The organism is Nocardiopsis sp. LDBS1602, assembly GCF_035818715.1.
GTDB classification, from domain to species: Bacteria; Actinomycetota; Actinomycetes; order Streptosporangiales; family Streptosporangiaceae; genus Nocardiopsis; species Nocardiopsis alba.
This window is the reverse complement of the sequence record NZ_JAYLVW010000003.1, coordinates 461,373-573,496: the sequence shown is the minus strand read 5'-3', so window position 1 is coordinate 573,496 and position 112,124 is coordinate 461,373. Positions and strand designations below refer to the sequence as shown.

104 protein-coding genes and 5 tRNA genes (2 of these 109 cut by a window edge) are annotated in these 112,124 nt (G+C 69.8%); 41 read left to right on the top strand and 68 right to left on the bottom strand.

Annotation, left to right across the window (positions count from 1 at the left end):
- The 3 genes from U9J66_RS14565 to U9J66_RS14555 form a co-directional block, all read right to left on the bottom strand.
- Positions 1-265 carry the 5' portion of a hypothetical protein gene (locus U9J66_RS14565; protein WP_326337925.1) on the bottom strand. It extends 215 nt beyond the left edge of the window, so only the first 265 of its 480 coding nucleotides appear in the window; it begins with the start codon at positions 263-265; its stop codon lies beyond the left edge, outside the window.
- A gap of 130 nt (positions 266-395) precedes the next feature.
- Entirely contained in the window at positions 396-1,448 is a 1,053-nt protein-coding gene (locus tag U9J66_RS14560; RefSeq protein WP_017534559.1) for an enoyl-CoA hydratase/isomerase family protein, read from the bottom strand.
- 228 nt (positions 1,449-1,676) lie between these two features.
- On the bottom strand, positions 1,677-2,270 hold the full coding sequence (locus U9J66_RS14555) for a TetR/AcrR family transcriptional regulator (protein WP_014912364.1): 594 nt from the start codon (positions 2,268-2,270) through the stop codon (positions 1,677-1,679).
- 495 nt (positions 2,271-2,765) lie between these two features.
- On the opposite strand from U9J66_RS14555, the gene U9J66_RS14550 reads away from it, so the two are divergent.
- Together U9J66_RS14550 and U9J66_RS14545 are read left to right on the top strand one after the other, a co-directional pair.
- Positions 2,766-3,869 carry a WD40/YVTN/BNR-like repeat-containing protein gene (locus U9J66_RS14550; RefSeq protein ID WP_326337924.1) on the top strand — a complete coding sequence of 368 codons (1,104 nt, stop codon included), beginning with the start codon at positions 2,766-2,768 and terminating at the stop codon, positions 3,867-3,869.
- Position 3,870: 1 nt separating this feature from the next.
- Positions 3,871-4,155, top strand: a complete 285-nt coding sequence (locus tag U9J66_RS14545) for a MoaD/ThiS family protein (RefSeq protein ID WP_017534556.1) — start codon at positions 3,871-3,873, stop codon at positions 4,153-4,155.
- Between the two features lie 8 nt (positions 4,156-4,163).
- Here U9J66_RS14545 and U9J66_RS14540 read toward each other — a convergent pair whose 3' ends face one another.
- Complete coding sequence (locus tag U9J66_RS14540; RefSeq protein WP_017534555.1) at positions 4,164-5,408, bottom strand: DUF418 domain-containing protein; 1,245 nt, start codon at positions 5,406-5,408, stop codon at positions 4,164-4,166.
- 137 nt (positions 5,409-5,545) lie between these two features.
- On the opposite strand from U9J66_RS14540, the gene U9J66_RS14535 reads away from it, so the two are divergent.
- The 3 genes from U9J66_RS14535 (at position 5,546) to U9J66_RS14525 (ending at position 8,573) form a co-directional block, all read left to right on the top strand.
- Complete coding sequence (locus U9J66_RS14535; protein ID WP_017534554.1) at positions 5,546-6,763, top strand: sensor histidine kinase; 1,218 nt, start codon at positions 5,546-5,548, stop codon at positions 6,761-6,763.
- Entirely contained in the window at positions 6,760-7,410 is a 651-nt protein-coding gene (locus U9J66_RS14530) for a response regulator transcription factor (protein WP_326337923.1), read from the top strand. The genes U9J66_RS14535 and U9J66_RS14530 overlap by 4 nt, the downstream gene beginning before the upstream one ends.
- A 149-nt stretch (positions 7,411-7,559) precedes the next feature.
- Entirely contained in the window at positions 7,560-8,573 is a 1,014-nt protein-coding gene (locus tag U9J66_RS14525; RefSeq protein ID WP_017534552.1) for a zinc-binding dehydrogenase, read from the top strand.
- Between the two features lie 72 nt (positions 8,574-8,645).
- Here the strand turns inward: U9J66_RS14525 and U9J66_RS14520 are convergent, their stop codons facing one another.
- Positions 8,646-10,112: an SDR family oxidoreductase gene (locus tag U9J66_RS14520; RefSeq protein ID WP_026125002.1), complete on the bottom strand. Its 1,467-nt coding sequence runs from the start codon at positions 10,110-10,112 to the stop codon at positions 8,646-8,648.
- Between the two features lie 209 nt (positions 10,113-10,321).
- Here U9J66_RS14520 and U9J66_RS14515 point away from each other — a divergent pair, with 209 nt between their 5' ends.
- Both U9J66_RS14515 and U9J66_RS14510 read left to right on the top strand, forming a co-directional pair.
- Complete coding sequence (locus tag U9J66_RS14515) at positions 10,322-11,023, top strand: hypothetical protein (RefSeq protein ID WP_036568048.1); 702 nt, start codon at positions 10,322-10,324, stop codon at positions 11,021-11,023.
- Between the two features lie 53 nt (positions 11,024-11,076).
- Positions 11,077-11,751, top strand: a complete 675-nt coding sequence (locus tag U9J66_RS14510; RefSeq protein ID WP_161111131.1) for an HAD family hydrolase — start codon at positions 11,077-11,079, stop codon at positions 11,749-11,751.
- Here U9J66_RS14510 and U9J66_RS14505 read toward each other — a convergent pair.
- The 13 genes from U9J66_RS14505 to U9J66_RS14445 all read right to left on the bottom strand — a co-directional run bounded on the left by U9J66_RS14505 (position 11,727) and on the right by U9J66_RS14445 (position 27,997).
- A complete protein-coding gene (locus U9J66_RS14505) occupies positions 11,727-12,020 on the bottom strand; it encodes a DUF6221 family protein (RefSeq protein WP_014910635.1) in 294 nt (97 codons plus the stop codon). The two genes, U9J66_RS14510 and U9J66_RS14505, sit on opposite strands and share 25 nt — an antisense overlap.
- Before the next feature lie 105 nt (positions 12,021-12,125).
- The gene (locus U9J66_RS14500; protein WP_326337922.1) at positions 12,126-13,037 is read right to left on the bottom strand and encodes a transporter substrate-binding domain-containing protein; all 912 of its coding nucleotides are present in this window, start codon (positions 13,035-13,037) and stop codon (positions 12,126-12,128) included.
- Between the two features lie 21 nt (positions 13,038-13,058).
- On the bottom strand, positions 13,059-14,810 hold the full coding sequence (locus U9J66_RS14495; protein WP_442789854.1) for a hypothetical protein: 1,752 nt from the start codon (positions 14,808-14,810) through the stop codon (positions 13,059-13,061).
- Positions 14,771-15,208 (bottom strand): FHA domain-containing protein, encoded by a 438-nt coding sequence (locus U9J66_RS14490; RefSeq protein ID WP_326337920.1) that lies wholly within the window; start codon positions 15,206-15,208, stop codon positions 14,771-14,773. Before U9J66_RS14490 ends, U9J66_RS14495 begins: the two co-directional genes overlap by 40 nt.
- A gap of 258 nt (positions 15,209-15,466) precedes the next feature.
- Positions 15,467-16,813, bottom strand: coding sequence for a vWA domain-containing protein (locus U9J66_RS14485; RefSeq protein WP_326337919.1), 1,347 nt, complete (start codon positions 16,811-16,813; stop codon positions 15,467-15,469).
- On the bottom strand, positions 16,797-18,059 hold the full coding sequence (locus U9J66_RS14480) for a PP2C family protein-serine/threonine phosphatase (protein ID WP_014909997.1): 1,263 nt from the start codon (positions 18,057-18,059) through the stop codon (positions 16,797-16,799). The genes U9J66_RS14485 and U9J66_RS14480 overlap by 17 nt, the downstream gene beginning before the upstream one ends.
- 17 nt (positions 18,060-18,076) lie before the next feature.
- On the bottom strand, positions 18,077-20,368 hold the full coding sequence (locus U9J66_RS14475) for a serine/threonine-protein kinase (protein WP_326337918.1): 2,292 nt from the start codon (positions 20,366-20,368) through the stop codon (positions 18,077-18,079).
- Positions 20,365-21,552 (bottom strand): hypothetical protein, encoded by a 1,188-nt coding sequence (locus U9J66_RS14470; RefSeq protein ID WP_326337917.1) that lies wholly within the window; start codon positions 21,550-21,552, stop codon positions 20,365-20,367. The genes U9J66_RS14475 and U9J66_RS14470 overlap by 4 nt, the downstream gene beginning before the upstream one ends.
- Positions 21,553-21,748: 196 nt before the next feature.
- Positions 21,749-22,288 (bottom strand): AAA family ATPase, encoded by a 540-nt coding sequence (locus U9J66_RS14465; RefSeq protein WP_326337916.1) that lies wholly within the window; start codon positions 22,286-22,288, stop codon positions 21,749-21,751.
- A 139-nt stretch (positions 22,289-22,427) separates the two neighbouring features.
- Positions 22,428-23,237: an HdeD family acid-resistance protein gene (locus U9J66_RS14460; protein WP_014913048.1), complete on the bottom strand. Its 810-nt coding sequence runs from the start codon at positions 23,235-23,237 to the stop codon at positions 22,428-22,430.
- 224 nt (positions 23,238-23,461) lie between these two features.
- Positions 23,462-24,748 (bottom strand): citrate synthase, encoded by a 1,287-nt coding sequence (locus U9J66_RS14455; protein ID WP_026124999.1) that lies wholly within the window; start codon positions 24,746-24,748, stop codon positions 23,462-23,464.
- Between the two features lie 773 nt (positions 24,749-25,521).
- Entirely contained in the window at positions 25,522-27,144 is a 1,623-nt protein-coding gene (locus tag U9J66_RS14450) for a peptide chain release factor 3 (RefSeq protein ID WP_042282356.1), read from the bottom strand.
- A 136-nt stretch (positions 27,145-27,280) separates the two neighbouring features.
- Positions 27,281-27,997 carry a TetR/AcrR family transcriptional regulator gene (locus U9J66_RS14445; RefSeq protein ID WP_161111126.1) on the bottom strand — a complete coding sequence of 239 codons (717 nt, stop codon included), beginning with the start codon at positions 27,995-27,997 and terminating at the stop codon, positions 27,281-27,283.
- 139 nt (positions 27,998-28,136) lie between these two features.
- Here U9J66_RS14445 and U9J66_RS14440 point away from each other — a divergent pair, with 139 nt between their 5' ends.
- On the top strand, positions 28,137-29,291 hold the full coding sequence (locus U9J66_RS14440; RefSeq protein ID WP_014909567.1) for an acyl-CoA dehydrogenase family protein: 1,155 nt from the start codon (positions 28,137-28,139) through the stop codon (positions 29,289-29,291).
- A 54-nt stretch (positions 29,292-29,345) separates the two neighbouring features.
- Here U9J66_RS14440 and U9J66_RS14435 read toward each other — a convergent pair whose 3' ends face one another.
- Together U9J66_RS14435 and U9J66_RS14430 are read right to left on the bottom strand one after the other, a co-directional pair.
- Complete coding sequence (locus U9J66_RS14435; RefSeq protein ID WP_026124997.1) at positions 29,346-30,161, bottom strand: NAD(P)H-binding protein; 816 nt, start codon at positions 30,159-30,161, stop codon at positions 29,346-29,348.
- A gap of 95 nt (positions 30,162-30,256) precedes the next feature.
- Positions 30,257-30,502 (bottom strand): hypothetical protein, encoded by a 246-nt coding sequence (locus U9J66_RS14430; protein ID WP_161111125.1) that lies wholly within the window; start codon positions 30,500-30,502, stop codon positions 30,257-30,259.
- A gap of 180 nt (positions 30,503-30,682) precedes the next feature.
- Here U9J66_RS14430 and U9J66_RS14425 point away from each other — a divergent pair, with 180 nt between their 5' ends.
- The 4 genes from U9J66_RS14425 to U9J66_RS14410 all read left to right on the top strand — a co-directional run bounded on the left by U9J66_RS14425 (position 30,683) and on the right by U9J66_RS14410 (position 35,029).
- Positions 30,683-31,867 carry a sensor histidine kinase gene (locus U9J66_RS14425; RefSeq protein WP_017534535.1) on the top strand — a complete coding sequence of 395 codons (1,185 nt, stop codon included), beginning with the start codon at positions 30,683-30,685 and terminating at the stop codon, positions 31,865-31,867.
- Positions 31,864-32,553: a response regulator transcription factor gene (locus tag U9J66_RS14420; RefSeq protein ID WP_187294556.1), complete on the top strand. Its 690-nt coding sequence runs from the start codon at positions 31,864-31,866 to the stop codon at positions 32,551-32,553. Before U9J66_RS14425 ends, U9J66_RS14420 begins: the two co-directional genes overlap by 4 nt.
- A 99-nt stretch (positions 32,554-32,652) precedes the next feature.
- Positions 32,653-34,089 carry a glutamate decarboxylase gene (locus U9J66_RS14415; RefSeq protein ID WP_326337915.1) on the top strand — a complete coding sequence of 479 codons (1,437 nt, stop codon included), beginning with the start codon at positions 32,653-32,655 and terminating at the stop codon, positions 34,087-34,089.
- 22 nt (positions 34,090-34,111) lie between these two features.
- Positions 34,112-35,029 (top strand): glutaminase, encoded by a 918-nt coding sequence (locus U9J66_RS14410; protein ID WP_017534532.1) that lies wholly within the window; start codon positions 34,112-34,114, stop codon positions 35,027-35,029.
- Positions 35,030-35,051: 22 nt separating this feature from the next.
- On the opposite strand, the gene U9J66_RS14405 is transcribed toward U9J66_RS14410, so the two are convergent.
- The 14 genes from U9J66_RS14405 to U9J66_RS14340 all read right to left on the bottom strand — a co-directional run bounded on the left by U9J66_RS14405 (position 35,052) and on the right by U9J66_RS14340 (position 53,462).
- Positions 35,052-36,764 (bottom strand): serine/threonine-protein kinase, encoded by a 1,713-nt coding sequence (locus U9J66_RS14405; RefSeq protein WP_042282363.1) that lies wholly within the window; start codon positions 36,762-36,764, stop codon positions 35,052-35,054.
- A 263-nt stretch (positions 36,765-37,027) separates the two neighbouring features.
- Positions 37,028-38,128, bottom strand: a complete 1,101-nt coding sequence (locus U9J66_RS14400) for a cytochrome P450 family protein (protein WP_326337914.1) — start codon at positions 38,126-38,128, stop codon at positions 37,028-37,030.
- Positions 38,125-39,411, bottom strand: a complete 1,287-nt coding sequence (locus U9J66_RS14395) for a cytochrome P450 (RefSeq protein ID WP_326337989.1) — start codon at positions 39,409-39,411, stop codon at positions 38,125-38,127. Before U9J66_RS14395 ends, U9J66_RS14400 begins: the two co-directional genes overlap by 4 nt.
- 272 nt (positions 39,412-39,683) lie before the next feature.
- Complete coding sequence (locus U9J66_RS14390) at positions 39,684-41,972, bottom strand: heavy metal translocating P-type ATPase (RefSeq protein WP_326337913.1); 2,289 nt, start codon at positions 41,970-41,972, stop codon at positions 39,684-39,686.
- Between the two features lie 18 nt (positions 41,973-41,990).
- On the bottom strand, positions 41,991-42,176 hold the full coding sequence (locus tag U9J66_RS14385) for a hypothetical protein (protein ID WP_017534527.1): 186 nt from the start codon (positions 42,174-42,176) through the stop codon (positions 41,991-41,993).
- Position 42,177: 1 nt separating this feature from the next.
- The gene (locus U9J66_RS14380) at positions 42,178-42,387 is read right to left on the bottom strand and encodes a heavy-metal-associated domain-containing protein (protein WP_014909591.1); all 210 of its coding nucleotides are present in this window, start codon (positions 42,385-42,387) and stop codon (positions 42,178-42,180) included.
- 281 nt (positions 42,388-42,668) lie between these two features.
- On the bottom strand, positions 42,669-43,268 hold the full coding sequence (locus U9J66_RS14375) for a GNAT family N-acetyltransferase (RefSeq protein WP_014911005.1): 600 nt from the start codon (positions 43,266-43,268) through the stop codon (positions 42,669-42,671).
- Positions 43,269-43,470: 202 nt separating this feature from the next.
- Entirely contained in the window at positions 43,471-44,976 is a 1,506-nt protein-coding gene (locus tag U9J66_RS14370) for an alanine/glycine:cation symporter family protein (protein WP_017534525.1), read from the bottom strand.
- 145 nt (positions 44,977-45,121) lie between these two features.
- Positions 45,122-45,409 (bottom strand): GNAT family N-acetyltransferase, encoded by a 288-nt coding sequence (locus U9J66_RS14365; protein WP_014911052.1) that lies wholly within the window; start codon positions 45,407-45,409, stop codon positions 45,122-45,124.
- A gap of 134 nt (positions 45,410-45,543) precedes the next feature.
- Positions 45,544-46,482 (bottom strand): DUF5996 family protein, encoded by a 939-nt coding sequence (locus U9J66_RS14360; RefSeq protein WP_326337912.1) that lies wholly within the window; start codon positions 46,480-46,482, stop codon positions 45,544-45,546.
- A gap of 53 nt (positions 46,483-46,535) precedes the next feature.
- Positions 46,536-47,288, bottom strand: coding sequence for a respiratory nitrate reductase subunit gamma (narI, locus tag U9J66_RS14355; protein ID WP_017534524.1), 753 nt, complete (start codon positions 47,286-47,288; stop codon positions 46,536-46,538).
- Positions 47,285-48,016: a nitrate reductase molybdenum cofactor assembly chaperone gene (gene narJ / locus U9J66_RS14350; RefSeq protein WP_014909676.1), complete on the bottom strand. Its 732-nt coding sequence runs from the start codon at positions 48,014-48,016 to the stop codon at positions 47,285-47,287. Before narJ ends, narI begins: the two co-directional genes overlap by 4 nt.
- Entirely contained in the window at positions 48,013-49,779 is a 1,767-nt protein-coding gene (narH, locus tag U9J66_RS14345) for a nitrate reductase subunit beta (RefSeq protein WP_017534522.1), read from the bottom strand. Before narH ends, narJ begins: the two co-directional genes overlap by 4 nt.
- Complete coding sequence (locus U9J66_RS14340; protein ID WP_017534521.1) at positions 49,776-53,462, bottom strand: nitrate reductase subunit alpha; 3,687 nt, start codon at positions 53,460-53,462, stop codon at positions 49,776-49,778. The genes narH and U9J66_RS14340 overlap by 4 nt, the downstream gene beginning before the upstream one ends.
- Positions 53,463-53,635: 173 nt before the next feature.
- Here U9J66_RS14340 and U9J66_RS14335 point away from each other — a divergent pair, with 173 nt between their 5' ends.
- Complete coding sequence (locus U9J66_RS14335) at positions 53,636-54,829, top strand: MFS transporter (protein ID WP_326337911.1); 1,194 nt, start codon at positions 53,636-53,638, stop codon at positions 54,827-54,829.
- Between the two features lie 84 nt (positions 54,830-54,913).
- Here the strand turns inward: U9J66_RS14335 and U9J66_RS14330 are convergent, their stop codons facing one another.
- Together U9J66_RS14330 and U9J66_RS14325 are read right to left on the bottom strand one after the other, a co-directional pair.
- Positions 54,914-55,639, bottom strand: a complete 726-nt coding sequence (locus U9J66_RS14330; RefSeq protein ID WP_014911914.1) for an rRNA methyltransferase — start codon at positions 55,637-55,639, stop codon at positions 54,914-54,916.
- A gap of 79 nt (positions 55,640-55,718) precedes the next feature.
- Positions 55,719-55,793 (bottom strand) — tRNA-Asp (locus tag U9J66_RS14325).
- 98 nt (positions 55,794-55,891) lie between these two features.
- Here U9J66_RS14325 and U9J66_RS14320 point away from each other — a divergent pair.
- The gene (locus U9J66_RS14320; RefSeq protein WP_014908956.1) at positions 55,892-56,299 is read left to right on the top strand and encodes an RNA-binding S4 domain-containing protein; all 408 of its coding nucleotides are present in this window, start codon (positions 55,892-55,894) and stop codon (positions 56,297-56,299) included.
- Between the two features lie 45 nt (positions 56,300-56,344).
- Here U9J66_RS14320 and U9J66_RS14315 read toward each other — a convergent pair whose 3' ends face one another.
- A complete protein-coding gene (locus U9J66_RS14315; RefSeq protein WP_326337909.1) occupies positions 56,345-57,133 on the bottom strand; it encodes an alpha/beta fold hydrolase in 789 nt (262 codons plus the stop codon).
- A gap of 246 nt (positions 57,134-57,379) precedes the next feature.
- Between U9J66_RS14315 and U9J66_RS14310 the strand changes: the two genes are divergently transcribed.
- From U9J66_RS14310 to U9J66_RS14300, 3 genes are all read left to right on the top strand, one after another.
- Positions 57,380-58,309 (top strand): PP2C family protein-serine/threonine phosphatase, encoded by a 930-nt coding sequence (locus U9J66_RS14310; RefSeq protein WP_017534517.1) that lies wholly within the window; start codon positions 57,380-57,382, stop codon positions 58,307-58,309.
- Positions 58,310-58,397: 88 nt separating this feature from the next.
- On the top strand, positions 58,398-58,895 hold the full coding sequence (locus U9J66_RS14305) for a DUF2975 domain-containing protein (RefSeq protein WP_014911300.1): 498 nt from the start codon (positions 58,398-58,400) through the stop codon (positions 58,893-58,895).
- Positions 58,895-59,110, top strand: coding sequence for a helix-turn-helix domain-containing protein (locus U9J66_RS14300; RefSeq protein WP_326337908.1), 216 nt, complete (start codon positions 58,895-58,897; stop codon positions 59,108-59,110). The genes U9J66_RS14305 and U9J66_RS14300 overlap by 1 nt, the downstream gene beginning before the upstream one ends.
- Before the next feature lie 57 nt (positions 59,111-59,167).
- On the opposite strand, the gene U9J66_RS14295 is transcribed toward U9J66_RS14300, so the two are convergent.
- From U9J66_RS14295 to U9J66_RS14280, 4 genes are all read right to left on the bottom strand, one after another.
- Positions 59,168-59,241, bottom strand: a tRNA-Phe gene (locus U9J66_RS14295).
- 29 nt (positions 59,242-59,270) lie between these two features.
- Positions 59,271-59,345, bottom strand: a tRNA-Asp gene (locus tag U9J66_RS14290).
- A gap of 92 nt (positions 59,346-59,437) precedes the next feature.
- Positions 59,438-59,510 (bottom strand) — tRNA-Glu (locus U9J66_RS14285).
- Positions 59,511-59,601: 91 nt separating this feature from the next.
- Complete coding sequence (locus tag U9J66_RS14280; RefSeq protein WP_326337988.1) at positions 59,602-61,161, bottom strand: metallophosphoesterase family protein; 1,560 nt, start codon at positions 61,159-61,161, stop codon at positions 59,602-59,604.
- Between the two features lie 85 nt (positions 61,162-61,246).
- Here U9J66_RS14280 and U9J66_RS14275 point away from each other — a divergent pair, with 85 nt between their 5' ends.
- Positions 61,247-61,597 (top strand): metallopeptidase family protein, encoded by a 351-nt coding sequence (locus U9J66_RS14275; RefSeq protein ID WP_014911118.1) that lies wholly within the window; start codon positions 61,247-61,249, stop codon positions 61,595-61,597.
- Positions 61,598-61,823: 226 nt separating this feature from the next.
- Positions 61,824-63,161: an MFS transporter gene (locus tag U9J66_RS14270; protein ID WP_014912026.1), complete on the top strand. Its 1,338-nt coding sequence runs from the start codon at positions 61,824-61,826 to the stop codon at positions 63,159-63,161.
- Between the two features lie 165 nt (positions 63,162-63,326).
- Here U9J66_RS14270 and U9J66_RS14265 read toward each other — a convergent pair whose 3' ends face one another.
- From U9J66_RS14265 to U9J66_RS14215, 11 genes are all read right to left on the bottom strand, one after another.
- Complete coding sequence (locus tag U9J66_RS14265; RefSeq protein WP_014908525.1) at positions 63,327-63,587, bottom strand: PspC domain-containing protein; 261 nt, start codon at positions 63,585-63,587, stop codon at positions 63,327-63,329.
- Positions 63,588-63,773: 186 nt separating this feature from the next.
- The gene (locus tag U9J66_RS14260; protein WP_042282380.1) at positions 63,774-64,385 is read right to left on the bottom strand and encodes a TetR/AcrR family transcriptional regulator; all 612 of its coding nucleotides are present in this window, start codon (positions 64,383-64,385) and stop codon (positions 63,774-63,776) included.
- A gap of 226 nt (positions 64,386-64,611) precedes the next feature.
- Entirely contained in the window at positions 64,612-65,814 is a 1,203-nt protein-coding gene (locus U9J66_RS14255; protein WP_326337906.1) for an aminotransferase class V-fold PLP-dependent enzyme, read from the bottom strand.
- A 119-nt stretch (positions 65,815-65,933) separates the two neighbouring features.
- Positions 65,934-66,908: an arsenic resistance protein gene (locus tag U9J66_RS14250; RefSeq protein ID WP_161111115.1), complete on the bottom strand. Its 975-nt coding sequence runs from the start codon at positions 66,906-66,908 to the stop codon at positions 65,934-65,936.
- A gap of 88 nt (positions 66,909-66,996) precedes the next feature.
- Complete coding sequence (locus U9J66_RS14245; RefSeq protein WP_152472864.1) at positions 66,997-67,869, bottom strand: sulfite exporter TauE/SafE family protein; 873 nt, start codon at positions 67,867-67,869, stop codon at positions 66,997-66,999.
- Positions 67,870-68,006: 137 nt separating this feature from the next.
- A complete protein-coding gene (locus U9J66_RS14240; protein ID WP_326337905.1) occupies positions 68,007-69,386 on the bottom strand; it encodes a rhodanese-like domain-containing protein in 1,380 nt (459 codons plus the stop codon).
- Positions 69,387-69,500: 114 nt separating this feature from the next.
- The gene (locus U9J66_RS14235) at positions 69,501-70,073 is read right to left on the bottom strand and encodes a rhodanese-like domain-containing protein (RefSeq protein ID WP_017534508.1); all 573 of its coding nucleotides are present in this window, start codon (positions 70,071-70,073) and stop codon (positions 69,501-69,503) included.
- A gap of 240 nt (positions 70,074-70,313) precedes the next feature.
- Positions 70,314-70,565, bottom strand: coding sequence for a metal-sensitive transcriptional regulator (locus tag U9J66_RS14230; RefSeq protein WP_014912014.1), 252 nt, complete (start codon positions 70,563-70,565; stop codon positions 70,314-70,316).
- 223 nt (positions 70,566-70,788) lie between these two features.
- Positions 70,789-71,250 carry an NUDIX hydrolase gene (locus U9J66_RS14225; RefSeq protein WP_161111112.1) on the bottom strand — a complete coding sequence of 154 codons (462 nt, stop codon included), beginning with the start codon at positions 71,248-71,250 and terminating at the stop codon, positions 70,789-70,791.
- Positions 71,251-71,347: 97 nt separating this feature from the next.
- The gene (locus U9J66_RS14220) at positions 71,348-72,010 is read right to left on the bottom strand and encodes a response regulator (protein ID WP_014911812.1); all 663 of its coding nucleotides are present in this window, start codon (positions 72,008-72,010) and stop codon (positions 71,348-71,350) included.
- Positions 72,007-73,170, bottom strand: a complete 1,164-nt coding sequence (locus tag U9J66_RS14215; RefSeq protein ID WP_326337904.1) for a sensor histidine kinase — start codon at positions 73,168-73,170, stop codon at positions 72,007-72,009. Before U9J66_RS14215 ends, U9J66_RS14220 begins: the two co-directional genes overlap by 4 nt.
- A gap of 329 nt (positions 73,171-73,499) precedes the next feature.
- On the opposite strand from U9J66_RS14215, the gene U9J66_RS14210 reads away from it, so the two are divergent.
- A complete protein-coding gene (locus U9J66_RS14210; protein WP_326337902.1) occupies positions 73,500-74,426 on the top strand; it encodes an alpha/beta fold hydrolase in 927 nt (308 codons plus the stop codon).
- Positions 74,427-74,653: 227 nt separating this feature from the next.
- Positions 74,654-75,286, top strand: a complete 633-nt coding sequence (locus U9J66_RS14205) for a DUF4333 domain-containing protein (protein WP_326337901.1) — start codon at positions 74,654-74,656, stop codon at positions 75,284-75,286.
- 300 nt (positions 75,287-75,586) lie between these two features.
- Here U9J66_RS14205 and U9J66_RS14200 read toward each other — a convergent pair whose 3' ends face one another.
- Positions 75,587-75,949: a hypothetical protein gene (locus U9J66_RS14200; RefSeq protein ID WP_161111110.1), complete on the bottom strand. Its 363-nt coding sequence runs from the start codon at positions 75,947-75,949 to the stop codon at positions 75,587-75,589.
- Between the two features lie 40 nt (positions 75,950-75,989).
- Positions 75,990-77,666: an aa3-type cytochrome oxidase subunit I gene (ctaD, locus tag U9J66_RS14195; protein ID WP_042282639.1), complete on the bottom strand. Its 1,677-nt coding sequence runs from the start codon at positions 77,664-77,666 to the stop codon at positions 75,990-75,992.
- A gap of 519 nt (positions 77,667-78,185) precedes the next feature.
- Between ctaD and U9J66_RS14190 the strand changes: the two genes are divergently transcribed.
- Positions 78,186-78,431 carry a hypothetical protein gene (locus U9J66_RS14190; protein ID WP_238543891.1) on the top strand — a complete coding sequence of 82 codons (246 nt, stop codon included), beginning with the start codon at positions 78,186-78,188 and terminating at the stop codon, positions 78,429-78,431.
- Between the two features lie 51 nt (positions 78,432-78,482).
- On the opposite strand, the gene U9J66_RS14185 is transcribed toward U9J66_RS14190, so the two are convergent.
- Positions 78,483-78,806 (bottom strand): hypothetical protein, encoded by a 324-nt coding sequence (locus U9J66_RS14185; RefSeq protein ID WP_326337900.1) that lies wholly within the window; start codon positions 78,804-78,806, stop codon positions 78,483-78,485.
- A gap of 159 nt (positions 78,807-78,965) precedes the next feature.
- Positions 78,966-79,340: an ArsR/SmtB family transcription factor gene (locus U9J66_RS14180; RefSeq protein WP_326337899.1), complete on the bottom strand. Its 375-nt coding sequence runs from the start codon at positions 79,338-79,340 to the stop codon at positions 78,966-78,968.
- A gap of 95 nt (positions 79,341-79,435) precedes the next feature.
- Here U9J66_RS14180 and U9J66_RS14175 point away from each other — a divergent pair, with 95 nt between their 5' ends.
- The gene (locus tag U9J66_RS14175; protein ID WP_326337898.1) at positions 79,436-81,253 is read left to right on the top strand and encodes an MFS transporter; all 1,818 of its coding nucleotides are present in this window, start codon (positions 79,436-79,438) and stop codon (positions 81,251-81,253) included.
- A gap of 54 nt (positions 81,254-81,307) precedes the next feature.
- Here U9J66_RS14175 and U9J66_RS14170 read toward each other — a convergent pair whose 3' ends face one another.
- The gene (locus tag U9J66_RS14170; protein WP_014911533.1) at positions 81,308-81,526 is read right to left on the bottom strand and encodes a hypothetical protein; all 219 of its coding nucleotides are present in this window, start codon (positions 81,524-81,526) and stop codon (positions 81,308-81,310) included.
- Positions 81,527-81,689: 163 nt separating this feature from the next.
- Positions 81,690-82,277, bottom strand: a complete 588-nt coding sequence (locus U9J66_RS14165) for a TetR/AcrR family transcriptional regulator (protein WP_017534497.1) — start codon at positions 82,275-82,277, stop codon at positions 81,690-81,692.
- 202 nt (positions 82,278-82,479) lie between these two features.
- On the opposite strand from U9J66_RS14165, the gene U9J66_RS14160 reads away from it, so the two are divergent.
- The gene (locus U9J66_RS14160; RefSeq protein WP_326337987.1) at positions 82,480-83,619 is read left to right on the top strand and encodes an MFS transporter; all 1,140 of its coding nucleotides are present in this window, start codon (positions 82,480-82,482) and stop codon (positions 83,617-83,619) included.
- Positions 83,616-84,287: an NAD(P)-dependent oxidoreductase gene (locus tag U9J66_RS14155; protein WP_326337897.1), complete on the top strand. Its 672-nt coding sequence runs from the start codon at positions 83,616-83,618 to the stop codon at positions 84,285-84,287. The genes U9J66_RS14160 and U9J66_RS14155 overlap by 4 nt, the downstream gene beginning before the upstream one ends.
- Before the next feature lie 240 nt (positions 84,288-84,527).
- Here the strand turns inward: U9J66_RS14155 and U9J66_RS14150 are convergent, their stop codons facing one another.
- Positions 84,528-85,640, bottom strand: coding sequence for a hypothetical protein (locus tag U9J66_RS14150; protein ID WP_014910552.1), 1,113 nt, complete (start codon positions 85,638-85,640; stop codon positions 84,528-84,530).
- A gap of 220 nt (positions 85,641-85,860) precedes the next feature.
- Positions 85,861-85,936, bottom strand: a tRNA-Lys gene (locus U9J66_RS14145).
- A 311-nt stretch (positions 85,937-86,247) separates the two neighbouring features.
- On the opposite strand from U9J66_RS14145, the gene U9J66_RS14140 reads away from it, so the two are divergent.
- Entirely contained in the window at positions 86,248-86,904 is a 657-nt protein-coding gene (locus tag U9J66_RS14140; RefSeq protein WP_326337896.1) for a response regulator transcription factor, read from the top strand.
- A 27-nt stretch (positions 86,905-86,931) separates the two neighbouring features.
- On the opposite strand, the gene U9J66_RS14135 is transcribed toward U9J66_RS14140, so the two are convergent.
- Together U9J66_RS14135 and U9J66_RS14130 are read right to left on the bottom strand one after the other, a co-directional pair.
- Positions 86,932-88,260, bottom strand: coding sequence for a sensor histidine kinase (locus U9J66_RS14135; RefSeq protein ID WP_326337895.1), 1,329 nt, complete (start codon positions 88,258-88,260; stop codon positions 86,932-86,934).
- A 90-nt stretch (positions 88,261-88,350) separates the two neighbouring features.
- A complete protein-coding gene (locus U9J66_RS14130; protein ID WP_326337894.1) occupies positions 88,351-90,288 on the bottom strand; it encodes a serine hydrolase domain-containing protein in 1,938 nt (645 codons plus the stop codon).
- A gap of 376 nt (positions 90,289-90,664) precedes the next feature.
- Between U9J66_RS14130 and map the strand changes: the two genes are divergently transcribed.
- Entirely contained in the window at positions 90,665-91,441 is a 777-nt protein-coding gene (map, locus tag U9J66_RS14125) for a type I methionyl aminopeptidase (RefSeq protein WP_014912567.1), read from the top strand.
- A gap of 117 nt (positions 91,442-91,558) precedes the next feature.
- On the opposite strand, the gene U9J66_RS14120 is transcribed toward map, so the two are convergent.
- Genes U9J66_RS14120 through U9J66_RS14110 form a run of 3 tightly spaced genes read right to left on the bottom strand, consistent with a single transcriptional unit; the run spans position 91,559 to position 95,399 of the window.
- A complete protein-coding gene (locus tag U9J66_RS14120) occupies positions 91,559-93,055 on the bottom strand; it encodes an NCS1 family nucleobase:cation symporter-1 (RefSeq protein ID WP_161111099.1) in 1,497 nt (498 codons plus the stop codon).
- A gap of 37 nt (positions 93,056-93,092) precedes the next feature.
- A complete protein-coding gene (locus tag U9J66_RS14115) occupies positions 93,093-94,604 on the bottom strand; it encodes an NCS1 family transporter (RefSeq protein ID WP_042282411.1) in 1,512 nt (503 codons plus the stop codon).
- 60 nt (positions 94,605-94,664) lie between these two features.
- Positions 94,665-95,399 (bottom strand): aspartate/glutamate racemase family protein, encoded by a 735-nt coding sequence (locus U9J66_RS14110; protein ID WP_014911003.1) that lies wholly within the window; start codon positions 95,397-95,399, stop codon positions 94,665-94,667.
- 124 nt (positions 95,400-95,523) lie between these two features.
- Between U9J66_RS14110 and U9J66_RS14105 the strand changes: the two genes are divergently transcribed.
- The 4 genes from U9J66_RS14105 (at position 95,524) to U9J66_RS14090 (ending at position 100,105) form a co-directional block, all read left to right on the top strand.
- Entirely contained in the window at positions 95,524-96,195 is a 672-nt protein-coding gene (locus U9J66_RS14105) for a helix-turn-helix domain-containing protein (protein WP_014908950.1), read from the top strand.
- Positions 96,196-96,342: 147 nt separating this feature from the next.
- The gene (locus U9J66_RS14100; RefSeq protein ID WP_036567997.1) at positions 96,343-97,446 is read left to right on the top strand and encodes a CdaR family transcriptional regulator; all 1,104 of its coding nucleotides are present in this window, start codon (positions 96,343-96,345) and stop codon (positions 97,444-97,446) included.
- Between the two features lie 52 nt (positions 97,447-97,498).
- Entirely contained in the window at positions 97,499-98,731 is a 1,233-nt protein-coding gene (locus U9J66_RS14095) for a glycerate kinase (protein ID WP_017534486.1), read from the top strand.
- Positions 98,732-98,743: 12 nt separating this feature from the next.
- The gene (locus tag U9J66_RS14090; protein ID WP_161111097.1) at positions 98,744-100,105 is read left to right on the top strand and encodes a GntP family permease; all 1,362 of its coding nucleotides are present in this window, start codon (positions 98,744-98,746) and stop codon (positions 100,103-100,105) included.
- Positions 100,106-100,197: 92 nt separating this feature from the next.
- Here U9J66_RS14090 and U9J66_RS14085 read toward each other — a convergent pair whose 3' ends face one another.
- Both U9J66_RS14085 and U9J66_RS14080 read right to left on the bottom strand, forming a co-directional pair.
- Positions 100,198-100,707 carry an SRPBCC family protein gene (locus U9J66_RS14085; protein ID WP_042282421.1) on the bottom strand — a complete coding sequence of 170 codons (510 nt, stop codon included), beginning with the start codon at positions 100,705-100,707 and terminating at the stop codon, positions 100,198-100,200.
- Positions 100,704-101,009 carry an ArsR/SmtB family transcription factor gene (locus U9J66_RS14080; RefSeq protein WP_017534483.1) on the bottom strand — a complete coding sequence of 102 codons (306 nt, stop codon included), beginning with the start codon at positions 101,007-101,009 and terminating at the stop codon, positions 100,704-100,706. The genes U9J66_RS14085 and U9J66_RS14080 overlap by 4 nt, the downstream gene beginning before the upstream one ends.
- A gap of 96 nt (positions 101,010-101,105) precedes the next feature.
- Between U9J66_RS14080 and U9J66_RS14075 the strand changes: the two genes are divergently transcribed.
- From U9J66_RS14075 to U9J66_RS14065, 3 genes are all read left to right on the top strand, one after another.
- The gene (locus U9J66_RS14075; protein WP_042282424.1) at positions 101,106-101,573 is read left to right on the top strand and encodes a MarR family winged helix-turn-helix transcriptional regulator; all 468 of its coding nucleotides are present in this window, start codon (positions 101,106-101,108) and stop codon (positions 101,571-101,573) included.
- Positions 101,574-101,731: 158 nt separating this feature from the next.
- Positions 101,732-102,952, top strand: coding sequence for an MFS transporter (locus U9J66_RS14070; RefSeq protein WP_326337893.1), 1,221 nt, complete (start codon positions 101,732-101,734; stop codon positions 102,950-102,952).
- 61 nt (positions 102,953-103,013) lie between these two features.
- Complete coding sequence (locus U9J66_RS14065) at positions 103,014-103,526, top strand: DinB family protein (protein ID WP_161111095.1); 513 nt, start codon at positions 103,014-103,016, stop codon at positions 103,524-103,526.
- Between the two features lie 72 nt (positions 103,527-103,598).
- Here the strand turns inward: U9J66_RS14065 and U9J66_RS14060 are convergent, their stop codons facing one another.
- Complete coding sequence (locus U9J66_RS14060) at positions 103,599-105,212, bottom strand: MFS transporter (RefSeq protein WP_161111094.1); 1,614 nt, start codon at positions 105,210-105,212, stop codon at positions 103,599-103,601.
- 398 nt (positions 105,213-105,610) lie between these two features.
- On the opposite strand from U9J66_RS14060, the gene U9J66_RS14055 reads away from it, so the two are divergent.
- The 7 genes from U9J66_RS14055 to U9J66_RS14025 all read left to right on the top strand — a co-directional run.
- Positions 105,611-106,411 (top strand): ABC transporter ATP-binding protein, encoded by an 801-nt coding sequence (locus U9J66_RS14055; RefSeq protein WP_017534478.1) that lies wholly within the window; start codon positions 105,611-105,613, stop codon positions 106,409-106,411.
- Positions 106,408-107,316, top strand: coding sequence for an ABC transporter permease (locus tag U9J66_RS14050; protein ID WP_161111093.1), 909 nt, complete (start codon positions 106,408-106,410; stop codon positions 107,314-107,316). Before U9J66_RS14055 ends, U9J66_RS14050 begins: the two co-directional genes overlap by 4 nt.
- A gap of 44 nt (positions 107,317-107,360) precedes the next feature.
- A complete protein-coding gene (locus U9J66_RS14045) occupies positions 107,361-108,458 on the top strand; it encodes an ABC transporter substrate-binding protein (protein ID WP_161111092.1) in 1,098 nt (365 codons plus the stop codon).
- A 127-nt stretch (positions 108,459-108,585) separates the two neighbouring features.
- Positions 108,586-108,840: a DUF2795 domain-containing protein gene (locus U9J66_RS14040; RefSeq protein WP_014910634.1), complete on the top strand. Its 255-nt coding sequence runs from the start codon at positions 108,586-108,588 to the stop codon at positions 108,838-108,840.
- A gap of 108 nt (positions 108,841-108,948) precedes the next feature.
- Positions 108,949-110,667, top strand: coding sequence for a serine/threonine protein kinase (locus tag U9J66_RS14035; protein WP_326337892.1), 1,719 nt, complete (start codon positions 108,949-108,951; stop codon positions 110,665-110,667).
- A 158-nt stretch (positions 110,668-110,825) separates the two neighbouring features.
- Positions 110,826-111,818: a siderophore ABC transporter substrate-binding protein gene (locus U9J66_RS14030; protein ID WP_161111090.1), complete on the top strand. Its 993-nt coding sequence runs from the start codon at positions 110,826-110,828 to the stop codon at positions 111,816-111,818.
- Between the two features lie 79 nt (positions 111,819-111,897).
- Positions 111,898-112,124, top strand: partial view of an ABC transporter permease gene (locus U9J66_RS14025; protein WP_041561815.1) — the start only. The gene runs 763 nt beyond the window's last position; only the first 227 of its 990 coding nucleotides appear in the window; it begins with the start codon at positions 111,898-111,900; the stop codon falls past the right edge of the window.

Sequence of the window (112,124 nt, the reverse complement as noted above, 5' to 3'; positions counted from 1 at the left end):
AGGCCACGTAGAACTCGAAGGCGATCAGCTCCACGACGGCCATGAGGGAGGAGACGAAGGCACCCGTGTAGAGACCGGGATACCCCTCCGCCTGAAGCTCGGGGACGACGTCGAACACGGCCGTGTCCCACGTGACCCTCCAGACCTCCGAGCCGCTCGTCGGCCCCCACCCGGTCAGGACGGCGAGGAGACTCAGGACGCCCAAGGTCGCTCGAATGTAGAGGATCACCTGGATCGCGGTGATGGTTCCGGGCTTGGGGGACATGGGGAGGTCCTCCTCCGCGCTGCTCTGGGCCGAGGCCCTTCGCCCCGGGAACGTACTCCCCTGTGACGGGCCCGAGGGGCGGCCGGTTCGGTACGGGGTCCGGGCGATCCTCCACCCGGACCCTCTCACGTCAGACCAGGCCCAGCGGTCCGCTCGGCGCGGGCGCGAAGGCGCGCTCGACGTCGGCGTCGTCGACCTCGGCCAGCGTCGACGGCGTCCAGGCGGGGTTCCGGTCCTTGTCGACCACCTGGGCCCGGATGCCCTCGGCCATGTCCGGCCCGTTCAGGGCGGCGCAGGAGACCCGGTACTCCTGTTCCAGGACCTCCTCCAGGGACCCGGCCCGCCGGGCCCGTCGGAGCGCGGCCAGAGTGGTCTTCACCGAGGTCGGCGACCTGCTCTCGATGGTCGCGGCCGCCTCGGCCGCCTCCGGGGCGCCGTGGGCGCGCAACCGTGCGACGATCTCCTCGGCGTCGTCGGAGGCGTAGCAGGCGTCGATCCACTCCCGGTCGCGTTCCAGCGTGCCCGCCGCGGGCTCCTCGACGAAGCGGGCCACCACCTCGGCGATGGCGCTCTCGGAGTCGATGGCGGTGAGGGCGACCGCCAGTTCGGGCAGCCGCTCGGACGGCACGTGGTGATCGGCCAGGCCCACGTGGACGGCGTCGGCCGGGCCGACGGCGGTAGAGGTCAGGGCGAGGTGGGTGCCCAGTTCTCCGGGGGCGCGGGACAGCAGGTAGGTGCCGCCCACGTCCGGAACGAACCCGATGGTGGTCTCGGGCATGCCCACCTTGGAGCGCTCGGTGACCACACGAACGCCTCCGTGCGCGGAGACGCCGACACCGCCGCCCATGACCACACCGTCCATGAAGGCGATGTAGGGCTTGCCGTAGCGGGCGATCCGCGCGTTGAGCAGGTACTCGTCCCGCCAGAACCGCGCGGCGCGGTCGTCCCCGGCCAGAGCGCTGTCCCGCATGGCGCGGACGTCGCCGCCCGCGCACAGGCCTCGTTCACCGGCGCCGTCGATGAGCACCGCGACGACCGACCCGTCCTTCTCCCAGCCGTCGAGGGCGTCGGAGAGCATGAGGACCATCTCGTGGTCGAGGGCGTTGATGGCGCGGGGGCGGTTGAGCGTGGCGCGGGCCAGAGCGCCCTCGACCCGCAACAGCACCTTGGAGTCGTCGGTCATCGGGCGGCCCCGTCTCGTCCACGGACGATGGTCGGGTTCATACTCATGATCTCGTCGGTCCCTTCCGGATCTCGAACACACCCTCGGGTCGCGCACGATCCTCTCAGGGGCCGTCCCGTCGGGGCGGTCCGCCCCCGGAAGGTCGCCGCGGCTCCCCCACCCGGCGCGTGAGCACGACGTACGACCCGCGACCACGGCCTCGTCCCCGGGGTCGCGGGTCCTCGTCGATCATCCTCCGAGAGAGCGCAGCAGCCCGTGGGCCTCCTCCACGTGTGCGGGGTGGGCCTCGGGGCTCTCGGCGAGTCTCATGGCGGTGAGTTCGCAGGCCATCGCCGTGTGGGCCGCCAGAACCGCGACCTTCTCGACCGCTCCGGCCTCGACCAGGGCTCCGGCCAGCCGTAGCGCCCGCTGTTGGCGGGTGAGCAGGTAACGGGATCTGAGGTCGACGCTCTCCCGGAGCAGCCGGGCCAGGACGGCCGAGTGCGCCGGAGAGAGCACGGCGTAGGGCTTGGTGACGGTTTCGGCCTCGCGGAGCAGGGCCAGTGCGGCCCCGAGGTCGGAGCCCAGGGGGCGACCCGCCTTGTCGCGCACGTAGGCGCACATGCGGTCCACCTCGTCGCACTCGTCGGCGAAGAGCACCTGTTGTTTGTCGCCGAAGTACCGGAAGAAGGTGGTCCGGCCGACCTCGGCCCGCTCGGCGATGGCCGCGACGGTCACGTTGTCGAATCCGTGTTCGGAGAAGAGTTGGAAGGCTGATGACACGATCATGGCCCGCGCCTTACGGCGTTTGCGCGCGTGGAGCGTGTCGGAGGGGTGTTGCATGAGGCGACCCTATCGATGGAACTCGGTACTTCTCGGTACGCGGGACCGACCATTGGGACGGTGGTCCCTAAACGGACGCGGAAGATCGAGGTGGCGGGAAATCGTCCGGGCTGTTCTAGGGATGGGATGCGTGCGGCACCCGAAGGCCTGGAGGATCTTCGGGGCACCGCTTGTTGGCCCGGGATTTTATTGCAAAGCGTTGGGAGACCGACAACCGCCTTCCGCTGAACGACGAAACCTCTGATCGGAAAGGGTTCCCCCCTGAGGGAAGTTATCCCTCCGGAGGGGTCTCTTTTCCGAGCGGCGCGAATAAACCACCTCGAGTAAATCGTTCGGGTTCCTAACTATTGACTTTTCCATGCGTCCGGAACCCGCCAACCAAGGACATATCTACACCTTCCGGACAGGCTCCCCCGGGGAACCACGGGTGAACGACCGGCGAATGTCACACCCCTGTGTCACAGTGGAGATCTAGGTCACATCATGGGGGGCGTGATGACGTATCTGCTGATCATCGGAACGCGCAAGGGCCTGTTCACCGCGCGCAGCGAGGATCGACGTTCGTGGGAGGTGCTCGGACCGCACCGGCTCGACGAGAACGACGACGCCGGAATGAGCCCGGTCTACACGGTCGGGATCGACCCGCACACGCACCGTCTGCTCGTGGGGACCGAGAGCTGGCACTTCGGCCCGAGCGTCTGGCACAGCGACGACCTCGGCCGCACCTGGACCGAGCCCGGCACCGCGCCGATCGCGTTCCCCGAGGACACCGACGCCTCCCTCGTCCGTGCCTGGCAGTTCGCCTTCGGCCCCGAGCCCGGAACCGTCTACGCGGGCGTGGAACCGCACGCCCTCTTCCGCTCCACCGACGGCGGCGACCACTTCACCCTGGTCCGCTCGCTCTGGGACCACCCGCACCGGGCCGAATGGTTCCCCGGCGCCGGAGGGGCCGCCATCCACACCGTCCTGCCCGGCGTCCTCGGCTCGGGTGAGCGCTTCCCCGAGGCCATCACCGTGGCCATGTCCACCGGAGGCGTCTACCAGAGCTCGGACGACGGGGAGAGCTGGGCGCCCACCAACCGGGGCATCTCCGCCGGGTTCCTCCCGGACCCCGAGCCCGAGTTCGGCCAGTGCGTGCACAAGGTGACCGTCGCGCCGGACGGTTCCTTCTACGCGCAGAACCACCACGGGGTCTATCGCAGCGCCTCCCCCGCCACCGAAGGGTGGCGGCCGATCGAGACGGGGCTGCCCACCGACTTCGGCTTCGCGATCGTCGCCCACCCGCATCGGGCGGAGTCGGCCTTCAACTTCCCCGTGGTCAGCCAGGAGGTGCACCTGCCACCGGAGAACCGGCTGCGCGCCTACCGCACCGACGACTCCGGGGAGAGCTGGCGGGCGATCGACGCCGGACTGCCCGAGGAGCCCTACTTCGGGATCGTGCTGCGCGACGCGGCCTGCACCGACGGGGCCGAGCTGCCCGGGTTCTACTTCGGGACCCGCAACGGCGACGTCTACGCCCTCACCGACGACGAGGAGCGCTGGCACCGTGTGGTCGCCCATCTGCCCGACGTGCTGTGCGTCCGGGCCGCGGAGGTGTGAAATGCGGGTGATCGTGCACCTGCCCGGTCTGTTGCGCTCCGACGCCGACGGGGCCGCCCACGTCCCGGTGGAGGTCGACGGCCCCGTGGCGTTGCGCGGGGTCCTGGACGCCCTGGTCGCGCGTCATCCGGGGCTGGATCGCAGGATCCGGGACGAGCGTGGGCTGTTGCGCAGGTACGTGAACGTGTTCGTGGACGAGGACGAGTGCCGGACCATCGGTGGTCTGGACGCCCCCGTCCACGACGGTGCCGACGTACGCCTGCTGCCCTCCGTCGCCGGCGGCTAGGGAGTGTTCTAGGCCGCGGTTCCGGTGCCGCCCGCGCTCGGAGCGGACGCCACGGCCTCCGTCTCGGCCACGCCCGTCTCGCGCCGCCGCATCGGCATGGGGCGCAGGTGGACGAGGCTCCTCCAGACCCACTCCAGGGGGCCCAGCCGGAACCGGCCCAGCCACCAGCGCGCGACCAGGGCCATCACCACGAAGTAGGTCACGCCCAAGGCGTAGTGGGCGAGCGTCGGGAGCTGCCCCTCGAAGGGCTTCAACACCAGGAACACCGCCGTGCTCGCCAGGTAGACCGTGAGCGTCATCCGCCCCAGCGGGGTCAGCGCCCCCAGGGCCCGGGCGACCCGGCCGTCCCGGCGGACCAGCCACCACACCAGTCCCAGGTAGAACAGCGCCCCGCCCATACCGGTGAAGGTTCCGGAGAGGGAGGTCATCATCTGGGCGCCCGGCTCGATCACGGGCATGCCCTCGGGGGTCATGATCGGCACCCCGTCGGCGTCCATCCTCATCGGGAAGAGCAGGTCGGAGCCGAAGAGGACCACCAGACCCATGACCTGCATGAGAAGGCCCGACCAGATCATCCGGCCGATCAGCCGGGTCCGCCCGGCGAAGTCGGGGTCGAGTTCGGGACGGCGGGCCAGCCACACGCCCACGCAGAAGAAGCCGAGCGTCTGCGGCACCAGGACGATCAGGACGCCCAGGTCGGCGCCCCCGAGGTCCAGCCCGTACTCGAACAGGGGGGCGACGGCGAACAGGCCGACCGCGGTCCAGAGCGGGCGCGCGACCGACCCCCGCAGCAACAGCGGCATCAACGGAGCCAGGAACAACGCGGTGATCGAATAGTGGGTGAGGATGTCACCGGAGAAGACCAGCAGGTGCGGGACGCCGAAGAGCACCCCGAGGACCGCGTAGCGGCGCAGCATGAGCACCAGGGGACGGCCGCCCCGACGGGTGGCGGAACGCCAGGCCAGGACGGCGCCGATCCCGAGCAGCACCATGAGCATGGCCCGGGCCTTGCCGGACATGATCAGGGTCAGGACACCGTCCACGATCGAGGTGAGGGTCCCCGTCTCCCGTTCGCCGACCATCTCCGCCGTGAAGGCGACGGCGGTCACGTTCATCATGACCACGCCGATCATCGCCAGCGCTCGGGCGACGTCCAGGAACGCCACTCGTTCCGTCCGGGCCGGAGGGCGCGCGACCGCGCCCTCGTGTGTCGTCGTGTCCCCGTCCTGGGGGGAGCGGACCGCTTCGTTCATGGGACTCCTCCTCGTCTGCCCGACGAGCTTCGCTCGGCGAGGGTCCCGCGCACATCGACCGAACAGCGGAAAGGTCCGACACCCGCTAGTCCTTTCGGCGGATGTCGACCCCGGCCCGGCGACCTAGTCTGGCCACCATGGCATTGAGCAGGTACCTTCCGTTCGACGCCCGGCCCGTCCTCGGAGCGCGCACGGGGGCGTTCCTGGTGTTCCTGGCCATGGCCGCGTTGTGGTCCCTGGATCTGAGGACGGTCCTGTCCTCGCGGCGGATCACCGACTGGATGGGGCCGCCGCACTCGGCCATGGACTTCGCCCCGGTGATCTCCGGGGCGGTGTGCGTCGTCCTCGTGCTCCTCGTGCTGTGGCCGCCTCGGGGGCACTGGACCACCTTCGTCGTCGGGGCCGCCGTCCCGCTGGTCGTCATCACGACCTCGGTTCTGCTGTGGCCGCTGCCCAAGGGCACCTTCGGCTATCCGATCGTCGCGTCCGAGGGCGTCGGCATGGTCGTGGCCGCGTCGCTGGTGGCCCTGCGCGGTCGGGTCTGGCAGATGCCGGTGGTGGCGACGCTGGTCTTCCTCGCGGTCTGCTCCGACTACCTGCGCGAGCCCTACGTCCTCGACGCGGAGAACGCCCTGCTCGTGGCCGTGCTCGGCCTGGCCCCCGGGCTGTACCTGCGCTGGCGCGCGGTCGACCGTGACGCCCGGGTCCGGCGGATCCGTGCCGAGGAACGGCTGGCCATCGCCCGCGATCTGCACGACGTGGTGGCGCACGAGGTGACCGGGATCGTGGTGCGGGTCCAGGCCCTGCGCCACGTGGCCGACCGCAGACCGGAGATGGTGCGGGAGGCCCTGCCGGAGATCGAGGAGGCGGGCGGCCGGGCGCTGGAGTCCATGCGCGGGATGGTCTCGCGGCTGCGCGGCCCCGAGGAGGCCCCGCTCGCCCCCGACCCGGCCGAGGGTCTGGCGGCCTTGGCCGCGCCGGCCTCGCCCGGCCGTCCTGAGGTATCGGTGCACGCGGACGCCGACGTCGCCGATCTGCCGGTGGAGGTGGGCACGGCGATCCTGCGTATCGCCCAGGAGTCGGTGACCAACGCCCTGCGCTACGCGCGCGGAGCGGATCGGGTCACCGTGGTGGTGGAGTCCGACGACGACACGGTCCTGCTCCGGATCACCGACGACGGTCGGGGAGGAGCACGGAGCGGTGGGCCCTCCGGAGGCGGGCACGGTCTGGTCGGCATGGCCGAGCGCGCCCGCATCCTGGGCGGTACGTTGTCGGCCGGGCCCGACGGATTCGGGCAGGGCTGGACGGTGCGGGCGGAGATCCCCGTATCCGGAGAGAGGGAACGAACACGGTGACGATTCGGGTACTGCTCGCCGACGACCAGCAGATGGTCCGTACGGGGTTCCGTTACATGTTGGACGCCGAGGACGACATCGAGGTGGTGGGCGAGGCCGGGGACGGTGTCGAGGCCGTCCGGCTCGCCCGGGAGCTGCGTCCCGACGTGGTCCTCATGGACATCAGGATGCCGGGGATCGACGGGCTCTCGGCCACCCGTCGGCTGGCCGGGCCCGGTGTGGTCGACCCGTTGAAGGTGGTCGTGGTCACCACCTTCGACATGGACGAGTACGTGCACGCGGCGTTGACCGGGGGCGCGGTCGGCTTCCTCCTCAAGGACGCCGGACCCGCGCTGCTGATCGAGGCGGTGCGGGCCGCGGCCCGTGGGGACGCGCTGGTCTCTCCTCGAATCACGGTCCGGCTGCTCCGGCACTTCGCCGAGGCGGGGGCGCCGACCCCGGCCCCGGACACGGGCGGGTTGACCCCGCGCGAGCTGGACATCGTGCGTTCGGTGGCCCAGGGGCGCACCAACACCGAGGTCGCCTCGGAGCTGTACGTCACCGTGAGCACGGTCAAGACGCATCTGGCCCGGGTCCAGGAGAAGCTGGGCGCGCGCAACCGTGTGGAGGTGGCCGCCTGGGCCTACCGCAATGGCCTCATGGCGTGAGCGGAGAGTCGTCCCGATCGGCCCGCTTGACGAAAAAGTAGGCGGGTTCTGACCCTTATCGCCCGTGTCGTCCACGTACCACCGAATACACGAAGCGTGATGATCGTGGTGGAGATCGTGCCGCCGATACGACTGTGAGGGAATGACCTATGGCCACCATGCGCGCGGCCCGGTTGAACATCACCGATCGGACCCTGAGCGTCACCGACGTCCCCCGTCCGACGCCGGGCCCCGGTCAGGTGCTCGTTCGTGTGAAGGCCGCCGGGGTGTGCCTGTCCGATGTCCACCTCATCGACGGCGGCCTGTCCCCGCTCTACCTGAAGGGCGACACGGTCACGCTCGGTCACGAGGTGGCCGGGGTCGTCGAGGAGACCGGACCGGACGTCACCGACGTCTCCGTCGGCGACCGGGTCGCGCTCCAGGCCGGCGAGCACGATCGCCGCGGCCGGGTGCTCACCCGAGGGGTGGACTACGACGGCGGGTGGGCCGAGTACGCGTTGGCTCGCGAGGACACGCTCGTGCCGATCCCCGACGATCTCCCCTTCGAGCAGGCGGCGATCATCCCGGACGCGGTCTCCACCCCTTGGGCGGCGGTCACCACCACCGGCGACGTGCGTCCCGCCGAGGCGGTGTGCGTGTGGGGCGTGGGCGGGCTGGGCGCCCACGCCGTCCAGCTGCTCCGTCTGGCCGGGGCCGCGCCGATCATCGCCGCCGACCCCGATGAACAGGCGCGTGAACGGGCGCTCGCCTTCGGCGCCGACGTGGCCCTGGACTCCACCTCGGCCGACTTCCTCACCAGGATCGGTCAGCTCACCCACGGTCGGGGGCTGGACGTCGCCTTCGACTTCGCCGGGGTGCCGATCGTCCGTGAACAGGCCGTCCAGGTGTTGGGGGAACACGGCCGTCTGGTGCTGGTGGGGCTGACCAACAAGCCGTTGGAGGTCCAGGACGGCACCCGCTTCAGCTATCTGAGGCAACAGGTCCTCGGCCACTACGGCTCCGAGGGCCGGGACGTCGTCCAGTTGGTCGACCTCGTACGCGCGGGCCGGCTGGACTTCTCCCGTTCCATCAGCGGGGTCTTCAGCCTGGAGCAGGCGCCCGAGGCCGTCGAACGCCTTCAGAACCGGGTCGGTTCCCCGGTCCGGCTGGTCCTTCGCCCCTGACCCGGATCGCACGACGCCGGCCGCCGCCGGGACCCTCCGGCGGCGGCCGCACCCGTGTGAGGGCCGGTCTCCCTACCAGTCGGCCGGGCGGTAGTCCTTGAGGAAGCAACCGTGCAGGTCCTCGCCCAGCTCGCCTCGGACGATGGGGTCGTAGACACGGGCCGCGCCGTCCTCCAGGTCCAGCGGGGCGTGGAAACCGGCCTCGGCCAGCCGCTTACGCTCCGGGTGCGGCCGCTCGTCGGTGATCCACCCGGTGTCGACGCTGGTCATGAGGATGCCGTCGCTCTCCAGCATCTCCTCGGAGCTGGTCCGGGTGAGCTGGTTCAGAGCGGACTTGGCCATGTTCGTATGGGGGTGGCCCGGCCCCTTGTAGCCGCGGTTGAAGACGCCCTCCATCGCCGACACGTTGACGATGTAGGTACGACGGGCCGAGGAGGCCGCCAACGCCGGGCGCAACCGGTTGACCAGGAGGAAGGGCGCGCTCACGTTGCAGAGCTGCACCTCCAGCATCTCCACCGGGTCGATCTCTCCGGCCCTTCGGGTCCAGCTGTTGACCGGGGCCAGGTCGGGCACCAGGCCGCCCGCGTCGATCGCCCCTCCCGCGTGGGCCCGGTCCGGGTGGGCGGCGCCGGTGGTCAACGCCAGCGAGGTCAGCATCTCCGGGGTCAACGTGTGCGGGGCGACCCGGGCGATCTCCGTCTCGTCCGCGCTCTCCAGCGCCTGGGGGCGCACTCCACCGAGCACGAGGGGTTCGGGGAGCCCGGTCCCGGTCAGCGGCTCCGCCTCGGCCGCGATGAGCGGCGCGTAGGAGTCGGGAGAGCGCCGCACGGTCTGCGCGGCGTTGTTGATGAGGATGTCCAGTGGCCCCCGCTCCGCCACCGAGTCGGCCAGCCTCAGCACCTGGCCGGGGTCGCGCAGGTCCACGCCGATCACCCGCAGCCGGTGCAGCCACCGGTCGCTGTCGGGCATGGCGGCGAACCGGCGCACCGCGTCGTTGGGGAAGCGCGTGGTGATCGTGGTGTGGGCGCCGTCGCGCAGCAGCCTCAGGGCGATGTACATGCCGATCTTGGCCCGGCCACCGGTCAACAGGGCGTTGCGCCCGGTCAGGTCGGTCCTGGCGGCGCGACGTTCCCGGTTGAAGGCCGCGCACTCCGGACAGAGCTGATGGTAGAAGGCGTCGACCTCCTGATACTTCTGCTTGCAGATGTAACAGGGGCGGGCCTTGCGCAGGACCCCGGCCAGGGCCCCGGCGCTGCCGCTGGTCAGGGCACGACCGTTGGTCTCGTCGTCGATCCGGTCGGGTGCCGCCGTGGCCGTGGCCGCGAACACCGCCGCGTCGTGGACCTTTCGAGACTCCCTGCGTTCCCTGCGCCGCCGCTCCTTGAGGCTCTTGAACAGTCGGGCCGTGGCCCGCTGCAAGGTGATCGAGTCGGGGTGGTCGTCGGGCAGTTCCTCGGAGCTCGCCAACACCTCCAGGCACACCCGGAGTCTCTCCGGGTCGATACCCTCGACCGTCGTCCGCCCCACCGTCTCCGTCATCTCCGCACCCGTCGCCGTTCCCGAGCTCGTTCTCAGATCATCAGGAACCCTATGCGCAGGAACCGGCCACCGAGGACACACGGAGACCGCGCGCTCGCCGACCGGAGGCCGACGACGTCTTCTCCGAGGTCACACCATATGATCACGACATGTCGACCTCATCCCCCTTCGATCACTCTCGTCCCTCGGACACCCCGCGGAAGGACCCGGTGGCGGAGAAGGGGGATACAAGGCCCGTCGGCTGTGTTCCGACGCTCCTCACCTTCCTCACCTGCGGCGCTCTGGCACCCTTCACCTTCGCCTACATCGGTCTGCGCCACCGGCACAAGGGGGCCCTGGTCGGAGCGGTCTGTGCCTTCCCGGTCTTCCTGTACATCGGCCTCGGCGACGAGACCACCGTGCTCTGGAAGAGCGTCGCCGGCTGCTACATCGTGATCACCCTCATCGCCTCGTTCCTCCTGTACGGCGCGCTCGCGAACGAGGGCGCCCCGAAGGCCCCCGCCTCGGAGGACGACCCCGGGAACGAGCGGTGGCGCGGTGGGATCGACCACGAGAGCCCCGTGGACGCCTCCGTGCGGGAACGCAACGAGCGGGCGATGAGACGCGTCGCCGCCGGGGTCCGGCTGCGCGCCGAGGCGCGAAGACTCCTGGAGGAGGATCCGAGGGCCGCTCGCGAGCTGGGCGTGGGGCGTCCGGACCTGGACACCGGCTACGACGACGGCGGGCTGGTGGACCTCAACCGGGCCCCGGTCGAGGCGATCGCCGATCTTCCCGGGCTGACCCACGAGCAGGCCCTCGCCCTGGACCGGGCCCGTGCGGCGGCCCCGTTCCTCTCCCTGCACGACGCGCTGATCCGGGCCGACCTCCCACCTCACCTGGAGGACGAGATCCACGACCACGTCGTCTTCTGAGACCGCGGGTGGGTAGGTAGAGGGGACCCGGCCCCCACCCCCTTGGAGCCACGATGACCGGACGTCCCGAAGCCCTGGTGTTCGACGTACTCGACACGCTCTTCCCGCTCGGCCCCCTGGAATGGCGGTTCCGCGAGGCCGGCATCCCCCGCGTCCTGATCGCCCGCTGGTGCGACCACCTGATGAGGGACGCGTTCGCCCTGGCCCTTCTGGGCGAGGAGTACGGCTTCGAGGACGTGGCCAGGGGGTCGCTGCGGGCCATCACCGGCCACCAGATCGCCCCGGCCTCCGAGGACGCCATCGTCGCCGGTCTCACCCGGCTCGAACCGCGCCGTGAGGCCGCCGAGGCGCTCTCCCTGGCTCGGGACGCGGGTGTACGGACGGTGGTGGCGAGCCCTCTCGACGAGGCCGGGACCCGGTCGCTCCTGGAGCACGCGGGTCTGGATGTGGAGGTGCCGCCGACGACCGGTACGAGGGTGTGGAGGCCTTCTCCGTCCGCCTATCGCTCCGTCGCCGACGCCTTGGGGGCGGGGCCGGGCCGGTCGGGTCTGGTCACCGCCCACGGTTGGGACGTGGCGGGCGGGCGGGCCGCCGGTCTGGTGACGGGCTGGTCGTCCCATCTGGAGGGGCGTTTCCCCGAACTCTTCGGCGAGCCTCACGTCCGGGGGCACGACCTCGTCACGACGGTCGAGGCCCTCCTGGTCTACTTCTCCCAGGAGGGGTCGTAGTGGGGGTGGCCCCGGTAGACGGCGGCCAGGTGTTTGATGGCCAGTCGCCAGGCCAGGAGTTCCGACCAGGGGTCGCCCTCGACCTGAGCCCCGGAGCCGTCGATGATGCGCATGCTCGCGCCGTGCGCCTCGGTGTAACCCTGGAGGATCCCGCGTTTGGCCGTCACCTCGGCCAGCGCTCGTTCGCGACCGCGTGATCCCACGGGCACGGCCTTGGACGCACGTTCGTCCTCGTCCAGACGTGCCTTCAGGAACTCGACGATGGTCAACGGACAACTCCTCCTCTGTGCCTCCAAAGTCCTACATTCGGTTCAGTATCTTGCATACGACTCTTTCGAGCCACCCCGGCCGCCCGCTCTCACGGCCGGTCCCGGCTATTCGCAGCCCTCGAACTGCGGCACGTTGTAGGTCCGCTCCTCACCGTTCTCGTCGAACTCCTCGATACCGGTCCCTTCGAACCACTTCTCGAACAGTTCCTCGGCGGTCCCGTCCCGGTACATCGTGCTGATCGCCTCGTTGACCCTCTCGCAGGCGGCCACGTCCCCGTAGGGGAGCCCCACCCCGTACTTCTCGTCGGTGAAGGGGTTGTTCACCAGACGGAACTCGCCCGGATACTCGGTCATGAAGCCGGCCAGGATGAGGTTGTCGGTGGAGACCGCGTCCACCTCGCCCTCGGCCAGGAGCTCGATGCACCGGCTGTAGCTCTCGATCTTCGATTCCTCGCGCACATCGATGCCGAGGCCGGCGGTGATACGCGAGGTCGAGTAGGAGCCCTCTCCCTGACAGATGGTGCGGCCCTCCAGATCACGGGCCTCGAAGACCTCATCGTCGTCGGCGCGCACGAGGATGTCCTGTTTGGCCACGTGGTACGGACCGGCGAAGGTCACCCGGGTCTTGCGTTCGGGGGTGATGGAGTAGGTCGCCACCACCATGTCGGCCCGCTCGGGCGTCCCCGTGGGGTCGTCGGTCTCGGGCGTGGGGGACCCGCCCGGTCCGGGTCGGGCCAGGAGACCGTCGCGCCGGGCCGAGGTGGTGCCGATGAACTCCACGTCCTCGATCCCCATGTAGTCGGCGATGTAGCGGGCCACGTCCACGTCGTAACCCTCCAACTCTCCGTCCTCGCCCCGGTCCCCCAGCCTGGGCTGATCCTCCTTGACCGCGATGACCAGGGAGTCCGCGTGGATCAGGGACTCCTCTTCACGGTCGGCGGAGCAGGCCGAGGTCACCGACAGGACGGCGACGGCCAGGGCCGAGACGGACCTCGCCCGGCGATGTCTGAACCACATACGGCTGTTCCCCGTCTCTCGTCAGCGATATTCGGCGAGCCGCGGCCGGACCCCGGCCACCACCAGGGCCAGTAGGACCACGGAGCCGACCGGAAGGCCCCATACCCACGGGGCCACCCTCGCCTCTCCACGTGCGATCGCGGCGTCGAACCGTTTCTCCCGGTGCTCGGCGATCAGCCCGTCCAAGGCGACCGTGTAGCTCTGGAAGGCCCCTTCCTCGGGATCGGTCTCACCCGGCCGTTCCTTCGGACCGATCACGCCCAACCGGATCTCGATCGCCTTCTCCAGGTCCCCGTCCCTCATGGCCTCGCGCATCTCCCGATCCTCGGCCTGGAGATCGTCGTAGGCGTCCAGCACCCGGGCCAGTCTGGCCTCCTGTGCCGCCGAGGACCGCTCCTCGTCCCCCCGGCCCAGGTAGCCGAGGGCCCCCGGGTCGTTCTGGAGTCCTTCGAGTTCCTCGGGGGGCTCGGGGAAGGCCTCGGCCACCTCTCCGACCCTCTCGTAGTAGTCCTCCAGGGTGTCCGCCGGGCGGAACAGCACCTGTTGGGAACGTTCCAGGTAGACCTGTTGGTGGTTGTCGGCGCGTTCCACGTCGATGAGGTAGCGGCTCTGGTCCGCCTGCATGTCCATGCTGACGGCCCCGGCCCGGGCCAACGCCATGACCTCCTCCAGCCCCTCCTCCTTGGCGATCCTCTGCTGTTCGGAGCCGCTGCCGAGCGTCCAGACGACCCCGACGGCGAGCAGGATCGTTCCGGCGCTCGCGATGAGCAGGGGGATGTTGAGGAGGCGGCGGAAACGTGCTCTCAGATAGACCTGGAGCCCGACCAGGAGCACGAGCGCGGCGATCCCCCCAGCCCCCACCCACACCTGGCCGAGGAGCATCGAGGTCCGACCCTCCTCGTGGTCGACGCGCACGATCGCCGAGGATTCCAGGCCCAGGTTGAAGGCCTTGGGCAGGAGTTCCTCGTGCATCACCCGGGTCGCCTGCCGATAGGCGGCGAGGGCCTCGGGGTCCACCTCCCCGGGTGCCGCTCCGGCCATCTCGTTGAGCCGGAGCGCCTCCCCGACCAGCCGCTCGTAGGCGCCCATCCGGTCCAGGACGGCCCGGATGTTGTGATCCTGGGTGGTCCCGCCCTCGTTCTCCGACCCGACGTTCTCGTCATCGTCGTTCGTGCCCTCGTCCGCCCCGGCCTCGGCGCGCGTCACGTCGCCCCCGGCCTCCCCGGTCCCTTCGGTCTCGTGGGTGGCGCTCGCGCTCGCCTCCGCTTCGGGGGCGGCCTCGTCGGAGGTCTTGCTCTCGGCGAGCAGCGCCGCCTCGAGAATGGCGTCACCCGCCTCCTCCCGGTTGGTCTCGTACTGTTTCAGGGCCCCCTCCCTCTGGGGTTGGAGGGCCTCGTCGGTACCCATGAGCAGCAGGTCGGCGACGCAGGCGTCCATTCCGGCCAGCGACAGATAGAGCTCGGTGGTGGCCATCGCCTGGGGTCCCGCCTCCTCTCCGAGAAGGGAGAGACTGCCCCGGGCCCGATCGAGCGTGACGGCCGAGGCCGCGAACAGCCCCACGATGGCGACGACGCAGAGGAAGGAGAGCGTCCACACCCGCACAGGGGTGGTGCGCAGGGCGGCGAGCGCCCAGGCCCGGCCGCCGCGCAGTCTCCGGACCGAGAGGTCCGTGATCGGGCGCGGGGAGACGCCCTGTTCGGGACGTCCCGCTCCCGACTCTGGTTCGGGGGACTTCAACGGCTCCACCCTTTCTGGAGGATGATGACGGTCCATGCGCCGAGGTAGATCCGGTCGCCGTCGTTGAGGGGGACCGCCACGTCACGACCGATGGGGTCGGCGGTCCCGTTGATCGTGGTCCCGTTGGTCGAGCCGGGGTCGATCAGGGCCCAGGTCCCTCCGGGGCGGGCCAACAGGACCGCGTGGATCTGGGAGACGGCGGGGTCCCCTCCGGTACCGCCCAGATCGATCTCCGGCACGAGACCTCGGGCGCGGTTCCCCCGGCCGACGCGCACCCGCTCTCCTTCGAGGGGCACCCCGCGTCGACGGAGTCCGGCCGGGAAGACGATCCGTTCGGGGTCGAGCATCCCCTGGTCCACCATGTACTGGTAGTAGGCCGGGTCTGCGCCGACGATCGCACGCCAACGCGCTCCCCCTCGGCCGCCCTCGTTCACGGGGGGTTCGGTGGCGCGGGCGGAGAAGTCGTACCCGCACTCCTCGCAGAAGCGGCCGATCCGGGGCGTGCGGCACTCAGGGCAGGGGCCTCCTCGTTGCGCGGATCCGGGGGGCGGGGGGCGGGGCGGGCCGGCGGGACCGTGCCACGCCGGGGTGGGGGGTGTGTCGGACGGGGCCCGAAGGCGTCGCCCACAGATGTCACAGAAGTCGATGGCCGTGGAGTGATGCCCGGACGGGCAACTCGGCATGGGTCCCTCCTACACGGGTCCGGGGGTACCGTCGCCGACCCGTCCGTTCATCCGGGGTCGTGTGCGTACGGTCCGAGTCGAGTCGATGTCGAGGGTCATCTCGTCGACCTTGTCGACGCCGGGTTTGAGGCGGACGGTCCCGGTGGACGGATCGAGCACGTCGACGACCCGTCCGAGCAGCCTCTGCGTCTCCTCGTCCCCCGCCCCGTGCGCGAGCTCCACTGCGCGTCCGAGCCGAGTGGTGGCGGTCGCCTCGTCTCCTCCGCGCCGGGCCGCGAGCCCGTCCTGGATCGCCCGGGCCATCTCGACCCGGCCGGTGTAGTGGGCCACCCGGGTATGGATCCCGGTGGTGCGGTCCTCGTCGGCGGTCCATTCGGCGAGGATGTTCCCCGAGGCCGGGATCCGGTCCTGCTCCGGTGTGGGGCCGGGCAGGACCACGCGCACCCATCCGGCGCGCAGGCGTCGACCCGGGGCTCCCGGTTCCACCTCGACGCAGATGTGATAGTCGCGGTTCTCGGTACCCCACGATCCGGTGGGGTGGTCGCGGGCCATCGGGACCCGTTCGACACCGCGTTCGGTGAGGTCCTGGACGGTGGGCGCGACCTGCTTGACGTAGCGCACGATGGAGTTCTTCGGGGTCCACAGCCGTAGCGCGACGTCGGCCACCGTCTTGCTCATGGAGGTCCGGGTCATCGCCCGGAAGTCGGCCGCCATGTCGGCGGGATCGGCGATGATGTCGGGGCCGGAGCCGAGGAACGCGGAGTCGATCCGGCGCAGCTCCTCCACGTCCCAGTCGGTGCCCACACCGCGACAGTCGCAGACGAACGCGCCCTCGAACCGCCGGAGCACCTCCTCGAAGGAGTCGAACATCTCGTTGTTGCGACCATCGGTGAGAAGGATGGCGTGTTTGATGCCGTCGACGCCCTCGAACAGGCGCGCGGCCCTGGTCAGCCAGACCCCCATCCGGGTGCCTCCGTCCGCATCCAGCCCTCTCAACGCCTCCAGGGCCTCGGCCCGGGTCGAGGCGTCGAGCTCCACCGTCCGTTCGTCACGGGGGTAGATCATCCGCGCCTCGTGGGAGCCGCCGATCACCGCGAACCGGACCCCGTCGCGCAGCGTCTCGATGGCCGCGCGCGCCGCCCGTCCGGCCGCCTCGATCTTCTCGCCGTACATGGAGCCGGAGGTGTCGACGATGATCACCTCGCAGGCGCGCACGGAGGGATCGACGGACTCCGGTCCCCGCGAGGACACGTTCACGATGGCGTGCACCTGCCCTCCGCCCGGCGGCAGGCAGGGGTTCTGGAGGACCTCGACCCGGAACTCCGGTTCGGTGCCGAGGTCAGGCGTGCGCGACACGGGCACCTCCCGGGGATACGGGGATGACGACGACCGTGATGTTGTCCTTGCCTCCCGCCCGTAGGGCGAGTTCGACGTAGGTACGCGCGGCCTCCCGAGGCCGTTCGCCGGCGTGGGGCACGGCCTCGGCCAGCTCACGCGCCTCCGGGTGGTAGTTCCAGAGACCGTCGCTGCACAGCACGACGGCACCCGGCCCGGTCGGGGCCACGGTGGACACGTGCGCGTCGATCTCGCCCGAGTCCGCCCCCATCCATGCGATGAGCGCGTGGGCGTTGCCCGAACGCATGGCCTCCTCGCGGGAGAGGGCTCCCATCTGCACCATCGCCTCGCTCCAGGAGTCGTCCCTGGTGAGCAGGGTCGAGGGGCTGGAGCCGGGGCCGTCGGCGAGCCAGTAGGCGCGACTGTCCCCGACCCACCCCACGGTGACCGTGCCCGCTCCGGGGTCCACGACCGCCGACACGAACGTGCAGGCCGGGGCCGAGGAGGGGGAGTCCGCGATGGCGGAGACGGCCCGTGCCGCGCGGGTCATGGCCTCACCGGTGGCCTCGCGGGGCTCGACGCCTCGACGCATCCCTTCGGCGAGCACCGCCACGCCCGCCTCCGCGGTGACCCTGGAGGCCTCGTCCGAGCGGGGCGAACTGGACACCCCGTCGCACACGACGGCGACGATGGTGCCCGGAGCGTGGGGGGCGTCGTCCGCGACCGCGCGGATCGCCATGGCGTCCTCGTTGCGCCTGTGTCGCAGCCCCCGATCGCTCACCCCGTGGGCCACGCCCGCCCGCGTCTCGACGTGGTCGCGCCCCGAGGGTTGCAGGAGGGCGCACTTCTCGCAGTAGCCGGTGACGACCCGTCCGGGACACCAGGCGCAGCGGCCGGGGTCGTCCGTCGAGGACGCTCCACCGGTCGAGGGGCGAGGCCGTTCCGCCTCGGTCGGGGCGGGGCCGCTCCCCCGCTCCGGTCCCGGAACGACGGTGTCGCGCCGGATGTTCAGGGTGACCTGCGCGTCGGGTTCCTCGCGAAGGTCGTCCGGGGTCGCCCCGGCCAGACTCTCCTGGGGGACGGTGGGCATGTCGTCCAGGGACAGCACCTTGGTCTCCTGCGCGTCCCCGTTCGAACGCCCGTCCCGCCCGGCCTCCGCGGAGGCACGCGCGCGCACCTCCTCCGGAAGACCGCGGCCGCAGCCCTCGCAGAAGACATCGCCCGCCGACACACGGTCGGAGCATGCGGGACACCGCACCATCGTCATCGCCGTTCCTTCGCTTCTCACCACAGCGTCACAGGGCGCCGGGAGTTCGCCCTGTCGACGAGTCGGTAGCGTTCCGCGAGCCTCCCGGACCGATGCGCCAGAGAACGGTAGCGCCGTTCCAGGTCGGTCCGGACACCCCGCGAGGTGAACGGGCCGCCCAGGAGCAGGCCATCGGGCGGAGGGGCTCCCCCCTCCTCCAGCCAGGCCAGGGCCGACTCCAGGACCCGGACCGCCAGCCGGTCGGTGGACTCCCCGTCCAGGCCGAGCCGCTCCAACCGTTCCCCCGCCCTGATGAGGTCGGTGCCGTCACCGTCCTCGGTGGCGAGCAGGGAGATCAGGGCGGTCTGGGCACGAACGTACAGGCTGGACAGTTCGGGCACCGTGTCCAGGACCCGCAGGGCCGAGGCCCGATCGCCCTGGGCGATACGGATCCGGGCCAGGCCGAAGGCGGCGCTCACATAGGAGTGGTCGGTGGACCACACCGTCGCGTACTGCCGGGCCGCGATCTCGTGCTCCCCCGTGCGTTCACAGGCGATGGCCAGTCCGAGCTTGGGCGCGCTCTCCCCGGGCAGATGGGCGTAGAGCTCGTCGAAGTGGTCCCGTGCCTCGTGGAAGCGCCCCATGCTCAACTCGGCCACGGCCAGGTACCACATGGTGCGCCAGTCGCCGGGGATCGTGGTGCTGAACCTCTGGAGGACGTCGAGGGCGGCGCCGTGGTCGCCGACGGCCAGCAGCGCCCGGGTGAGGGCCAGCAGCGTCTCCGGGGTGAGCTCCGTGGCCGATCGGAGGGTCGGGATCAGCTCGGTGGCGGGCATGCCCGCGAAGCCGCGCAGGAGCTGCGCCGCGGGGTCGGACTGGTCGATCAGGGGCGCGGGCAGCAGGGCGGAGGCCTCGGTGGGCGAGGGCGGGGCGAGCACGCGGTCGACGTCGCGCGTCCCGGTCTCGGCGCCGCCGGTGTAGTTCTCCGGACCGAAGAGCACCGAGGCCGCGGCGTGGGGCGTGCCCTCGATGTCGGAGAGGACCTCGCGCAGCACCCCGGTGAGCTGATCGGCCATGTCCCCCGCGTCGTGGAAGCGGACGTCGGGCGACAGGTGGGTGGCCCGGCGAAGGAAACGGTCGAAGGACTCGTGGCGCCTGAGCAGGGGGGCCTCGTGCGCGGACGGGAGGCTGTGGAGGTGCTCGCGGGAGAAGGGGAAGTGGAGGGAGAGCACGGCCAGGGTCCGGCCCACGGAGTACAGGTCCGCGCTCACGCTGGGTCCGGGCCCCCGGAGCTCGGCCTCGGGGACCCGATAACCGGGGGTGGTGTAGACCGGGCTGACGGTGTCGTCCATCCGTCGGACCCCGCCCAGGTCGATGAGCTTGATGAACTCCTCGCTCTGGATGACGTTGTCCGGCTTGAAGTCGCAGTAGAGCAGACCCCTGGTGTGCAGATGGCCCAGCGCCCTCAGACACTCCAGCCCATAGGCGATGACCTGTTCGACGGGTAGGACCTCGGTCCCGGTGCCCTGCTCCCTGCGCTCCTCCAGAAGTTGCCGCAGGGATTTGCCCCCCACGTACTCCATGACGATGTGCCCGCCGGGGATGCCGGTGCGCGGGTCCGGATGTTGGGAGAAGTTGATGATCTTGACGATGTTGGGGTGCTCGACCTCGGAGAGGAAGGCGCGCTCGGCCGCGGCCGCCTTGTGCGCCTCCGCGTCTCCCGCGTTGAGCAGCCCTTTGAGCACGACCCACCGGTCGTTGACGTTGCGGTCCCGGGCCAGATAGATCCAACCGAGCCCGCCGTGGGCCAGGCAGCCGAGCACCTCGTACTGCCCTCCGACCACGTCTCCCCTGACCAGTTTGGGGACGAAGGAGAACTGGGTGCCGCACTGGCGGCAGAAGCCCTCGGTGCGCCCCGGCCGGTCTCCGAGGGCCCGACCGACCTGATCGCCGCAGCCGCCGCAGAAGCGGTTCTTCTCCGACACGACCGGCGCGACCATGATCGCCTCGGAGGGGTCCTTCGTCGGGACCGGCGGGATCTGGACCAGACCCATGCCGAGCATGCCGCGCCGGGCGCCGCGCCCGAGGGAACGTACCCCGCGCCCGCCGTCCAAGGTGTCGGAGACGCTTCCGGGGTCGGATCGGCCCGAGATCCGGATGTCGTCGGAACCGATCGGATGCGAGAACGCGAAGGGTTCGCCGGGGCTCGGCACCGGCGCGGGGCGCCGCGACCCCTGCTCCCGGTCCGTCCCGACGGGCTCCAGCCCGCACACGTCGCAGAAGCCGTCCTCGATCCGCCCCCGACACCCGGGGGACGCGCACTCGCTCATCCGCTCGCACCGTCCCGGTCCCCGGCCTCGTCGTCCGGGTCCCGGCCGTTCGCGAGTTCTCGGAGCGTCCTGTCGTACACGGTCAGGGCCGTGGTGGCCGCCCTCAGATCGCTGGGCGCGCTCCACAGTTCCCAGTGCGCGCGTACGTACGGGGCGACGAGACGACGGTGGCCGTCCAGCCCCAGACGCGCCGCTCGGGCCCGGCAGGAGTCCAACCGCCCGCGCAGTTCCGCCCGACGCTGAAGGAGTTCGGTGAGGACCCGGCCCTGCTCGCGGAGGGCGTCCTCGACGTCGTGGACGGCCTGCTGGATCCGGCCCAGCCGGCTTCCCAGCTCCCGCCAGTCTCCCCGGTCGCGCAGCTCGTCCATCTCGGCGACCGCGGCCCGAAGGCCGGGGACCGGGTCGAGGCGTTCGCTCGCCTCCGGAGAGGAGATCTTCTCGACCACGCGGGCGCGAAGCCTCTCGGTGCGCAGGGCGGCCTGTTCGACGTCGTCGATGGCCCAGGTGAGCCGCCGGACGCTCTCCTCATAGGAGTCGCGCATGCGCAGGGCGTCGCGGAGCTCGCCGCGTGTCCGGTCCAGGGCGTCCCGGAGCAGGAGCAGCGCGGAGGTGTCCACACCGTCGTCGACGACCAGGGCGAGCGGGTCGCCGTGCACGGTCTCCCCGATCCGTTCCAGGTTCTCCCGAAGCCCTTCATGGGCGTCCGCGGGCAGCTCGACCATGTCCGAGAGGGTGCAGACCTCCTTCCACATGGCCTCCAGCTCGCCGAGCCTGGGTTGGAGGACGTCCCACGCCGTCTCGATCGCGGAGACGGTCTCCGTGACGGCCTCGTAGTCGCCGGTCATCCGGGCGACCGCTTCGGCCGGGGCGACGTTCTCGCCCGTGGGAAGGGCGACGGACGCACCGGTGAGGAGGAGATCGAGTTCGGCCCGTGGATCCTCACCGCCGGCACCGCGTACGTGAGCGGCTCGCTCGACCACGGCGGAGAAGGCCTCGTGGCTCTTCCACAGGCGTTGGACCCGGACGATCTCCGGTTCCCAGCGGCGTCTGGTCTCACCGGTCAGATCGGCGCCCTGGATCAGGCGATAGGCCCCGTGCCGGTCCAGTTCGGCGAGATCGAGGGCGACGCGCGCCGCCTCACCGCGAACGCGGTTGAGCGCGTGATCGATCCCCTCCCAGCTCATGGCCGGTCTGTCGAATTCGGACGCGCTCGCCACCTGCCGGATCACCCCCACCGAGCCGCCGTACTCCGACTCTCCACTCTTCGTGCTTAGAACGAGTGTGGCGTCGCACCCCCCGAACCACAAGGGATTCCCGCGTTACGGCCACGTACGGCCACACGTGTGTCGAGGGCTCCCCCGAGGTGTTCCGCCGATCCGGTCATCCCCGGGCGAGGGTGTCCAGAACGAAGCGGGCCCGCTCGACTACGGGGACCCTGGGCAGGAGGACGACCTCGTAGCCGCAGGAGGGGTAGGCCTCGCGCATCGCCTCGAAGGTGCGTTCGGCCTCCTCCGGGGACTGGTGCCGTTCTCCGTCTCCGGAGAAGATCTCCGGCCAGGGCGGGGCGAGGAGGACGCGACGGTGGTAGCGGAACAGTCGGGCGGCCTCCCGTACGTGCTCGGGGACGGGACACCCTTGCAGGAGGTGGTAGCCGATCAGATCGGGCACGCCCCGATCACAGAAGACCGGCCCGTCGAGGAGGGAGGCCTCGCGGTGCGAACGGATCTCCCAGGAGAGCATCAGTTCCGCGAAGAGGGCGTCGTCCCGCCAGGCCAGACCCGGGCCGTCGATGTCCCGCTGGTCGCGGATGATCGCCCGCCCGGCCTCCACCGTACGCGCGTACCCGAGCCCGGCCAGGTGATCGATGAGCGTCGTCTTGCCCGAACCCGGGCCTCCGGTGACGACGACGAGATGGTCCATGAGGGGTCCTTACGTTCTCTGGGGGTGGCGCCCGGACGGGCCGGGACACGGAGGAGGGCCGAGCCGATCGCCCCGGTCCTCCGGGACGGCCGACTCGGCCCTCGATCGATCTCGGTGGGACGTACCCCCTGGAATCCTCTCAGAGGGCGCCGGGGTCGTCGGGGCGCTTCTTCGGCGCGCGGTGACGCCCCGCCCTCGGGTCGACCGTCTCGTTCTCCTCGGTGTTCTCACGCGGGGCGTTCCGGTCGCCTTCGTAGCCGGCGCGGTAACCGTCGGCGTACCCCTCGTCGAAGGGGCTCACCTCCCGCTCCTCCTCGGAGGTCCCCTCCGTCTCGGCGGTCGTCCGATCGTCGGCGTCCGCGGTCATCGCGCCGCCCTCGTCCTCGGCGAGGGTGTCGGCCGACCCCTTCAGACGGAAGCCGGCCACGGCCATGACCACACCGAAGACGATCGCGTAGACCGCGACCACGAGGACGACGGCCTGGGCGCCGGCCAACGGCCAGAACCACAGCATCAGACCGAAGATCACCGACAGGGCTCCGACGAAGATCAGCATCCATTCGGAGTCGATGCGGGAGCGCAACCGTACGGCCGTGACCATCTCGGCGATACCGGTGACGATCGCCCAGGCACCGATCAGGAAGACCAGGGCGAGGATCGCGACGACCGGCCAGAAGAGCGCCCCCAGACCGAGCAGGACGCCGATCACCGACTGGACGATCAGAGGCGTCCTCGTGCCCGGCTCCGCCCGGTAGGCGAAGACTCCCAGGGCGATGCCGTCCACGAGCGCGTAGACACCGAAGACGATGGCCAGGGCCAGCAGGGTCATCCCGGGCCAGATCAGGGCCAGAAGGCCGAAGATCACGGCCGCGCCACCGCGTACGACCAAGACCCACCAGTGCCGGCTCAGCTCACCGAGCATGTCACCGGCCAACGCGTTCCGGACCATGAGCAGATCCCCCCTCGTGCGGCCCCGCATCTGTACGGGGTTGCTCTTTGCCACTTCCCTCAACGTCGCACACTGATGACAGAAAGTACGCAAAGGACAAGGAAAGGGAGGTTCTACACCCGTCTCACGTGACCCACGCGCCCCCCGGACACACGATCGCCCGCCCACGTCGTCGACGTGGGCGGGCGGTCACGCGTGTGCCCGCGAGGGGCGTTCGGGCGCGGCTAGCCCTGACCGGGGTAACGGCGCTCGCCGGAGCCGATGTAGTGCTGGCGCGGGCGCGCGATCCGGAAGGCCGGGTCGTGGAGCTGCTCGCGGTAGTGGGCGACCCAGCCGGGCAGACGGCCGATGGCGAACAACACGGTGAACATGTTGGTCGGGAAGCCCATGGTGCGGTAGATGACGCCGGTGTAGAAGTCGACGTTCGGGTAGAGCTTGCGCTCGGTGAAGTACGAGTCCTCGAGGGCGGCGGCCTCGAGCTTGAGGGCCAGCTCGAAGAGCTCGTCCGGGTTCTCGTCCCGGTCCAGGATCTGGCTGGCCAGAACCTTGATCTCCTTGCTGCGCGGGTCGAAGTTCTTGTAGACCCGGTGACCGAAGCCCATGAGGCGGACCTCGCGGGCCTTGACGCGCTCGAGGAAGTCGTCGATGGAGATACCGGAGTCGCGGATCTCCTCCAGCATCTCCAGGACGGCCTGGTTGGCGCCACCGTGGGAGGGGCCGGAGAGGGCGTTGATACCGGAGGCGACGCTGGCGAAGATGTCCGCCTGCGAGGAGCCGACGACGCGCACGGTGGCGGTCGAACAGTTCAGCTCGTGGTCGGCGTGCAGGATGAGCAGCATGTCGACGGCCTTGCTGAACAGGTCGCCCAGCTCGCCGCTCGCGGCGTTGTCGCCGAAGGTCATCCGGATGAAGTTGTCGACGTAGCCGAGCGAGTCGTCCGGACCGATCGGGGCCTCACCGATCGAGTTGCGGTAGATACGGGCCGCGATCGTCGGCAGCTTGGCCATCAGCCGGATCGTGGCGAGTTCCACCTGGGCGTCGTCCGAAGGGTCGACGCTGTCGTCGTAGTAGGCGGCGAGGGTGTTGACGGCACTGGCCATCAGCGACATCGGGTGACCGTTGCGCGGCATCGCGTCGATGAACGCGCTCATCTCGGCCGGGATGTCGGCGTTGTCACGCAGCTTGTCGGAGAATTCCTTGAGCTGGGCGGGCTCGGGGAGCTCGCCGTAGATCACGAGGTAGGCCACCTCGAGGAAGTTGCTGTTGACGGCGAGGTCCTCGATCGAATACCCGCGGTAACGCAGGATCCCGGCCGCCCCATCGATGTAGGTGATCTTCGAGCTGCACGAGGCGGTGTTGCCGAACCCCGGGTCCAGGGTCGTCATACCGGTCGACCCCAGCAGGGTCTTCAGCTCGATGGTGCTCTCACCCTCGGTACCGGTGAAAACCGGCAGCTTCAGCACGCCGCCCTCGTAGTGGAGCTCCACCGTGCGCTCTTTGTCATCGCTCATGCCCGAGGTCAACCTTTCCAGGCGGGGGATACGTGAGGTGCGTCGAACGCGGGGCGATCCGCCGCCACGTTCTTGATTCACTCGTTATTGTTCTGTTTTGTTAAACGACAGTTAAGCAAAATCATATAAGTTTCACCGATTCACGAACAGGTGACATGCAACACATACCCAGACGTGAGGATAATTACCACAGAGTGAAGATTTACAAACTTTGCCGACCATCGATAACACCGCGATCGCCCTGAGACACGACGGACGGTGACGGGGTTCTCCCGCCCACCTCCCGCCGGTCTCCTGGACCGGTCCCCTGGGCCGCTCGAGCCCCACCCGCACCCCCCGGCGGGAACGTCCTTCACAGATCCGGACATACCCTGATGGGGCCTGGTGCGACCAGGTGTTCGAACACGCCCTAGTGGCCTGGAATCAGGGTACCTTCGCCCTGATCAAGAGGGTCGACGCGGGGTGCCCCGGACTCGGTGATCTTGGCCTCTGATCCGCCCCCCTGGAGCCCCCGAGGCCACAGGAAGCACCTTTTCCTACCCATCCCGTGGAGCGGATATGTGTGCCGCGAACGAGATTTCACACTCGTTCGGAGAAGAGGGCACATCGACCCCGTCGGTGTTCCGTCGGGAACACCGACCTTGGTCCCGAACCGGCTCGGCAATTGCCCTGGAAGAAGGCACCGGGAGATACAACCGGTGACGCCCGCGAACGCGTGGTGAACAACGGGAACGACCTTTGCCGAAAAAGGCGGGCGGGTCGCCGGAGGCCGACTACGACTCGTCGACACCGCCGGCGAGCAACGCCTCCATCCACAACGACGGATGGTCGCGCTCGATCACCTTGAGACGCCACTTGTTGTGCACCAGCACCAACAACTCGTCGTCGGAACGACGACGCAGCACCTCGGCGCCGGACAGCCCGTGCAGCACCGGAGCGGACTCGGCGTCGGTGCGACGTGCCACCGAGTAGTCCAGCGGCGAGACGTCGATCGGGCTGCGGAACTCCTGCTCCATCCGGTGCTTGACCACATCGAACTGGAGGGGGCCCACCGCGGCCAGGACCGGGGCCTGCTCACCGCGCACATCCGAGGTCAGCACCTGGACGACGCCCTCGGCGTCCAGCTGGGCGATCCCCCGCTGGAACTGCTTGTACTTGCCGGCGTCCTTGGCCCGGGCCACCACGAAGTGCTCCGGGGCGAAGCTCGGGATCGGCGGGTAGATCACCTTGGGGCCGTCGTAGAGGGTGTCCCCCACCGCCAGCGCCTGGGCGTTGACCAGGGCGATGACGTCACCCGGGAAGGCCGTGTCGATCGTGGAACGGTCCGCGCCGAACACCGCCTGGGTGTACTTGGTCGCGAACGGACGCCCCGTCACCGCGTGGGTGAGCACCATCCCGCGTTCGAAGCGCCCCGAGCTGACCCGGACGAAGGCCATCCGGTCGCGGTGGTTCTTGTCCATGTTGGCCTGCATCTTGAACACCTGGCCGGAGAACGGGGTCTCCACCGCCCGGGGCGCGTCCTTCTCGTCGACCTTGGCCGAGGGCGCCGGGGCCAGCCCCACGATCGCCTCCAGCAGCTGACCGACACCGAAGTTGGACAGCGCCGCGCCGAACAGCACCGGGGAGGACTCCCCCGCCATGAAGGACTCGGGGTCGAAGTCGGCGCCCAGCGCCTCCAACAGCTCGATCTCCTCCTGGGCCTGGGTCCAGGCGTCCAGCTCGACCTCGGCGGCGCGATCGGGGTCCAGGACCTCCTCGATGGCCTTGCGCGCGCCACCGGGGGTCCGGGTCATCTTGGTGTAGGTGCCCGAGCGACGGTCGACCAGCCCCCGGAAGTCGCCGGCGATGCCCACCGGCCAGTTGAGCGGGGTGGGACGCAGACCGATGCGCTGCTCGATCTCGTCCAGGAGCTCCAGCGGCTCCCGGCCCGGACGGTCCCACTTGTTGACGAACGTGATGACCGGCATCTTCCGGGCCCGGCACACGTCGAACAGCTTCAGGGTCTGCGGCTCCAGGCCCTTGGCCGAGTCCAGCAGCATGATCGCGCAGTCGACGGCGGAGAGCACCCGATAGGTGTCCTCGGAGAAGTCGGCGTGACCGGGGGTGTCCAACAGGTTGAGGACGCGGTCGTCGTAGTCGATGCGCAACGCGGCCGAGGTGATGGAGATCCCTCGGTCCTGCTCCATCTCCATCCAGTCGGAGGTGACCCCGCGACGGTCGCCCTTGCCGTGCACGGCGCCGGCGGAGGAGATGGCCGCCGAGTGCAGCGCCAGGGCCTCGGTGAGCGTCGACTTACCGGCGTCCGGGTGGGAGATGACGGCGAACGTCCTCCGTCGGGCGGCCTCGTGGGCGACCTCGGTCTCCTGCTTGGTCGCGCCCGTCGTGTCCACGCTCATCCCCGCCGTTCGCCTCGCTTCGTCTCGTCTCCCGTTTTCCGGCCCCGTCCAGACTACGCTCGCGCGGGCGCGCGAACGACCGGAACCGATGGGAGAACGCACACGTGGAGGTCGCGCCGTGAAGCCGCCGGAGGGCTCACCCTCGTTCGTCGACCACCGAGGCCACCCTCCGCAGGAGTTCCGCGCGTTCCACGCCGCTCGGATAGACCGCCACCAGGACCCGGTCCTCGCGTCCCTCGCCCCCTCGCGGCCCCTCGAACAGCGGCCCGGCCATGGCGCGGACCCGTCCCATGGCCCGGTCGAAGCGTTCCCAGATCCCCTCCGCCTCCGGGTCGCGCAGCCAACCGCGCAGCACGTGGTTGTGCGCGGCGATCAGGGCCGCGGCGACCACCTCCGCCTCCAAGGAGGGGCGCCCGCCTCCGGTGCGCTCGGCCAGATGGTGGCTGAAGGCCGCCTGGTAGCGCGCGGTCATCGCCACCTCCCGGTCGCGCAGCCGATCGTGGGCGCGCACCAGCCGATAGCGGGGCACCGTGATCTCGGGGTCGCGCACGTATCCCTGGAAGACCAACCGCGCGGCGGAGACCACCGTGTCCAGAGGAGGTTCCGGAGAGGCCTCCATGTAGCGCACGACCGTCTCGAACAACTCGTCGTGCTCGGCGAAGAGGACGTCCTCCTTGGAGCCGAAACGTCGGAAGAGGCTCCTGCGGCTGACCCCCGTGGTCTCGGCGATGCCCGCCATCGTGGTGGCCTCGTAGCCCTCCTCGGTGAACAGCCGCACCGCGGCCAGGACCACCTCGCGGGTCTCGGCGCGCTGCTGTCCGCCGCGCGCGGCGCGTTCGCCGTTCGAACCCATGACCGTCTCCTCCCCACCGGAGTGCCGGCGCGCCTCGTTCACGACCGCCGCCCCGGGCGGTGTACTTCACCACCCCCACCCTCTATTCTGGCACTGAATGCCATACAGCGGCACTTAGTGCCAGACACCGGGGAAGAACATGAGCGACTTCGACCTGTTCAAGACCAGCGAGGAGCACGAGGAGCTGCGCGCGGCGGTGCGCTCCGTGGCCGAGGACAAGATCGCGCCGCACGCCGCCGAGGTGGACGAGAAATCTGCCTTCCCTCAGGACGCCCTCGACGCCCTGACCGCGACGGACTTCCACGCCGCGCACATCTCCGAGGACTACGAGGGTGTGGGCGCCGACGCCCTCGCGACCTGCATCATCATCGAGGAGGTCGCTCGCGTGTGCGCCTCCTCCTCCCTCATCCCCGCGGTGAACAAGCTCGGCACGATGCCGCTGATCCTGGGCGCCTCCGAGGACGTCAAGAGGCGTTACCTGACCCCCGTGGCCCGCGGCGAGGCGATGTTCTCCTACGGCCTGTCCGAGCGCGAGGCCGGTTCCGACACCGCCTCCATGCGCACCCAGGCCACCCCGAAGGGCGACGACTGGGTGCTCAACGGCCAGAAGTCGTGGATCACCAACGCCGGTGTCAGCGAGTACTACACGGTGCTCGCCGTCACCGACCCCGAGGGCCGCCGCGGCCGCAACGTCTCGGCGTTCGTCCTGCACGCCGACGACGCGGGCTTCACCCTGGGCGAGCCCGAGCGCAAGCTGGGCATCAAGGGCTCACCCACCCGTGAGCTGTTCTTCGACGACGTGCTCGTCCCGGGCGACCGCATCGTCGGCGCCCCCGGCGAGGGGCTGAAGATCGCCCTGCGCACCCTGGACCACACCCGCGTCACCATCGGCGCCCAGGCCGTCGGTATCGCCCAGGGCGCCTTGGACCACGCCGTGGCCTACGTCAAGGAGCGCAAGCAGTTCGGCAAGGCCATCGCCGAGTTCCAGGGCGTCCAGTTCATGCTGGCCGACATGGCGATGAAGCTGGAGACCGCCCGCCAGATGGTCTACGTGGCCGCCGCCAAGTCCGAGCGCGACGACGACGACCTGGCCTTCTACGGCGCGGCCGCCAAGTGCTACGCCTCCGACGTCGCCATGGAGATCACCACCGACGCCGTGCAGCTCCTGGGCGGCGCCGGCTACGTGAAGGACTTCCCGCTGGAGCGCATGATGCGCGACGCCAAGATCACCCAGATCTACGAGGGCACCAACCAGATCCAGCGCATGGTGATGGCCCGCCAGCTCCTCAAGTAGGCCGCGTTCCCCGGCCCCGGTCGTGTCCGTCGACATGGCCGGGGCCGGGGTCGTTCAGAGCACGGACTCCCGGATGAACTTGGCCATCGGCACCGGATCCCGGCCCAGGGCCCGGCGCACGTCGTCGGTGACCCGGGCCGCCTTGCCGTCGGCGATGGCCCGGAAGCGCTCGTTGAGCGTGTCCACGTACCGGTCGGACCAGCCCATGTTCGTGGCCCGGAAGTAGAACCCGGCCTCGTCCACCTTCTTGTACCGCCACACGGGGCTCTCGGTCCCCTTGGTCATCCGGACCACGTCGCGGAAGGAGACCGGGTTCGGGCCGGTGAGCGTGTACTCGTGCTCGTGGTGTCTCTTGTCGGTGAGGGCCGCGACGACGGTGTCGGTCACGTCCTTGGCGTCCACGAAGCTGACCTCGGCGCGCTTGGACAGCGGCAACTCCAGACGCCCTCGGCGCGAACGGGCGATCCGGGCGAAGAGCCCCTCGGTGAAGTCCTGGTCCAGCCAGTTGGGCCGCACCACGGTCCACTGATCGAACAGTTCCCGGATCCTGCGTTCCAGAACGCGCTGTTCGGAGTCGGGCGGGCCGCTCTCGGCGCCCATGGCGGTGACCAGTACCGCGGTTCCGACCCCTTTCTCGACGGCCCGTTCCATGAAGGCCCCGGCCCTCTCTGCCAGCCCACTGGCCATGGGGACCGTCACGAACAGGCTCTCCACCCCCTCCAAGGCGTGGTTCCAGCTGCCGGTGTCGGTCCAGTCGAGCCGTACCTCACCGTCCCTGGAGGCCCCCGCGGCGGGCAGGCCACGTCTGCGCAGTTCGGTCAGGACACGTCGACCCACCTGTCCGGTGGCGCCGGTGACCAATGTGCTCATCGGGTGATCCCCCAGGTTCACGCACGGCTGCTCCGCCTGTCGACGCTACCTAGTGCCACGCGTGAAACGGGCGTGAAACGACACGACCGGAGGAATCAGGTGAGTCCTCTGCGGCTTGGGGAGAGCGATTCCATCGCCACGACGAGCACGATCCCGCAGACGGCGAGCCCCAGGTCGGCCAGGATCGCGTTCTCTTCCAGTCGGGGGATCGCGGACACGACGTGACGATCGAAGGCGTTGAGCACGACGCCCATGATCGGCTGGGCCCAGATCCGGTCGATGGCCCCGCTGATCCCCATGAGGAAGAGGAGGACCCCCAGGCCCTGGAGTACCTTGCGCATGACAGGAGCCTAGGAAGACGCCCCCGTCCGCCGGATCGGCCGACGGTGTCCCCTTTCCCCCGCCGAGGTCGCTCCCTTCGGCACGGGGACACGACCAAAGTAGGATCCCGCGCGGCCTTCGGTATCGAGTCGCCGCGCCCTTCTCCCCCTCGACGCGTACGCTGCCTAGACTCCGAGGCGATGAACGACACGACCTCCTCCCGGCAGCGGTACCGACGCGGAGCGCGGGACTGGGTCGTGGACTCCCTGATGTTCCTGACCGCGCTGGGTTTCGGGTTCCTGGGGGCGATGACCCTGCCCGGCGAACCCGCCCCGCCGTCCCCACCGGACCCTTTCCGGGTCGCCGAGCAGCTCACCGCCCTGGCCGCTTGCACCGCCCTGTGGTGGCGACGCCGGTGGCCGGTACAGATCGCGGTGGCCCTGGTCGCGGTCTCCGCCTTCTTCCCGCTCGCCGGTGGAGCGATGCTGGTCGCCCTGTTCTCTCTGTGCGTCCACCGTCCGCCCAAGGTGGGGCTGGCGGTGTTGGCGCTGAGCTTCCTCTCGTCCTACATCGGCGCCCTGGTCCATCCCGACCCGTACGACACACCGTTGGTGACGGCGTTCCTGTTGAGCGCGGTCTTCCAGGGCGCGGCGGCCGGTTGGGGGCTTTCGGTACAGCACCGTCGTCAACTGTTCGACTCCCTACGGGAACGGGCCGTGCACGCCGAGGCCGAGGCACGGTTGCGGGCCGAACGGGCACAGCATCGTGTCCGGGAGTCGATCGCCCGCGAGATCCACGACGTGCTGGGGCATCGCCTGTCGTTGCTCAGCGTGCACGCGGGCGCTCTGGAGTACCGGCCGGACGCTCCCCCGGAGGAGATCGCCCGCTCCGCCGGGGTGATCCGGGAGAGCGCGCACCAGGCCCTCCAGGACCTGCGCGAGGTGATCGGGGTACTGCGCGCGCCGGTGGGCGAGCTCCCCCAGCCCACCATGGCGGACCTGGACCAGCTGGTGTCCGAGGCCGGGAACACGGGGGCGGGCGTGGAGTTCGTGGAGGAGTACTCCGGCGAGGTCCCCGAGCGGACCGGGCGCACGGCCTATCGGATCGTCCAGGAGGGACTGACGAACGCGCGCAAACACGCGCCCGGATCCGATACCCGGGTACGGATCTCCGGCGGCGCGGGAGAGGGCCTGACCGTGGAGGTGGTCAACGGCGCCCCCGCACCGCCCACGGGGAGCGGTCCGGCCCGTTCCGAGAGGACGGGGGCCGGGCAGGGGCTGGTCGGTCTCGCCGAACGGGTCTCGTTGGCCTCGGGAAGGTTGGAGCACGGGCGGACGGACGATGGTGGATGGCGCCTCTCCGCCTGGCTACCGTGGTCGGCATGAGCGAATCGGACGACGAGCGGCGGATCGGCGTGGTGATCGTCGACGACGACGCCCTGGTCCGGGTGGGCCTGGTGATGATGATGGGCGGCGCGCCCGACATCCGGGTGCTGGCCGAGGCCGAGGACGGAGGCCGGGTCGTCGACCTGGTCGAGCGCCACTCCCCCGACGTGGTGTTGATGGACATCCGTATGCCCTCGGTGGACGGGCTGACCGCCACCGAGTCGTTGCGGGCCCTCCCGGATCCGCCGGAGGTCCTGGTGCTCACCACCTTCGACGCCGACGAGCACGTTCTGCGCGCCCTGCGCGCCGGCGCCGCCGGGTTCCTGCTCAAGGACACACCGCCGAAGGAGATCGTGGAGTCGGTCCGTCGGGTGGCCCGGGGGTTCCCGGTGCTCTCCCCCTCCGTGACGCGGAGGCTGATGGACCGGGTGGCCGACGCCGATCACAGCGAGCGCGCGGGGCGGGCCCGGAGCCGGTTGGCGGTGCTCAACGCGCGGGAGACCGATGTGGCCGTGGCGGTGGGGCAGGGGCGGTCGAACGCCGACATCGCCTCTCGGCTGTTCCTGAGCGTGCCCACGGTGAAGACGCACGTGTCGAACATCCTCACCAAGTTGGGGCTGAACAACCGTGTGCAGATCGCGCTGCTCGTGCACGACGCCGAGTTGCTCGACGACGAACAGGACTGAACCCGACACTCCGGGCAAGACTGCACCTTCTCCTCATCCGCCCCTCAGGTCACATACTGGTGGTGTTCATCACATCACCGCCAGCGTGAGAGGTGCGCCATGAGAGGTCCCGCTCCCGACGAGGACGTCTACGCGGAACGACTGATGCGGCGAGGAGCGCCCAAGGGGGACTTCCCCGAACGGGGCACCGAGGCCCGCGTCGCCTACCAACTGGTGCACGACGAGCTCATGCTCGACGGGATCTCCCGGATGAACCTCGCCACCTTCTGCACCACCTGGGTGGAGCCCGAGGTCCGCATGCTGATGGACGAGTCGATCGACAAGAACATGATCGACAAGGACGAGTATCCGCAGACGGCCGAGCTGGAACGCCGCTGCGTGCGCATGCTCGCCGACCTGTGGCACGTGCCGGAGCCCTCCGACCCCGTGGGCATCTCCACGACCGGCTCCAGCGAGGCCGCCATGCTCGCGGGCCTGGCCGCCAAGTTCTCCTGGCGGGCCCGGCGCGAGGCCGAGGGGAGCCCCACCGAACGGCCCAACCTGGTCTGCGGCCCCGTCCAGGTGTGCTGGGAGAAGTTCGCCCTCTACTTCGACGTGGAACTGCGGCGGATCCCCCTGAGCGGCGACACCTACGTCATGACGCCCGACGACGTCGACCGGTACTGCGACGAGAACACCATCATGGTGGTCTGCAACTTCGCCCAGACCTTCACCGGCCTGTTCGAGGACGTGAGCGGTGTCGCGGCGGCCCTGGACCGTTTCGAGGAGCGCACCGGGCACGATATCCCCCTGCACGTGGACGGGGCGAGCGGCGCCTTCACCGCCCCGTTCGTCTCCCCCGACCTGGTCTGGGACTTCCGGCTGCCCCGGGTCCGTTCGATCAACGCCTCCGGGCACAAGACAGGTCTGGCACCGTTGGGGTCGGGTTGGGCGATGTGGCGGAGGAAGGCCGACCTGCCAGAGGAGCTGGTCTTCCAGGTCGACTACCTGGGCGGGAACCAGGCCACCTTCAACCTGAACTTCTCCCGCCCCGGCGGTCAGGTCGTCACCCAGTACTACGACTTCGTACGACTCGGTCGCGAGGGCTACCGGATGATCCACTCCGCCACGCACGAGACCGCCCGCCACCTGGCCGAGGGGGTTCGGGCGATGGGGCCGTTCGACCTCGTCCACGACGGACACCCGGACCGGGGGATCGGCGCCGTGTCCTGGAGGCTGGTCGGCGACGAGCCCTTCACCCCGTACGACCTCGCCGACCGACTCCGGACCCGGGGTTGGCTGGTCCCCGCCTACCCGTTGCCCGCCGACCGGGACTCCGAGGCCGTCCAACGGGTACTGGTCCGCCACGGTTTCAGCCGCGACATGTCCGACCTGCTGTTGGAGGACATCGAGAGCGCGATCGAGCACCTGCGCACCCACCCGCCCTCGGTCCCGCTCGGCAGGGACGAGGCCGGCGGGTTCAACCACGGCGCCCGTTCCGTCATCGATCGCGCCGACGTCCCGAGCCCTCGGCCCGCCCGGGACTCACGCCGGTGAAGCCCACCGGAGAGGGGCCGACATGAGCGAGTACTACGACGGGGTCCTCGACGAGGTGATGGAGCGGGTCCGGCCCTACGTCGGAGCGGGGACGGTCGCCGACTACATCCCCCAGCTGGCGAAGGTCGACCCGGAGCAGTTCGGGTTCACCATGGCCACCGTCGGCGGCGATCTGCACTCGATCGGCTCCGCCACCACCCGGTTCTCCATGCAGAGCATCACCAAGGTGTTCACCCTCGCCCTGGTGATGGGGCGCTCCGACCACAACGTGTGGGCCCGGGTGCACCGCGAACCGTCCGGGAACGCGTTCAACTCGCTCTACCAGTTGGAGTTCGAGAACGGGATCGCCCGCAACCCGTTCATCAACCCGGGCGCCATCGTCGTCACCGACCAACTGTTGAACGACACCGGTGACGCGTTCACGGCCCTGCGGGACCTGCTCCGTGAGGAGACCGGCTCACCCGACCTGGACACCGACCACAGGACCGCCGCGTCGGAGCTGGCCACCGGGGACCGCAACCGCGCCCTGGCCTACCTGATGTCCGGCTTCGACAACATGCTCGAGCCGGTACCGGAGGTGCTCGACCACTACGTGCGCCAATGCGCGATCACCATCAGTTGTGAGGAGCTGGCTCTGGCCGGACTCCTCCTCGCCCGTCACGGACGACGGGCCGACGGCACCTCGCTGCTCGACCAGGGGCAGGCCCGCCGCATCATGGCGCTGATGCTGACCTGCGGCACCTACGACGCGGCGGGCGAGTTCGCCTACCGGATCGGCCTGCCCTGCAAGAGCGGGGTGGGCGGCGGGATCCTCGCCATCGTCCCCGGCCGCTACTCGCTGGCGGCCTGGGGCCCGGGGCTGGGCGAGAAGGGCAACTCGGTCTCCGCCGCCCTGGCGTTGGAGGCCTTCACCGACATCACCGGTTTCTCGGTGTTCTGAGCACCGGTGACGTCGGCTCCGATCAGTCCGCGGGGACGAAGGACTCCGAGATCCGGTCGAGCAGGGCGTGGTTGACCGACTGCGACTCGGGGCTCACCAGGAACAGCGCGTAACCGATGTCCTCGGTGTGGAAGCCGCGGTTGATCGCGTGCATCTCGCCGTTACGGCCGCTGAAGGTGAACTCCCAGTCGGCCGCGCTGACGTAGTCCCCGGCCCATTCGGCGTCCACGTCCTCGATGCCGATGAGCGAGTAGCCGGAGAAGTTCTGCCGGCCGATCGGCTCGAAGTCGCGCCAGTCGTCGCCGGCGTCGTCGTTGGGGTTCGACGTCTGGTCGACGAGGAGGTAACCGCCGTCCGGGTTGCGGAAGTAGACCATGTGCTGCTGACGGTCGATCTCCCAGCCCTCGGGAACGTCCACGGAGAAGCCGCTGGAGTCCTCGTGGCGGACGAGGAAGTCCCAGGGGTCCTCCTCTTCCTCCTCGGGCTCCTCTTCGGGTTCCTCCTCGTCCCGGGCGGACTCGTCGTCGGCCGGTTCCTCGGACGCCCCCGCGTCGGCTCGGTCGACGGGGTCGGGTTCCTCCTCGGCCCCGACCGCCGAGGCGACGTCCCCGGGGCTGCTCGCGCTGAGGTAGACGGTCGTGGCCACCCCGCCGAGCAGGAGGAGGAACACGAGCGTCAGGGCGGCGACGACGAGGGGGCGGGACCGCCGTCCGCCCGTCTTCCGGGAGGCCTTGGGCGGCGGGGGCGGGATCGCGGGTCCGGCCCCGACCGCCTGGTCCACCGGGCCCTCGGGGGTTCCGGCGGCGTGCTCCGTCCCGCTCACGACCCCGGCCGGTTCCGGTTCGGGCTCCACGATGGCGGGCGCGGCGGCGACGGTGGTGGCGGTGACCGAGGGCGCGGCGTCCGCGGAGTCCCGGATCCCGCGCAGGAGGGAGCGGACCTCGCCGATGGAGGGCCGGTCCTCGGGACGCTTCTCGCACAGGGCCTCCAGGACGGGACGGAGCTCTCCCGCGTTGGGGCTCTCCGGCAGGTCCTGGGTGACGATGGCGGTCAGAGTGGCCATGGGCGTGGGTCGTTCGAAGGGCAGGGTGCCCTCGACCGCCTGGTAGAGGGTGATGCCCAACGCCCACATGTCCGAGGCGGGCGTGGCCGAACGACCGTGGGCGATCTCCGGCGCCAGGTAGCTCGGCGAACCGATGAGCAGGCCGGTGCTGGTCAGATGGGTGGCCCCGTCCAGATGGGCGATGCCGAAGTCGGTGAGGACCGCACGGTCGTTCCCCGCGATGAGCACGTTGCCCGGCTTGATGTCGCGGTGCACGATGCCGCGGTTGTGCGCCTCGGCCAGACCGGCGGCCATCTGTTCACCGATGTCGGCGGCCCGCTTCACGGTGAGGGCGCCGTCCGAACGGATGAGGTCGCCGAGGGAGGGCCCTTGGACGAGTTCCATCACGATCCACGGGCGTCCGTCCTCCTCGGCCACGTCGAACACCGTGATGATGGACGGGTGGCTGAGCTGGGCGGCGCTGCGCGCCTCGCGGATCATCCGGGTCCGCAGGACCTCGACCTCGTGCGCGGGGAGGCCGGGCGGTGTGGTCAGCTCCTTGACCGCGACCGGGCGGTCCAGAAGGGTGTCCGTGCCGCGCCAGACGCGGCCCATACCGCCCTCGCCGATGATCTCGTCCAGACGATAGCGGTCGACCAGGACACGTCCGGGGTCTGCTTCCGAACTGTTCATATGTGCGCAATCCTCGGGAGGGCCCGTTCACGTCGAAGGCGGGTACGTGACACGGGGCGGGGCAGGGGTACAGGGGACGGCTCGGGGGATCATGTCGAGTGTAGAAGCCGCTTCCCCTCCTCGGTGCTCTCTTCCAGGTGTGTGTGATGTTCCCGGTCGGGGTTCGAGGTACTCCGTACCGCCTCTGAGATGCGAGGACCCCGCCGAAAGCCACCACGATGACCTCGGCGGGGTCGATATGTCGGGCGTGTCCCGCGCCGACGTCAGGGTCTCGGGCGGACCGGCAGGGTCTCCAGGCCGTCGATGATGAAGGAGGTCATGGGAGCGGGCGCCCCGGTGGAGGGCGCCACCCGGAGCCCGGGGAAACGCTCGAACAGCCTGGGCAGCGCCTCACGGGCCTCCAACCGCGCCAGACCGGCCCCGAGACAGAAGTGGCGCCCTCGGGAGAAGGACAGGTGCGAGGTGTCCTCACGGGTGACGTCGAACTCACCGGCGGTCGGCCCGTACCGTTCGGGATCCTTCCCGGCGGAGGTGTAGCCGAGCAGCAGCGGCTCCCCCTTGGGCAGGTGGATCCCGGCCAGCTCCATGTCCTCGGCGGTGTAGCGCATCGGAAGGTACGCGGCGGGGCCGGCGAAACGCAGCGTCTCCTCGATCGCCCGGTCCCAGGAGATCCCTCCTTCCCTGACCAGGGCGAGCTGGTCACGGTGGGAGTCGAGCATCGACACCGCGTTGACGATGAGGTTCATCGTGGTCTCGTGGCCGGCGCTGATGAACAGCACCAGGTTCCAGATGAGCTCGTTCTCGGTGAGCGCGTCGTCCTCGTCCCGGGCGGTGATGAGGGCGGTGGTCAGATCGTCTCCGGGGACGGCCCGTTTGGTCTCCACCAGGACGGTGAGCAGTTCCCACAGCTCACCGAAGATCGCGAAGGCCTCCTCGGGGGCGACGCCCTGGTCGAAGAAGGCGTTGACCAGACGGTGCATCCGGGGACGGTCCTCCTCGGAGAGGCCGAACAGGTCGCCGATCACGGTGAGCGGCAACGGTTCGGCGAACGATCTCTTGAGGTCGACGACACCGTCCTCGCTCGCGGCGACCTCCCGCTCCACGTCGTCCAGAAGCCTCTCCACGATGTCGACCACCGCCGGGCGCAACCGTTCGACCCGGCGCGGGGTGAACGCCTTGGAGACCAGCCTGCGCAGACGGGTGTGGTCCTCGCCGTCCTTGGCCAACATGTTGTCGTTGACGATCCAGGAGATCAGCGGCCAGTCAGGCGGGATCTCACCGGCCGCGAAGGCCCTCCAGTGCCTCTTGTCCTTCTGGACCCTCGGGTCGGCCAAGGCCTCGACGACCGCGTCGTGCGTGGTCACGACCCATGCGTCCACCTCGCCAGGAAGGCGGACAGGTACGACAGGGGCGATCTTCCTGAGGTGCTCGGATTGGGAGCGGATGTTTCCGGGCGCGAGTGCGACTCGTTCCACGGTTCTCCTTCCTCGGGGGGTCTGGGCTCGGGTGGTCTGGGGGCGAAGTGGACGGGGAATCCGACCGGGATCCAGGACAGAGAGGAGAGGTGCCACCGGAGTTCCTCGCCGGGGAGCGCCGGGCTCAAACTCGGCAGCCGGTCGAAGAGGACGCGGAGGGCGATGACGGTCATCGCGGTGGCCTCGTCGCTTCCGGGGCAGCGGTGGTGCCCCACTCCCCAGGCCACGTGGGCGCGGTTCCTGGACGTGGCCATCCGTTCGGCGTTCTCCTCCACGAAGAACCGGTTGGAGGCGGCGAAGCCGAGCAGGATCGGCGAACCGGCCTCGATGACCCGACCGTCGTCCAGGGTCACGTCGGCCCGCGGGTAGATCACCGGATAGTTGGTGATCGGCGGGTCCTCCCACAGCACGCGGTCCACGATGTCGGTCAGGGCGGTCGGCGAGGGGGCCCGGTCCCCGGGCAGGTCGGGGTCGGCCAGGGCGGCCCTGATCCCGGAGCCGATGAGGTTGGCGGTGGGTTCGTTGGCCGCGGCCACCACCAGGAGGAGCTGCATGATGACCTCCTCGTCGGAGAGTCCCGCCGGGTGCCGGATGAGCCGTGTGGTGACGTCGTCGCCGGGTTCGCGGTGTTTGGCCGCGACGACCTCGGCCAACGCCTTCTCCGCCTCGGTATTGGACCTCTCGGGGTCGATACCGAGCCAGAGGTTGCGCATGGCCTCGACGAAGCGCCGCCCCTGGTCGTGGTCGAACCCGAACAGGTCGTTGATGACCATGAGCGGGAGCATCCGCGCGTACTCGTTGAGGACGTCCGCCGTGCCGCGTTCGCAGAAACCGTCGATGAGCTCCCCGGCGCGGAGTTCGGTGGCCCGCTTCAGTCGATCGACGCCGACCTCCTTGAGGCCGTCGGTGATCGCCCTGCGATAGCGGCGGTGTTCGACACCGTCCACGAAGAGCGCGTTGGCCCGGGGCGCCATCATCGGCAGGAGTCCCGAATCGGGGGCGATACGCCCTTCGGCGAGGTCACGCCAGAGTCGAGGGTCGCGGCTGAACCTCGTGTCGTCCCTGGACCAGGAGATGAGGGTGGCGTAGTCGGTGACCAGCCAACCGTGCACCCCGGGCTCCAGTTCCACCGGGACGATGGGGCCGTGTTCGGCCCTCATCTCGGCGTACACGGCGTAGGGGTCCGGATGGGGCTCGCTCCGGTACAGCCGGGCTCGGGGGCATGTGGATCTCACGGGGACCTCGTTCGGACACTCATCGGAGAATGACCACGCCGTCACTCTCCGGAACGACACGGAACACACGAAAGCCGCTGAGGTTCGTGCGAACCCCCCTACGGGCGGGGGTCAAGCGCAAACCCTAGCGGCTCCACGTGCGGGTGACGAGAGTGCGAAACCCTGTCACACCGGGCTTTTCAGCCCTTATCGTGCGCGATTTCGTTCCCTTATGCCCCGGTCTCCTCGGTCAGTGGACGGAAGCGACGCAGGCGCTGGCTATTGGTCACCACGAAGACACTGGACAGTGCCATCGCGGCGCCCGCGAGCATCGGGTTGAGCAGCCCCGCGGCGGCCAACGGAAGGGCGGCGGTGTTGTAGGCGAAGGCCCAGAACAGGTTGCCCTTGATGGTTCCGAGGGTGCGGCGGGACAGTCGGACCGCGTCGGCCGCGGCCCTCAGGTCGCCCCGGACCAGCGTCAGGTCGCTGGCCTCGATCGCCACGTCAGTGCCCGTGCCCATGGACAGTCCCAGGTCGGCCTGGGCCAGGGCGGCGGCGTCGTTGACCCCGTCACCGACCATCGCGACCGTACGCCCCTCGGACTGGAGCCGCTCGACCACCGCGACCTTGTCCTCCGGCATGACCTCCGCGATGACCTCCTCGATCCCGACCTCCTCGGCGACGGTGCGCGCCACGGCGGCGTTGTCACCGGTGAGCAGGATCGGCTTCAATCCCAGGTCACGGAACTGACGGATCGCCTCGGCGCTGGTGGGCTTGACCGTGTCGGCCACGACCAGCACGCCTCGCGCCCGGCCGTCCCAGCCCACCGCGACCGCGGTGCGCCCCTCGGACTCGGCCCGGGAGAAGGCCCGCTTCAGTTCCTCGGGAAGCTCCTGGGACCACTCCTCCAGCAGCGCGACCCGGCCCACCAGGACGGCGTGACCGTCCACGACGCCCTGGACGCCCCGCCCCTCGATGTTGGCGAAGTCCTCGGGGGTGGGCAGGTCGCCGACGCGCACGGTGGCGCCGGTGGCGATGGCACGGGCGATCGGGTGCTCGGAGGCCTTCTCCAACGCGCCCGCCAGACGCAGGACCTCGTCCTCGTCCTCGCCCTCGGCGGCGGTGACCGAGGTCAGCGCCATCTTGCCGGTGGTCACGGTGCCGGTCTTGTCCAGCACGACGGTGTCGACGCGCCGGGTGCTCTCCAGCACCTCGGGGCCCTTGATCAGGATGCCGAGCTGGGCGCCGCGGCCGGTCCCCACCATGAGGGCCATCGGCGTGGCCAGGCCCAGGGCGCAGGGGCAGGCGATGATGAGCACCGCGACCGCGGCGGTGAAGGCGGCCCCGGCGGGGTCACCGGTACCGAGCCAGAAGCCCAGGGCTCCGACGGCGATCATGATGGCGATCGGGACGAAGACCCCGGAGACCCGGTCGGCGAGCCGCTGCACGGCGGCCTTGCCGTTCTGCGCGTCCTCGACCAGACGCGCCATCTGGGCGAGCTGGGTGTCGGAGCCGACCCGGGAGGCCCGGACGACGAGACGGCCGCCGGAGTTGACGGTGGCGCCCACGACGGCGGATCCGGGCTCGACCTCCACCGGCACGGACTCGCCGGTGAGCATGCTCATGTCGACGGCGGAGCTCCCCTCCTCCACCTGTCCGTCGGTGGCGATCTTCTCGCCGGGACGGACCACGAAGCGGTCGCCGACCTGGAGCCGGTCGACCGGCACGAGTTCCTCACGCGCCGAGGGACCCTCGCCCCGCAGCACGGTGACCTCCTTGGCGCCCAACTCCAGAAGGGCGCGCAGGGCGGCTCCGGCGCGACGCTTGGAACGCGCCTCGAAGAACTTGCCGAGCAGGATGAAGGAGGTGACGCCCGCCGCGACCTCCAGGTAGACGTTGGCCGAGCCGTCGGTGCGGGCGATCGTGAACTCGAACGGGTGCGTCATCCCCGGGACCCCCGCGTTGCCCAGGAAGAGGGCGTACAGGGACCACAGGAAGGCCGCGGTGACACCCAGGGAGACGAGGGTGTCCATGGTGGCGGTGCCCAGCTTGAGGTTCTTCCATGCCGCGATGTGGAAGGGCAGCGCGCCCCACACCACCACGGGCGCGGCCAGGGCCAGGGAGGCCCACTGCCAATAGGTGAACTGGAGCGCCGGGATCATCGCCATGAGGATGACCGGGGCGGACAGCAGCATGGAGACCAGAGCGCGGTTCCACAGGGCCCGCGTGGGGTCGGCCGGGTCGGCGTCGGCCTCGGCGGAGCCCTCGCTCCGCTCCGGGGTCGGCACCGTGGCCGTGTAGCCGGCCTTCTCGACCTGGGCGACCAGGTCCTCGACCGAGGCGGGTTCTCCCTCGAAGGTGATCTTCGCCTTCTCGGTGGCGAAGTTGACGCTGGCGGTGACGCCCTCCATCTTGTTGAGACGTTTCTCCACCCTGTTGGCGCAGGCGGCGCAGGTCATCCCACCGATCGCCAGTTCCACCGGCCCCGCCCCGGCGGGAGCCGTCTTGATGTCGCTCATCTGCCCCTCCAGGCATCGTCAGTGTTCGGTGAGGTCCTCTGGGCCCTGGTCCTGTCCGCCCGGCGGGGTCCCCTCCACGCTCTCGGCGTGGGTGTCTCCCCCGTCCGGCAGGACGGGGCCGGCCAACGTGCCGGCCCCGAACGCCGCGGCGAACACGACCACGAGACCCACGACGTAGAGTGCGAGTTTCGCGGTCACGCCCATGTCAGCCCGCCACCTCGTAGCCGGCCTCGTCGATGGCGGCGCGCACGGCGGCGTCGTCGATCGGACCCTCGGCGGTGACGGTGACCTTCTTGCTCTCCAGGTCGACCTTGACGTCGGTGACGCCGGAGACACCGGTGACCTCCTCGGTGACCGAGTTGACGCAGTGCCCGCAGCTCATGCCCTCGACGGTGTAGACGGCGGTGTCGGCCATGGATTCCTCCCGGTGTGCTCGCCCGCTCTTTCGCGGGCCCGTTCCAACACGGCCCAATATACCCCTAGGGGGTATGTGTATGTCAAATGTCGACGACGCCTCGTCGACGCCCGATCCCCAGATTACCCCCAGGGGGTAACAAGAGAGGGCAAAACCCCAGGTGGAACAGGAGAAGCCCCCGAGAGAACGGATGACCCGTCATCCGACCCTCGGAGGCCCTGGACACTCCCCGGCGCCCTCATGGCGCCACATACCCTACCCCCGTATCACCGGGGCGCACCTCAACCCGGCTTCAACTCCAGACGGGCCACCACCCGTTCGCTCAAGTGGTGCTGGGCCAGGGTGAACCCGACACGACGGAACATCTCCACCGTCCCGGTGTAGACCTCGGCGCTCGGGGCGCGCCCACCCGCCGTATCGACGGGATAGGCCTCCAGGACCCGGGCGCCGTTGGCCCGCGCGTACTCGATGGCACCCTCCAAGAGACGGCTTCCCTGACCACGCCGGCGCCGCTTGGGCGGCAACCAGAAGCAGACGAGGGACCATACGCCCGGCTCCTCGGGGTCCGCCGGGCGCAGGGTCCGAGACCGGGACAGACGGATGAAGTCCTCCCGAGGGGCCACGGACACCCAGCCGCAGGGCCCGTCCTCGTCATAGGCGATCAGGCCGGGCACCCGACCGTCCAGGGTGAGCCTGCGCAGCTCCTCCTTGTTGTCCACGCCGCGCCGGGAACGATCGCAGGACACGCTGGCCGTGTGGTCCTTGGCCCTCCTCCGGAAGAACGTGCACCAACAGTGCCCGTATGCTCCGGTCGGCCCGAACAGGTTCTCCAGGTCGTTCCACCGCTCGGCGGTGGCCGGCTCGATTGAGACGATGGACATCGGACTCCCTTGCGAGGCACAACTTTGACCGCCACAACTGTGATCCAGCACACTAGCGGTGATCCGTGGTGACCGAAAGAACACGGATGCCCGAGAACGCCCACTGTTAGGGGTTTGTGCGTATTTTCGGGTGAATCAAGTGCCCCTGAATCACCGAAGGGGCGCGCCCGGAACCCGGACGCGCCCTCTCGACGACGATCGGTCAGGAATCCCGACCCGCGGGCTCACGGCCCTCGGTCGCCGGCTCCTCCCGAGGCTCCCAGCACTCCACACCGCGGATGTCGGGCATCCGGTCACGGGTGAACACCGGGTCCTTGCCCTGCTGACGCTGCACGGTGTAGTCCTTCAGCAGACGGCAGGCGATCACCGTCAGCGGGGCGATCGCGATCAGGTTGACCAGCGCCATCAGGCCCATCGTGGTGTCGGCGAGCGTCCAGACCAGGTCGATCGAGCCCAGGGAGCCCAGGAAGGTGGCGACGAGGAAGACCACCTTGTACCCGAAGAGGACGTTGCCGTTGCCGCTCAGGTACTCCACGTTGGACTCGCCGTAGTAGTAGTTGCCGAGCACCGAGGTGAACGCCACCAGGAAGATGATGAGCGTCATCAGGTGCAGCGCCCACGGACCCAGCATCGACATCAGGGCCATCTGGGTCATGTCGCCCTCGAAGGTCCCGTCCAGGTTGCCCTGGTAGCCGAGCAGGATGATGAAGGCCGTCACCGAACAGACCACCATGGTGTCCAGGTAGACGCCGAGGGTCTGCACCAGCCCCTGCTTGACGGGGTGGGTCACCGAGGCGCTGGCCGCCGCGTTCGGCGCCGAGCCCAGACCGGCCTCGTTGCTGAACATGCCTCGACGCACACCCTGGATGATGACCACGCCCAGGGCCGCGGCGGCGAACTCGCCCAGTCCGAAGGCGTTCGCGACGATCGACGTGATCATGCCGGGCACCAGTTGCCAGTGCATGACCATGATGATCAGACCGATCACGACGTAGAGGGCCGCGAAGAAGGGCACGAGCGCCTGGGCGGTGTGGGCGATACGGCGGACGCCGCCGAAGATCACCAGTCCGGTGAGCAGCACGAGCAGGGCGCCGATGACCACCGAGAAGATCGTGCCGGTCCCGGCACCGAGCTCACCGACGGAGTTGGCGACCGTGTTGGTGATGGTGTTGCTCTGCACCGCGTTGAAGACGAGCGGGAAGGTCATGATGAGGATGACCGCGAAGACCACGGCGAGCCAACGGCTGCCCAGTCCCCGTTCGATGTAGTAGGCGGGCCCGCCCCGGTATCCGGCCGGGTGCCGCACCTTGTAGAGCTGCGCGAGCGTCGACTCCACGAAGCTGGCGGCGCACACCACCAGCGCCATCACCCACATCCAGAAGACGGCGCCGGGGCCGCCCAGGGAGATGGCGACGGAGACGCCGATGATGTTCCCCGTGCCCAGACGCGCCGCGGCGGAGATGAAGAAGGCCTGCAACGAGGAGACGGCCTTCTTGCCGTCGGGAGCGATCTCCGGCTTGTTGCCCAGCACCCGGAACATCTCGGGGAAGAGCCGGAACTGCACGAAGCCGGTCCGGAAGGTGATGTAGAGGCTCACTCCGACCAGGAGCGGGATGAGGATCCACGCCCAGAGGACGTCGTCGTTGAACGTACCGATCATCTCGGTGAGACGAGCGTCGATCGTCGGTGCTGCGTCGGCGAGTATCACGAGGTGGGGGCTCCTTACAGGAAAAAGGGAACCGCCACCCCATGCCCACACGAAAGGACAGAACACCGACGAAGGCACTAAAGCGGCCCGATGTTCACACTTTCGTTACCGCTTCGGAGGCATAACGGCCTGTCGAACGGGCCGTTCACCCCTCGTGGACGAGATCCGCGTACTCCGGGTTGCGCTCGATGAAGGACTGGGCGAAGGGGCAGATCGGAACGATCCTCAGCTTCCGCTCACGGATCATGTCCAGGGACTCGCGCATCAACGTGCCGGCCACTCCGCGCCCCTCGAAGGCGGGTTCCACCTCCACGTGCGGAAGCGCCAGGACCCCCTCGGCGATCAGGTGGTAGGCGGAGAAGCCGATCACTCGGCCGTCCGTGCTCACCTCGAACCGCGACCGTTCCGGTGCGTCGACGACGGTCAGTTCCATGCCTGTGCCCCAACTCCGTGCGTCCGACACGCACGGAGTGTGCGCGTCGAGGTCCTGCAAAGGAAACGTTCCCATATCCCCCGCTCGCGCACACATCGGGCCCCGGCCCGCTCCGCCGGGGCCGCCCGTCCGGGTCAGTGACCGGCCAGATAGGGGTCGGTCACCCCGCCCGGGCAGGCGAGGGCGTCGACGTCCCAGCCGAGTCTGCGGGCGCCCGCCAGGTAGGCGCTCTGGAGGAACTCCAGGACGGTGGCCCGCGGATCCTCGGTCTCGCGCGCGTCCGCGTAGCGCAGCAGCGCCAAGTGCCCGTGCCCGCTGGGCCTCCACTCCGCGAACGAGGGGCTCAACGGTTCCTCGGTGAGCCCCTCGGGCTCGGGCGCCGCGTAGGCGTAGAAGCAGGGTTCGGGGACGTTGTCGTCACCGAACCAGAAGCCGAAGCTCACCACCTCGCGCGAGTAGGCCTCGCGCACCAGCTCCCCCGCCTCCTCCGGCTGCACGATGGTGTGCGCCGAGAAGCGGGTGACGGCGATGTCGAAGGTGTGCCAGAAGTGGTGCACGGGGCTGGTCTTACCGGAGAAACCGGACGCGAACTCCTCCAGGATCAGATTGACCCGGCTCAGGATCCGCCAGTACCGCGTGGCGTGTTCGGGCACGTAGACGGCGTGCTCGTGGTCCTCAGCGAAGGGACGGTCGGCGTCGGGCAGGTCGAACGGGAACGCGACCGGGATCCCGCCGTCCACCCCCAACGAGTCCAGCGCCGATTGCAGACGCAGGTAGAACGAGGCGACGCTGTTCCCTTGGAGGGGGAACGAGGCGGTGTCACCTTCCAGGTTGCTCGCGATCAACAGGTGGCGGACGAAATCGAAGTCGATGGTGAAGATCGGGTTGCCGTCCACCATCCCCATCGGTCGGGTGGTGATCCCGCTTCCGGTCAGGTGGAAGGGCACGTTCCACCAGTGGTTGCGTCGCGGGCTGTGCTGTAGGCGGACCTTGCCCACGATCTGCTCGAAGCGGTGGACGGTCTGCTTGGTCTCGTTCCACTCATCGAGCGGGAACGCCGGGAAGAGCTCCATGGATACTCCATAGGTGATGTGCGTTCGGCCGGCCGAGGCGCCCTCGTGCCGGTTCACCAGCCCCGTCGGGCCGGCCGTCGGGCCTGGCCCGCGGCGGCCGGTTGCGGATCGCGGGTGCGGTAGACGACGTAGGGGCGGAACAGGTAGCCGACCGGCGCGCTGAAGGCGTGGACGAGCCGGGTGAAGGGCAGCAGGGCGAACAGCCCCAGCCCCATCAGGGCGTGCAGCTTGTACGGGGCGTCGGAGGCGGCCATGGCGGCCACGTCGGGACGCAGGATCCAGATCGAACGGAACCACGGCGACACCGTCTCCCGGTAGTCGCCGGTGCGTCCGCCCGCGAGCTCCACCCCCGCGAAGTACACGGTCATGCCCAGACCGGTCACGATCGCCAGGACCAGGACCACGTACATGAGCTTGTCGTTGCGGGTGGTGACGCTGAAGACCGGACCCGTGGTCCGCCTCCGCCAGACGAGCAGGGCGATCCCGGCGAGCGTGCAGAACCCCGCGATCAGCCCCAGGGAGAGCGCGCTCACGTGGTAGAGCGTGTCGGAGACGCCCAGAGCGCGCGTCCAGGTGTCCGGGATCAGCAGACCCACGACGTGGCCCACGATGACCACCAACAGACCGAAGTGGAAGAGCGGGCTGCCGATCCGCAGCAACCGTGACTCGTACAGCTCCGAGGAGCGGGTGGTCCAGCCGAACCGGTCGTAGCGGTAGCGCCAGATCAGACCGCCCACCACGAGCACCAGCACCACGTAGGGCAGAACGCCCCACAGCAGCAGGTCGACCGGACCGTACCCGCTCATGCGTTCCTCCAGGTCACGTCCGTCAGCGGCAACGGCTCCCGGGGGCGCACCACCCTGTAGGGCTCCATCCCCACGTCCTCGGCGGGCGGCCCCTCGGAGGCCAGACGGCGGGCGCGTTCCTCGTCGGCGGGGCGAGGCGAGGGGAGCGTGCTCCGGACCGCCTCGATCACCCCCGCGTAGGGGGTGCCGTGCTCGCGCAGGGCCTCGGACAGCAGGTCGAGACCGGCCCGGTGCAGGACCAGCAGTTCCTGACCGGCGTCGGCGTCCCCCCGCGCGGCGAACTCCAGCATCACGGCCAGGTGGTCGGGCAGCTCACGGGCGTGGACCCGCCAGCCCGCCTCCGAGTAGACCCGCTTGATCTCCGCCAACGCGTGACCTCGGCGGCGGGTGTCCCCGTCGGTGTAGTAGGTCATGTGCAGCGCCCTGCGACGACGCAGGTCGAACACGTCCACGTAGTGCGCGGACAGTTCGAGCTCCGGCGTGGTGGAGGCGTGCTCGCAGAACCCCAGCAGTTCGGAACGGGCCGACCCCCGGGGCAGCTCCGCGACGGCGCGCGCCACGAGCGGCAGCTGTTCGAAGAAGGTCTGGTCCGGGTAGCCGAGCAGGACCGAGGCGGCCTGGTGGGTGACGGCGCGGGCGTGCGCGCGGCGTTCGGCCCTCGCGGCTCCGAGCCAGCCGGATCCGGTACGCGTCCCGTCGTCGTTCGTGCCGTCGGTGGTGGTTCTCATGTCCGACCCTCCTCACGCGGGCCGGGATCCCCGCCCCGTTCGTCGTCGGTGTCGCCACCCTCGCGGGGTGGGAAGAGTCCGTCGGGACGGCCGTTACCGTCCCAGTTCAGCAGGTTGACGCGGCCACCGGTACCCGATCGCCCCTCGGCGGTCTGCCGTTCGCGAAGCGCGTGGAAGGTCTCCACCGACGCCTCGTCGGGACGTCCGGAGGCCTCCCCGAAGGGGACCTCACCGCCCATCCCTCCCATGCCGGGGCCGCCGTCGAAGTCCAGGGAGCACCCGACCTCCTCGATGACCCCCCGGTCGGCCTCGTCCACCCCGTAGGCGGTCGGTACGACGTACCGCTCGTCGTACTTGGCCAGGGCCAACAACCGGTACATGTCCTCGATCTCCCCGCCGGTCATGCCGACGTCGGAGGCGATCGACTCGTCGCGTTCCTGTCCCAGGTTGATCCGGCGCATGTAGGAGCGCATGGCGGCGAGCCTGCGCAGCACCAGGTCGACCGGGCCGGTGTCCCCCGCCGTGAACAGTTCGGCCAGGTACTCGACGGGGATGCGCAACGTGTCGATGGCCCCGAAGAGGTTGTCCTTGTCCTCACCGTCGTGACCGGTACGGGTGAGCGTGTCCACCACCGGGGACAGCGGCGGGATGTACCAGACCATCGGCATGGTGCGGTACTCCGGGTGCAGCGGCAGCGCCACCCGGAAGCGTTCGGCCAGCGCGTAGACCGGTGAGCGGGCGGCGGAGTCCACCCAGCGATCCGGGATGCCGTCGCGACGGGCGGCGGCGCGGACCGCCGGGTCGTCCGGATCGAGGAAGACCCCCAGTTGGGCCTCGTAGAGGTCCTTCTCGTCCTCCACGGAGGCGGCCTCACCGACCCGGTCGGCGTCGTAGAGGACCACCCCCAGGTAGCGCAGGCGTCCCACACAGGTCTCGGAGCAGATGGTCGGCATGCCCACCTCCACCCGCGGATAGCAGAAGGTGCACTTCTCGGCCTTGCCCGTCTTGTGGTTGAAGTAGATCTTCTTGTACGGGCAGCCGGTCACGCACATACGCCAGCCCCGGCAACGGTCCTGGTCGACCAGGACGATCCCGTCCTCCACCCGCTTGTAGAGGGCCCCGCTCGGACAGGTGGCCACACACGACGGGTTCAGGCAGTGCTCGCAGATGCGCGGCAGGTAGAACATGAAGGTGTCCTCGAAGGACAACCGCACCTTGTCGCCGAGCCTGCGCACGATCGGGTCCTGAGAGGCCAGTTCGGGGCCGCCGCCCAGGTCGTCGTCCCAGTTGGCGCTCCACTCGACCTTCATCGGTCTTCCGGTGAGCGCCGAGCGGGGCTCGGCCACCGGGAAGTCGTCTCCCGCCGGAGCGTTGATCAACGTGTCGTAGTCGTAGGTCCAGGGCTCGTAGTAGTCCTGGATGGAGGGCATCACCGGGTTGGCGAAGATCGTGGCCAACCGTTTGAGCCGTCCGCCCGAACGCGGCACCAGTGTCCCGTCGGGCCGACGGACCCAGCCGCCCTTCCAGCGTTCCTGGTCCTGGTAGGTCCGGGGATAGCCCTGGCCCGGGCGGGTCTCCACGTTGTTGAACCAGGCGTACTCGACGCCGCTCCGGTTGGTCCACGCCTGCTTGCAGGTGACCGAGCAGGTGTGGCAGCCGATGCACTTGTCGAGGTTCATCACCATGGCGACCTGCGCCATCACCCGGCCGATCGGTCTGGTGTCCCTCTCCCCCGTCGAACGGGACGTTCCGGCGTCCTTCATCGGTACCGCACCTCCGTCACGCGCTTGCGCACGACCGTGACCTCGTCGCGCTGGTTCCCCGTCGGCCCGAGGTAGTTGAAGGCGTAGGTGAGCTGCGCGTAACCGCCGATGAGGTGGGTGGGTTTGACGAGCAGTCGGGTGAGCGAGTTGTGGATGCCGCCGCGACGTCCCGTGGTCTCGGTCTTGGGCACGTCGATGGTGCGCTCCTGGGCGTGGTGCATGTAGACCGTCCCGGTCGGCATCCGGTGGGAGACCACCAGGCGGGCCGCCACCACGCCGTTGCGGTTGACCGCCTCGACCCAGTCGTTGTCGGAGGCCTCGATGGCCTCGGCGTCGGCCACGCTCATCCAGATGGTGGGGCCGCCCCGGGACAGGGTCTGCATGAGCAGGTTGTCCTGGTATTCGGAGTGGATGCTCCACTTGGAGTGCGGGGTGAGGTAGCGCACCACCACCTCCAGTTGTCCGGTCGGCCCGAGCCGGGGCTCGCCGAAGAGCGACGACACGTCCAGTGGCGGCCGGTACACCGGCAACGCCTCGCCGAACTCGTGCATCCAGTCGTGGTCCAGATAGAAGTGCTGGCGCCCCGTGAGCGTGTGCCAGGGCTTGTCGTGCTCGAGGTTGATGGTGAAGGGCGAGTAGCGACGGTCCGAGGACTCCTTGCCCGACCATTCCGGGCTGGTTCCCACCGGCGTGGGGCCTCGCGCGGCGTCGGCGAAGACCACCCTGCGTTCGGCGGCGTGGGCGATCAGCTCGTCCATGTCGGTCCCGGTGCGCGCGGCCAGACGTTCGAACCCCTGGGCGGCCAGACGTCCGTTGCTGGTCCCCGACAGCGCGAGGATCATCTCGCAGACCTTGACGTCGGTGTCCAGGGAGGGGCGCCCATCGGCGACCCCGCCGCGCACGGCCCCGTTGCTCTCGCGGAGCCAGTCGATCTCCCGGTCCGGTGTGAAGGAGACCCCCTTGACCGGCAGCCCCTTGCCCTCCGCGAGCGGCCCCAGCGCGGCCAGTTTCTGGGCGACGGCCGCGTAGTTGCGACGGACCGGGACGATCCCCGGCATCGTCCGGCCCGGGACGGGGCGCTCCCCCGCCTCCTTCCAGTCCGGCGGCACACCGTGCGGCTGGGCCAGCTCCCCCTCGGTGTCGTGCTGGTGGGGGACGGCCACCAGGTCGGTGACCTCGCCGAGGTGGTCGACCGCCAGCTCGCTGAACACCCTCGCCAGGGAGTGGAAGATGTCGAAGTCGGTGCGGGTCTCCCAGGGCGGATCGATCGCCGGGTTGAAGGCGTGCACGTAGGGGTGCATGTCCGTGGTGGACAGGTCGTGCTTCTCGTACCAGGTGGCGGCGGGCAGCACGATGTCCGACAGCAGGGTGGAGCTGGTCATCCGGAAGTCGAGGGTGACCAGCAGGTCGAGCTTGCCCTCCGGTGTCTCCTCCCGCCAGGTGACGTCCCTGGGCCGGTGGTCGGGCCCGGCCGGTTCGCTCTGAAGGTTGGAGTGGGTGCCCAACAGGTGTTTGAGGAAGTACTCGTCTCCTTTGGCCGAGGAACCGAACAGGTTGGACCGCCAGAGCGTGAGCGTCCGGGGCCAGTTGGCCGGATCGTCGGGATCCTCGGCGGCGAAGCGCAGCGTGCCGTCGGCGAGCTGGTCGGCCACGTACTCGGCCGGATCCCGCTCCCGTTCCAGGGCCTCCTTGCCGAGCTGGATCGGGTTGCGGTTGAAGGTCGGATAGGAGGGCATCCACCCCATCCGGGCCGAGGCGGCGACCAGATCGGCGGTGTGCCTGCCCCTGACCCGGCCCGGCCCCAGCGGGGACATGAGCGCGTCGGCCTTGTAGGTGTCGTAGCGCCACTGGTCGGTGTGCAGGTACCAGTAGGCGGTACCGGCCATGAAGCGCGGCGGACGCGACCAGTCCATCGCCGAGGCGTAGGCCGCCCAGCCCGTGGCGGTACGGCACTTCTCCTGACCGACGTAGTGCGCCCACCCTCCGCCGTTGACGCCCTGACAGCCGGTGAGCAACAGCAGGGTCAGAAACGAACGGTAGGCGTTCTCCCCGTGGAACCACTGGTTGGTGCCGGCCCCGAGCACGATCATCGCCCGTCCCCCGCTGGCCTCGGCGGTGTCGGCGAACTCCCGGGCGATGCGCACCGCCCGGTCGGCCGGAACCGAGGTCAGGGTCTCCTGCCAGGCCGGGGTGCAGGCGCCGTCCGGGTCGTCGTAACCGGCGGGCCAGACACCCGGAAGGCCCGGACGGGAGACCCCGTATCGGGCCAGGAGCAGGTCGAAGACGGTCGTGACCAGACGACCGGCGACCCTGCGGACCGGAACGCCCCGGATCTCGACCTCGGCCGAGCCGTCGGGGGTGTCGAAGCGGGGCAGGGCGACCTCGGCCGCCTCGGCGCCCGCCGCGTAGAAGGTGAGTTCGGGGACCCGGCCCTCCAGGTCCAGGTTCCACCGGCCCTCGCCGTCCTCGCCCCAACGGTGACCGATCGTGCCGTTGGGGGCGACCGGGGCCTCGTCGCCCTCGGCCCAGAACAGCGGCTTCCAGTCGGCGTTGGCCGTCTCCTCCTCCCCCTCCAGGTCGGCGGCGGTGAGGAACTTGCCCGGCACCAGACGTCCGTCGCGTTTCTCCAGGGCCACGAGGAAGGGCAGATCGGTGTAGGCGCGGGCGTACTCCAGGAACCGCGGGGTGGGTTTCTCGACGAAACGCTCCCGCAGGATCACGTGCCCCATCGCCATGGCCAGCGCCCCGTCGGTGCCCGGATGCGGGGCCACCCACTCGTCGGCGAACTTCGCGGCGTCGTTGTAGTCCGGGGAGACCACGACCACCTTCTGGCCCCGGTAACGGGCCTCGGCCATCCAGTGGGCGTCGGGCGTACGGGTGACGGGGACGTTGGAGCCCCACAGGACGAGGTAGGCGGCGTCCCACCAGTCACCGGACTCCGGGACGTCGGTCTGGTCGCCGAACACCTGTGGTGAGGCCACCGGCAGGTCGGCGTACCAGTCGTAGAAGGACAGCATGGAGCCGCCCAGCAGGTTCACGAAGCGCGCGCCCACGCCGTGGGAGACCATGGACATCGCCGGGATCGGTGAGAAACCGGCGATCCGGTCCGGGCCGTACCTCTTGATGGTGAACACGTGGGAGGCGGCCGCGATCTCCAGGGCCTCCTCCCAGGTGGTGCGGACGAGCCCGCCCTTGCCGCGCGCGCTCTGGTAGCGGCGGCGCTTGGCGGGGTCGGTGGTGATCTCCTCCCAGGCCGCCACCGGATCGCCCAGACGTTCCCGGGCCTCCCGGTACATCTCGAGGAGGACACCGCGCGCGTAGGGATAGCGGACCCGGGTCGGCGAATACGTGTACCAGGAGAAGGCGGCGCCCCGGGGACAGCCCCGAGGTTCGTACTCGGGACGGTCCGGACCGACCGAAGGATAATCCGTGGCCTGCGTTTCCCAGGTGATGATTCCGTCTTTTACATAGACATCCCAGGAACAGGAACCGGTACAGTTGACACCGTGCGTCGAACGCACCACACGGTCGTGGCTCCAGCGGTCGCGATAGAAGACATCGCCCTCACGTCCGCCATGCCTGACCTGGGCACGGTCATGATCGAGCGGCTCCGATCCGGTCAGGTAATTCCCCAATCGGAGAAGGGCATCGCCCGCCCCACCGCTTTTACCCTGTTCCGCCATGAAGACGACACTCCATTTGCCCACCCGTTGCCAAGACGAAGAGAAGAACCCGGGAAAGCACTTCCGGCCCCGACCACATTCCGTTAATAAATATGCCTCGTACGGCACGGATGTCACGTTTCCCACACCGCTCGGAGCGACAATCTCGATAGCCGACATATGAAGGAGCCGTAATGCGAGCGGAAGTCGGGGAGCGGACCACCCGCTCCGGGACGGCGGGTGGCAACCTCGCCCTGGCGACGGCGGCGTTCGCGCTGACCTTCTGGGCCTGGAACCTGATCGGCCCTCTGTCACGCACCTACAGCCAGGAGTTGAACCTGACCCCGGCCCAGACGTCGATCCTGGTCGCCTTCCCCGTCCTGGTGGGGTCGCTCGGCCGCATCCCGGTGGGCACCCTCACCGACCGCTACGGCGGCCGGGTGATGTTCACGGCCCTGTGCCTGCTGAGCATCGCGCCGACCTTCCTCGTCGGCCTCTCCTCCGCCTCGTATGGAATGCTGCTGTTCTGGGGCTTCTTCCTCGGCGTCGCGGGCACCTCCTTCGCGGCGGGCATCCCGTTCGTCAACGCCTGGTACCGCCCCGAGAGGCGTGGGTTCGCCACCGGCGTGTTCGGCGCGGGCATGGGCGGTACCGCGCTGTCGGCCTTTCTGACGCCCCGCCTGGTGGAGGGCCTGGGGCTGTTCACCACCCACCTGCTGATGTGCGTCGCCCTGGCCGTGATGGGCGTGGTCATGTGGATGTTCGCCCGTGACGCCCCCGAATGGCGGCCCCGGACCGAGCCCGCGCTCCCCCGCATCCGCGAGGCCCTCAAGCTGAAGGCCACCTGGCAGGCGTCGGCCCTGTACGCGCTGGTCTTCGGCGGTTTCGTGGCCTTCTCGACCTATCTGCCGACCCTGCTCACCACCGCCTACGACTTCGCTCAGACCGACGCGGGCGTGCGTACCGCCGGGTTCGCGGTGGCGGCGGTCGTCGCCCGACCGGTCGGAGGCATCCTGTCGGACCGGATCGGGCCCGTGAAGGTGTGCCTGATCTCCTTCTTCGGCACCTGTGCCTTCGCCCTGGTGCTGGCGCTGCACCCGCCCGCGGAGTTCCCGGCCGGACTCTCCTTCACCCTGATCGCCGTGACGCTGGGGCTCGGCACCGGGGCGGTGTTCGCCCTGGTGGCCAAGTTGGTCGAACCCTCCCGCGTGGGCACGGTCACCGGTCTGGTCGGCGCGGCGGGCGGCCTGGGCGGCTACTTCCCGCCACTGTTGATGGGCGTGGTCTACCAGGCCACCGGGGCCTACACGCTCGGCTTCGTCCTCCTGGCCCTGGTCGCGCTCCTGGTGGCCCTGTACACGACGCGGGCCTTTCGCCGGGTGGGGTGAGGCCGCCGCGCCCGATGGGGGCGGTGCGGGACGGACGTCCGTTCCGCGCCGCCCTCGACTCGTCCACAGGCTGTGGACGGGCCCCTACAGGGCGGCCAGGTCCCGGGCCCGGAGCAGGACCGCCGAGCGGTTGCCGACCTTCACCCGCTCCAGCGCCCGCACCCCTTCGGGGAGGCGGACCCGGCGGGTACGGGCCGTCACCACCACCACGGAGTTGCGGGGCAGCACCCGACCCATCGAGGCGAGTAGCCCACGGACGGGGTCCTCGGGGGCCTCTCCGTCCCAGTGCGTCATCTCGCCATAGGGCACGTCGGTGATCACCAGATCGGCGTCGACCGGCTCGGTGAGGGAGAAGACGTCGGCCACGGCGGACTCGTGCGGCAGGTCGCCGCCCATCGCCGCCAACCCCGCGGCCAGGTCCCGCGCCGCCTCGGCCCGCTCCACGAAGGCGACCCTGCCGAAGTCGCGCGCCGAACGTCGCAGTTCGCGCTCGCGTTCGGCCAGTCCCTCTGCGGTGAGGAGTTCGAGGTTGCGCGCGGCGATGCCGACGGCGTCCGAGGACACGTCGCTCGCGCGCACGTGGGTGAGCAGGTCGCGGTGGAGCAGGCCCAGGACGGTCACCAGATAGCCGCTGCCGCAGCAGGGGTCCCACAGGCGGACCCGGTCGCCCTCGACGTGCACCATCGCCCGCTGGAGGAGTTCGTCGGCCAGTCTGACGGGGAAGCCCGGGTATCCCGGTGCGGATCGCAGTACCTGTCCGCTCGCCAACGCCGAGTGGTCCGCACGCTCCGTGGCGTACCGGTAGCTCACAACCGTCCCCCGTCTCGCCTACAACGTCCCCGACAACGCCGAAGGCCCGGTGTCGGCGGACACCGGGCCTTCGATGCTGCGGTCCTGACGGGATTTGAACCCGCGGCCTCCACCTTGACAGGGTGGCGAGCACTCCTAACTGCTCCACAGGACCTCGTTGCGTGTACAACTCTAGCGCGACTTCGGAGCGCTTCGTACCGCCGGCGCCCTAGAGTGACTCGAAAGCCGTTCGTACGACGAGAGGATCCCGGCGTGACCGACCCGTCCACCCCTCTGCCCTCCGGCCCCGACACCACCCGGGTGGACCGGTGGCTGTGGGCGGTACGCCTCACCAAGACCCGCTCCGACGCCGCTCAAGCCTGCCGTGGCGGGCATGTGCGCGTCAACGACCGCCCCGCGAAGGCGGCCACCACGGTCAAGGTCGGGGACCGGGTGAGGCTGCGTCTGCACGGGATCACCCGGATCGTGGATGTGACCCACATCATCGTGAAGAGGGTCGGGGCGCCTCTCGCGGTCCGCTGTTACGACGACCTCACCCCCACCCCGCCGCCGGAGGCGACCGGGCCGGTGATCCGCCGCGACCGCGGGGCCGGGCGCCCCACCAAGAAGGACCGCCGCATGCTGGAGCGCCTGCGCTCCGACGTCCCCCCGCCCGCCTGACCCGAGCGCCCCCTGTCCCGGCTCCATCGGGCTGATCCGCTCCCTCTAGGACAAGGGGTGGTCGGCGAGGAAGTCGACGACCGCCTCGGTGGCCTTGGGCGCGGCCTCGTGCGGGTAGCCGTGCCGGGCGCCGGGCAGGATCAACGTCCGGGCGTCCGGGATCCGCTCGGCGAGCAGTTCGGCGTTGGCGACCGGGGTCAGCTCGTCGTCCTCGCCGTGCACCACCAGGGTCGGCGCCTGGATCAGCGGGAGGCGGTCCCACCCGTCGTGCTTGAGGCTGGCCTCGTAGTGACGACGCTGGGCCCGCAGCGGGTTGCGCGGAAGGATCCGGGCGACCGTCTCCGGGTGGGAGTCGGCCCACTCGGGCATGTAGAAGAGGTGGGCGATGAGGACGCGCCCCTCCTCGGTGTTGGCCTTGCGAAGGGCGACCGACGCGTGGTGGGGGCGCTCGACCTCGTTGTCCCCGCCGGGCGCGGTCGACCCCAGCACCAACGCCCCGACCCGTTCCGGCGCCGACGCGGCGAGGGTCTGGGCGACCTTGCCGCCCATGGAGAAGCCGTACACATGGGCCCGGTCGATCCCCAGGTCGTCCAGGACCGCCAGGGCGTCCCCGGCCAGCAGTTCCATGCTGTAGGGCCCGTCGACGGGAGCGTCGCTGCCGCCGGTTCCGCGCAGGTCCATCCGCACCACACGGTGGTGTTCCGCGAGGTCGGTGTACACCCCCTCCCACATCTCGTGGTCGAGGGATTGTCCGTGGATGAGCAGCAACGGCTCACCCGCCCCGTGGACGTCGTACCAGAGGCGGGTTCCGTCGGCGGCGATCGCGTGGTTCACGTCAACGGACACTACCGGACATAAACGTCGAACGACCTGGGCGATCCCCCTCGACGGAGGGCACGGTAGGGTCTCCCACTGGTCGTGGTGGAGCACGGAAGGGGCCTCGTGGGGCACAGGCGCGTGACCGGGCTCGCACCCGGCCGTGAGGCTCCCCGCATCGGGGCACGTTCCACCCGTTCGGTTCGAACCGAACCCCCCTCGACGAGCATCTTCCCAGTACCCACCACCGGTTGAGGAGCGCGTATGAGAACCCCTGTCATCGCCGCCGACTCCGACCAGGGTCCGCGAGCCGACCAGGAGGACGCCCACTCCCATCGGATCCTCACCCCTTCCGAAGGGTGGTGCGCCTCCCTGGCCGACGGCTTCGGCGACCACCCGCGGACGGGTGAGGCCGCCGAGCTCGCCGCCCGCACCGCCACGGAGGCCGAGGGGAGCGCCCTGGACGCGCTCCGGGCCGCGTCCGAGGCGATCGCCCGCGTCCATCCGGGAGCGGACTGCGCGATGGTCCACGCCCGCCAGGGCGACGCCGACGACCTCGTCGACATCGCCTGGGTCGGGGACTGCCGCGTCTGGACCTGGAGCCCCTGCGAGGGGCTGCTGCGGCATACCAGGGACCATACGCAGGGCCAGAGGATGCGCGACCGGGGCATCTCGGACCATCTCGCCCGGATCCGCGACCACGCGCTGACCCGCTCCGTGGCCACCGTGCTCCCGGACGACATCGGCACCACCACCGCGCCCGCGGCGGAGCTGGTCCTGTTGACCTCCGACGGCGTGCACGACCACGTCGACGAACTCCTCCTCGCCGAGTTGGTCGACGAGCACGCGGACACCCCCGAGGCCCTCGCGCGCGTCCTGATCGAGGCCGCGCGGGAAGGCGGAAGTCACGACAACGCCACCGCGCTGGTCGTCCGGTCGCCGATGCGCGTCTCGGAGCATCCGTCCCGTCAGGAACTGATCCTGGGCGGGCTGGACCTGGTCGGCGGCTTCGACGAGGAGGAGCCCGCACTGCGCAGGCTCGCCGAGGATCGTGCCGTGGGGATCGCCTGCGACGGATTCCTGTCGCGCGACGGCGTCACCTACTGGTGCACGAAGGACTCCGACCACACGGACCACCACGTGAGCTGGCACGGGGTCACCTGGGCCGAATCGGAGTCGTACCACGTCTCCTGAGCACCCGCCTCAAGAATGGTGACCCACGTCACTCATAGAAACCTGTTCATCTATTGATTTTCGATAGGAAACGATCGATAGTCGATATATGGATCGCTACTTCATCATCCTGCTGCGCGCCGCCGCCCTCGCGGCGATCCTGGTCGGACTCTTCGGCCAGTTCGTGGTCATCCCCGGCATGGCCGCCGACGAGGTCGCCCTCGTCCCCCAGTACGCCCCCTTCGCCACTCCCTACGTGACGGTCGCCGTCCTCATCGTGGCCTGCGTCCAGGTCGCCCTCGGCGCCGTGTGGGCCCTGCTCGGCATCCTCGACCGCGACGCCCTCTTCACCCCCAGGGCCTTCCGGTGGGTGGACGTCATCATCGGCTCGACGGTCGTGGCGACCCTGCTCACCGCCGGGATCGCGGTACACCTGACCGTGGCGGACATCCCCGCCCCCAACGGCAACATGGACGTGATCGGCGCGATGGGCGCGGCGATGGTGACCACCGCCGTGGGCGCCGCCCTCGCGATGCTGCTGGTCCTGATGCGCGGGCTGCTGCGCAAGGCGACGAACCTCCAGACCGAGATGGCCGAAGTGATCTGATGGCGATCATCGTCGATCTGGACGTCCAGCTCGCCCGCCGCGGCATGTCGGTCGGAGAGTTCGCCAAGGCCGTGGGGATCACCCCCGCCAACGTCGCCGTGTTGAAGAACGGCCGGGCCAAGGCGGTGCGGTTCAGCACCCTGGACGCCATCTGCCGTGCCCTGGACTGTCAGCCCGGGGACATCCTCCGCCGGGTCCCGGACGCACCGGAGTGAACGGGCCGGACATGACGAACGCCCGGGGGCTCGTGGCCTCCCGGGCGTTCTTCGATGTGGCTAGGGGCGGGGTCGAACCGCCGACCTTCCGCTTTTCAGGCGGACGCTCGTACCGACTGAGCTACCTAGCCGCGATCACCGACGATGTCGGCGATACCTGCGGTCCTGACGGGATTTGAACCCGCGGCCTCCACCTTGACAGGGTGGCGAGCACTCCTAACTGCTCCACAGGACCTTGTGGCGCTTCCACACCCGGCCGGTCCGACCCGGTGTGTCTCGCTGCGGTTCCCATTCTGCCAGATGTCCGGCAGTGGTCTGACCGCTTCGTACCCCCAACGGGATTCGAACCCGCGCTACCGCCTTGAAAGGGCGGCGTCCTAGGCCGCTAGACGATGGGGGCCTGTGTGACCCCCTCAGCATAGGGGAGATTCGCACCAACTCCAAAGTGATAACCGAATCCCGACGAATCCCCTGAAGAGCCGGGTCCCGGGTCAGGACGAGGGCTCCTCGCTCGGAGAACCCTCGTCCTCGTCTTCGGGCACCTCACCGACGACACGGTCCGGGTCGGCCTCGATATGCCGTTCGACCTGCGCGGACGTGAGGCCGATCCCCCCGAGATCGATGTCGTCGCGCGCCTGGAGTCTTCCGGTCTCGGCGTCGAAGTACAGCACGGAGGCCTGATAGGGCGTGGGCCGTCCCCTGCCCTGTTCCAGACCGCTCAGACCCGCGCCTCCGGTGGATCCCTGTACGAGGAACCGGGTGCCCAGGTCGGTGAGCTCGGTGGATCTGCTGTGCTCGTTCCCGGCCAGGGCCAAGGGGACCACCCCGTCGAACGGGCGGGCCTGGGTCCTGGTGTGCAGGATCGCCACGTCCACGTCGTCGTCTCCTCCGGCGATCGACGCGGCCTGCTCCTCACCCAGCGCCGCCACTCCGGCGGCGTCGGGGTTGAGTCGGGTGGCGTCCGGGGTGAACCGGGGATCGCCCGCCCCGTAGAAGGTGAGTCCTCCGACCTCGGCCACGTCGTCGTCGAGGACCACCGCGTTGGGCTGGGCCGCGACCGCCCGCTGCGTGCCCATCGAGTCGTGCTGTCCGCGCACCCAGACGTAGGGCACGTCCAGCTTGCCGATCTCCTCGGCGAAGGCGTCCTCGGCGGCGCTGCCCCGGTCGGTCAGGTCGCCGGAGTCCACGATCACGTCCACCGCGTACTGCTCCCGCAGGGTGCCGATGATGCTCCAGGACGCCGGGTTGAGCTGGATGTCGGACACGTGCAGGACGCGGATGACCGACTCGTCCTCGTCGTAGACCGGCAGGGTCGAGGTGGCCTCGTAGATCATCGCCACGTTGCCGACGAGGCCGGCGAGCTGCTCCTGGTACTCGCTGAACCGACTGACCACGTCGTCGGCGCTGCCCACCACCTGGGGCGCGCCCGCGATGAGACCCGTGTAGCGCGGCTCGGCGATGGCGCTGGGGTTGAAGGTCAGGGCGGCCGCGCTCCCGGAGGCCACCAGGACGACCAGGGTGGTGAGGGCGCTCGCCAGGGCGCGCCGGGCGTTCCGGAACAGCAGGAACCCCATCAGGGCCGCCCCGAGGACCGCCACGATCAGAGAGCGCAGGACGAGGGCGATCACGCCGTCGGTGAGGTCGGCTCCGATGCCCGCCGCCATACGGTCGATGGCCTCGGGGTCGGTGAACATCTCCTCCGCGGCTGACAGACGGATGTCGGTGATGGCCGCCTCGATCCGCAGCGGCGCCGCGTGGGTGTCGAAGGCCAGCTGCCCCAGTGGGGCGACGTTGACGACCGTCTCCCCGTGCCACTGCGGGCTCAGCGAGAAGGTGACGTCGGCCGGGCCGATGGGGGTGACCACCTGGCCGCCCAGGGCCAGGCCGAGCCAACCGCCGAGCAGACCGGCCACGACGACACAGCTCCAGCGCCACGGGCGTCCGGAGCGCCATCGGCCCAGGGTCGCGCGCACACGGCCGAGCAGCTCGCGCGTGCGGTCGAGGGCACCACGAAGGTCGTAAGCGCGGATCTGTGACAACACATCCCCCATCATGCCGTTGCCGGGGGCCGTTCCCAATGCTTCCTCCCGCGCAGAGTGTTATGTCTCTTCCACCCCGCGCCGTGGAGGCCCCACAATGACAGGTGTGGTGGAACTGACACGTAGGGACTTCGAGGAACTGGTCGCCGACGCCCTGGACCGCATCCCTCCCGAACTGGCCCGGCTCATGGACAACGTGGTGATCACGGTCGAGGAGGAGTCCGAGGAGGGGCTCTTGGGCCTGTACGAGGGGATCCCGCTCACCGAGCGGGGCGACGCGTACTTCGGGGTGCTCCCCGACCGGATCTTCATCTACCGGAACAACATCTGCGGGATCTGCGATACCCCGGAGCAGGTGGTGGAGGAGGTCCGCGTGACCGTGATTCACGAGATCGCGCACCACTTCGGGATCGACGACGACCGTCTCACCGAGCTCGGCTGGGGCTGAGGCGCCCCTGGCCGGGAGTCCGCCGATCCACCGCCCTCACCTGCGAGAACGATCCGTGCATCGCGTGGGTTCCCCGCGCAGAACAGCATTCACGGGTGTTACCGGGAGCAACGAATCAGATACGAATACTCCTGACCCGCTTGCAGGCCGGCCCGCGTTCCGGAACCGTTGGTCATGGGGATACGACTCAGCGTGATCACAACCCGGTAACAGTAGGGAGTGCCCGGTGGGCGATCCGAACATCGACAGGGACCCCGGTGACGAGGAGCGCGCGCCCTCCACCGAACGGGACGACACATGGCGGAGCAGTTACCGCGACGTCATGGCGATCGGCGAGTTCCGTTCCATCTGGCTGGCCCACGCCCTGTCGGTGATCGGCACCAACCTGCTGAACATCGCGACCGCGCTGCTGGTCTACAAGGTCACCGAGTCGGCCTTCGCGACCGGTGTGACGCTCGCGCTGAACTTCCTGCCGCCGTTGATCGGCGGCCCCTTGCTCTCCGGGCTCGCCGATCTCCTGCCCAGGCGTCGGGTCATGGTGGCCTGCGACGTCCTGCGGGCCTGCGTCATCGTCCTCATCGGCGTACCGGGCATGCCGATCTGGGCGATCTGGTGCCTGATGTTCTTCTCGGTCCTGCCGGGCATCCCCTTCGCCGCGGCCCGCGCGGCGCTGCTCACCCAGATCATCCAGGGCGAGCGCTACGTGGCCAGCACCACGATCATCCAGTTGACCGCCCAGTTGGGCATGCTCATCGGTCTGATCGCGGGGGGTATGACGGTGGCCGTCGTGGGCCCCAACGTGACGGTGATGGGGACGGGGCTGCTCTTCGCCCTGTCCGCGCTGATCCTGCTGGTGGGCGTCAAGGCGCGTCCGCTGCCCCCGCGCGAGGAGGCTCCGTCCGACGGTCCGGCTACGACGGGACGCCGCCCCCACCTGCTGTCGATGTTCCGGGACGGCGCGAAGCTCGTCTTCTCCGACCCCAAGCTGCGGGTACTGATCCTGATGGCCTGGCTCGCCGGTCTGTACGGCATCCCCTACGGGTTGGCCACGCCCATGGCCGCCGAGGCCGGCGGCGGCCCCACCGCGGCGGGGTTCATCATGGCCGGAGCGGCGATCGGGGCGTTGTTCGGCGGCCTGATCCTCACCCGTCTGGTCCCTCCGACGACCAGGATCGGATTGCTGGGACCGCTCGCCGCGTTGACGTCGGTCCCGCTCCTGCTCTGGGTCTTCCAGATGCCGCTGTGGGCGATGGTGCTCGCCCTGGCGGTGTGCGGCGCGGCCGGCTCCTACCAGTTCGTGGCCAACGCGGCCTTCGTCCTGTGCGTGCCCCGGGAGGGGCGGGCCCAGGCGTTCGGCCTGGCGGCCTCGGGCATCCAGGTGGCCCAAGGGGTCGGCATCCTGGTGTCCAGCTACTACGTGGAGTCCTTCGGCACCGGTCCGGTGATCGTCACGGCCGGCGCGGCCTCCCTGGTCCTCGGCGTCCTCTTGGCGGTCCTGTGGTCCCGCCGGTCCGCTGAGGTCATCGCCCGTATGGAGGAGACCGAGTCGGAGAAGGCGGCCTAGACCGCCCGGCCGGCCCTCTCCGACCTCACGGTCTCACGGGTCGGGGTCAGCACTCCGTACCCCCGTGGTCACCGCGGGGCTCGCAGGCCTCCTCGGCCTCGTGCTCCTCGCACTGGACGCGCGCGTCCCGACGTCGCCAGTCGGGGTGTGCCCTCAAGCTCCACATCATCGATCACTCGGCTTTCCCTGGAAGTTACGGATGATCTGCTCCAGCAGAGAACGGCGCTCGCTCTCGGCCGGCATCAGCAGCCAGGCCACGATGTAGACGAACACACCACTGAAGCCCAGCAGGGTGAAGACCGCGAAGAGGACGCGGATCAGGGTGGAGTCGATGCCGGTGTAGGCGGCGATACCGCCGCAGACACCGGTCAGGAAACGGTCGGAATCACTGCGCTGGAGTCGTTTGCTCCCGAAGTTCTCGCTCATGGTTCCAGCCTGCCCGTTCGGTGCGACGTTTCCCATCGGGGACAGCCCTGGGCCGCCCCTGACTTCCACCCCCCGGCCCTTCCGGGGGAGGGTCCTCGGCGGGGCCGAACCCCGCGTGAGGTGTGACGGATGGGGCTGGTGTGACGTTCCGGAGATCTGGACCACACATGTCGGCGAAGGCCTCGATCAGGGGCGCTCGTCGCGCCCGAAGGCCTCTCCCAGGGAGCGGAAGGCGTGCCGCAGAAGGGTACGGGCCGCCTCGATATCCGGATCGTCCCCGTAGGGGACACGCTTCATGGTGTGCCGGATGACGGACATCGCGGAGGCGGCGATCAGCGAGGAGCGGATGTCGTCGGCGGGGGTGCCGGAACGTTCCGCGATGGCGGCGGCCAGTTCCTGTTCGGCCCGATGCAGTCGGGCGAGGAAACCGGGCAGAAGCTGGGGTTCGCGGTCCAGGAGCTCCTTGCGTCGGGCGGCCTCGGCCCGGTGCGTGGCGAGGTCTCCGGAGCCCAGGAGGGAGTCGATGAGCAGGTCGATGAGGTCTTCGACGAAGTCGCCGGTGGGCCCGCCCTCGACGAACACCTCGCGTTCGTGTTCACCGGGTGTGAAGGGTCCGTCCCCGAGGAGGGCCTCCTCCTTGGTGGCGAAGTAGTTGAAGAAGGTGCGCGCGGAGACCTCGGCCGCGGCGGCGATCTCCTCCACGGTCACGTTCTCGAGTCCGCGCTCCAGGGTGAGCCGAACCGCGGCGCCCTGGAGTGCACGCCTCGTGGCCTGCTTCTTTCTCTCTCGCAGCCCCATCGGTCCTCCCCAGTACACGACCAATAATTTCAGACCGTGCAAACATTCTCAATGTGTATTTTTTCACCCAACGCACGCGGGTCCGGCCCTTACGGACCGGACCCGCGTGCGGAGCGTGCCCTTGGGGGCACGCGTTGCTAGAAAGTACACGACGGCGGTGACACGGGGTAAGTGTCGAAGGCCCCGCGTGAACGCCCGTCGGCACCGGACCCATGGGGGATCCGGGCTACGCTCCCCCGTTCCGGGCTCCTCGGACGATGCCCTCGACGAGCTCCAGCGCCCGGTCCACCCTCTGCGGGGTGACGAAGTAGTGCGGCGAGGCCCGGACGATCTCCGTCAGGCCGCGCCGTTCCATATCGATCCGTGTCGACGCCTCTCGGCTCACCGTCACGGTCACGTCGGCGCGCGCCAGGGCGGCCACGACCTCGGGCGCCGGCACGCCCTCCACGTCGAACGTGACGATCCCCGAGTGTCGGGCCCCCAGGTCGTGCACTCTCACACCCTCGATCCGGGCGAGCCCCTCGCGCAGCCGGCCGCTGATGCCCCGGACCGCCTCACGGATCTCCGGGACGCCGAGTTCCAGGGCGTACCGCGCCGCCTCGATGAGCCCGAGCCGGTCCGCGATGCTCGATTCCCAGAGCTCGAACACCTTGGCGTCGTCGCGGGCCCGTGTACGGTCCGGAGCGGTCCACTCCCCACCGTGGTGGTCGATCTCGTCCAGGATCAGATCGTCCAGGATGGAGCGGCGCGCGTACAGGAAGCCCGTCCCGCGCGGGCCGCGCAGCCATTTGCGTCCCGTTCCGGCGATGAAGTCGGCCCCGGTCTCGTCGGCGCGACACGAGATCTGGCCCACGGACTGGCATCCGTCCAGGAGGACGAGGGCCCCCGCGTCGTGTGCGGCGTCCACCACCTCGCGTACCGGATTCAGCAGACCGCCGTTGGTGGGGGCGTGCACGAGGGAGACGAACCTGACCCGTTCGTCCAGGAGTTCGCGCAGCGCGGTCGGGGAGACCTCTCCGGAGGGGTCGGAGGGGACGACCTCGACGCTCGCCCCGACCGCCTCGGCCCGACGCAGCATGGCGACGGCGTTGCCTCCGTATTCGACCTCGGTGATCAGGATCCGGTCGTTCTCCTTCAGGGGGATCGACCGGAAGGCCGCGAACCACGACCGCGTGGCGCTGTCGGTGAAGGCGATCTCCTCGGGGGCGCATCCGAGCAGTTCGGCGAAGACGGAGTAGCCCGCCTCCAGGTCCTCCTCCCGTTCCGCCGCCGCGCGGTAGCCGCCGATCTCCGTCTCCCTGCGCAGATGGTCGACGACGGTGTCGGCCACGCGCGCGGGCGCCAGGGAGGAGCCCGCGCTGTCCAGGAAGACCTGGCCGTTCCGGCAGCCGGGGGTGTCGAGTGCGGTCGTCTCCGGGTCGATCGTCATGTGCTCCACCGTTCCTCGTTCACCGGGGGTCGCGCACCCTCCCAGAGGGGGTGGAACGAGAGGGGCGCCGGGATCCTTGTTCCCTCGCACACCCCTCCCACACCCGGCCCGGGGCCGGCTCAGTCTCGGAAGGCCCGCTCCCCACGGGCCTCGCGCACCCGCACCAGTTGGGCCAGGAGGGCCAGCACCGGCAGTTCCAGGAGCGGCCCCACGACCAGGGCGACCGCGATCAGCGGCCGGTCGGGGAAGGCCGCCACCGCGATGGCCAGCGCGATCGGCGAGTTGCGCGCGGTGACCGTCATGGTCAGTGTCACCCGCTGTGCCGCGGGCAGTTTCAGGAGGCGGGAGAGCCCGGTCGCGATCAGGGGCAGCAGGACGAAGAAGATCAGCAGGGGCGGCACCAGGACCAAGAGGTCCGCGGCGTGGTCGAGCACGACCCGGGCCTGCCAGGCGAACATCGCGAACACGGCCGCGTACAGCAGGGGGAGCACGAGGGTTCCGGCCGGGGAGAGGATCCGGCGCTCCCGCCAGTCGGCCCCCTTCCAGCGCTGTGACGCCCAGCGCAGCAGCATCGCCAGAGCCAGCGGCACCACGAGTACCAGGAGCACCGACTCGGCCAGCGTGCCCACGTCGACCATCGCGGCCCGTCCGCCCAGCAGCAGCACGTACACCGGCAGCAGGAGGAGTTGAAGGACGAGGTTGACCGGTAGCAGGGCGGCCGCGATACCGGTGTGACCGCGCGCCATGGCGGTGAAGACCAGATACCAGTCCGTACAGGGGGTCACCAACAGCAGCAGGAGTCCGATGCGCAGGTCGGGTTCGCCGCCCAACAGTCCGGCGCCCAGCGCCCAGGCCAGGGCCGGGGTGAGGACGAAGTTCAACACCAGACTGACGACCACCAGGGTCCTGGCGTTACGGACCTCGCCCACGTGGGCGGCGTCCATCTGCACGAAGACACAGGCGAGCATGGCCAGCAGGGCGGGCAGCACCACGTGTTCGGCGGCCGGGCCGATGGGCAGGAGCAGGCCCGCCCCCAGACCGGCGAGGGCCGCCAGGGCCACGAAGAGGCTCTGGAGGCGTTCGGCCAACGACATGGGTTCAGTTCTCCTTGAGGGGGACCGGCCCTGTCCACGGTAGACCTTCGAGTCGACTCGAAGGGTCGCCCCGGTCCCCGGGCCCGGGTCAGAGACCGCCGGCGCCGCTCGGGGCCGTTCGAAGAGGACAGCCCTCCCAGAGAAGGCGGCACATGAGGGCGGCGCCCGCCATCACCGCCGCGACCACGGCCAGGGCGAGGCCGATCACGCCCGGAAGTTCCTGGACGAGGACGAACAGGCCCATCACCAGGACGAAGACGCCGAACCCCTTCCTCAGGGCGGCCTCGGGCACGCGGGAGGTCAGCCGTGCGCCCAGGAGCGCGCCGACGACGGCCGCGGCGGTGATCGCCAGCATCGGCCCCCAGTCCGGGGTCACCGTCGTGAGGTAGCCGGCCAGTCCGGCGAAGGACTTCATGGAGATCACGAGCAGGGAGGTCCCGACCGCCACCGGCATGGACAGTCCGCCGAGGAGTGCCAGGGCGGGTACCACGAGGAACCCTCCTCCGGCGCCGACCAGACCGGTGACCACCCCGACGACCACGCCGTCGAGAACGATCCTCCGCAGCGGGAGTCTCCGCTCGGCACCGTCACCGGTGGACGTGGAGGCGCCTCTTCTGCCTCGGAGCATCGCGGCCGCGGTCGCCACCATCATGAGAGCGAAGGCGACCATCAGCAGGGTTCCGGGAAGGTGCCCGCCGACCAGCCCGCCGAGGAAGGCGCCGACCATGCCCGCGGCGCCGAAGACCGCTCCGGTGCGCCACTGGACGTTCCCGCGGCGCGCGTGGGCGACCATGCTGGTCAGCGAGGTGACCCCGACGACGAACAGCGAGGCGGCGATGGCCTCCTGTGGGGCCATGCCCGCGACGTAGGTCAGCAGGGGGACCATCAGGATGGAGCCGCCTCCCCCGAGCAGCCCGAGGGCCAGGCCGACCACCACGGCGAGGCCGATCACGACGATCATGTACATCCGTCTCTCACTCTCTCTGTGACGTGGAACCGCGCGGACGGCCGGAGGACGACGGTCGTCGGGGCGGCGGGGCGGGGCCCGTCCTCGTGGCGGTCATGCCGACGGGGGCGGGCCCCACCGTTCGCGAACGGTCAGCGGTTCAGGAGCCAGGCCGGGTAGCCGCCTTCGAGTTCGACCACGTCGTGGCCGGCGCGGCGCAGGGCCGCGGCCGCCACCGAGCTGCGCAGACCGGACTGGCAGTAGCTCACGATCCGCCCTTCGGGCAGGGTGTCGCGGTGCCACAGGACACGACCCGCGCTGAGCTGTCGCGATCCGGGGATGTGGCCGGACGCGTGCTCGCCCTTGTTGCGCACGTCCAGGACGAGGGCCGACTCGAAGCCCTCCAGCTCCTCGGCGGTGATGACGCTCGGCACGGTCTCGGGCAGCCCGGTCAGACCGGTGGTGTAGCCGGCGACCTCGTCGATACCGACCCTCATCAGGTGGTCGCGGAACCGATGTGCGGTGTCCTGGTCGGGCGCCAGCAGGACGAGGGGACGCGATTCGGTCTCCGGGTCGTAGGCCCAGGCCCCGAAGGTGGCCGCCTTGTCCGGGCCGGGGATGTGCAGCGCGCCGGCCACGGTGCCCCGGTGCACCTCGGTGTGCGGACGGGTGTCGACGAAGACGATCTCCTCGGCGTCCAGTGAGGCGCCGACCTCCTCGGTGGAGAGTTCGGGGAGCGGCGTCGACCGGCCCAGGATCCGCGGCCCCTCCTTGTTCTGCCGCTTCATCCGGGCGAAGTAGGCGTGGGCGTCCGGCTGTCCGCCGAGCAACTCCTCGACGAACCCCCGCTCGTCGTTCTCTCGCAGGTAGGGGGCCCACCAGGCGTTGAGGCGTTCGTATCCGACCGTGGTGGAGGGGAGGGCGCCGAGCGCCTTCCCACACGCGCTTCCGGCGCCGTGCCCGGGGTGGATCTGGACGTGGTCGGGCAAGGCCAGGAGGACGTCGCGCAGCCCCGCGAACAGCAGGCGCGCGCCCTCGAAGCGGGTGTCCACCTCCCCGGCCGCCTCGTCGAGCAGGTCGGGGCGGCCCACGTCACCGGCGAACACGAAGTCGCCGGAGAGCAGGTAGCCGGGGTCGTCGCTGAACGCCCCGTCGGTGATGAGGAACGACAGGTGTTCGGGGGTGTGCCCCGGGGTGTGCACCGCGCGCACCGTGACGTTGCCGATCTCGATGGTGTCCCCGTCGTACAGGCGCTCGGCGGCGAAGCCGTACTGCCAGTCCTTTCCGCCCTCGCCGGAGACGTGGATCCGGGCTCCGGTGGCCTCGGCGAGCTCTCGGGTGCCCGAGAGGTAGTCGGCGTGGATGTGGGTCTCGGTCACGTGGGTGATGCGCATGCCGTGTCGTTCCGCGAGGGCGAGGTACTCGTCGACGTCGCGGCGGGCGTCGACCACGATGGCCTCCCCTCGTGCCTGGCAGCCGATGAGGTAACCGGCCTGGGCGAGGTCCTCGTCATAGACGCGTTCCAACAACATGGCGTCTCCTTCCGGGTGGGGTGTTCTCTTCGATCCGATGGATACTCCGGGGAGTATCCGAACGTCGTGGTGCGGTGTCGGTCGCGAGCCCGGTGGGCCCTGGCTACCTCGCGGTCAGCGTCGGCCGCCGATGCGGGCGAGGGAGTCCTCGATGTCGACGTGGTTCTTCGGCTGGTTGTAGGGCAGGCGCGTCAGGGCCATGCCCATGGCGCAGGTGTCGGTCACCGCCGCGAAGGTCAGCCCGGCTCCGACGAACCCGGCGATGGCGACGGCCGGGGTCCACCACAGGGAGGCCACCGCCGAGACGAGGACGATGCTTCCGGCCACGAGCCGGACCTGCCGCTCCAGGGCCCATCTGCTGCGCCCCTTGACGACGGCGCCGCCCTGGGACTCCCAGGCGTTCATGCCGCCGTCCAGGACCACCGTGTCGCTCAGGCCGGCGGCGGCCAGGCTGTCCTGGCAACCGCGCGCCCTCTGCCCGGACTGGCAGACGAGGACGAGTCGGCCGCCGGCGTCGGCCACGATCCGCTCCAGGTGCCGGTCGACCCGCTGGGACGGCAGGTTGATCGCCCCGGGGATGTGCGAGCTCTCGTACTCGGCCGGGGTGCGCACGTCCACCACGAGGGTGTTCGGGTCGGACTCGAACAGGGTGCGGACGGCGTGGACGCCGATGGTGCGATCGGACATGGGTTCTCCTTCGTCAGGGTGGTCGGATACACCGGGGAGTATCCGTGGGTCGGGGTTCGGCGCCTCGCGCAAGGAAGAAAGGCCCGGACCCGCTTTTTCTTGGGTGAACCCCCTCGGCCCGTGTCACGGGATCGGGTCGTCGGCGACATTCTCGCGCCGCAGATCCTCCCATACACCGGGGGGTATCCTGGTCTCACACGTGACCGACGATGATCGGCTCACGCTCGCCCCTCGACCGGATCAGGCCAGGGACAGGAACAGCTTCTCCAGCTCGGCCTCGGTCAGCTCCGGCTCCTCGCCCCGCTCGCGCGCGGCGTTGCAGTGGCGCATACCGCCGGCGACGATCTTGAAACCGGCCCGGTCCAGGGCCCGGGAGACGGCGGCGAGCTGCTGGAGCACCTCGGCGCAGTCCTCGCCCTCCTCGATCATCGAGATCACACCGGAAAGCTGCCCTTGGGCCCGCTTCAATCGGGTCAGGGCGTCGCCCACCATCTCAGGCTTCATCTGGGTCCCTCCTCGCTCACGGAACACAACATACCCCCGGGTGTATATCTTCGCCAGTGATCGACCGCACACCGACGACGTCGCGCACCCCTCCCCCATCACACGAGACCCGTAGGGAACGGGGTTCCGCGCGGTTCCGAGGAGGATGGGAGGCCCGGGGTTCGTGACCACCCTCATATCGAGGGCGATCGTACCGGCCCGCGGGTCCGGCTCAACCGGAACGGCGTGAGAAGACCTCCCCCGCCAGGACGCGACGCAGTGCCGCCGCGCAGTAGTCGACCATGTCCACCGGGGGCTCGTCCGGCGACCACCAGCGGATCTCATCGTGCTTGTGCGGCTCCCGATTGCGGGGGACACCGGTCCATTCATGGCACAGGAAGAAGAAGTGGACCCACCCCCGCGGCCCTCGCCCGTCGTGGACGACGTGGACGAACCGCAGGTCGTCGGCGCTCACCCCGATGCCGAGCTCCTCCGCGCTCTCGCGCAGGGCGGCGGTCACGACGTCCTCCCCCGGATCCACCTTCCCCGCCACCCCGGCGTGCCACAGCCCCGGGGCGTACGGCAGGTCGGGGCCGCGCCGGGTCAGCAGGATCCGCCCCTCGCGGACCGGGAACACCTGCACGCTCAGCGCCGCCTCCCCGGAGAGGCGGGCCTCGCCTCCGCTTTCGTTCATGGGGCCATCATGAACGCCCCCGACGACGGAACGTCCTACCGGGGAGGGACCCACGCCCCTCCCCTTCGGGGACGGCCCGAGACGCGACCGCCCCCGATCAGGTCGCCAATCCGTGCCGGTAGGCGTAGACCACGGCCTGTACCCGGTCGCGCAGCCCCAGTTTGGTCAGGATGCGCGAGACGAACGTCTTCACGGTCTCCTGGCTGATGAACAGGCTCCGGGCGATCTCCCCGTTGGACTGCCCGTCGGAGATCAGGCGCAGGACCTCCAGTTCACGGGGGGTCAGCGGAAGGTCGTCGGGGATGGTGTCCCGGGTGGGCCGGATCCGGGCGGCGTACTTGCCGACCAACTGCCGAGTGACCTCGGGGTCCAGCAGGGCCGACCCCGTGAACACCGTACGAATGCCGTGCAGAAGCCGATCCGGGGGCGCGTCCTTGAGCAGGAACCCGCCGGCGCCCGCGCGCAACGCCTCATAGACGTACTCGTCGAGGTTGAACGTGGTCACCACGAGGACCTTGATCGGGTGGTCGACCTCGGAACCGGCCAGGCGCCGGGTGGCCTCGATACCGTCGAGGACCGGCATACGCACGTCCATCACGACGACGTCGGGGCGCAGACGTTCGGCGAGCTCGACCGCGCTCTCGCCGTCGCCGCACTCGCCCACGACCTCCATGTCGGGTTGGGCGCCGATGATGGTGACCAGGCCGGTGCGGATCAGTACCTGGTCGTCGCAGACCAGGACGCGGATCGGAGCGCTCACTCTCCCTCACCCGCCGAGACCCCGGCCGGGATACGGGCGCTCACGGTGAAGCCGCCGTCCTCGCGCGGGCCCGCGGTGAGGTCGCCGCCCAGGACCTCGACGCGTTCGCGTAGACCGATCAGGCCCCGCCCGCTCCCTGCGGGCACGACGCCGGAACGGCCCACTCCATCGGTGCCGACGTTCACGGTGATCTCCTCCGGGCGGTGATGGACACGGACCGTCGTGCGGCTTCCGTGCGCGTGTTTGAGGGCGTTGGTCAGGGATTCCTGCACGACACGGTGGGCGACGAGGTCGGCGCTGCCGCGCGAGGCGGCCGGGGTGCCCTCCTCGGTGAACTCCACCGGCTGGCCGGCCTTGCGGGCCTGTTCCACCACGGCGAGCAGACCCTCGTCGTCCTCGGGAGCGGGGGTGGTGTGGTCGGGGTTGAGCACGTCGAGGAGGTGGCGCAGATCGGAGATGGCCCGCCGTCCGGTGTCGGTGACGGAGGCGAGGGTCTCGTCGAGTCTGTCGGGGGCCGCGGTCAGATAGCGCGCCGATTCGGCCTGGACCACCATCGCGGTCACGTGGTGGGTCACCACGTCGTGGAGTTCGCGGGCGATACGGGTGCGTTCGGCGGTACGGGTGGCCTCGGCGAGCAGGCGTCGACGTTCGGCCTCGGCGATGCGGGTGGAGCGCAGCCACGAGCCGATCCCCCAGGCGAGCGTCAACGCCAGGAAGAACACGACGTACTCGGGCAGGGTCTCGCCCTCGCCGACCCGGTGCAACGCGATCGACAGCAGCACGTAGAAGACCGAGGCCGCCACCACGGCGGTACGTCGGTACACGTGGAGGTGGGCTCCGGCACTCACCAGCGCGATGGGCAGCGCGGTGCCCGCGAACAGGTGGTAGCCGGACAGCTGGTCGAGGGCGAAACCGATCGACACCAGCGCCAGGCACACCGCCGGCCATTTCCTACGCACCGCCAAGGGCAGGCACTGGAGGGCGGCGGCGAGGAGGCCCAGGGAATCGAAGGGGCGCTCGGCCACTCCCCCGAACTGGGTGCCGTGGCCGTGGAGCGAGGGGATGAGGGAGAAGGCGAGGAGCAGCAGACCCAGGGGGAGGTCGCGCATGGTGACGTCGAGTCGCCGCCAGAGTCTTTGGAACCGCCGGAGTCTGGTCACCGGGGCAGTGTAGTGGCGCTGTCCGCACCTCTGGAGCGCCTGTGAGCGAGGATCTCCGGCCGCCGTGGCATCGGATTCCGTGCCCGGAGGGAGGCCCTTCGAGAGGAGGGGAACGTCGACGCAGGTGGGGCCGTCGCCGAAGGGCGGCCCGGGCTTGTCCCCCATGAGAGCCACACACGAGTGTCCACTCTGTGGTGACGACCCCGGATCGCGGAATCCGTAACGTTCTTCTCGGTCGCGGCGCACCGGCCGCGGAGCGGGACACTCCCCCCGCACCGCCCGGAGCGCGCCCCCGCTCGCCACCCCCGATTCCCTTACCGGAGGCCCTCATGACCCGCACCACTCGGACCACCGCTCTGACCGCCCTGCTCTCCGCCGTGGCCGTCACGAGCCTCACCGGATGCTCGATCGCGTCCGAGGTCCGGGACGGGCTCGGCGAGGTCCGGACCGACCTGGAGTCCGCCGCCGAGGAGGTCATGACCGAGGGACAGCTGTTCACCGGTACCAAGATGCTGGAGGTCGAGGGCGGTTCCGTGAACGTCTCCTGCTCCGGCGCCCCGGTCCAGGACCGGCCGGTGATCGTCCTGATGGCCGGCATGGGCGACGGGCTGGACACCCTCGCCGACATCCAGGAGACCCTGAGCGAGCAGGACCGGGTCTGCTCCTACGACCGCTTCGGCGAGGGTGAGAGCGATCAGCCGACCGGTCCGCAGACCATCGACGACGGCAAGGCGACGCTGCGCGCGGTCCTCGACGACATCGCCGGCGACCAGGAGGTCGTGCTCGCGGGTCACTCGCTGGGCGGGCTGATCGCCGCCCGCTACGCCCCCGACGACCAGGACCGGGTGAAGGGGCTGGTGCTGTTGGACGCCACCTCCCCGACGATGATCGACGACATCACCGGGGTCATCCCCGAGTCCGCCACCGGTGAGGGCGCCGAGGTACGGGCGCAGAACCTCGCGATCTTCCAGGGCGAGAACCCGGAGAACATCACCATCGAGAGCGACCCGGAGGTGCGTTCGGCCGGGGACATCCCGGTGGAGATCGTCCGGCACGGTGTCCGGTACCTGGGCGAGATCGCCGAGTACGGCGACGACCTGGAGCGCGTGTGGACCGAGGGCCAGGAGAAATGGCTGGAGGTCTCCACCGTCGGCCGGCTCTCCGTCGCCGAGGAGAGCGGCCACTACATCCACGTCGACCAGCCCGAGGTCGCCCTCGACGCCATCCGCACCGTCACCGACCAGGCCGCCGGCTAGACCGGACCGCCGGCTAAGGGACCGGCGGGTCTGTGAACGGCGTCGCCCGCGAACACGGGCGGCGCCGTTCGTCATGTCCGGGATCGGAACCGTGACTCCTACGAGCGCCTCACGCACCCTGAGCGACGAAAAGGACGGAATACATATCGTTTCGACGCGAGGTGGAACCAGAACGCCCCGGTCGGAGTCCATGACCTCGGTATAGCGACGAACATCGGGAGTTCACGATGCGGCAGGTCCACCGTCAGGGAATCATCACCGGAGCGATCCTCGGAGCTCTGCCTCTGCTCCTGACCACCGGTTGCTCGTTCGAGTTCAGCCTGGGCGGCCCCTCCGCGGTGGACGCCGCGGAGGTCGCCGAACGGTCCAGCGAGATGCTGGAAGAGCAGATCGGTCAGGCCCCGGACGACCTCACCTGTAGCGAGGACCTGCCGGCGGAGGTGGGCGCGGAGATCCGCTGCGAGCTCACCCACGGTGGGGAGAGCCTCGGCGTGACCGTTACGACGACCGAGGTCGACGGGAACGACGTGCGGTGGGACGTCGTGGTCGACGACCTCCCGGCCGAGGAGGAGACGGCGGCCGAGGAGCCGGCCGCCTCGGACGACACGGTGGCCGCCGGGAGCGATGGCCGGGTCCCCGCGAGCGAGGTGGCGCGCGTGTCGGCCGAACAGTTGGCGGCCGTGGTCGGGCAGGAGCCCGAGGAGCTCACCTGTTCCGAGGGGCTTCCGGCCGAGGTGGGCGCGGAGATCCGCTGCAACCTCGTGGACGGCGGTATGAACTACGGCGTCACCGTCACGACGACCGCGGTGAACGGGACCGATGTCGAGTGGGACGTCAAGGTCGACGACGCCCCGCTGTAACCCCCGGCGAGACCCCCGTACACGTCGGGTGCCGTGGGCGACGTCGCCCACGGCACCCGAGGATGTTAGGGAGTGTTTTTGTGGATGCTTTCGCAGGCACCGGCGGAGCCGGTCCTCAGCGAGCGGCCGCCGGGCGATCTCTCGCCGGACGACGAGCGAAGCCGCCCCTACTGTGCCCCGCTACGCGGGCTCCGCAGGATCGCACAGCGGGGCCCGCCCGGGTTCGGCTGTCCGAGTGATGTCGGCGCCGCGAGAGGAAGCCTGGCCACGCGAGCGCGGAATGATCCACAAAAGCACGACCTATTCGGGGGTTCCGGTCTGGCCTCGGTAGACGAGGTTGCGCAGACCCGTCACCGCGTAACGGGCGCCTGCCCCGTCGGGGGAGCGGATGACGAGGACGTCCGTGCTCGGGTTCACTCGGTCGAGGGGGATGCGGGCCCCGTCCCAGGGGCCGCCGATCACCTCGAACGTGCCCTGGAACCGGTCCTTCGCGCAGAGCAGCACGACGACCAGGAGTTGGATCGCGCCGGCGACGACGAACAGCACGTTCCCGGTCCAGGTCCAGAGCATCGTCAGACCCGCCATCGACAGGAGCAGGGCGAAGACCACGACGGCGTGGCCTCTCTGGGAAGCCCCTCCGCCCCCTCGGGCCTCGACGTTCACGACAGGTTCTCCTCTCCGTTCACCATGGGATGTTCGTGCCTCAGTCCAAGCGGCCGCGTTCCGGATCGGTCCGGGCGGGCGAGCCCACGTACGGATGGTGCAGGTCGAAGGCGGGACGCTCGGACCGGATCCTGGGCAGCGTCGTGAAGTTGTGTCGCGGCGGCGGGCACGAGGTGGCCCATTCCAGCGAGCAGCCGTAGCCCCACGGGTCGTCGACCTCCACCTTGGGGGCGTTGCGCACGGTCAGGACGATGTTCCAGATGAAGATGAGCGTCGAGGCGGCGAGCACGAAGGACGAGATCGAGGAGATCCGGTTGAGCTCGGTGAAGCCGTCGGTGGGCAGGTAGTCGGCGTAGCGGCGCGGGAAACCGGCGACCCCGAGCCAGTGCTGCACCAGGAAGGTGCCGTGGAAGCCCAGGAAGAGCAGCCAGAAGTGGAACTTCCCGAGCTTCTCGTTGAGCATCCTTCCGGTGAACTTGGGCCACCAGAAGTAGAAGCCCGCGAACATCGCGAACACCACGGTGCCGAACACGACGTAGTGGAAGTGGGCCACCACGAAGTAGGTGTCGGTGACGTGGAAGTCCAGCGGGGGCGAGGCGAGGATGACCCCGGTCAGACCACCGAAGAGGAAGGTCGCGAGGAACCCGAGGCTGAAGAGCATCGGCGTCTCGAAGGTGAGCTGGCCGCGCCACATCGTGCCGACCCAGTTGAAGAACTTCACACCGGTCGGGACCGCGATGAGGAAGGACATGAAGGAGAAGAACGGCAGCAGCACGGCACCGGTCGCGAACATGTGGTGCGCCCACACCGTGATCGACAGTCCGGTGATCGCGATGGTGGCGGCCACGAGGCTCTTGTAACCGAAGATCGGCTTGCGGCTGAACACCGGCAGGATCTCGGTGACGATGCCGAAGAACGGCAGGGCGATGATGTACACCTCGGGGTGACCGAAGAACCAGAACAGGTGCTGCCACAGGATGGCGCCACCGTGCGCCGGGTCGAAGACGTGGGTGCCGACGATGCGGTCGGCGCCCATGACGATCAGCGCGGCGGTCAGGACCGGGAAGGCCAGCAGTACCAGGACACCCGTGAGCATGGTGTTCCAGGTGAAGATCGGCATGCGGAACATCGTCATCCCGGGGGCGCGCATGCACAGACCGGTGGTGATGAAGTTGACCGAACCGAGGATCGTGCCCAGACCGGAGACGATGAGGCCCATGATCCACAGGTCGCCGCCCAGACCCGGGGAGCGGACCGCGTCGGCCAGAGGATGGTAGGCGAACCAGCCGAAGCTGGCGGCGCCGCCCGGGGTGAGGAAGCCTCCGATGGTGATGAGTCCGCCGAACAGGAACAGGTAGTAGCTGAACAGGTTCATGCGGGGGAAGGCCACGTCGGGCGCCCCGATCTGCAAGGGCATGATCACGTTCGAGAACCCGATGAAGAGCGGGGTCGCGAACAACAGCAGCATGATCGTGCCGTGCATCGTGAACATCTGGTTGAACAGCTCGTTGGAAACGACCTGATGCCCCGGAGAGAACAACTCCATGCGCATCACCAGCGCCATCAGGCCACCGATGAGAAAGAACGAGAACGAGGTGATCAGGTACATGTACCCGATGACCTTGTGGTCGGTCGATGTCAGCCATGCGACGATGATCGAACCCTTTTTCCCCACCCCCTCGGGGGCGGAGGTCCGGGTTTCCGTCTCAACCGTCATGAGGATCCTCCTCAGTTCGTACGAAGAGGAGTCCGACCGGGGAGCCGTGAAGAACGGAGCGAGAACCGCGGGGGACGAAGACGGACATTCTCCCGCCCCTACCCGGGATCGCTCCTCGAGTTGCACGGCCGGACGGCGACTCGACCTCGATATCCGATACCGGCTCGATGGAAATTTCGTTCTCGCCGGCGACTCATGAGCGTTCCAGCCACTCGTCGCCTCAACCTAACAAGCGAAGCCACCCGACCTCGGGAAATGAGAGAAACCCGGCGCGCCCTTTTTTCAGAACACGGAGTTTCCCCCTATGCGATAGAGGAACGTCCGATCCCCGTCGACTTGGAATCGGATAATCGAATACCCTATTTCTCGCCATGAAGGCCGTAGTTCCCCATAAGAGCGGACGTCGCTCCGTGTTCTCCCGCCCTTGCACGGGCATGCTGGGACAGGAGGGGCGTTCGAGCCCGCGCGACCTCCGGCCGACGGGGCGTCGGAAGGTGCGGGAGACCTCGGGGAGGGGACATGCCCGACGGCGACACGCGAACGGGGGGCCACTGGGGAAGGCCCAGGGTGTGGGTCGTGGTCGTGCTGATGATCGCCGCGTTCCTCGCGGGCGGGGTGGCGTTGACGCTGGGCCCGGCGTGGGAGTGGGTGCTGGCCGCGGCGGTGGTGTTCCTGCTGGGAGGCCTGGTCGCCGTGCCGATGGGTGTCTTCAGGGCCTCGGTCCGCGATGAGGGCGGACGGTCGAACGATCCTCGCGATCTCTGACCCGTCCGCCCTCCTCGTTCCGTCCGGCCTCGGACCGGCGCATGCCGGGGCCTACCGAGCCTGGTGGCGCCGGGGCAGCGCCCGGCCGCGGGCCTGGCGTCCCCCGGGAGCGGGGAAGCGGTGGCGCGGGGCCCGACCTCGGCGCGGATCCCGAGGGGCACCGTTCCCCTTGTCACGGGCGCGAAGGGCCTCCAGCGGGGCTCCCGTCATGGGGGTGACCTCGAGATCGATACCGGTGAGCGGGGACACCCGTCCGATGTGGTGACCTCGCTTCGCGGCGTCGGCGTGTTCGTGGGGCATGTTCGCTCCTTGGGTGTCCTGAGGGCGGTCCTGACCGTCGACCGAGGCGACGACGGGGTGGGTGGGGTTTCGCATGCGTCTCCTTGAAGGGGTACTCCCGTGGCCGATCGACCACTATGTTTGAAGTACTACGACCAAAGTACTTCAAACGTAGTGGTTTGTCGAGCCGTCGATCGGATCCTCTCGGGAAGACGAGGAAGGCCCAGGTCGAAGCCGCCGGGGAGACGAAGAGGGCTAGCCCTCGCCCACGGGGGTCCAGGCGAGGACGAGGTCGATCAGCCCGGGGAAGCGGTGCCCGAGGTCGTCGAGGCGGACACGGCTGCGCCGCTCGAGGCCGTATTGGCGCTGGGTGATCACCCCGGCCTCTCGAAGGGCCTTGAAGTGGTGGGTGAGGGTGGACTTCGGGCGATCGAAGCCGAACCAGCCGCACGTCTGGTCGAAGTCCTCGGATTCCCGCAGGAGCCGCTGCACGATCGTCAACCTCAGGGGGTCGGCGAGCACGCCCATGACCCGCTCCAGCCGAATGTCCTCGACCGCGGGCTCGGGCAACCGCTCCGGCAGGTCGTCGGGCTCTCGATCGAGACGGTACGTCGCTGCGAGGTTCGGCATGCCCCCACGGTACCTCCAGTACGAGTTGGTTCGTACTTGCTCTATAGTTCGAGTTTATTCGTACTAGTACGAGAAAGATCGAACTGGGGGAGTTCATGCGGAGGACCGAGACCGAAGGGCGGGGGATCGCCTGGTCGATGGCGGCGGCGATGACGGTGACGACCGTGTTCGTACTGTCGAACGCACCCACCCCGCTGTACGTGTCCTGGCAACGCGAGTGGGGGTTCTCCTCCGGCACGCTGACGATGGTCTTCGCCTGCTACATGGTCGGACTGGTCGGATCCCTGCTCGTCGCGGGTCGACTCGCCGACCGGTACGGACGGCGGGTGGTGCTGGTCCCGGCGCTGATCGCCGCCGTGCTCTCCGGACTCCTGTTCCTCCTCGCCCAAGGGGTGGCCTGGCTCCTGGCCGCGCGTCTGCTCGCCGGGATCTCGGTCGGCGGCGCCGTCACCGCCGGGATGGCCGCCGTGGTCGATCTGGCGCCCGAGGGTCGACGTCGGATCGGCGGGCTGATCGCCTCGGCGTCGATGGTGCTCGGCGCCGGCCTCGGCCCGCTCCTGGCCGGGATCACGGCACGGAACTCCGACTCCCCACAGATCTGGGTGTTCACCCTGGTCACCACCCTCACCGTCATCGCTCTAGGGGTCGGTCTGCTCCTGCCCCTCCCCCACCCCGATCGCTCTCTCCCCTCGGGCGAGGGAGGACCGTGGCGGTGGCCGAGCCCGCCGCGGAACCGACGGCGCGAGCTGCTGTGGGGCGCGGCGGCCTTCGCCCCCGGGATCACCGCGACCTCGTTCGTGCTCTCCCTGGGCCCCTCGGTGCTCGCCGGCCCGCTCGGGGTGGGAGATCCGCTGGTGGCCGGGCTGATCGCCTGCGTCATGTTCCTCGTGGCGACGGGCGTCCAGTTCGCGGTCGGACGTCTGTCGACACGCACCCACCTGGCCGTGAGTTCGGTGGCGGCGATCGCCTCGATGGCCCTGCTGGCCGGCGCGGTGACCGTCGCCCCGGTGTGGCACCTCTTCCTGGCCTCCGCGCTCCTCGCGGGTGCCGCCCAAGGGCTCGGCCAGCTGGCCGGTCTGACCTTGATCGCCACCCGCGTCCCCCACGAGCGGCGGGCGGAGTCCAACGCGGCCCTCAACATCGCCGGATACGTGCCCGCGGGGGCGCTGCCCGTGGCGACCGGCCACCTCGCGGACGCCACCGGCCTGGGCGCCGCGGTGGTCGTGTTCACCGTCGTCCTGGGCGTCTTCGCCGCCCTCGCCCTACCGATCGTGCGGCTGAGCACCGCACGTCACCCGAACCGATCCGAGAAGAGACGACAGAAGGAGAACGAGATGGAGAAGAACGGCGTGGAGCCACCGGAGCCGGGATCGACGCTGGTGATCGTCGCCCACCCCGACCTGGGATCCTCCCGTGTGAACTCGGCGTGGGTCCGCGCGTTGACGGAGGAGGGCGGCACCACCGTCCGTGTTCTCGCCGAGGAACGCGGGGCCGACGGTTTCGACGTTCGGGCCGAGCAGCGGGCACTCGCCGCCCACGAGCGGATCGTCCTCCAGTTCCCCTTCCGCTGGTACGGCGCGCCGCCGATCCTCACCGAGTGGCTGGAGGTCGCCCTGGAGCGCGGATGGGCGTACGGCCCCGGCGGTCACGCGCTGGAGGGCAAGGAGTTGAGCATCGCGGTGTCCACGTGGTCGCGCGCGGACGACTACACCGTCGACGGCCGCTACCACCGGGCGATGAGCGAGTTGACCTCGCCGTTCGAGACCATCGCGGCCCGGGTGGGCATGCGCTACCGTCCGGGGCACTTCCTCCACGGGGTCGGGGATCTCACCGATGAGCGGCTGGCGGACGCGGCGCGCGACTACGCCCGCTGGTCCGCCGGTCGAGAGGACGGGGCGCTCCGGAAGGTGTGATCCGCGCGGTGGTCCGGGAGGGCGGCCCGCCCTCCCGAACCGGCCGTCACCAGGTCATCCGGGTTTCTCCTCCAGGCGCAGGGCGACGCCCAGGGCGAAGAAGGTGGGCGCCCACTGCCCGACGAAGATGCCCCATCGGTCGGCGCGGTCGGTGCCGGCGTCCTCCTTCTTCTTCGACAGGGCCCAGGTCAGGAACGACAGGCCGATACTGGCGGTCCCGGCGGCGTAGGCCATCTCGGAGGTGACGCCCATCTCGGACAGCTTGGCGATCATGGTCTCTCCCTTTGGTCGGGTCTCGGTCCATGCTCACCTGCCCGAGAGCCCGTCAATATAGGCGTGCCTCGGGGCAAAACCTGCCGTGCACTTCTTCGGGCGACCGACGCTCCGGAACCGCGGCCCTCGGGTATGCCCCTCTCGGTCCGATCCTCGGGGCCCGTCAGGGTACGCGCGCCAGGCGTCGCGCCGCCTCCACCACCGAGGCGCGGCGCCTGGCGTGCTCCTCTTCCGTGGGTTCCCCGGTGATCATCCGCGCCACCTGGGGGACCGCCGTCCACCAGCCGGCCAGCGACAGGATCAAGAAGGTGAGGTGGTCGGCGTCGATCGACCTCGTGATCGTCCCGTTCTCCTGGCCCTCGGCGACGGCGACGGCCCTGTGGCCGTAGTGCTCGCGGCGTGACTCCTCGTCCGGCACCTCTCCCTCGAAGACCAGGCCCTCCCAGCGGAGGAGTCGGTTCAGTTCGGGGCGTTCGCGGTGGTAGTCGTACACGCGTCCCGCGTAGTCGCCGATCTCCTCCTCGGCGAACGACTCGACCGGAACCGCTCGGGCGACCTCGGCGAGCTCGTCGCGCAGCACGGTGGCGAAGAGGCTTCTCTTGCCGCCGAAGTAGTTGTACACCCGTTCCTTGTTCACGCCGGCGGACTTGGCGATGCGCTCGATGGTCGTGCCATCGGGCCCGAAGCGTGCGAACTCATCGACGGCCGCCTCCTTGATCTTTCGCTTCGTGCCCTCGGTGTCCCAGGCCATGCGGCGGCTCCAGTGTGCGACGAACTTCCAACGCGAGAGTTGTTATCGGTGGAACACGCTACTACGCTCAACTCCAACGTTGTAGTTGGAGATTGGAACCGCGATGCCCCCTCGACGACCTTCCGCCCCCCGCTCGACCACGGGCGCCAGACCCCCCTCACCCCGGGAACCGAGCCCCTCTCCCGTCGCCGGCGGGTTCGTCATCGGTCTGCTCGTCCTCACCGCGTTATTCGTGCTGACCCAGCTCTACTCGGCGATCCCGCTCATCGGCCCCGTGGGCGAGGATCTCGGCGGAGGCGTCACCTTCGCCCTCGCCACCTGCTTCAGCCTCTGCTACGCGGCGGGCTTCCTGATCTGGGGCCCCGTGTCGGACCACTACGGGCGTAGAAGACTCATGGTCCCCGGGGTCCTGGCCCTGGCCCTGGCCACGTTCGCCTGCGCCTTCGCCCCCTCCGTCCTCTGGTTGGGCGTCCTGCGCGGCGTGCAGGGGTTGGCCGCCGCGAGCTTCGCGCCCGTGGCCCTCGCCTACCTGACCGAGGCCACCGCCCCCCGCCATCGGGGTATCGCCATCGGAGCGATGTCCACGGCCTTCCTCGTGGCGGGCATCTTCGGGCAGGTGTTCGCCTCGTACGTGTCGCTCCGACTCGGCTGGCCCTGGGTGTTCGGCCTGAGCGGGCTCGTTCTGGCGCTCGCGTGCGTGATGGTGGTCCTCACCGTCTCGGAGGTCCCCCGCCGGGAGGTCTCGGGCGGCCTCGGCGAGCGCTTCGCCGCTCTGGGCAGGGTCGTCGTGCGACCGACCGTCCTTCTCCTGTGCTGCGCCCACGTGACCCTGCTCCTGTCCTTCGTGGGGATGTACACGGCTCTCGGCCCCCACCTGAGAGCGTTCGACCTCGATCCGTCGAACATCCTTCTGCTCCGGCTGATCGGGCTGCCCGCGATGTTCCTCGCGCTGTCGGTCGGTCCCCTGTCCCGACGGCTGGGCATGGCCGGCGTCGCGCGGGCCGGTTTCCTCCTCGCGGCCGTGGGCATGGGGCTCGAAGCGCTCCTGTCACAGTCCCTCGTCGGTGTCTGCGCGGCGAGTGTGGTCTTCGTCAGCGGTGTCGCCCTGGCCATTCCCGCAATGATCACGCTCTTCGGGGAGGCGGCGGCGCCGGAGCGGGCCGGCGGCATGGCGCTCACCGGTTTCGTCCTCTTCGTCGGCGCGAGCCTCGGCCCACTGGTCGCGGCGGCCGTCGGCGGTTTCGCGCTCCTTCTCGCCGGATTCACCGCCCTACTGACGGTGGCCGCGCTCTGCGTCACCATGTTCGACCGTTCGACCAGGAAAGAGGGTGTCAAGGCATGACCCGGGTAACGATCCTCGGAGCCACCGGACGATCCGGTTCGGCGGTTCTCGAACTGCTGCCCCCGCACACCCGGATCACCGCGGCTCTTCGAAGGCCGGGTGACCGATCCCGACTTCCCGCGACGGAACGGGAGATCACCGAGGTCGTCGTGGACGTCGAGGATCCGGCGAGTCTGCGGCGGGCCGTCGCCGACGCGGACGTCGTGGTCAACGCCGTCCGTATGCGCGGGGACATCGACCCTTCCGCATTGGTAGAGCTGCACGAACGCGTCGTCGAGGCCGCGGATCCGTCCTCCGGCCCCGCCCCGTTCACCGTCACCGTCGGCGGCGCGGGATCGCTGCGGCTGCCCGATGGGACACGCTTCTGGCAGAGCCCCGCCTTCCCGGAACGCACCCTGCCGCGAGGGAGGGCGCACGCGAGGCTCCGCGACCATCTGGAGGAGGGGCGCGATGGTGAGAACTGGGCGTACCTGATCCCACCGCCCGCCTTCGACCCCGACGGGCCTCGCACGAAGAACCACCGCGTCTGGCCGGGGGCGGCCGACGAGAGCGCCTTCCTCGAACGGTCCATCGGCTACGTGGACTTCGCCGAGGCCGTGTGCGCGGCGGTGGAGGAGCGCTGGGCCGGTACCCGGCTGGTGGCCGGACCCGAGACCCGCCGAGTCTGACCCCTGGGCGGAACACGTGTCGAACGTCCGCGCGGAACGATCGAACGGCCGTCTCACGCGAAAAGCGTGTCGTTCCCTCGTTCAGAGGGCGGGTTCGGTCTAGCTTCGTGACGTTGTCGCCACAACACGGCCGTGGGGGAAGGGGGTCCTCGTCTCCGGCGGCCACCCCCTCTTCCCCACGAACACGAAGCCCGCACGCGGACCTCTCGGTCCCCACGTGCGGGCTTCGGTACCTCCTCGTCACCGAGAGAGCTGTTCGTTCTCCTCATGGAACATGACCAGGACGTCGTTGGCCTCTCCGGGCAGCCGCTCCGAAGGCTGCAAGGGGGTGGGCACCTGGAGCGGGATGAGCTGCGAGGGCATCGGACGTGTAGAGGGGGCGGAGTGCAGCATGTGCTCGATGTTGTCGGCGTATCCGGCGAAACCCTCGGACTCGTGCCACGGGAAGCCCACGCCCTGCGTACTGAGCGGGTCGAACCCCCACCGTGCGATCCTCGCCCGGGACTCCTGCTCCAGGGTCGGATCGTTCTGGGCGGCCCGCTGCCTGACCTTACGGGCGATAACGAGCCCGATGCACGTGCCGGCGGCCAGCACCAGGGGCACGATCGACGGCGGGGTGTTCTCGACCGGCCTGATGGCCTCGCAGTCGGACTCGTTCATGATGATGTTGTCCGGATCGGCGAGGATGTCCAGGCACTCCTCGTAGGTGATGCTGCCGTGGGCCCTCTCGGAAGAACCGCCACCTGTCGCCTGTACGAGCCCATAGAAGAAGAACTGGAGACCGAAGGAGATCGCGCACAGGACGGCCACGGCGAAGGCGACGAACGAGGCGATCCTGAGACCGTTCTGCTTCAGACGGGCCGGGTGGTTCCTGATGCGCTGCTTCTCACCTTCGGGAACCTCGGCCCGCGTCCGCTCGATCGCGTTCGCCCACGCGGTGTTCCAGGTCCGTTCACGACTCCGCAGGAACGGGAGGAGGGAGACGGCGCGTTCCTGCCATTCGACGAACGCGACGCCTTCCGGCGTCTGCCGCCACATGGAGAACTCGTGCCGGGCGGTCTGCGCGGACACCGCCTGTTGAAGGGCGTGCTGTTCCTGCTGAAGCCGGTGCTGCTCGTTCTGGAGGGCGAGCTGCTGCTTCTGTGTCCTCAACTGCCGCGCGCTGTTCATCGCGGTGATGCCGTTGAAGACCATGTTCACGCGGTTGGTGTACGCGATGCCCTTGAGGAGCTGGGTGTTCTGCGCCGCCGACCGCGCGGTGGCCGCGGAGGAGTCCTCGATGTTGCTCAGGTGCTCACGCGACCGCTGGGTCTCGTCACCGATACGCCGCAGATGGTCTCTGTTGCTCCGCATGCCGTCATCGGGCCTTTCTACGTGGGGGGGTTCAGGTGGCGTCGCCGATGACACAGTGCGGCGAGGGGAAGGGGGTCGGTCGATGAGGATCGTGGCCGAGGGCCGAGGATCAGCGTAGCGAAACGCCCGTTTCCGAGCCATCGCGAACGGACCGCGAACCCCGGGAACGCGAAAACCCCAGGGCGAGAACGCGCTACCGCACTCTGACCTGGGGTTTCTCTGGTAGGCCCCCGGGGGATCGAACCCCGAACCCACGGATTAAAAGTCCGTTGCTCTGCCGATTGAGCTAGAGGCCCATAGCGCATCTGATGTGAACAGGGAAGATGCCACCAGCGCCATATCCTACCGGATGCCGATGCGGCATAGGAGCACAGGACTCCCCCTCTATGAGGGGATATGAGGCGAGGGCTCCGATTTTCTCCCTACCGACCTCTTCAGGCCGGGGAAGCGCCCTCGGTCGGTTCGTGTACGCACAAGGCGAGGAGGAGGCCCCTCTCCCCCGGGGCCCGCGCTGATAGCATCGCGGTCGCTCGTGGCACGCTCGAAAGCCCTACCGGGCCGAGAGTTCGAGGCCTGCGCTCACCCCTCTACGCGAAGGCGGCACTCCATGATCAGGGTGGTCCTGGTCGACGACCAGTTCGTCGTCCGAGCGGGTTTCCGGGTGATGCTGGAGATCGCCGAGGACATCGAGGTGGTCGGCGAGTGCTCCGACGGCCCCTCCGCCGTCGAGCTGGTCGAACGGCTCCGCCCCGACGTCGTCTGCATGGACGTACGCATGCCCGGAGGCGACGGCCTGACCGCGACCCGCGAGATCCTCGCCCGCTCCTCCGGAAAGCCCCCGGCGATCCTCGTGGTCACCACCTTCGACCTCGACGAGTACGTCTTCAAGGCCTTGGAGGTCGGCGCGAGCGGCTTCATCCTGAAGGACACCCCGCCCGACGACCTGGTGGAGGCGGTGCGCCGACTCGCCGACGGTCACGGCCTGGTCGACCACACCGTCACCCGTCGCGTGATCGCCGAGTTCGCCAAACGCAGGTCCATGAACCGCGAGGCGTCCGAGGCCCACGACCTGCTCACCGAACGCGAACTCGACATCGTCCGTCTGCTCTCCCGAGGCATGTCCAACGTGGAGATCGCGGAGAGCCTCACCATCGAGCCGAGTACCGTCAAGTCGCACCTGGGACGGGTGATGACCAAGATCGGTGTCCGCGATCGCTTGCAGACCGTCGTCTGGGCGTACCGCAACGGTGTCGCGACGCCGTGACCCTTTCCCCCGTGCTCCGGGTGGCCGTCATCTGAGAGGTAGAACGAGCCGGACGCTCCACCCGCCCGTCTCGGTCGGCCCCGTCTCCAGGGTCGCCCCGACCAGATCGGCCCGTTCCCGCATCCCGATCAGCCCCAGACCGCGGGAGGCCTTCGCCCTCTCCTCCCGCTCCACGCCGGGATCGTTGTCGACCCGGAGCTCGACCGCCCTCTCCCCTCGGGCCAACTCCACCCGCACCGGCGCGCCCCAGGCGTGGTCGCGCGCGTTGGCCAACGCCTCCTGCGCCACCCGGTAGAACATGACGTCGGCGACCGGCGGCAGCTCCAGGTCGGGTCCGCTCCGTTCCAGGACCACCTCGACGCCCAGCTCGCGTTCCGTCTCGACCAGACGGTCGAGCACGGCCACCCCGGGGACGGGCGCGTCGCTCTCACCGGCGGCCTCTCCCCGGCCCCCGTCCGGGTACTCTCCGGGATCCCGCAGGGCCCCGACCACCATCCGCAGGTTCTCCAGGGTCTCCTTGCCCTGGCGCCGGATCCATCCGATGGTCGGTGCGAGCGCCGGGGCGTCCCGGTCCGCCAGCTTCTCGGCCGCACCCGCCTGCACCACCATCCCCGAGAGGTGATGCGCGGCGATGTCGTGCAGCTCCCGCGCCATACGCGTGCGCTCGGCCCGGAGGGCGCCGTTCACCCGCTCCCGTTCCCGTTCGACCAGCCGGATCCGCTCCTGATGAACGTAACGCCTCCTCATGGAAACGTCGTTACCGACCAGACCCGCCACCCCGAAGACGAGGACGGCGGACACCACCTGGGAGAGGCCCGCTATCACCGGGTCCGTCACGAGCGCGGGCGGTGCGAGGGAGGCGAACGGAGGCAGAGCGAACACGGCACCACAGACCCCGAAGACGAGCGCGATCGTCACGAGTACCCGGATGAACCGCTTCAAGGAGAGGGCGGTACCGCAGGTGTAGGCGGCGATGAACGGCGCCGGCCCCTGAAAGGTGGCGTCGGCCGGCAGGAGGAGCGTCATGCCGAGCTGGGCCGCCGCCACGATGGACAGACACAGGAGCGGGACACGCCGACGCAGACACAGGGTCAGGGACTGCACGACGGTCAGGGCGACGAGCACGGCCACGGCGGCCGGAGCGAACGGGGTCTCCTCCGCCCGGGCGAGCACCACCACCGAGTAGAGGAGGGCGATCGAGACCAGCGTGACGAACACGCCCAGGAGCAGGTCACGGCCGAACGCTCCGCTGAAGCCCGCGCGGGTGAGGGCGGCGTCGAACCGCGCCGTCATCCGGGAGGTGGGCGCCAGGGGCGGGCTCTGTGTCTCGGGGAGGGCGGGGGCGTCACGCCTCATCGTTTCCGTCCGGGTGGTGAGTGGGGGTGGGGCCGCGACAGCGAGGGCGGGGCACCCGATCCGAAACCGGTGATGCCCCGCCCAGGCTACTCAGAAGGTCACGCTGCCGGTCACCATCCCGTGCATGGTGGCGATCCAGCCGAGGCCCATCAAAGCCGCCAGGACGAGCACGCTACCGACGCAGCGCTCCAGTCCCTGCTTCCGTCGGATGTCGTCGAAGACCACCATCGCCGCGGAGAGGACCCCGAGCAGTCCCAGACCCTGCACGACCTGGAAGATTCGCAGCGTCCCGAAGGAGATCGGCTGGAAGCTCAGGGCCATCGATAGGGTGACCCCCCAGCCGGCCAGGGCGAGCAGGGAGAGGACCACGGCGACCCGGGTCAGGACACGTGCCCACCGACCGGTCTTATCGCGCTTGGGCCTGGACAGTCGCAGGCGGACGAGGGTGCCGATGGGCCAGGAGAGGACCGTGATCAGCAGGATCAGCACCGAACCGGCCAGGACCGACAGGACCACCGTGCCCGGGGTGTCCTCGTCCGCCGGCAGGAAGGTGAAGGCCGTGGTCCCGATCGCCCTGACCTCGCCGTCGACGACGTCCGCCGCCAACGTCCGGTGCCCGTCGACCTCACGCCACACCCAGGGTTCGACCTCCATGTACTCCGTCGGCCGCCCGGTCTCGGGGCTGGTCAGGACGATCGTCCCGTCCTCCGTGGCGACGATCCGAGCCTCGTCCAGGGCGTAGAGCAGCGAGACGAAGTTGCTGTGGATGGAACGTGAGGGCCGGTAGTTCCCCTCCAGCATCGCGGCGTGCTCCACCGCCGTGGACTCGACCTGACCACCGTCGGCCTGCTCGCCCGGGAAGTAGCGGTCGGCGAACCCCTCGGCCACGGCCAGGCGCAGGCTGTGGCTGGCGAGCCCGGTGTTCCCGCTGCTGTTCAAGGTGATGAAGATACCCGCGTTCTGCTCGGGGTAGATCTGCATCTCGGAGTGGAAGACGTCGGTGTCCCCTCCATGGCTGATGATCCGGTTGCCGTTGCGCTCCTCCAGGAAGAAACCGAGCCCCATCTGGCCGCCGCCGGCGACACCGCCGAGACTCTCCTCGTCCAGGGCCGGTTCCCCCATGAGGGAGATCGTCTCGGGTTCCAGCAGGTCGGCGCCCTCGGCGTCCTCCATGTAGACGCGCATGAACTCGGCCATGTCGGTCGCGGACGACGTCAAAGACCCCGCCGGGGCGTCGGAGACGGTCTCGAACCGCTCGACCGGCGGCCCGTCGGCGGTGTCGTAGGCCTGCGAGAGCCGGGAGGCGAGGTCCTCCGGCAGGGGCTGGCGGGCGGTGGAGGAGTCCATCCCGGCCGGGGCCAGTACGTTCTCCTCGACGTACTCCTCGAAGGGGACCCCGGCGACGTTCTCGACGATGTATCCGGCGAGGGCGATGCCGTAGTTGGAGTAGGCGGGCGTGGTCCCCGGCTCGTAGACCTGCTCGGGCGGATCGTTCATGACGACCTCGCGCAGATCCACCTCCTCGCCTTCGGAGAGCATCGCGTTGGCGATCCGCTCCTCGAAACCACCCGTGTGCGAGAGCAGGTGGCGCAGGGTGAGGTCCTGGTCGAAGGAGCGCTCCACCTCGAAGTCGAGGTACTCGTCGACGTCGGTGTCCAGGTCGAGTTCGCCCTCCTCGACCAGCCGCATGACGGCGGTCGCGGTGAAGACCTTGGAGATCGAGGCGATCCGGAAGAGCGTCTCCTCCGGGTCGACGGGCGTACCGGCCTCGAGGTCGGAGTACCCATAGCCGCGGGCGGTGAGCAACTCGCCGTCCGCGACGACGCTCACGGACGCCCCCGCGATCCGTGTCTCGTTCAGTTGGGCGGGCAGGAGCCCGTCGAGCCAGGCGTCGACGTCCTCCTTGGTGAGGGTCGCGTCGGCGCTCTCGGGATAGGCGACCCTCGGCGCGGGGGCGGGGCCGGTCTCCGAGGCCCCGGCGCAACCGGTCATGACGATCGCGGTGATCCCGGCGGCGACGAGCGCCATGAGGCGGTGGGGAAGCCTCCGAGACGCTCGTCCATCGGGGGGCGGACTGGTCGCGAACACGTACTGCTCCTGGGGATCGAGGTCTCGGGGCGAGGGGGTGGACCTCGCCCGCGGTGGGTGATCCCAGCATCGTGAAGACCGGTACGTCGGGTCTTCTGCCGTGAGTCGGTACTTGGTCTACGACCTTTGGGGGACCCCGATCCCCCACGTGTCGGTGTTCTCGGGCTTCTCGGGCCTTCGACCAGCGGTTCTGCCGCGCTTACCGGAAGCATCTCCGAACACCGCCTACCCTCGGTCTTCGGGGGAGGGGTGGTGATCCGTCCCGTGATGCCGATTACAATACCGGTATAGTTATTGGAACACGAGAGGGCGCCGCATGATCGAGATCCTGAAACCCGAAGACGTGGAACGCGCGCGGAAGACCGGCGCCCTGGTCGCCGAGATCCTCCAGACCATGAGGACCCGCGCCACCGTCGGCACCAACCTCCTTGACATCGACCGCTGGACCAAGGAGATGATCGAGGAGGCCGGGGCCGAGTCCTGCTACGTCGACTACGCGCCCTCCTTCGGTGAGGGCCCCTTCGGTCACTACATCTGCACCGGCGTCAACGACGCCGTTCTCCACGGGCGCCCCCACGACTACACGCTCGCCGACGGCGACCTGCTCTCCCTCGACCTGGCCGTCCTGCTCGACGGGATCGCCGCCGACTCCGCCATCAGCTTCATCGTCGGCGAGACGCACTCCCCCGAAGACGTCGCGCTGATCGAGGTCACCCAGCGCGCCCTGGAGGCCGGGATCGCCGCCGCCCGCCCCGGGGCCCGCACCGGCGACATCTCCCACGCCATCGGCACCGTCCTGCGCAAAGCCGGCTACCCGATCAACTCCGAGTTCGGCGGCCACGGCATCGGCTCGACCATGCACCAGGACCCGCACGTGGCCAACACCGGCAAGCGCGGCCGCGGCTACAAGCTGCGCCCCGGACTGCTGCTCGCCCTGGAGCCCTGGGTCATGCGGGACACCGCCCGGCTCGTCACCGACTCCGACGGCTGGACGCTGCGCAGCGCCACCGGCTGCCGCACCGCGCACAGCGAGCACACGGTCGCCATCACCGAGGACGGCGCCGAGATCCTCACCCTGCCGAAGAAGGCCTGAGCCCACGGCTCGACCCCGCGCGCACGCGCGACGCCCCCGCTCACCGATGAGCGGGGGCGTCGTGCCGTTCTCCCCGGCCCTCGAAGGGCGAGGACCAGGGGTCATGCGGGATACGCATCAGGCCTTGACGGCCTTCTTTCCGGCGGTCCGCGTGATGGCGTAGTGCAGGGCACCGCCGAGCAGCGCCCCGAAGATCCACACGAAACCCGACCACTCCGCCAGCGCGGGCAGCCACACCGCCGTGACGGAGAAGACCGAGGCCAGACAGAACGCGAACAACGCTCGCAGGTTCCAGCCCTTGGTGTAGTGGTACTCGCCGTCGGGCGACGCCGAGTAGAGGTCGTTCAGGTTCAACCGTCCCCGCCGCAGCAGGTAGTGGTCGGCGACGATGATCCCGTACAGCGGCGCCAGTACCGCCCCGAGGGTGTCGACGAAGGCGGCGATGCCGATCCCGTCGATGAAGGCCACCCACAGGCCGCCGATGGCGAAGCCGACCGCGCCGGTGATGAGCCCGCCGGTCCTGGCGCTGATCTTGGCCGGCCACAGGTTGGCCAGCCCATAGGCGGGCGGGATGAAGTTGGCGACCAGGTTGATGCCGACGGTGGCGATGAGGAAGGTCAGCGCCGCGACGACCGTCAGCCAGATGTTGTCGACGCGTTCGACGATGTCGGCCGGGTTGGTCAGCGCCTCCCCGTAGAGCACCGAGGAGCCGGCGGTGATGATCAGGGTGAGGAAGGAGAACACGGCCAGGCTGACCGGCAGCCCCCACAGGTTGCCGCGCCGCATCGCCTTCTCGGACCTCACGAACCGGGAGAAGTCCCCGTAGTTGACGACCACGGCGGCGAAGTAGGCGACCATCGTGCCGACCACGGCCGAGAACGCGGCGAGCGTTCCGCCCGGGTAGTCCCCGTCACCGGCGAACACGGTGCCCAGCGCGGAGAACAGCTCTCCGCCGGCCATGTACCAGATGACCCCGGCCAGGGCGATCATGACGACGTACACCGCGGGCCCGGCCCAGTTCAGGAAGGTGCCGATCCAGGCCATCCCCTTGGTGAACAGCGCCACCTGGAGCACGGCGACGATCACGTAGGAGATCCACCCGACCGCCGACAGACCGAGGAAGGTCCCCTCCGGTCCGGGGCCGAAGAGCGCCGTGATCAGCAGCGCCACCGCCGTGGAGGCGAAGTAGGTCTGCGCGCCGTACCAGAAGGTGGCGGTGATCCCTCGGATCAGCGTCGGGAACTGGGTGCCGTGCACGCCCATACTGGCGCGGGCCATGACCGCGTACGGGATCCCGTATCGGACGCTGGGTCGCCCGACGAGGTCGCACAGGAACATGACGATCACACCGGCGAGGATGATCCCGCCGAAGACCGCCCAGCCGTTCAGCCCGTAGGCGATGAACAGGGTCGCGGCGAGGGTGTAGCCGAACAGGCTCTGGATGTCGTTCGTCCACACGTTGAAGATCTCGAACGTGCCCCAGGACCTCTTCTGCCGGGGCAGCGGCGCGAGGTCGTCGTTGTACAGGCCCGGATCCGGGTCGTGGACGGTCAGGTCCGGTCCGGCGGCGGAGCCCGTGGGCTCTCCGCGCGCCGCGTCGATGGGTTCGCTCATGGTCGACCTCGAACTGTCGTGGTGGTCTGGGGATGGGTCACAGGTCGGTGCGGGTGTCGTCGCGGGCCAGGTCCTCGGTGTCGACGCGGCGGAAACCGCCGCGTCCGGCGTCGTGGACCCAGCTCTTGCCGACGCTGGTGGCGAGGTAGGTGTCGGGGTGTCCCTCGGTGATCTCCGCCTGCGGGAACCGGGGCAGGATCCAGGTCCGCATCAGCACCAGGTAGGCGACGAAGGCGATGGGGAAGGCGATCACGTAGGCGTAGTCGGGTTGGAGGAGGGAGATCCCGGAGGCGAGGAACCAGGCGATGACGGCCGCCGGGTTGAAGCCTCGCGTGTAGCGGTACTGGCCGTGGGAGTCGAACAGGTCGGGCACGTTCAACCGGCGACGGCGCAGGACGTGGTAGTCGGCGATCATGATCCCGGCGATGGCCGCGATGAACCCGCCGTAGTAGGACAGGAACGAGAACAGGTTGTCCAGGAGCAGCCACGGCATCACGGCGGTGCCGACCACCCCGGCCAGGACCACGGCCATCCGGTAGGACAGGTAGGGCGCGGCGGCGTTGACGAAGTTGAGCGCCGCGGGGATCACGTTGGCGGCCGTGTTGGTGGACCACTGGGCGAGGACCACCATCAGCAGCAGGAGGCCGAGCACGAACCCGGTGCTCTGGCCCTGGATGACCTCGATCGGGTTCCACAGGCCGGTGGTGATGACGGAGACGGCGCCGATGAAGGAGATCCACGCCTGCATCACCGGCAGGACGATGAACTGCGCGAGGAGGATACTGCGGTTGCGGCGCAGGAAACGGCGTTCCTTGGGCTCGACGGCGACGAAGCGGGTGATGCTGGGGATGTCGACGGCCAGCGGCGCCCACACGACCATGTTGATGATGAAGAACGCGACCAGCGTCATGTCGTCGCTCTGGGAGGCGAAGGTCCAGATGTTGGTGCCTTCGAGGTCGGCGATGCCGTCGAGCGTGTAGTACATCCACAGGGAGATCGCCAGGATGCAGGGGGCGGCGATCGACGCGAGTCGTTCGATGGCCTTGATGCCGAGGGCGACGTTGACGATCTGCACGGCGAGGAACAGCGCGTACCAGAGCGGCCAGGAGCTGAACCCGGTCCAGTACTCGACCAGACCGTTGATGGCCAGCGCGCCCAGGTAGGTCTGGATGCCGAACCAGCAGGCGGCGACCAGACCTCGGGAGACCGAGGGCAGATGGGTGCCCAGGGTGCCGAAGGGCGCTCGGAGGTAGACCGAGAAGGACAGTCCGTGTTCGGTGCCGATGTCGGCGGTGAGGGTCATGATCACCGACAGGGTCAGGGTCGCGGCGAACACGACCAGCATCACCATCGGCAGGGAGAGCCCGCCGGTGATGCCGTTGGCCCCGTACTGGAAGGTCGCGATGACGACGGCGAGGCCGATCCAGATCCAGACGAAGCCCCAGAGGGAGATGGGTCGCTGGGTGATCCAGGTGGGCAGGATGGATTCTTCGAGGAGGTTGTCGGCCGGGGTGTCACCGGTTCTGGAGGAGGGGACGGGGGCGTTCATAGGGGGCTCCGCTGTTCTTCAGGGGACGGGAGGTGCAGCGGTGGCGGTGGTGGGTCCGCCTCAGAGGCCGAGCGCGGTGCTGAGCGGCCAGTGGGTCACGGTCTTGGGCCGGGGTGCCGCGAAGGTGCTGATCTTGCTGGTGGTCAGGCCGAGACCGACGAGGGATTCGGCGAGGGCCACGGCGGCGGCGACGCCGTCGACGACCGGGACCCCGCAGGCCTCGCGGACGGCCTCGTCGAGTCCGGCCATGCCGCCGCAGCCGAGGACGACGGTCTCGGCGCCGTCCTCCTCGACCGCGGCCCTGGCCTGGGCCGCGACGGTCCGGACGGCGGCGTCGCGGTCGGCCTCCAGTTCGAGGACCCCGAGCCCGCTGGCGCGGATCGACGCGCATCGGGAGTCGAGCCCGGCCTGCGCGAGCCGTGCCTCGATCTGGGGCACCGTGCGGCGCAGGCTGGTGACCACGGAGTAGCGGTCGCCGATCATGACGGCCACGTGGGCCGCGGCCTCGGTGATGTCGACGACGGGCACGGAGCAGAGTTCCTGAAGCCCCTCCTTGCCGTGTTCGCCGAAGCCGGCCTGGACGACCGCGTCGTAGGGGTGTTCGTAGGTGGCGACGCGGTCCATGACGGCGACCGCGGACAGGTGGCTCTCGAAGTTGCCCTCGACGGACTCGGGGCCGAAACGCGGGGTGAGCGCCTCGATCTCGGTGCCCGGACGGGCGACGGCGCGGGCCTGGGATCCCAGAGCCTCGGTGACCGCCTCGGAGGTGTTGACGTTGACGAGCAGGATGCGCATGGGGGGTCCTTCCGGTTCGTCAGGGGACCAGGGGGTGACGTCCCACACATTTGAAGCTATTACTTCACACCTACTGAAGCAATAGCTTCAAGCCGAAGAACGGGAATCTATACTGGGCGACACGATGGACGACGCCACGAGACCCCCTGACTCCCCGCCCTTCGACGGGAAGCGCTTCGGCCGGCGCATCCGGGAACTCCGCACGGAACGCGGCCTCTCCCTGAGCCGGCTCGCCGAACGCCTCGGCATCAGCGCCAGCGCCCTCTCCCAGATCGAACGTGGCAAGATGCGCCCCTCGGTGACCCGGCTGTACCAGATCATGACCGAGCTGGACGTACCGATGGCCTCGGTGTTCGGAGGGGAGGTCGGCGCTCCGCCCGATCCCGACGCCTACAGCACCCCGTTCGGCGAGTCACCCGGACCGCACTGGGACCCGCCGTCCTCCGGCACCGCCACCACCGGCGGCGTCGCGTTGAGCCGCCGGGACGACGCCGCGACCCTGGAACTCGACCACGGGGTGCGCTATCGACGGCTCACCCCGGCCTCGGTCCCGGGCATGAACTACTTCGAGTCGGTCTATCCGCCCGGCTCCTACTCCAGCCAGAACGCCGAGTTCGTCCGCCACGGCGGCCACGAGATCGGCAACGTGGTGAGCGGCGTCCTCACCGTGGACGTGGGGTTCGAGAGCTACCAGGTCCGCGCCGGCGACTCGATCATGTACCCCTCCACCACCCCGCACCGCATCTCCAACCAGGGCGACGAGGACGCCGTCGCCATCTGGCTCAACCTCGGCTGACCGACCGCGCCCGGCGTATGTGCACAACGCCGTCCCGTCCACCCCGGGCGGGACGGCCCGACCCCCGTGTCGGTGATCACCCTGTTCCTCCCGGATACGGGACCCATGAGACGCCCCTCCCGGCCTCTGTCCCCGTATCCTTGGGTTATGCCCGAAGACCGGCGGCGGGCGCCCTTGAGCAGCGAACTCGCCCAGCGGGTGGTCGACCTCATCGCACCCACGATCAGTTACAACATCAACGTGATGGACGAGCACGGGACGATCATCGCCTGTCTCGACCCCTCCCGGGTGGGCAGTCTGCACAGGGGGGCGCAGCGGGCCATCGCCGAACGCCGCAGCGTTCTGGTGACCGTCCCCGAACCCGGCACCTCCGACCGCCCCGGCGCCAACGAACCCCTCTTCATCGACGGTGAGCTGCGCGGGGTCGTCGGCGTCACCGGCAGCCCCCGCGAGGTCGCGCCGTTGGCGAGGGTGGTCGCCCTCACCGTCCAGCTGCTCATCGCCCAAGAGCACGCCCAGGACGCGGTGAGCAGACGGCACACCGAGGCCCGCGACCTGATCGCGGCGCTGAGCTCGGGCACCACCCGCCCGGAGGACGCCCGGGGCCGACTCACCTCCGCCGGCCTGAACCCGCCCTGGTCGCTGGCCCTGTGGGCGGCGGGCACCTCGCGCCCCGACGGCGGGGCCACCCCTCCCCCACTGGCCGAGAGCGCCGCCGCGCGGGTGAACGGCAAGGGCAACCGCAGGGCCGCCGTGCTGCACGGCGCGTTGTGGCTGATCGGCAGTGGTCGGGCACCCTCCCCGGACGCACTGCGTCTGCCGGCGGAGAGTCGGCACACCCAGGCCCCCATGACCGACGATGTCGAGGCCCTGATGTCCTACGCGGAGGAATCGCGGGCGCTCTGCCGCCGGGTGGGCCTGTTGCCCACCGTGCGATGCCCCGAACCCTGGTCACGGGAGATCGCGGTGGCCGTGGCGCACCTGCCACGCCGCACGCTCCATCGGATCGCCGCGCGGGTCTCGACGCTCACCGACGCCCAACGGCGGACCGTCGTCGCGATGGCCTCGACCCACTCGATGCGCGAGGCCGCCGACGCCGTGTTCGTGCACCGCAACACGCTGCTCCAGCGGGTGGAGCGGATTCGTGAGGCCACCGATCTGGACGTCCGGGAGCCGGCACACCTGACCACATTGCAGATGTGTCTCTACGCCGAGGCCGCTTTGGGCACTTCGCACATATTCACCGTGTGAACCTTTGGGAAGTCTGGGCGCACCGCCGTCGAAATGTCCCGAATCGGATTCTATGCTCTGCGTCATGTCCAAGGAGATGCGCGAACAAGACGAGACGACGGACGCCGTGCGCGTCGTGGCGATCCCCGACTCGTTCAAGGGCAGTGCGTCCGCGATCGAGGTCGCGGAGGCCATGGCCGACGGAGCCCGGGAGGCCTACGCCGACCGGGGCGTCGCCGTGTCCGTCCACACCCTGCCGTTCGCCGACGGAGGCGAAGGGACCCTCGACGCCCTACTGGGCGCCTGGGGCACCAAGGCCCTCACCGTCGACACCACCGACGCCCTCGGCCGACCCACCCGGGCCCGGTACGGGGTCTCGGCCGACGGTCGCACCGGCGTGGTCGAGGCCGCCGAGGCCAACGGCCTGCCCGGTGTCGCCGACGTTCCGCTCCAGGCACGCACGGCGAGCAGCCGAGGGGTGGGCCCCCTCGTCTCGGCCCTCCTCGACCAGGGCGTCGAGGAGATCCTGCTGTGCATCGGAGGCTCGGCCTCCACCGACGGCGGAACCGGCATGCTGAGCGCGCTCGGCGTGCGTTTCCTGGACTCCGAGGGCTCCGAACTCCCCGACGGGGGCGGAGAGCTCACGAACCTGGCCTCGCTGGACCTGTCCGGGCTCGACCAGAGGGCCCGCTCGGTCCGCTGGCGCATCGCCTGCGACGTCACCAACCCGCTGGTCGGGGAGCGCGGCGCCGCGGCGGTCTTCGGTCCGCAGAAGGGCGCCTCTCCGGAGGACGTCCGGGTGCTCGACGCCGGGCTGGCCCGTCTCGCCGACGTCCTGGCCGAAGCCACGGGACAGGACCTGCGCGAGGTCGAGGGCATGGGTGCGGCCGGAGGAATCCCCGTGACCATGTCCGCTCTCCTGGGCGCCGAACTCGTTCCGGGTTCGCGTATGGTCGCCGAGGTCCTCGACGCCGACCGGCTGCTGGGCGAGGCCGACCTCGTCCTCACCGGTGAGGGACGGTTCGACAGCCAGTCCCTCGGCGGCAAGGTGGTCGACGCGGTGCGTCGTCTCACCCCCGAGCACGTGCCCGTCGTGGTGATCGCGGGCAGTGTGTCGGTCACGGCGGAGGAACTCCGCCGCTCCGGGGTCACCGCGGCCTTCTCCATCGCCCGAGGTCCCCGGACTTTGGAGGAGATGCGGGAGGAGACCCTTCCCGAGATCACCTCGACGGCCTACCAGTGCTGTCGGCTTCTCACACACCCAGCGCTCCCGAGCACCGTGCAACCTGTGCCGGGCACCCACTAAGGAACCACGCCCGTGATCGACCTCCTCATCCTCCTCCTCTTGGTGGCGGGCATCGTGCTCGTCACCGCGCGGTGGAAGATCAGCCCCTTCCTCGCGCTGATGGGCGCCGCCATCATCGGCGCCTTCGCCTTCCGTCTCCCGGCGGACGAGATCGTCACCACCGTGACGACGTCCTTCGGGAACACCCTCGGCAACATCGGTCTGGTCATCCTCTTCGGAACCATGATCGGCGTGATCCTGGAGCGCTCCGGCGCCGCGATCGCGATGGCCGAGGCGTTGATCCGGGTGATCGGCACCCGCTTCCCGAACCTGACGATGTCCCTCATCGGTTACATCGTCTCCATCCCGGTGTTCTGTGACTCCGGGTACGTCATCCTCAACTCGCTGCGCAAGGCCATCACCGTGCGCACCGGCGTCTCCGCGCTGGCCACCTCGGTCGCCCTGATGACCGGTCTGTACGCCACGCACACGATGGTGCCGCCGACCCCGGGTCCGCTGGCCGCCGCCGAGAACCTCGGCATCACCGACAACCTCGGCCTCATCATCGCCGTGGGTCTGCCGGTCTCGGCCGTCGCCGCGCTCGCCGGTCTGGTCTACGCGACCTTCCTCTCGAAGAAGGAGTTCACGCCGCTCCCCGCCGAGAGCGAGAAGGACATCACCACGCAGTCCTACGAGGAGCTGCGCGAGAGCTACGGCAAGCTGCCCAACGCCTTCCTGGCGTTCTTCCCGATCCTGCTGCCGCTGGCCCTGATCTGCGCCGGCTCGATCGCGAAGCTGCCCTCCCACCCGATGGGCGAGGGCACCGTCTTCGACGTCGTGGCCTTCCTGGGCACCCCGGTGATCGCCCTGATCATCGGTCTGTTCGCCGCCATCCTGCTGCTGCGCGGCAACGGCAAGATGGCCCGCTTCAACGAGCAGATCCACGAGTCGATCCGCGTCTCCGCCCCGATCCTGCTGATCACCGGTGCCGGCGCGGCCTTCGGTGGCGTACTCGCCGCCTCCTCGATCACCGACTTCCTGTCGGAGAACCTCACCGGTCTGGGCCTCGGCCTGGCCGTGCCGTTCCTGATCGCGGCGGCTCTCAAGAGCGCGCAGGGTTCGTCCACCGTGGCGATCGTCAGCACCTCGGCCATGCTCTCCCCGATCCTCGGTTCGCTCGGCCTGGCCTCTCCGGAGGGCATGGTCCTGAGCGTCCTCGCGATCGGTGCGGGCGCGATGGTCGTCTCCCACGCGAACGACTCCTACTTCTGGGTCGTCTCCCAGCTCAGCCGCATCCCGGTGGCCACCGCGTACCGCACGCTCACGGTGGCGACCGCCATCGAGGGTCTGGCGGCGTTCGGCGCGATCATGGTCGCGAGCGTCTTCCTGTTGTAGGACGCACGACCGTGTGAGCGGGCCCGTCCGGTGAGGGCGGACGGATCGGAGCCCGGGTGGAGGAATCCACCCGGGCTCTTTCGCGTGCGCGGTCAGTCTCGGAGCTCGACGGCGTAGAGTCCGGCGATCTCCTCGACGGAGTCCCACACCGTGTCGGTGGGCTCTCCGTCGGCGGCCAGGGCCAGAGCGTCCAACATGACGTGCCAGCCGATCGCGAAGTCGACGGCGGGTTCGGGCACGAGCTCACGGTGCACGAGGGTGAGGCGGGTGCCGCCGGGGGCCTCCTCCAGCTGCCAGCGGACCACGGAGTCGGGCACGCCCTCCCAACTCCAGCCGTGGACCAGCAGTCCGCTCCGTCCCGGTGGCACGACCTCGGTGACCGTTCCGGTGGCCGTACCCTCGTCGCCGAAGTCGAATCGGGCCTCGCCGCCCACGCGCGCGTCGATGGCGCAGCCGGGGAGCCAGCGGTCCAACCGCTCCGGTTCGGTGATCCAGGCCCACACCCGCTCCGGAGGATGGCCGAGCAACCGCTCGAAGCGGATCCCGAACGCTCCGTCGTCGCCGATGCCGAGTGTGCCGCGAAGGTCGCGCGCGTCGCTCATGTCTCTCCCTCGTCCATCGCCCTCTCCAGGGCGTCCAGGGCCCGATTCCAGCGCCCTCGCTGTTCGTCGAGCCAGTCGCCCACCTCGTCCAGGGCGGGCCCGTTGATCGAATAGAGCCGTCGTCGTCCGAGATCGCGTACGACCAGCACCCCGGCGTCCACCAGCACCGCGAGGTGCTGCGAGACCGCCGGACGACTGATGGCGAAGTGCGCCGCGATCTCCCCGGCGGAGCGTTCTCCTTCGGACAGGATCTCGACCACGCGTCGGCGGTTCGGCTCTCCGATCGCCTCCAGAACATCCACGTTTTTATGTAAGCAGTGACTTACGCTTTTGGTCAACCCCCACCACGAAGGCCGCACCGGGGGGCCATCCGCGGGAACACGACCTAGCCTGGGGGTGTGGACGCAACCTCGAACGACGCGGGACAGAGCACCGACGACGGCATCCCCGGACTTCTGGTCCGCCTTCTCAACATCAGCCAACGCCTGGGGCGGTACGCCGCCCAGGAGACCGGCGAGCGCACCTCCCCCGCCACCTGGCGGGCGTTGAGCGTGCTCCAGGAGAAGGGACCCCTTCGACTGGGGGTCCTGGCCGAGCACTGTCGGGTACGCCAGCCCACGATGACCACGATCGTCGAGGCGCTCATCCGCGACGGCCACGTCCTGCGACGCCCGGACCCGGACGACGGCCGGGCCCATCTCCACGAGCTGACGGGGACGGGCGAGGCCGCCCTGGAGGACTGGCGCGACCGGGCCGGGCGAGCGCTGGAGCCGCTGTTCCACGACCTCACCGGGTCCGAGCGGGCCCTGTTGGCCGAGACCGTCGAGCTGTTGGACTCCCGACTGCGCGAGCGTACGGAGCGCTGACCCGGACCGTCGCCTCCCCTTGGTGCGCGGGATCACCCTCTCGCCCCCTGTCCGAACCCTCCCACGAGTCTTAACATAGGAAACCTATATAGATTTCCTATGTAAGAACGGGGACCTCCGACCGGACGGCCGATCTCCCCCTCGGACAGGAGGCAGCGATGGTGGCGGGCACGACCCGAGAGCACACGGAGGCGAAGGAGGCCGCCTCCACCTGGGTGAAGGAGGAGTCCTCGATCCTCCACCAGCCGCGGGCGGTGTGGGCCGTCGCCTTCGCCTGCGTGATCGCCTTCATGGGTATCGGACTGGTGGACCCGATCCTGCCCGCGATCTCAGCGAGCCTGGACGCCACCCAGACCGAGACCTCCCTGCTGTTCACCAGCTACCTCGTGGTCACCGGCCTCACCATGCTGTTCACCAGCTGGGTCTCCAGCCGCATCGGCGCCAAACGCACCCTGCTCCTGGGGCTCGGACTCATCGTGGTGTTCGCCGCCCTGGCCGGGCTGTCCACCAACGTCGAGCAGGTGATCGGCTTCCGCGCGGGCTGGGGCCTGGGCAACGCCCTGTTCATCTCCACCGCCTTGGCCACCATCGTCGGCGCCGCCTCCGGAGGCGCCTCCTCCGCGATCGTCCTCTACGAGGCCGCGCTCGGCCTGGGCATCGCCACCGGCCCCCTGCTGGGCGGGCTGCTCGGCGGCATCAGCTGGCGGGGCCCCTTCTTCGGCACCGCCGCGCTCATGGCGATCGGGTTCATCGCCGTCTCCGTCCTGCTGCGTTCCGGTGACGAACGCCCCACCCCGATGCCGATCTCCGCGCCCTTCAAGGCCCTGCGCGAACCCGGACTCCTCGTCCTGGCCTGCGCCGCGCTGTTCTACAACATCGGCTTCTTCGTCCTGCTCGCCTACACACCCTTCCCCCTGGGCCTGGACGAGATGGGACTGGGCCTGACCTTCTTCGGCTGGGGCCTGGGCCTGGCCGTCACCTCGGTCTTCCTCGCCCCGGCGCTGACCTCGCGGTGGCCGCGCACCCACATCCTGTGGACGACGCTGCTCCTGCTCGCCGTCGACCTCGTCGCCGCCGGACTGCTCATCTCCTCCACCCCGGGCCTGATCACCTGCATCGTGGTGGGCGGACTCCTGCTGGGCGTGCTCAACACCGTGCTCACCGAGAGCGTCATGGAGGCCACCGACCTGCCCAGGGCGGTCGCCTCGTCCTCCTACTCGGCCGTGCGCTTCCTCGGTGGAGCGGCCGCGCCGCCCGCCGCCTCGGCGATCGCCCAGGCGCTCTCCCCCGGGGCCCCGATGTACGCGGCCGCCGTTTCGGTGACCATCGCCGCGCTGATCGTCCTCGGCGGCCGGAGGATCCTGAACCGCTCCCACTGACGGCTCGCGGGCCCCGGAAAAGGAGTACCGTTCCCGGGGCCCGCCTGGCAGGATCCGGTGAATGTCCGATCCTCGCCGTGACCTCCTGCTCGACCAGTACGAACTGACCCGGGCCCTGTTCGAATACCACCTGGAGCGGCTGCTCCCCGACGATCACCTCTGGGAGCCCGCTCCCCTCTGCTGGACCGTCCACCTCGACGATCGAGGCCGCTGGGTGCCGGACTGGGCCGACGAGGAACCCGACCCCGTTCCGGTCCCGACCATCGCCTGGCTCACCTGGCACATCGGCTGGTGGTGGTCGACCACCCTCGACCACACCCTGGGTCGCCCCGTCCGCGAACGCACCGACGTCCACTGGCCCGGCGGGGAAGAGGCCGTGACCTGGATGCGCGAGCTCTGTGAGGAGTGGGCCGAGGCCCTGCGGGAGATCGACCTCGACGCACCGGCCGCCTTCCCCTGGCAGGGGGCGCCCGGTCGGACCAACGCGCACACCGCGGCCTGGGTCAACGCGGAGCTGATGAAGAACGCCGCCGAGATCGGCCAGCTCCGCATGGCGCGGGCCGCCTCCGCCTGAGACGCGTCGGGGCCGGAGCCGTCCGGTCGGCTCCGGCCCCGACCGCTCCCGCTCCGAGCGGGAGCGGAGGGTTCACCGGTTCAGGTGCGCGAGGTCGTGCTCCTCGTCCTCCGCCGCGCCGCTCTCCGAGGCGCGGTCCCCATCGGTCTCCTCCGTGGCGTCGAGACGGGTGTGGCGCAGCAGCCACAGGACCCCGAGGCCGGCCGGGACCAGGACGACCGCACCGAACACGTAGCCCGTCTGGACCGCCGTGGTGAAGGACGCGAAGGCCGTGTCCAACAGCCCCGAGGCCTCCTCCGCCGGGAGCCCCGCGGCCACGCCGACGGCACCCCCCACGCTCTCCCCGGCCGCTTCGAGGTCCTGGGGCGAGAGGTCCTCGACCCCCGGGCCGGTCAGCCCGCTCCGGTAGACCAGCGTCGACAGACTGCCCAGTACGGCCAGGCTCAGCGCGTACCCGAGACCGCTTCCGACGTCGGACATGGCCGCCGCCGACCCCGCCCTGCGCACCGGGGCGCTCACCACGATGAGGTTGGCGCCGAGGGTGAACAGCGGGCCCAGGGCCAGCGCCAGCACCGAGGCGGCCACGATCAGGGGGATCACCCCGGCACGCCCCACCATCAGACCCAGCGCGAGCGCCGACCCCGCTCCCAGGAGCAGTCCGCCGCCCATCGCGTAGGAGGGACGGATCCAGCGGACGAGCAGCGGCGCGACCATCCCACCGACGATCGAGGCGACCGCGGGGGCGATCATCAGCAGACCGGCGTGCCCGGGAGAGATCCCGAGCGTGGTCTGGAGGTACTGCACGAGCAGCATGTCGGCGGCCCCGATCCCCAGGAGCATGAGCAGCATGACGCCGAGGCTCGTCGAGAAGGCGGGGGTGGCGAACAGGCGCATGTCCATGAGCGGCTCGGGAAGGCGCAACTGTCTTCGGACGAACACCACCGCCAGGACCAGACCGACCGCCACCGAGGTCGTGTAGGGCCAGAGCGGACCGCCGCCGGAGGAGACGCTCTCGGCGATCTCCTGGAGTCCGTAGACGAGGGCGATGATCGCGGCCATGGACAGCAGGACGCTGGGGATGTCCACACCTCCCTCGATCTCCTCCTTCCGCGACGGCAGCAGCGGGGCGGAGAGCAGGAGGAGCGCCGCCACCGGAACGTTCAACAGGAAGACCGCACCCCACCAGAAGTGCTCCAGGACGAGCCCGCCGAGCGGAGGACCGAGGGCCATACCGGTGGAGAAGGAGCTCATGACGACCGCGACGGCCAGGGAGAACTGCCGCGCTTCGGCGAACATGACCCGGAGCAGGGCCATGACGCTGGGCATGATCGTCGCCGCGGCCACCCCCATGAGCGCCCGGGAGGCGATCAGCGCCTCGGGGGTCGGGGAGAAGGCCGCCGCCAGAGAGGCCAGACCGTAGAGGGCGATCCCCGTCATCAGCAGACGACGGCGCCCCACCTTGGAGCCGAGCCAGCCCATCGTGAGGGCCAGGCTCACGGCGAGGAACTCGCCCGCGTGCAGGAACCAGAGCATCTGGGTGCCGCTCGGGGAGAGGTCCGCGGTGATCGAGGGCAACGCCAGGAACAGGACCGTCATGTCGGTGGCGACCATGAGCAGCGGCAGCGTCATCACCGCCAGTGCCAGCCACTCCCGCCATGTGGCGCGTCGGGGGATCTCGGTACTCACGGGGGCCTCTTTCTCTCGGGGCGGAGCGTGAGACCGACCGTAGAACCTCGACCTCGCTTGAGTTCAAGCGGTCCCCTCCGCGCTGTGCCCCATCCCACACCCCCTCCGAGACGCTGGGAACACCCCTTCTCCGGCCGGACCAGCGGTAACGGGATCGACCCGGCCCCGACGGGGTACGAGTCCCTCCGGGAACACCCCCTCTGAACAGGGTGAACAAGCGCACAGCAGCGAGCAGGAAGAGACTTTCGTGCACTATCGTCACTTTGGTGGGGACCCGCAGGCGGGTGTCACGGGCCGGATCGACGGCCCCGGCCCGCCCGAGGACGAACACCTGGAGAGTGCACAGTGCGACACCACACCCGGGCCCGGCACGCCCGGCCGAGCCTCACGGACCCGCGGTGACCGCCGGGATCGAGGTGCGCGGCCTCACCAAACGCCACCCGGGCGCACGGCCCGACCGGCCCGCGCTCCAGGACATCGATCTGGAGATCCCCCACCGTCGCTTCGTGAGCCTCATCGGCCCCAGCGGTTGCGGCAAGTCCACGCTGCTGCGGATCCTCGCCGGTCTGGAGGGGCACGACACCGGGAGCGTCTCCCTGCTCGGTGAGAGTCCACGGCGGGCCAGTCGCCGCAAGGCCATCGGCCTGGTGTCGCAGACCCCCGCCCTGCTCCCCTGGCTCACCGTCCGCGCCAACGTCGCCCTTCCCGGCAAGGTCAACCGGCGTTCCGGCAAGGAGGTCGACCCGCCCGACGAACTGCTGCGCGCGGTCGGGCTCGAGGACGCCGCCGACCAGTACCCGCACCAGCTCTCCGGCGGCATGCTCCAGAGGGTCGCGGTCGCCCGGGCCTTCGCCCTGCGCCCGGACGTGCTCCTGATGGACGAGCCCTTCTCCGCCCTCGACGAGTTCACCCGCGAGGCGCTCCAGTACCAGCTCCTGGGCCTGTGGCAGCGCCGCGCGACCACGGTCGTGTTCGTGACGCACTCCGTGCGCGAGGCGGTCGTGCTCTCCGACGAGATCGTCGTGATGTCGGCCCGCCCCGGCCGTGTGCACGAGGTCCTCGACGTCGACCTGCCCCGGCCACGGGACAAGGACATCGTGAAGGGACCGCACATGCACGACCTGGAGGACCGGGTCCGCGCCTCGCTCCAGCGCGCATGGAAGGCCGGCGCGGCCCCCGACGACCTCGTCCCGCTGTGAGAGAGGAGGCGGGCATCGTCACCCGCACCACCGGACCGGACGAGGGCCGCGCCGTCGGCGTCACCACCTCCGGCCCGGCCGAGAACCGTCCGACGCCGGAGACGTCCCCTCCGGCCGTGTCCCGTGCCCGGCGCCGCTCGGTGTTCCACCCCTTCGTGTGGTCGCCGGCCGTCGTGGTCCTGCTCGTACTGGCCGTCGCCTGGTCGGCGGTGGCCGACGCGCACCCCTACCTGTTGCCCCGGCTCGGGGAGGTCGGGGCGGCCCTGACCGGCGACCCGGCGCTCTTTCTGACCAACGCCTGGGCCACCCTGGGCATCGCCCTGGTCGGGGTGGGCGTGGGCGCCGGCTCGGCCTTCCTCCTGGCTCTGCTGATGTCGGAGATCCCGGTGGTGCGACGCGCGGTGATGCCGTTCGCGGTGGTCCTGAACGTCACACCCGTCGTCGCCATCACCCCGGCCCTGGTCGTGGCCTTCGGTTTCGGCATGACCCCGAAGGTGGTGGTCACCGCGATCATCACGTTCTTCCCCGTGCTGATCAACGTCGCCACGGGTCTGCGTTCGGTGCCCGTGCCGGTTCTGCACGTCTTCAGGACCCTGCACGCCTCGCGCTGGGAGGTGCTGCTGCGCCTGCGCATCCCCAACAGCCTCCCCTACACCCTGGCCGCGCTCCGGGTCGTGCTCCCGTTGTCCCTGGTCGGAGCGGTGGTCGCCGAGTTCGTGGCGGCGGGCTCCTCCGGCGGGTTGGGCACGATGATCCGCAACTCCGCCTCCACCGCCCGACTGGACCACGTCTACGCCGGGGTCGCCTGTCTGGCCGCGATGGGCGTGCTGTTGCTCGCCCTGGTGACCCTGGCCGAACGGCGTCTGCTGTTCTGGCACGAGTCCCGCCGTTCCACCCGCGCCTGAACCAGGCCCTCCAGCGCTCCGCACCGAAGAGAGAGATCCTCCGCATGTCCGCTCACGACCGCCGCCGGTCCCGCCTTCTCGGCCCGGCCGCCGCGCTGGCCGCCACCGCCCTCCTCGCCACGGCCTGCGGCGGCGGGGACGACGACGCCCGAGACGTCGCCGTGATCATCGACCAGGAGCGGTGCGACACCAACCGCGAGGCGGGCCCGATCACCTTCGTGACCGGCTACCACTACCAGGCCTCGGTCACCCAGCTGGAGGTCGTGGCGGCGGAGGCCATGGGTCTCTTCGACTCCCTCTGCCTGGACGTGACGATCCAGCCGGGCAACGGCGACCTGATGGGCAACGCGCAGCTCGTGTCCGCCGGCACCGCCCACTTCACCGCCATGAGCAACGAGGCCGAGGTCCTCCAGGCCGACGCGCGCGACCACCGCATCGTCGGGCTGGCCACCTACGGGCACGTGCCCATCGCGACCCTCCTGACCGGGACCGACGTGAAGGACCTCACCGACCTGGAGGGCGGGACCCTGGGCCACCAGAGCCTGCTTCCCGCGCCCTTGGAGGCGATGCTGGTCGCCGCCGACGTCGACCTCGACTCGATCGAGCAGGTCGAGGCCGGCTATGACCCCGGGGTCCTGCCCCGAGGTCAGGTCCAGGCGCTCACCGGTTTCCGCTCCAACGAGCCCCACCGCCTCGACGCCATGGGCGAGGAGTACACCCAATGGCTGCCCGAGGACTTCGGTGTCGTGGGCTCCTTCGGGGTGATGGTCGCCTCCCCCGAGTGGACCGAGGAGCATCCCACCGCCACCGAGGACTTCCTCCGGGCCGTCGGCCGGGCCTTCGACCACTGTTCGGAGGAGGCCGAGGAGTGCGTCGGATACGCGGCCGACCTCGACCTGGCCGGTTACGATACCGAGCACAACCTCCAGGTGTGGGACACCGAACGCGACCTCGTGGCCTCCTCGACGCCCGAGGGCGAGCCGCGCGGCTTCGTCGACCTCGAACTGACCGAGCGGGAGGGGGAGACCCTTCTGGACAACGGAGAGCTCGACGAGATCCCCGACCTGGGGCCGCTCTTCGACACCCGCTACCTGGAGGCCGTCCACGATGGCGGCGACCCGATCTGGCCCGACGAAGGCTGATCCGAGGCCGTGACCTGCGGGGTTGAGGCCTTTCACGTCCGGGTAGTCCCCTCTGTGTCCGTGCGGGGCCGGCCGTGCTCCGCCCCGGCGGGTCACGGCCGGCCCCTTTCACGATCGAGGGGGCGACATGGGCGTCGAACGCGGTATCGAGGGGCTCCGACGGATCCTGGAGGGGGTGCGCTTCCCCGTGACCCGGGACACGCTGATCGACACGGCGTTGGAGGCCGGAGCCGACGAGGAGATCGTGAGCGCCCTGCGCGCGGCCCCCGCGGCCGAGTACAACGAGCCGAACGAGGTCCTGCGCGCGGTCCCGTTGCCGGATACCGAGCCGGGGGCGCACACCGAGTCGGCGCGGGCCCGGGAGCGGGATCGTCGCACCTGATCCGACGGGTCCGTCGGGGTGCCCCCGGGGCGGTCGCGTGTTCGGTATGTTGGCCCCGTCATGCCCCGCCCCGGGGCGGCCCCCGTCCCCGAGTCTCGAAGGTTCCCGGTGACACCCCCCTTGGAAGCCCTACAGCCCCACGATCCCGAGCGCCTCGGCGATCGTCGCCTCCTCGGGCGCCTCGGCTCCGGTGGGCAGGGCACCGTGTACCTGGCGGTCGAACCCTCGGGACGGAGGGTCGCGGTGAAGACCCTCTCTCCGGAGGGGATGACCGATCCCGGGACGCGAAGACGATTCGAGCGGGAGGCCGAGGCCGCCGCCCGGGTGGCCTCCTTCTGTACCGCGGCGGTGATCGACGCCGACTTCACCTCCCCACCGGCCCACATCGTCAGTGAGTACGTGGAGGGCCCCACTCTGCGCAGGACGGTCCTCGACGAGGGTCCTCTGCGCGGTGGGGACCTGACCCGTCTGGCGGTATCGGTGGCGACCGCGTTGGTGGCCGTGCACGAGGCCGGCATCGTGCACCGCGACCTCAAACCCGGCAACATCCTGATGGCCCGGGGCGGACCTCGGGTGATCGACTTCGGGATCGCGCAGATCATCGAGGGTTCGGGCACCCTCACCCAGTCCACGATCGGCACCCCGGGGTACATGTCGCCGGAACAGATCGCCGACGGCCGGGTCACGGCCGCCACGGACGTATTCGCCTGGGGTTCGGTGATGGTGTTCGCCGCGACCGGGAAGGCGCCCTTCGAGGCGGCCACGGTGCCGGGGGTCCTGCACAAGGTGCTCAAGGTGGACCCGGACCTGGGCGGGCTGGCCGAGCCGCTGCGCTCACTGGTCGCCGCGGCCCTGGCCAAGGATCCCGAGCGGCGGCCGTCCTCCCTGGACGTCCTGCACAGTCTGTTGGGGCGAGGGCCCGTGTCCACGCCCACCCCGGTCGAGGAGCCGGCCCCCGACCTCGACACGCCCGCCCACGCCGTTCGGCCGAGCGCCTCCGCCGAGTCGCCCGAGACCGCCGCGCTCCCCCCGCCCTCGGGCCCACCGGTCGTGGAGGCGACACCCCCCATCACCGAGACCGCGCCCGCCGTGCCGGCATCGGCCGAAGCACGACCCCCCGCCGTTCCTTCCGAGGGCCCCGCGCCACGGGTATCCGGTCCATCGCCCGGGGTCTCCCTCTCCCCTGAATCCCCTCCCTCCCAGGAGACGCACAAGCCCCGTAGCGACGCTTCGGGCGTACCGCTCCCCCCGGACGACGAAGGCTCGCCCCCCGAATCCGACGGTGGCGACGGGGCACCGCCGAGAGAGCGCCCCTCGGTCTCCGTACCCGCCGGACCGCGGCGTCCGGGCCGCAAGGGTCCGCTCATCGGGGGTACCGCTCTGGCCTTGGCCCTGGTCGCGGCCCCGGTGGTCCTGAGCCTGCGCTCCCTCGGGGGTGAGGACGTCTTCGCCCCCTCCCCCACCTCTCTGGAGTTCGGCTCCGAGGTCGACGGGACCTGGGCGGGGGTGAACGGCTCGGGGCAGCGCGTCGTCGTCGAGATCGCCGAGGGCGCGGCTTCGGCGACGCTCTCGGTGCCGGAGCGCGAACAACAGGGCTGTTCCGGCACCGTCTCCCTGGAGAACTACACCGACCGCGGCTACGAGTCGGGCCTGGACGGCATCGAACCCGGAGCGTGCTTCGACGACGCGCGGTGGTCCATGGCCTCGCTCAACGCGGCGGAGGTCTACTCGACCGGGGAGGGCACCGTACGGATCGACCTGTACACGCTCTCCGACATCTCCGGTTCCGAGCCGACCGAAACGCTCACCCTGCACCCGGACGAGTGACGCCACCGCCCGATCGGAACTTCACAGCGACCTTCCCGACCCGCTCACCTCGGCCTTCGCCATTGAGAAGAACCTCTCAAAGGGGACCCCCGTCTCCTTTTCGTGACAATGGTTAGGTTAGGCTCTCCTTCGTTCACACACGTGGAGGAGAAATCGCCATGAAGTCCCCCGGGCATCCCATTACCGCGCTCTCACTGACCCTGGCGTCCGCCCTCCTGCTCGCCGGCTGCTCCGCCGGCGCTCAGGACTCCGAGGACTCCGTGGCCGCCGAAGGCGAGACCATCGAGGTCGAGGACAACAACGGCGCCCAGCAGGTGGCCACGCCGCCCACCTCGGTCGTCGCCCTCGACAACCGCACCTTCGAGACCCTCTCGGACTGGGGCGTCGAGCTGTCCGCCGCCGCCGTGTCGCTCATGCCCGACACCATCGACTACATCGAGGACGACTCGATCCTCGACGTCGGCACGCACAACGAGCCCGACCTGGAGACGATCGTCGCCGCCGAGCCGGACCTCGTCGTCAACGGCCAGCGCTTCGCCCAGTACCACGACGACATCGCCTCCCTCGTGCCCGACGCGACGATCCTGGAGCTCGACCCGCGCGAGGACGAGCCCTTCGACGCCGAGCTCAAGCGCCAGATCACCGTGCTGGGCGAGGTCTTCGACAAGCAGGACGAGGCCGAACAGGTCATCGCCGACTTCGACGCCGCCGTCGAGCGGGTCGAGGCCGCCTACGACGAGGACCAGACCGTCATGGCCGTCACCACCTCCGGTGGCGAGATCGGCTACCTGGCCCCCGGCGTCGGTCGTACCCTCGGCCCGGCGTTCGACATCTTCGACCTCACCCCGGCTCTCGAGGTCGACGGCGCCAGCGACGACCACCAGGGCGATGACATCTCCGTCGAGGCGATCGCCGACTCCGACCCCGACTGGATCCTCGTGATGGACCGCGACGCCGCCGTCGCCGCCGACGAGGACGGCTACGAGACCGCCGAGAACATCCTCTCGGCCTCCGAGGCGCTCTCCGGCGTGTCCGCGGTGAAGGACGAGCAGATCGTCTACATGCCCGTCGACACCTACACCAACGAGGGCATCCAGACCTACACCGAGTTCTTCAACGCGTTCGCCGACGCGCTGGAGGCCCGGGGTTGATCCGGTCCGACCGAAGGGAACGCGCCGGCGGTGCCACCGTCACCGCCGGCGCGTACCGATGTGAGAGGTGCCCCCGGCGATGACGACCGTGACCTCGCCCCCGTCGCGTCCACGGAACAAGGGCCGCCTGTTCGACTGGAAGCTGCCGGTCGGCATCGCGGTCGTGGGCGCGCTGCTCGTACTGTCGCTGTTCACCGGCGTGTACGACGTCTTCGGCGCCGAGGACGGCGGCGAGATGTTCGCCATCACCCGTATCCCCCGCACGATCGCGCTCGTCCTGGCCGGCGCCGCCATGGCCATGTCCGG

What these genes read in the sequence shown, in the direction of transcription:
- U9J66_RS14130 (WP_326337894.1), bottom strand. Translation starts at nt 90,288, where the DNA reads ATGGCGCTCGTCGCCGCCGGGATCACCGCGATCGTCATGACCGGTTGC.
- narI (WP_017534524.1), bottom strand. Translation starts at nt 47,288, where the DNA reads ATGAGCGGGTACGGTCCGGTCGACCTGCTGCTGTGGGGCGTTCTGCCC.
- U9J66_RS14260 (WP_042282380.1), bottom strand. Translation starts at nt 64,385, where the DNA reads ATGGGGCTGCGAGAGAGAAAGAAGCAGGCCACGAGGCGTGCACTCCAG.
- U9J66_RS14520 (WP_026125002.1), bottom strand. Translation starts at nt 10,112, where the DNA reads ATGACGGAGACGGTGGGGCGGACGACGGTCGAGGGTATCGACCCGGAG.
- U9J66_RS14410 (WP_017534532.1), top strand. Translation starts at nt 34,112, where the DNA reads ATGAGCGAGTACTACGACGGGGTCCTCGACGAGGTGATGGAGCGGGTC.
- U9J66_RS14475 (WP_326337918.1), bottom strand. Translation starts at nt 20,368, where the DNA reads ATGAGCGAGTGCGCGTCCCCCGGGTGTCGGGGGCGGATCGAGGACGGC.
- U9J66_RS14085 (WP_042282421.1), bottom strand. Translation starts at nt 100,707, where the DNA reads ATGAGCGACGCGCGCGACCTTCGCGGCACACTCGGCATCGGCGACGAC.
- U9J66_RS14100 (WP_036567997.1), top strand. Translation starts at nt 96,343, where the DNA reads ATGCCCGAAGACCGGCGGCGGGCGCCCTTGAGCAGCGAACTCGCCCAG.
- U9J66_RS14225 (WP_161111112.1), bottom strand. Translation starts at nt 71,250, where the DNA reads ATGAACGAAAGCGGAGGCGAGGCCCGCCTCTCCGGGGAGGCGGCGCTG.
- U9J66_RS14540 (WP_017534555.1), bottom strand. Translation starts at nt 5,408, where the DNA reads ATGAACGAAGCGGTCCGCTCCCCCCAGGACGGGGACACGACGACACAC.
- narH (WP_017534522.1), bottom strand. Translation starts at nt 49,779, where the DNA reads ATGAAGGACGCCGGAACGTCCCGTTCGACGGGGGAGAGGGACACCAGA.
- U9J66_RS14150 (WP_014910552.1), bottom strand. Translation starts at nt 85,640, where the DNA reads ATGCGGAGCAACAGAGACCATCTGCGGCGTATCGGTGACGAGACCCAG.
- U9J66_RS14240 (WP_326337905.1), bottom strand. Translation starts at nt 69,386, where the DNA reads ATGTTGTTGGAACGCGTCTATGACGAGGACCTCGCCCAGGCCGGTTAC.
- U9J66_RS14500 (WP_326337922.1), bottom strand. Translation starts at nt 13,037, where the DNA reads ATGTGGTTCAGACATCGCCGGGCGAGGTCCGTCTCGGCCCTGGCCGTC.
- U9J66_RS14155 (WP_326337897.1), top strand. Translation starts at nt 83,616, where the DNA reads ATGACCCGGGTAACGATCCTCGGAGCCACCGGACGATCCGGTTCGGCG.
- U9J66_RS14465 (WP_326337916.1), bottom strand. Translation starts at nt 22,288, where the DNA reads ATGGACCATCTCGTCGTCGTCACCGGAGGCCCGGGTTCGGGCAAGACG.
- U9J66_RS14230 (WP_014912014.1), bottom strand. Translation starts at nt 70,565, where the DNA reads ATGGTGGGCGACGCCCTGACCCGATTGAAGCGGGCCCAAGGGCAGCTT.
- U9J66_RS14375 (WP_014911005.1), bottom strand. Translation starts at nt 43,268, where the DNA reads ATGTCCATCGTCTCAATCGAGCCGGCCACCGCCGAGCGGTGGAACGAC.
- U9J66_RS14175 (WP_326337898.1), top strand. Translation starts at nt 79,436, where the DNA reads ATGCGGAGGACCGAGACCGAAGGGCGGGGGATCGCCTGGTCGATGGCG.
- U9J66_RS14300 (WP_326337908.1), top strand. Translation starts at nt 58,895, where the DNA reads ATGGCGATCATCGTCGATCTGGACGTCCAGCTCGCCCGCCGCGGCATG.
- U9J66_RS14245 (WP_152472864.1), bottom strand. Translation starts at nt 67,869, where the DNA reads ATGATCGTCGTGATCGGCCTCGCCGTGGTGGTCGGCCTGGCCCTCGGG.
- ctaD (WP_042282639.1), bottom strand. Translation starts at nt 77,666, where the DNA reads ATGACGGTTGAGACGGAAACCCGGACCTCCGCCCCCGAGGGGGTGGGG.
- U9J66_RS14460 (WP_014913048.1), bottom strand. Translation starts at nt 23,237, where the DNA reads ATGGTCCGGAACGCGTTGGCCGGTGACATGCTCGGTGAGCTGAGCCGG.
- U9J66_RS14560 (WP_017534559.1), bottom strand. Translation starts at nt 1,448, where the DNA reads ATGACCGACGACTCCAAGGTGCTGTTGCGGGTCGAGGGCGCTCTGGCC.
- U9J66_RS14385 (WP_017534527.1), bottom strand. Translation starts at nt 42,176, where the DNA reads ATGGGCGTGACCGCGAAACTCGCACTCTACGTCGTGGGTCTCGTGGTC.
- U9J66_RS14415 (WP_326337915.1), top strand. Translation starts at nt 32,653, where the DNA reads ATGAGAGGTCCCGCTCCCGACGAGGACGTCTACGCGGAACGACTGATG.
- U9J66_RS14335 (WP_326337911.1), top strand. Translation starts at nt 53,636, where the DNA reads ATGCGAGCGGAAGTCGGGGAGCGGACCACCCGCTCCGGGACGGCGGGT.
- U9J66_RS14340 (WP_017534521.1), bottom strand. Translation starts at nt 53,462, where the DNA reads ATGGCGGAACAGGGTAAAAGCGGTGGGGCGGGCGATGCCCTTCTCCGA.
- U9J66_RS14450 (WP_042282356.1), bottom strand. Translation starts at nt 27,144, where the DNA reads ATGAGCGTGGACACGACGGGCGCGACCAAGCAGGAGACCGAGGTCGCC.
- U9J66_RS14525 (WP_017534552.1), top strand. Translation starts at nt 7,560, where the DNA reads ATGGCCACCATGCGCGCGGCCCGGTTGAACATCACCGATCGGACCCTG.
- narJ (WP_014909676.1), bottom strand. Translation starts at nt 48,016, where the DNA reads ATGAGAACCACCACCGACGGCACGAACGACGACGGGACGCGTACCGGA.
- U9J66_RS14095 (WP_017534486.1), top strand. Translation starts at nt 97,499, where the DNA reads ATGCTCTGCGTCATGTCCAAGGAGATGCGCGAACAAGACGAGACGACG.
- U9J66_RS14360 (WP_326337912.1), bottom strand. Translation starts at nt 46,482, where the DNA reads ATGGAGCTCTTCCCGGCGTTCCCGCTCGATGAGTGGAACGAGACCAAG.
- U9J66_RS14365 (WP_014911052.1), bottom strand. Translation starts at nt 45,409, where the DNA reads ATGGAACTGACCGTCGTCGACGCACCGGAACGGTCGCGGTTCGAGGTG.
- U9J66_RS14120 (WP_161111099.1), bottom strand. Translation starts at nt 93,055, where the DNA reads ATGAGCGAACCCATCGACGCGGCGCGCGGAGAGCCCACGGGCTCCGCC.
- U9J66_RS14140 (WP_326337896.1), top strand. Translation starts at nt 86,248, where the DNA reads ATGATCAGGGTGGTCCTGGTCGACGACCAGTTCGTCGTCCGAGCGGGT.
- map (WP_014912567.1), top strand. Translation starts at nt 90,665, where the DNA reads ATGATCGAGATCCTGAAACCCGAAGACGTGGAACGCGCGCGGAAGACC.
- U9J66_RS14115 (WP_042282411.1), bottom strand. Translation starts at nt 94,604, where the DNA reads ATGAACGCCCCCGTCCCCTCCTCCAGAACCGGTGACACCCCGGCCGAC.
- U9J66_RS14545 (WP_017534556.1), top strand. Translation starts at nt 3,871, where the DNA reads ATGCGGGTGATCGTGCACCTGCCCGGTCTGTTGCGCTCCGACGCCGAC.
- U9J66_RS14040 (WP_014910634.1), top strand. Translation starts at nt 108,586, where the DNA reads ATGGGCGTCGAACGCGGTATCGAGGGGCTCCGACGGATCCTGGAGGGG.
- U9J66_RS14265 (WP_014908525.1), bottom strand. Translation starts at nt 63,587, where the DNA reads ATGAGCGAGAACTTCGGGAGCAAACGACTCCAGCGCAGTGATTCCGAC.
- U9J66_RS14170 (WP_014911533.1), bottom strand. Translation starts at nt 81,526, where the DNA reads ATGATCGCCAAGCTGTCCGAGATGGGCGTCACCTCCGAGATGGCCTAC.
- U9J66_RS14305 (WP_014911300.1), top strand. Translation starts at nt 58,398, where the DNA reads ATGGATCGCTACTTCATCATCCTGCTGCGCGCCGCCGCCCTCGCGGCG.
- U9J66_RS14535 (WP_017534554.1), top strand. Translation starts at nt 5,546, where the DNA reads ATGGCATTGAGCAGGTACCTTCCGTTCGACGCCCGGCCCGTCCTCGGA.
- U9J66_RS14030 (WP_161111090.1), top strand. Translation starts at nt 110,826, where the DNA reads ATGAAGTCCCCCGGGCATCCCATTACCGCGCTCTCACTGACCCTGGCG.
- U9J66_RS14235 (WP_017534508.1), bottom strand. Translation starts at nt 70,073, where the DNA reads ATGTCCGATCGCACCATCGGCGTCCACGCCGTCCGCACCCTGTTCGAG.
- U9J66_RS14165 (WP_017534497.1), bottom strand. Translation starts at nt 82,277, where the DNA reads ATGGCCTGGGACACCGAGGGCACGAAGCGAAAGATCAAGGAGGCGGCC.
- U9J66_RS14185 (WP_326337900.1), bottom strand. Translation starts at nt 78,806, where the DNA reads ATGCGAAACCCCACCCACCCCGTCGTCGCCTCGGTCGACGGTCAGGAC.
- U9J66_RS14275 (WP_014911118.1), top strand. Translation starts at nt 61,247, where the DNA reads ATGACAGGTGTGGTGGAACTGACACGTAGGGACTTCGAGGAACTGGTC.
- U9J66_RS14105 (WP_014908950.1), top strand. Translation starts at nt 95,524, where the DNA reads ATGGACGACGCCACGAGACCCCCTGACTCCCCGCCCTTCGACGGGAAG.
- U9J66_RS14380 (WP_014909591.1), bottom strand. Translation starts at nt 42,387, where the DNA reads ATGGCCGACACCGCCGTCTACACCGTCGAGGGCATGAGCTGCGGGCAC.
- U9J66_RS14510 (WP_161111131.1), top strand. Translation starts at nt 11,077, where the DNA reads ATGACCGGACGTCCCGAAGCCCTGGTGTTCGACGTACTCGACACGCTC.
- U9J66_RS14480 (WP_014909997.1), bottom strand. Translation starts at nt 18,059, where the DNA reads ATGACGATGGTGCGGTGTCCCGCATGCTCCGACCGTGTGTCGGCGGGC.
- U9J66_RS14255 (WP_326337906.1), bottom strand. Translation starts at nt 65,814, where the DNA reads ATGACGATCGACCCGGAGACGACCGCACTCGACACCCCCGGCTGCCGG.
- U9J66_RS14045 (WP_161111092.1), top strand. Translation starts at nt 107,361, where the DNA reads ATGTCCGCTCACGACCGCCGCCGGTCCCGCCTTCTCGGCCCGGCCGCC.
- U9J66_RS14135 (WP_326337895.1), bottom strand. Translation starts at nt 88,260, where the DNA reads ATGAGGCGTGACGCCCCCGCCCTCCCCGAGACACAGAGCCCGCCCCTG.
- U9J66_RS14250 (WP_161111115.1), bottom strand. Translation starts at nt 66,908, where the DNA reads ATGTCGTTGGCCGAACGCCTCCAGAGCCTCTTCGTGGCCCTGGCGGCC.
- U9J66_RS14070 (WP_326337893.1), top strand. Translation starts at nt 101,732, where the DNA reads ATGGTGGCGGGCACGACCCGAGAGCACACGGAGGCGAAGGAGGCCGCC.
- U9J66_RS14430 (WP_161111125.1), bottom strand. Translation starts at nt 30,502, where the DNA reads ATGCGCAAGGTACTCCAGGGCCTGGGGGTCCTCCTCTTCCTCATGGGG.
- U9J66_RS14280 (WP_326337988.1), bottom strand. Translation starts at nt 61,161, where the DNA reads ATGGGGGATGTGTTGTCACAGATCCGCGCTTACGACCTTCGTGGTGCC.
- U9J66_RS14110 (WP_014911003.1), bottom strand. Translation starts at nt 95,399, where the DNA reads ATGCGCATCCTGCTCGTCAACGTCAACACCTCCGAGGCGGTCACCGAG.
- U9J66_RS14455 (WP_026124999.1), bottom strand. Translation starts at nt 24,748, where the DNA reads ATGAGCGATGACAAAGAGCGCACGGTGGAGCTCCACTACGAGGGCGGC.
- U9J66_RS14190 (WP_238543891.1), top strand. Translation starts at nt 78,186, where the DNA reads ATGCCCGACGGCGACACGCGAACGGGGGGCCACTGGGGAAGGCCCAGG.
- U9J66_RS14555 (WP_014912364.1), bottom strand. Translation starts at nt 2,270, where the DNA reads ATGCAACACCCCTCCGACACGCTCCACGCGCGCAAACGCCGTAAGGCG.
- U9J66_RS14445 (WP_161111126.1), bottom strand. Translation starts at nt 27,997, where the DNA reads ATGGGTTCGAACGGCGAACGCGCCGCGCGCGGCGGACAGCAGCGCGCC.
- U9J66_RS14065 (WP_161111095.1), top strand. Translation starts at nt 103,014, where the DNA reads ATGTCCGATCCTCGCCGTGACCTCCTGCTCGACCAGTACGAACTGACC.
- U9J66_RS14470 (WP_326337917.1), bottom strand. Translation starts at nt 21,552, where the DNA reads ATGAGCTGGGAGGGGATCGATCACGCGCTCAACCGCGTTCGCGGTGAG.
- U9J66_RS14440 (WP_014909567.1), top strand. Translation starts at nt 28,137, where the DNA reads ATGAGCGACTTCGACCTGTTCAAGACCAGCGAGGAGCACGAGGAGCTG.
- U9J66_RS14310 (WP_017534517.1), top strand. Translation starts at nt 57,380, where the DNA reads ATGAGAACCCCTGTCATCGCCGCCGACTCCGACCAGGGTCCGCGAGCC.
- U9J66_RS14435 (WP_026124997.1), bottom strand. Translation starts at nt 30,161, where the DNA reads ATGAGCACATTGGTCACCGGCGCCACCGGACAGGTGGGTCGACGTGTC.
- U9J66_RS14495 (WP_442789854.1), bottom strand. Translation starts at nt 14,810, where the DNA reads ATGGACCGTCATCATCCTCCAGAAAGGGTGGAGCCGTTGAAGTCCCCC.
- U9J66_RS14390 (WP_326337913.1), bottom strand. Translation starts at nt 41,972, where the DNA reads ATGAGCGACATCAAGACGGCTCCCGCCGGGGCGGGGCCGGTGGAACTG.
- U9J66_RS14550 (WP_326337924.1), top strand. Translation starts at nt 2,766, where the DNA reads ATGACGTATCTGCTGATCATCGGAACGCGCAAGGGCCTGTTCACCGCG.
- U9J66_RS14405 (WP_042282363.1), bottom strand. Translation starts at nt 36,764, where the DNA reads ATGAACAGTTCGGAAGCAGACCCCGGACGTGTCCTGGTCGACCGCTAT.
- U9J66_RS14425 (WP_017534535.1), top strand. Translation starts at nt 30,683, where the DNA reads ATGAACGACACGACCTCCTCCCGGCAGCGGTACCGACGCGGAGCGCGG.
- U9J66_RS14420 (WP_187294556.1), top strand. Translation starts at nt 31,864, where the DNA reads ATGAGCGAATCGGACGACGAGCGGCGGATCGGCGTGGTGATCGTCGAC.
- U9J66_RS14205 (WP_326337901.1), top strand. Translation starts at nt 74,654, where the DNA reads ATGCGGCAGGTCCACCGTCAGGGAATCATCACCGGAGCGATCCTCGGA.
- U9J66_RS14210 (WP_326337902.1), top strand. Translation starts at nt 73,500, where the DNA reads ATGACCCGCACCACTCGGACCACCGCTCTGACCGCCCTGCTCTCCGCC.
- U9J66_RS14180 (WP_326337899.1), bottom strand. Translation starts at nt 79,340, where the DNA reads ATGCCGAACCTCGCAGCGACGTACCGTCTCGATCGAGAGCCCGACGAC.